This is a genomic window from Stenotrophomonas sp. TWI377 (assembly GCF_039674525.1).
GTDB lineage: Bacteria > Pseudomonadota > Gammaproteobacteria > Xanthomonadales > Xanthomonadaceae > Stenotrophomonas.
In genome coordinates this window covers 170,248-251,432 of sequence record NZ_JBDJNT010000003.1, presented here as the reverse complement: position 1 = coordinate 251,432, position 81,185 = coordinate 170,248, and the positions used below count along the sequence as shown (strand labels likewise).

71 protein-coding genes, 1 pseudogene and 1 riboswitch (1 of these 73 running past the window's edge) are annotated in these 81,185 nt (G+C 66.4%); of the genes and pseudogenes, 39 read left to right on the top strand and 33 right to left on the bottom strand.

What is annotated here, in order from left to right:
• Window positions 1–183: 183 nt before the first annotated feature.
• Window positions 184–2,025 carry a TonB-dependent vitamin B12 receptor gene (gene btuB / locus ABE546_RS05675; RefSeq protein WP_313220056.1) on the bottom strand — a complete coding sequence of 614 codons (1,842 nt, stop codon included), beginning with the start codon at window positions 2,023–2,025 and terminating at the stop codon, window positions 184–186.
• A gap of 123 nt (window positions 2,026–2,148) precedes the next feature.
• Window positions 2,149–2,380, bottom strand: a riboswitch (cobalamin riboswitch).
• Window positions 2,381–2,532: 152 nt separating this feature from the next.
• Between btuB and ABE546_RS05670 the strand changes: the two genes are divergently transcribed.
• Complete coding sequence (locus ABE546_RS05670; protein WP_313220055.1) at window positions 2,533–3,111, top strand: histidine phosphatase family protein; 579 nt, start codon at window positions 2,533–2,535, stop codon at window positions 3,109–3,111.
• A 37-nt stretch (window positions 3,112–3,148) separates the two neighbouring features.
• Here the strand turns inward: ABE546_RS05670 and ABE546_RS05665 are convergent, their stop codons facing one another.
• Complete coding sequence (locus ABE546_RS05665) at window positions 3,149–3,520, bottom strand: TfoX/Sxy family protein (RefSeq protein WP_313220054.1); 372 nt, start codon at window positions 3,518–3,520, stop codon at window positions 3,149–3,151.
• Window positions 3,517–3,999, bottom strand: coding sequence for a GAF domain-containing protein (locus ABE546_RS05660; protein WP_088432024.1), 483 nt, complete (start codon window positions 3,997–3,999; stop codon window positions 3,517–3,519). Before ABE546_RS05660 ends, ABE546_RS05665 begins: the two co-directional genes overlap by 4 nt.
• 119 nt (window positions 4,000–4,118) lie before the next feature.
• Between ABE546_RS05660 and bioD the strand changes: the two genes are divergently transcribed.
• Window positions 4,119–4,802, top strand: coding sequence for a dethiobiotin synthase (bioD, locus tag ABE546_RS05655; protein WP_313220053.1), 684 nt, complete (start codon window positions 4,119–4,121; stop codon window positions 4,800–4,802).
• 3 nt (window positions 4,803–4,805) lie between these two features.
• Here bioD and ABE546_RS05650 read toward each other — a convergent pair whose 3' ends face one another.
• From ABE546_RS05650 to msrB, 4 genes are all read right to left on the bottom strand, one after another.
• Window positions 4,806–6,236, bottom strand: a complete 1,431-nt coding sequence (locus tag ABE546_RS05650) for a PLP-dependent aminotransferase family protein (protein WP_313212097.1) — start codon at window positions 6,234–6,236, stop codon at window positions 4,806–4,808.
• 156 nt (window positions 6,237–6,392) lie between these two features.
• Window positions 6,393–7,136, bottom strand: a complete 744-nt coding sequence (gene msrA / locus ABE546_RS05645) for a peptide-methionine (S)-S-oxide reductase MsrA (RefSeq protein ID WP_313220051.1) — start codon at window positions 7,134–7,136, stop codon at window positions 6,393–6,395.
• 11 nt (window positions 7,137–7,147) lie between these two features.
• Entirely contained in the window at window positions 7,148–8,905 is a 1,758-nt protein-coding gene (locus ABE546_RS05640) for a cytochrome c biogenesis protein DipZ (protein ID WP_313220050.1), read from the bottom strand.
• Between the two features lie 36 nt (window positions 8,906–8,941).
• Window positions 8,942–9,448: a peptide-methionine (R)-S-oxide reductase MsrB gene (gene msrB / locus ABE546_RS05635; RefSeq protein ID WP_313220049.1), complete on the bottom strand. Its 507-nt coding sequence runs from the start codon at window positions 9,446–9,448 to the stop codon at window positions 8,942–8,944.
• 146 nt (window positions 9,449–9,594) lie between these two features.
• Between msrB and ABE546_RS05630 the strand changes: the two genes are divergently transcribed.
• Window positions 9,595–10,317, top strand: coding sequence for a response regulator transcription factor (locus ABE546_RS05630; protein WP_313212094.1), 723 nt, complete (start codon window positions 9,595–9,597; stop codon window positions 10,315–10,317).
• Window positions 10,314–11,780 (top strand): HAMP domain-containing sensor histidine kinase, encoded by a 1,467-nt coding sequence (locus tag ABE546_RS05625; protein ID WP_313212093.1) that lies wholly within the window; start codon window positions 10,314–10,316, stop codon window positions 11,778–11,780. The genes ABE546_RS05630 and ABE546_RS05625 overlap by 4 nt, the downstream gene beginning before the upstream one ends.
• 16 nt (window positions 11,781–11,796) lie before the next feature.
• On the opposite strand, the gene ABE546_RS05620 is transcribed toward ABE546_RS05625, so the two are convergent.
• Both ABE546_RS05620 and ABE546_RS05615 read right to left on the bottom strand, forming a co-directional pair.
• A complete protein-coding gene (locus tag ABE546_RS05620; RefSeq protein ID WP_313220048.1) occupies window positions 11,797–13,056 on the bottom strand; it encodes an ATP-binding protein in 1,260 nt (419 codons plus the stop codon).
• A gap of 77 nt (window positions 13,057–13,133) precedes the next feature.
• On the bottom strand, window positions 13,134–13,823 hold the full coding sequence (locus tag ABE546_RS05615) for a winged helix-turn-helix domain-containing protein (protein ID WP_313220047.1): 690 nt from the start codon (window positions 13,821–13,823) through the stop codon (window positions 13,134–13,136).
• A gap of 338 nt (window positions 13,824–14,161) precedes the next feature.
• Here ABE546_RS05615 and ABE546_RS05610 point away from each other — a divergent pair, with 338 nt between their 5' ends.
• Window positions 14,162–14,773: a porin family protein gene (locus tag ABE546_RS05610; RefSeq protein ID WP_313212090.1), complete on the top strand. Its 612-nt coding sequence runs from the start codon at window positions 14,162–14,164 to the stop codon at window positions 14,771–14,773.
• A 6-nt stretch (window positions 14,774–14,779) separates the two neighbouring features.
• Complete coding sequence (locus ABE546_RS05605) at window positions 14,780–16,765, top strand: asparagine synthase-related protein (protein ID WP_346462912.1); 1,986 nt, start codon at window positions 14,780–14,782, stop codon at window positions 16,763–16,765.
• A gap of 100 nt (window positions 16,766–16,865) precedes the next feature.
• On the opposite strand, the gene ABE546_RS05600 is transcribed toward ABE546_RS05605, so the two are convergent.
• Both ABE546_RS05600 and queD read right to left on the bottom strand, forming a co-directional pair.
• Complete coding sequence (locus ABE546_RS05600) at window positions 16,866–17,231, bottom strand: phasin family protein (RefSeq protein ID WP_088432036.1); 366 nt, start codon at window positions 17,229–17,231, stop codon at window positions 16,866–16,868.
• A gap of 188 nt (window positions 17,232–17,419) precedes the next feature.
• Complete coding sequence (queD, locus tag ABE546_RS05595) at window positions 17,420–17,773, bottom strand: 6-carboxytetrahydropterin synthase QueD (RefSeq protein WP_346462911.1); 354 nt, start codon at window positions 17,771–17,773, stop codon at window positions 17,420–17,422.
• Window positions 17,774–17,961: 188 nt separating this feature from the next.
• Here queD and ABE546_RS05590 point away from each other — a divergent pair, with 188 nt between their 5' ends.
• From ABE546_RS05590 to ABE546_RS05575, 4 genes are all read left to right on the top strand, one after another.
• Window positions 17,962–20,607: a TonB-dependent receptor gene (locus ABE546_RS05590; RefSeq protein WP_313220136.1), complete on the top strand. Its 2,646-nt coding sequence runs from the start codon at window positions 17,962–17,964 to the stop codon at window positions 20,605–20,607.
• A 90-nt stretch (window positions 20,608–20,697) separates the two neighbouring features.
• Window positions 20,698–23,262 carry a M14 family zinc carboxypeptidase gene (locus tag ABE546_RS05585; RefSeq protein ID WP_346462916.1) on the top strand — a complete coding sequence of 855 codons (2,565 nt, stop codon included), beginning with the start codon at window positions 20,698–20,700 and terminating at the stop codon, window positions 23,260–23,262.
• Window positions 23,263–23,527: 265 nt separating this feature from the next.
• Complete coding sequence (locus tag ABE546_RS05580; protein ID WP_346462910.1) at window positions 23,528–24,379, top strand: EF-hand domain-containing protein; 852 nt, start codon at window positions 23,528–23,530, stop codon at window positions 24,377–24,379.
• Between the two features lie 178 nt (window positions 24,380–24,557).
• Window positions 24,558–26,861, top strand: a complete 2,304-nt coding sequence (locus ABE546_RS05575) for a TonB-dependent hemoglobin/transferrin/lactoferrin family receptor (RefSeq protein WP_346462909.1) — start codon at window positions 24,558–24,560, stop codon at window positions 26,859–26,861.
• 137 nt (window positions 26,862–26,998) lie between these two features.
• Here ABE546_RS05575 and ABE546_RS05570 read toward each other — a convergent pair whose 3' ends face one another.
• Window positions 26,999–28,399 (bottom strand): DEAD/DEAH box helicase, encoded by a 1,401-nt coding sequence (locus tag ABE546_RS05570; RefSeq protein WP_121042519.1) that lies wholly within the window; start codon window positions 28,397–28,399, stop codon window positions 26,999–27,001.
• A gap of 445 nt (window positions 28,400–28,844) precedes the next feature.
• Between ABE546_RS05570 and ABE546_RS05565 the strand changes: the two genes are divergently transcribed.
• The gene (locus tag ABE546_RS05565; protein WP_346462908.1) at window positions 28,845–29,834 is read left to right on the top strand and encodes a fumarylacetoacetate hydrolase family protein; all 990 of its coding nucleotides are present in this window, start codon (window positions 28,845–28,847) and stop codon (window positions 29,832–29,834) included.
• A 20-nt stretch (window positions 29,835–29,854) separates the two neighbouring features.
• Window positions 29,855–30,508, top strand: coding sequence for a maleylacetoacetate isomerase (gene maiA, locus ABE546_RS05560; protein ID WP_313212084.1), 654 nt, complete (start codon window positions 29,855–29,857; stop codon window positions 30,506–30,508).
• A 69-nt stretch (window positions 30,509–30,577) separates the two neighbouring features.
• Here maiA and ABE546_RS05555 read toward each other — a convergent pair whose 3' ends face one another.
• Window positions 30,578–31,711 (bottom strand): PilT/PilU family type 4a pilus ATPase, encoded by a 1,134-nt coding sequence (locus ABE546_RS05555; protein WP_313212083.1) that lies wholly within the window; start codon window positions 31,709–31,711, stop codon window positions 30,578–30,580.
• 98 nt (window positions 31,712–31,809) lie between these two features.
• Between ABE546_RS05555 and ABE546_RS05550 the strand changes: the two genes are divergently transcribed.
• The 12 genes from ABE546_RS05550 (at window position 31,810) to ABE546_RS05495 (ending at window position 45,579) form a co-directional block, all read left to right on the top strand.
• Window positions 31,810–32,193: a DUF4398 domain-containing protein gene (locus ABE546_RS05550; RefSeq protein ID WP_167390367.1), complete on the top strand. Its 384-nt coding sequence runs from the start codon at window positions 31,810–31,812 to the stop codon at window positions 32,191–32,193.
• 14 nt (window positions 32,194–32,207) lie between these two features.
• On the top strand, window positions 32,208–33,089 hold the full coding sequence (locus ABE546_RS05545; RefSeq protein WP_346462915.1) for a hypothetical protein: 882 nt from the start codon (window positions 32,208–32,210) through the stop codon (window positions 33,087–33,089).
• A gap of 364 nt (window positions 33,090–33,453) precedes the next feature.
• Entirely contained in the window at window positions 33,454–33,672 is a 219-nt protein-coding gene (locus tag ABE546_RS05540; protein ID WP_019182593.1) for a YdcH family protein, read from the top strand.
• A gap of 153 nt (window positions 33,673–33,825) precedes the next feature.
• The gene (locus ABE546_RS05535; protein ID WP_102788976.1) at window positions 33,826–35,196 is read left to right on the top strand and encodes a pyridoxal-phosphate dependent enzyme; all 1,371 of its coding nucleotides are present in this window, start codon (window positions 33,826–33,828) and stop codon (window positions 35,194–35,196) included.
• A gap of 119 nt (window positions 35,197–35,315) precedes the next feature.
• Complete coding sequence (locus ABE546_RS05530; protein ID WP_346462907.1) at window positions 35,316–36,509, top strand: cystathionine gamma-synthase; 1,194 nt, start codon at window positions 35,316–35,318, stop codon at window positions 36,507–36,509.
• A 1-nt stretch (window position 36,510) separates the two neighbouring features.
• Window positions 36,511–37,305 carry an ABC transporter permease gene (locus tag ABE546_RS05525; protein WP_319206731.1) on the top strand — a complete coding sequence of 265 codons (795 nt, stop codon included), beginning with the start codon at window positions 36,511–36,513 and terminating at the stop codon, window positions 37,303–37,305.
• Complete coding sequence (locus tag ABE546_RS05520; protein WP_346462906.1) at window positions 37,295–38,662, top strand: ABC transporter ATP-binding protein; 1,368 nt, start codon at window positions 37,295–37,297, stop codon at window positions 38,660–38,662. Before ABE546_RS05525 ends, ABE546_RS05520 begins: the two co-directional genes overlap by 11 nt.
• 102 nt (window positions 38,663–38,764) lie before the next feature.
• Window positions 38,765–41,803, top strand: a complete 3,039-nt coding sequence (locus ABE546_RS05515) for a class I SAM-dependent methyltransferase (RefSeq protein ID WP_346462905.1) — start codon at window positions 38,765–38,767, stop codon at window positions 41,801–41,803.
• Window positions 41,804–41,815: 12 nt separating this feature from the next.
• The gene (locus tag ABE546_RS05510) at window positions 41,816–42,334 is read left to right on the top strand and encodes a glycosyltransferase family 4 protein (protein ID WP_346462904.1); all 519 of its coding nucleotides are present in this window, start codon (window positions 41,816–41,818) and stop codon (window positions 42,332–42,334) included.
• Window positions 42,335–42,503: 169 nt separating this feature from the next.
• Window positions 42,504–44,276 carry a hypothetical protein gene (locus ABE546_RS05505; RefSeq protein WP_346462903.1) on the top strand — a complete coding sequence of 591 codons (1,773 nt, stop codon included), beginning with the start codon at window positions 42,504–42,506 and terminating at the stop codon, window positions 44,274–44,276.
• Between the two features lie 2 nt (window positions 44,277–44,278).
• On the top strand, window positions 44,279–44,731 hold the full coding sequence (locus ABE546_RS05500; protein WP_319206740.1) for a GtrA family protein: 453 nt from the start codon (window positions 44,279–44,281) through the stop codon (window positions 44,729–44,731).
• The gene (locus ABE546_RS05495) at window positions 44,731–45,579 is read left to right on the top strand and encodes a glycosyltransferase family A protein (protein ID WP_319206743.1); all 849 of its coding nucleotides are present in this window, start codon (window positions 44,731–44,733) and stop codon (window positions 45,577–45,579) included. Before ABE546_RS05500 ends, ABE546_RS05495 begins: the two co-directional genes overlap by 1 nt.
• A gap of 5 nt (window positions 45,580–45,584) precedes the next feature.
• Here the strand turns inward: ABE546_RS05495 and ABE546_RS05490 are convergent, their stop codons facing one another.
• From ABE546_RS05490 to ABE546_RS05475, 4 genes are all read right to left on the bottom strand, one after another.
• Complete coding sequence (locus tag ABE546_RS05490) at window positions 45,585–46,541, bottom strand: glycosyltransferase (protein ID WP_346462902.1); 957 nt, start codon at window positions 46,539–46,541, stop codon at window positions 45,585–45,587.
• Window positions 46,531–47,226, bottom strand: coding sequence for an NAD-dependent epimerase/dehydratase family protein (locus ABE546_RS05485; RefSeq protein WP_346462901.1), 696 nt, complete (start codon window positions 47,224–47,226; stop codon window positions 46,531–46,533). The genes ABE546_RS05490 and ABE546_RS05485 overlap by 11 nt, the downstream gene beginning before the upstream one ends.
• A 178-nt stretch (window positions 47,227–47,404) precedes the next feature.
• Window positions 47,405–48,346, bottom strand: a complete 942-nt coding sequence (locus ABE546_RS05480; RefSeq protein ID WP_346462900.1) for an electron transfer flavoprotein subunit alpha/FixB family protein — start codon at window positions 48,344–48,346, stop codon at window positions 47,405–47,407.
• A complete protein-coding gene (locus tag ABE546_RS05475) occupies window positions 48,346–49,092 on the bottom strand; it encodes an electron transfer flavoprotein subunit beta/FixA family protein (protein ID WP_128096508.1) in 747 nt (248 codons plus the stop codon). The genes ABE546_RS05480 and ABE546_RS05475 overlap by 1 nt, the downstream gene beginning before the upstream one ends.
• A 261-nt stretch (window positions 49,093–49,353) precedes the next feature.
• Between ABE546_RS05475 and rfbB the strand changes: the two genes are divergently transcribed.
• Genes rfbB through rfbD form a run of 4 tightly spaced genes read left to right on the top strand, consistent with a single transcriptional unit; the run spans window position 49,354 to window position 52,769 of the window.
• Entirely contained in the window at window positions 49,354–50,409 is a 1,056-nt protein-coding gene (gene rfbB, locus ABE546_RS05470) for a dTDP-glucose 4,6-dehydratase (RefSeq protein WP_346462899.1), read from the top strand.
• Window positions 50,410–50,440: 31 nt separating this feature from the next.
• Window positions 50,441–51,328, top strand: coding sequence for a glucose-1-phosphate thymidylyltransferase RfbA (rfbA, locus tag ABE546_RS05465; RefSeq protein WP_346462898.1), 888 nt, complete (start codon window positions 50,441–50,443; stop codon window positions 51,326–51,328).
• Window positions 51,325–51,882, top strand: a complete 558-nt coding sequence (gene rfbC, locus ABE546_RS05460) for a dTDP-4-dehydrorhamnose 3,5-epimerase (protein ID WP_019182577.1) — start codon at window positions 51,325–51,327, stop codon at window positions 51,880–51,882. The genes rfbA and rfbC overlap by 4 nt, the downstream gene beginning before the upstream one ends.
• The gene (rfbD, locus tag ABE546_RS05455; protein WP_346462897.1) at window positions 51,879–52,769 is read left to right on the top strand and encodes a dTDP-4-dehydrorhamnose reductase; all 891 of its coding nucleotides are present in this window, start codon (window positions 51,879–51,881) and stop codon (window positions 52,767–52,769) included. Before rfbC ends, rfbD begins: the two co-directional genes overlap by 4 nt.
• A gap of 138 nt (window positions 52,770–52,907) precedes the next feature.
• On the opposite strand, the gene ABE546_RS05450 is transcribed toward rfbD, so the two are convergent.
• Window positions 52,908–54,311: a mannose-1-phosphate guanylyltransferase/mannose-6-phosphate isomerase gene (locus ABE546_RS05450; protein WP_346462896.1), complete on the bottom strand. Its 1,404-nt coding sequence runs from the start codon at window positions 54,309–54,311 to the stop codon at window positions 52,908–52,910.
• 16 nt (window positions 54,312–54,327) lie between these two features.
• The gene (locus tag ABE546_RS05445; protein WP_284128399.1) at window positions 54,328–55,677 is read right to left on the bottom strand and encodes a phosphomannomutase; all 1,350 of its coding nucleotides are present in this window, start codon (window positions 55,675–55,677) and stop codon (window positions 54,328–54,330) included.
• A gap of 160 nt (window positions 55,678–55,837) precedes the next feature.
• Here ABE546_RS05445 and ABE546_RS05440 point away from each other — a divergent pair, with 160 nt between their 5' ends.
• The 3 genes from ABE546_RS05440 to ABE546_RS05430 are packed head-to-tail and all read left to right on the top strand — an operon-like array spanning window position 55,838 to window position 57,856.
• Complete coding sequence (locus ABE546_RS05440) at window positions 55,838–56,572, top strand: CoA transferase subunit A (RefSeq protein WP_284128398.1); 735 nt, start codon at window positions 55,838–55,840, stop codon at window positions 56,570–56,572.
• 1 nt (window position 56,573) lies between these two features.
• Window positions 56,574–57,206: a CoA transferase subunit B gene (locus ABE546_RS05435; protein WP_346462895.1), complete on the top strand. Its 633-nt coding sequence runs from the start codon at window positions 56,574–56,576 to the stop codon at window positions 57,204–57,206.
• Between the two features lie 59 nt (window positions 57,207–57,265).
• Complete coding sequence (locus ABE546_RS05430; protein ID WP_346462894.1) at window positions 57,266–57,856, top strand: alpha-ketoglutarate-dependent dioxygenase AlkB; 591 nt, start codon at window positions 57,266–57,268, stop codon at window positions 57,854–57,856.
• On the opposite strand, the gene ABE546_RS05425 is transcribed toward ABE546_RS05430, so the two are convergent.
• From ABE546_RS05425 to ABE546_RS05410, 4 genes are read right to left on the bottom strand one after another with little or no spacing between them, the layout of a single operon-like run.
• The gene (locus ABE546_RS05425) at window positions 57,834–58,493 is read right to left on the bottom strand and encodes an ABC-type transport auxiliary lipoprotein family protein (protein ID WP_284128394.1); all 660 of its coding nucleotides are present in this window, start codon (window positions 58,491–58,493) and stop codon (window positions 57,834–57,836) included. The genes ABE546_RS05430 and ABE546_RS05425 overlap by 23 nt on opposite strands.
• Window positions 58,490–59,416, bottom strand: a complete 927-nt coding sequence (locus tag ABE546_RS05420; protein ID WP_121042588.1) for an MlaD family protein — start codon at window positions 59,414–59,416, stop codon at window positions 58,490–58,492. Before ABE546_RS05420 ends, ABE546_RS05425 begins: the two co-directional genes overlap by 4 nt.
• Window positions 59,417–59,419: 3 nt before the next feature.
• Entirely contained in the window at window positions 59,420–60,250 is an 831-nt protein-coding gene (locus ABE546_RS05415; protein WP_346462893.1) for an ABC transporter ATP-binding protein, read from the bottom strand.
• Window positions 60,251–60,253: 3 nt separating this feature from the next.
• Window positions 60,254–61,366 carry an ABC transporter permease gene (locus tag ABE546_RS05410; RefSeq protein WP_070426576.1) on the bottom strand — a complete coding sequence of 371 codons (1,113 nt, stop codon included), beginning with the start codon at window positions 61,364–61,366 and terminating at the stop codon, window positions 60,254–60,256.
• A gap of 160 nt (window positions 61,367–61,526) precedes the next feature.
• Between ABE546_RS05410 and ABE546_RS05405 the strand changes: the two genes are divergently transcribed.
• Entirely contained in the window at window positions 61,527–62,786 is a 1,260-nt protein-coding gene (locus ABE546_RS05405; protein ID WP_088432072.1) for a threonine/serine exporter family protein, read from the top strand.
• Between the two features lie 90 nt (window positions 62,787–62,876).
• Here the strand turns inward: ABE546_RS05405 and ABE546_RS05400 are convergent.
• From ABE546_RS05400 to ABE546_RS05390, 3 genes and pseudogenes are all read right to left on the bottom strand, one after another.
• A pseudogene (locus ABE546_RS05400) lies at window positions 62,877–63,251 on the bottom strand (H-NS histone family protein); the annotation flags it as partial.
• 152 nt (window positions 63,252–63,403) lie between these two features.
• Window positions 63,404–65,095, bottom strand: a complete 1,692-nt coding sequence (locus ABE546_RS05395; protein WP_346462892.1) for a proline--tRNA ligase — start codon at window positions 65,093–65,095, stop codon at window positions 63,404–63,406.
• Window positions 65,096–65,193: 98 nt separating this feature from the next.
• The gene (locus ABE546_RS05390; protein ID WP_284128390.1) at window positions 65,194–65,568 is read right to left on the bottom strand and encodes a DUF4124 domain-containing protein; all 375 of its coding nucleotides are present in this window, start codon (window positions 65,566–65,568) and stop codon (window positions 65,194–65,196) included.
• Between the two features lie 72 nt (window positions 65,569–65,640).
• On the opposite strand from ABE546_RS05390, the gene pssA reads away from it, so the two are divergent.
• Genes pssA through rimI form a run of 3 tightly spaced genes read left to right on the top strand, consistent with a single transcriptional unit; the run spans window position 65,641 to window position 67,393 of the window.
• Window positions 65,641–66,420, top strand: a complete 780-nt coding sequence (pssA, locus tag ABE546_RS05385) for a CDP-diacylglycerol--serine O-phosphatidyltransferase (protein ID WP_284128389.1) — start codon at window positions 65,641–65,643, stop codon at window positions 66,418–66,420.
• Window positions 66,417–66,899, top strand: a complete 483-nt coding sequence (locus ABE546_RS05380) for a hypothetical protein (RefSeq protein WP_346462891.1) — start codon at window positions 66,417–66,419, stop codon at window positions 66,897–66,899. Before pssA ends, ABE546_RS05380 begins: the two co-directional genes overlap by 4 nt.
• A complete protein-coding gene (rimI, locus tag ABE546_RS05375) occupies window positions 66,896–67,393 on the top strand; it encodes a ribosomal protein S18-alanine N-acetyltransferase (RefSeq protein WP_121042847.1) in 498 nt (165 codons plus the stop codon). The genes ABE546_RS05380 and rimI overlap by 4 nt, the downstream gene beginning before the upstream one ends.
• 98 nt (window positions 67,394–67,491) lie before the next feature.
• Here the strand turns inward: rimI and ABE546_RS05370 are convergent, their stop codons facing one another.
• From ABE546_RS05370 to ABE546_RS05350, 5 genes are all read right to left on the bottom strand, one after another.
• Entirely contained in the window at window positions 67,492–68,316 is an 825-nt protein-coding gene (locus tag ABE546_RS05370) for a DMT family transporter (protein ID WP_284128387.1), read from the bottom strand.
• Between the two features lie 227 nt (window positions 68,317–68,543).
• Window positions 68,544–71,312 (bottom strand): valine--tRNA ligase, encoded by a 2,769-nt coding sequence (locus ABE546_RS05365; RefSeq protein WP_346462890.1) that lies wholly within the window; start codon window positions 71,310–71,312, stop codon window positions 68,544–68,546.
• Between the two features lie 43 nt (window positions 71,313–71,355).
• Entirely contained in the window at window positions 71,356–71,562 is a 207-nt protein-coding gene (locus tag ABE546_RS05360) for a YqaE/Pmp3 family membrane protein (protein ID WP_313209222.1), read from the bottom strand.
• Between the two features lie 45 nt (window positions 71,563–71,607).
• Entirely contained in the window at window positions 71,608–72,033 is a 426-nt protein-coding gene (locus tag ABE546_RS05355; protein WP_019182556.1) for a DNA polymerase III subunit chi, read from the bottom strand.
• 85 nt (window positions 72,034–72,118) lie between these two features.
• Window positions 72,119–73,597: a leucyl aminopeptidase gene (locus ABE546_RS05350; protein ID WP_313220012.1), complete on the bottom strand. Its 1,479-nt coding sequence runs from the start codon at window positions 73,595–73,597 to the stop codon at window positions 72,119–72,121.
• 104 nt (window positions 73,598–73,701) lie between these two features.
• On the opposite strand from ABE546_RS05350, the gene lptF reads away from it, so the two are divergent.
• Window positions 73,702–74,781, top strand: coding sequence for an LPS export ABC transporter permease LptF (gene lptF, locus ABE546_RS05345; RefSeq protein ID WP_313209225.1), 1,080 nt, complete (start codon window positions 73,702–73,704; stop codon window positions 74,779–74,781).
• On the top strand, window positions 74,778–75,887 hold the full coding sequence (gene lptG / locus ABE546_RS05340; protein WP_313209226.1) for an LPS export ABC transporter permease LptG: 1,110 nt from the start codon (window positions 74,778–74,780) through the stop codon (window positions 75,885–75,887). The genes lptF and lptG overlap by 4 nt, the downstream gene beginning before the upstream one ends.
• Window positions 75,888–76,669: 782 nt before the next feature.
• On the opposite strand, the gene ABE546_RS05335 is transcribed toward lptG, so the two are convergent.
• Window positions 76,670–77,146: an RDD family protein gene (locus ABE546_RS05335; RefSeq protein ID WP_346462889.1), complete on the bottom strand. Its 477-nt coding sequence runs from the start codon at window positions 77,144–77,146 to the stop codon at window positions 76,670–76,672.
• Between the two features lie 71 nt (window positions 77,147–77,217).
• Between ABE546_RS05335 and xerD the strand changes: the two genes are divergently transcribed.
• Window positions 77,218–78,195, top strand: a complete 978-nt coding sequence (gene xerD, locus ABE546_RS05330; RefSeq protein ID WP_346462888.1) for a site-specific tyrosine recombinase XerD — start codon at window positions 77,218–77,220, stop codon at window positions 78,193–78,195.
• A gap of 99 nt (window positions 78,196–78,294) precedes the next feature.
• On the top strand, window positions 78,295–79,074 hold the full coding sequence (locus ABE546_RS05325) for a thioredoxin fold domain-containing protein (RefSeq protein WP_313209232.1): 780 nt from the start codon (window positions 78,295–78,297) through the stop codon (window positions 79,072–79,074).
• Window positions 79,075–79,173: 99 nt separating this feature from the next.
• Here the strand turns inward: ABE546_RS05325 and ABE546_RS05320 are convergent, their stop codons facing one another.
• Window positions 79,174–81,185 carry the 3' portion of a glycosyl hydrolase family 18 protein gene (locus tag ABE546_RS05320; protein WP_313209234.1) on the bottom strand. It continues 97 nt past the right edge of the window, so 2,012 of the gene's 2,109 nt are visible here — the last part of the coding sequence; its start codon lies beyond the right edge, outside the window — the gene reads right to left on this strand; it ends in the stop codon at window positions 79,174–79,176.

Sequence of the window (81,185 nt, the reverse complement as noted above, 5' to 3'; positions counted from 1 at the left end):
TTTGCTGGGGGTATTTTGGGGGTTTAAAACTCTTGGGGGGTGTCCCCCCCCCCGGGCGGCACCCCACCGGGGTAAATTGGGTCCCCACAACGGGGCGCCCCCTGCCGAGGATGATGGAGCATGTCGACCCACGGTCGGCACGTACCGAGGCCGGGAAGGCGGCGGTGCCGCCGCCCCGCGCGCTTATTTCGGCTGGTAACGCACGCTCAGTCGATACTCGCGGCCAGGCTGGTTGTACCAGGCGACGGTTTCGTACTCGCGGTCGAAGACGTTGCTGACCCGGCCCAGTACGGACCAATCGCGGGTCAGGGCGTATTCCAGGCGCAGGTCCACGGTGCCGTAGCCCCCCAGGCGCACCGTGTTCGCTGCATCGTCGTAACGCTTGCCGGCGCCGTTGACGGTGAGGCCGGCGCGGACATCACCCACGCGGCGATCGACGTCCAGGCGTGCGGTGTTCTGTGCGCGGCGGGCCAGCCAGTTGTCGAACTGTGCGCTGCCGTCGGTGCGGTTGCGCGGGTCGGTGTGGCTGAGCTGTGCGTTGAGGTCGAACCCGGCGACGGTGATCGCACCGGTCAACTCGGCGCCGCGGATGCGGGCTTTCTCGACCTGCGACATCATGAAGGTGGTCGCGTCGTAAGTGATCAGGTCATCGATGCGCGTTTCGTATACGTCCAGGCCCCAGCGCCAGCCATCACCCTGCTGGGCGATGCCGATGTTGGCGCTCTTGGATTTCTCCGGATCCAGGGTCGGCACGCCGCTCCACGGGTCGTAAAGGTCGCTGAAGGTCGGGGCCTTGAACGCGGTGCCGTAGCTGGCGTTGAGGCGGAACCCGCGGCCCAGCTCCAGGCCCCAGCCGAGGCTGCCGGTGGTGTGGTTGCCAAACTGTTCGTTGTCGTCGTTGCGCACGCTGGCCTGCAGGTGGTGCGCGCCGAAACGGCCCTGGTACTGCACGAACACGCCGGTGTTGTCGCGGCTGTCGACCAGGTAGCCGGCGCTGCTGCCGTCCAGGTTGTCCTGGCTCCAGTCCACACCGGCGCTCAGCAGCTGGCCGTCAGCGATGCCGATGTCGGCCTGCACCGAGGCACTGTCGCGGTGGGTCTGTGCATTGCCCAGCCAGGTATCCCCGTTGAAGTTGTCCGATTCGTTGTCGGCGCGGCCGACGTTGACCGTCAGGTTGAAGCGCTCGCCCGGCGTGTAGCGCAGCTTGCCGCCGAGTACCTGCTGCAGGGTCTCGGAGTAGTTGTAGTAGCCGTCGTAATGGTTCTCGCCTTCGGCGCGCAGTGCGGTGCCTTCCAGGCTCAACGTGTCCGTCAACGCATAGCCGCCGCGCAGGCTCACGGACAGGTTGCGGTAGCCATCGCGGTCGGGCTCGTCGGCGCCGCAGCCAGCGAAGGGCGACACCGAGCCACGGCAGGCGTTGATGCCATCGGTGTGCTGGTAGGCGATGTCGGTGCCGAACCAGCCACGCTCACCGCTGCCGCCGAAGCCACCGCTGGCCTCGCGCAGGCCGTTGCTGCCACCGCCGAGCTGCAGGTGCGGCGCGAACTGGCCAGCGTTGCGGCGGGTGAAGATCTGGATCACGCCACCGATCGCATCGGCGCCGTACAGGCTGGACTGCGGGCCACGCACGATTTCGATGCGCTCGATCTGCGCCAGCGGCAGGTCTTGGATCATGGCCAGGCCGAGGTCGCCGGTGTTGATGCGCACGCCATCGACCAGCACCAGGGTGTGGGCCGAGTTGGTGCCGCGCAGGAACAGCGAGCTCTGCTTGCCCAGGCCGCCGCTGTTGTTGAGGTTGATGCCGGCACGGCCGCGCAGCAGGTCCTGCAGCGACGGCGCCTGGCTGCGCTCGATCTCGGCGCGGTCGATCACCTGCGCCGGGGAGATGCTGTCCTGCAGGGCGATCGGGGTACGCGTGGCGGTGACCAGCACCTGGTCCAGCGCGGTGGCCTCGTCCTGTGCGGAGGCCACCAGGGGCAGGGCCGACAGCACGGCCAGGGAAAGAACGCGGGTTTGCAGCTTCATCGATGACTCCATGCACCGCGCACGCCCGCGCGGCAAGGGGTGGGGATGATCGCGCTGCAGGGAGGTTCGACGGTGGGCGGGCGCGCGCAGGCGCCTGCTTGCCGCCGCCATGCCCGCCGCATCGCAACCAGTCGTCTTCCAGGCCGGTCTCCGGGCTCGCGGGCCGATGGGGTGCCATCGTGCCAGGCGCCTTCCCATGCCGGAGCACAGTGGCGTGTTGCCTGGTGTTTCCACGCTTACCGTTGCGGGGGCAGCGCCGGAGTGGCGGCGTGGCACAGGGCCTGACGCGTCACCGGCTTCCCGTTTCAACCTGGCGGCATTGCAGCCCCGGGTCACCTGAAAGTGGGCGCAGTCTAAGCCATCGGCCGGGCCCATGGAGCGCACCGGTTAGAATGCGCCTCGCTTTTTCGATGTGATCTCCATGACCCCAACGTGGTTGCAGCACCCCGGCACCGACGCCCGTGACCCGCACTGGCCGGCCGCAGCGGGCAGCAGACGGGGCCGGGCATGATCCTCGATCTGATCCGCCACGCCAGTACCGGCCGCGACGATCATCTTGATGGCCGCACTGATCCAGCACTCCACGAGGGCGCGACCGACGCCCTGTGCGCGCGCTACGCCGGGCTGCCCTGGCAGCGTGTGCTGTCCTCGCCACGGCAGCGGGCGCTGTTGAGCGCCGAGGCATTGGCCTTGCCCCACGCGGTCGACGTGGAGGTCGATGAGGAATGGGAAGAACTGGATTTCGGCGACTGGGACGGGCTCGCGCTGGAGGCGCTGCCGATGGATGCGCTGTCAGCCTTCCATCTGGACCCGCATGCCAATCCACCGCCGCATGGCGAAAGCTGGGGCCACTTCGAACGCCGCATCGCGCGCGGCCTGCATCGGTTGCTGGATGAGCCCGAGCCGGTCCCGACCCTGATCGTCAGCCATGGCGGACCGCTGCGGATGGTGCTGTCGCAGGTGTGCGGCCTGCCGATGGCGATGTGCTGGGCGCTGCGCATCGATCACGGCACGCGGCTGCGCCTGCGCGTGGAGCGCGAGGACGACCGGCTGTGGGGCGAACTGCTGGAGCTGCAGCAGGTATGAGGCGCGCGGCTACCGACGGTGCGTGGGTAGCCGTGGATCAGCGGTTTTCGTCGTCGATCTCGAACGGCGGCGCTTCATCGCCGTCATCATCGCGGTGCTCCACGGTGCGGTCGTAGACCGGACCGGAGGCAGGCGGCGCCTTCTTCAGCGGCTGGTCGGCGATGATCGCTTCGTACTCGGCCACCAGCACGGTGCGGCGCGCTTCCGGCAGTTCCTGCCAATGGCAATCCTGCAGGGCACCTTCCAGCGAGTAGAGCAGGTTCAAGCTCGGTTTGAAGCCGGCGCGGCGCACCTTGACGAAGGCACCGACCGCACCGACCGCCACCAGGTCTTCCGGCGTACGCAGACCGACCTGGCGCAGCCATGCTGCGCTCTTCGGGCCGATGTTGCGCAGCTTGGCGGCACTCATCCCAGTGCCTCGACGAACACGGCGGCGATGGCTTCCAGCCCGGCCTGGTCCTCGGCATCGAAGCGCGCCAGCGAGGGGCTGTCCAGATCGAACACGCCGACCAGGTCACCGTTGTGGACCAGCGGCACGACCAGTTCCGAGCGCGAGGCCGAGTCGCACGCGATGTGACCCGGGAATGCATCGACGTCTTCGATGCGCTGGGTCACCCGCTGCGAAGCCGCGGCGCCACACACACCCTTGTCGAGTGGAATGCGCACGCAGGCGGGCAGGCCCTGGAACGGGCCGACGACCAGCTCCTTGCCATCGAAGAAGTAGAAGCCGACCCAGTTCAGGTGCGGCAGGGCGTGGTAGACCAGCGCCGACAGGTTGGCCGCATTGGCGATGCGGTCGCGCTCGCCGTGCACCAGGGCGCGGGCCTGGGCCAGCAGCTGGCCGTACTGTTCCGGCTTGCTGCCGGTGAGCGTGGAGGTATCGAACATGGCCGCAGTCTACCAAGCGCGGCGGTTGGTTGCCCCCGGGGCCGGCGGAACGCAGCGGACCGCGCCGCAGCGCTGCCGGGACGGCGGATAATGGCGCGTTTCCGCTCCCGGTCGTCTCCATGTCCCTGCCTGCGCCGCGCCCTGCCGCCCTGTTCGTCACCGGTACCGACACCGGCATCGGCAAGACCTTCAGCAGCTGTGTACTGCTGCATGCCCTGCGCCGCCACGGCGGCACCGCAGTGGGCATGAAGCCGGTCGCCAGTGGCTGCGAGCGCACGCCCGAGGGCCTGCGCAACGAGGATGCCACGGCCCTGCGGGCCGCCAGCAGGCCGATGCCCGCGTATGACGACCTCAACCCGTTCGCGCTCGAGCAGCCACTGGCCCCGGAGATCGCCGCGGCAGAGGCTGGCGTGCAACTGTCGCTGGCGCCGATCGAGGCCGCCTTCGCGCGCCTGCGCGCCAGCGCGGACACGGTGGTGGTCGAGGGCGTCGGTGGCTGGCTGGCGCCGCTGTCGGCCACGCTGGACCAGAGTGATCTGGTGGACGCGCTGGCGCTGCCGGTGGTGATGGTGGTCGGGCTGCGGCTGGGCTGCCTCAACCATGCGCGGCTGACCGCCGAGGCGATCGCCGCCCGTGGCGCGCGCTGCATCGGCTGGATTGCCAATGAGGTGGACCCGGGCATGGCGCGCCGCGACGAGAACGTCGCACTGCTCACCGCGCGGCTGCCGATGCCGTGCTGGGGGCGCCTGCCGTATGCGCCGGGTGCGGACCCGGCCCGCCTGGCGGACCGGCTGGTGTTCTGAGCGTCAGCTGCCTGCGCGCACCTGCAGCGCGCTGGCGAGCCGGCCGACCGTGGCAATCGCGCCGGCGAAGCGCTCGTCCAGTTCCTGGCAGCACGACAGGCGCAGGCAATGCCGGTAGCGGGCACCGCGCGAGTACACCTGGCCGGGCATGAACACCACGCCCTCGGCCAAGGCCTGCTCGAACAGCTCCCCGGCATCGATCGCGGGGGGCAGCTCCACCCACAGAAGGAACCCACCGGTCGGCTGGGTGGCCGACGTGCCGGGCGGGAAGTGCTGCGCGATCAGGCCACGCACGTGGCTGACCTGGTCGCTGTAGAGCCGACGCAACCCCCGCAGATGATGCTCGTAGTTGCCGGCCTCCAGGAACGCGGCAACCGCGTCCCCGAGCAGGCGTGATTCGGCGCCGGAAGAATGAAACTTCAGCAGCTGGATATCGGCAGCGAAGCGGCCACCGTCGAGCCAGCCGATGCGGTAGTCCGGTGCGAGCGTTTTGGAGAAGCCGCTGCAGACCATGATCCAGCCATCGCGGTCAAAGCTCTTGGCCAACGGCTCCAGGGGCTCCTTGAACTGCAGTTCGGCGTAGACCGCGTCTTCGATCAACGGCACCTGGTAATGGTTCACCAGCTCGGCCAGGCGCTGCTTGTTCGGCACGGGCATGCTGCCGCCGAGTGGATTGTGCACGGTCGGCATGGCCATGATCGCGGCGATGCCGCCGGCGGCGAGCAGCGCTTCCAGTGCCTCCAGATCGAGGCCGTCCCTCGGATGGGTGGGCAGCTCGATCGCGCGCAGGCCCAGGCTGCGCAGCAGCGGGTAGATGTTGAAATACGAGGGCGCTTCGATCGCGACCGCATCGCCGGGTTGGGTCACCACGCGCAGCGCCAGCTGCAGGGCTTCCATCGCGCCATGGGTGAGCACCAGCCGGTCGGTGGTGGTGTGCAGCCCCAGCCGTGGCCCTCGCTGCACGATCTGCGTCAACAGCCGTGCCGCACCGTTGGGACGTGCGTAGGTCTCCACCGTGGTGGCAGCCCGGCGCAGTACCTGCGCGGTGATGCGGGCCAGCTGCGCACCGGGATAGAAGCGCTTGCCGCGCGGCCCGGCGAAGGCCAGGTCGACGATGCCCGGTTGCTGCTGTGCGGCCAGCACGCGCGCCATCATCGCCTGCTGTGCCGGTGCGGTGGGCGGAGACGGCGCCTGCCGCAGCGACTGCGTCGGTTCGGGCAGACGCGGGCTGACCACGAAGCCGGCCTTGGGCCGCGGCAGCACCAGCCCGGCATCCTCCAGCTGCCGATACGCGGCGATCACCGTGTTGAGGCTGAGGCTGCGCTGTGTCGCCAGGCCGCGCAGCGACGGCAGCCGGGTGCCGACCGGCAAGCGCCCACTGCGGATCGCGTCGGCCATTTCATCGGCCAGGGACTGGTAGAGGTTGGTCGCCATCGGCATCTGCATCCACAGGTATCTGTAACCGTGCGGATGCCAGTCATCTGCATCTGTATCCGCCTCGGGACGCAGCCTACCATGGGCGTGACGACTTCCCTCGCGCACGGCAGAGCGGTGTGTGCCGTGCGTCTTTTCTTCTGGTTCGCCGCGTGATCAGCGCGCCGAAATGGAGGTACTCACCAGGCGCGGCTGCTCGCGGTACAGCGCCGGATACTGCTGCTTCAGCGCGGCCACCTTGGGCAGGTCGTTGATCCGGATATACAGCGATTCCGGATGCAGCGTGAGGTAGTTCTGGTGATAGCCCTCGGCGGCGAAGAACGGCTTGCCACCCTCGACCTGGGTCACCACCGGCGCGGCGTAGGTCCTGGCCTGCTGCAGCTGGGCGATGTAGGCGCGGGTGGAATCGCGCTGCGCGGCGTCGTCGGCATAGACCGCCGAGCGGTACTGGGTGCCGCGGTCCGGGCCCTGCCGGTTGAGCTGGGTCGGATCATGCGCCACCGAGAAGAACACCTGCATCAGCTGACCATAGCTGACCTGGGCCGGATCGTAGGTGACCTGTACCGCCTCGGCATGGCCGGTACCACCGCCGCCGACGCGCGGGTAGGTGGCGTTCGCCGCACTGCCGCCGATGTAGCCGGAGAGCGCATTGTCCACGCCCTTGATGTGCTGGAACACGCCCTGCACGCCCCAGAAGCAGCCACCGGCGAAGACCACCTGTGCCCGCTTCACACCGGGTTGGCGCAGGTCCGCCTTGCCGGTGGGTGGCGGCATCGCCACGGCGGTGGTGGCTGCGGCGGCGAGCGCCGGTCGATCCAGACCCAGCACCACGCTGGCGGTGAGTGCCGCGATGGCGACAGCGATGCCGCCTGCAACGAGTTTGTCGACTGCGATCTTCATGCGATGGCTCCTCACCCAAACGTAAAGGCGTAGGCGCGCACGCCCGGATCGAGGAACTCGATCTCGAAGGTGCGCTCCTGCACGGCGCCGGACTGGCGGATCAGCTGATACAGACGGTTTTCATCCACGCGGCCGTCGCCGTCGGCGGAGATGTCTCCACCGGCTGCTGCGCCCGGCGCCTGACCGTCGATGCGCACGCGGAACCGGACCGGCTTGCCGTCCTCGCCCGGCGCCAGCACCAGGTGCAGGTCACGTGCATGGAAGCGGAACGCGACACGACCGCCGCGCGTCTCCAGCCGGGCGTCTTCGTTGCCCACGGTCCAGCGTCCAGCCAAGGCCCACTGGTTGTGTTGAAGCGTGGCAGGCACCGTGTAGTCGGCAGGCTGGTCCTGGCGCTGGCCACCGGGCGAGGCGAAGTTCTCGGCACGCGCATGGCCGAGGTAGGTCTCCGGCGATTTGAGGTTGTCCATGTCGGCCTGGCGCGCCACGCCGTCCAGCGTCATCGCTACCGGAGCATCGTCACCGGGCAGGGTGTTGCCCGCCTCGCGCAGCAGCTGGCGGATGATCTGCTCGGACTGCGCATAGTTGCCCTCGCCGAAGTGATGCGCGCGGATCCGGCCCTGCGCATCGATGAAGTAGTGCGCCGGCCAATACTTGTTGTTGAAGCCGCGCCAGATGGCGAAGTCGTTGTCGATCGCGACCGGGTAGGTGACCTTCAGGTCCTTCACCGCCCGCTGCACATTGGCCAGATTGCGCTCGAAGGCGAACTCCGGCGCATGCACACCGATCACCACCAGGCCGTGATCGCGATAGCGCTCGGCCCACTCACGCACGTAGGGCATCGCGCGCAGGCAGTTGATGCAGGAGTAGGTCCAGAAGTCGACCAGTACCACCTTGCCGCGCAACGCCTGCGCATCCAGCGGCGGGCTGTTGAGCCAGCCGGTCGCACCGGCCAGCGAGGGCAGGGTGCCTTCCACCGGCAGCGGCTGCCCGGGGGCACCGGCGGTACTCATCATCGCCGCACCGGCGGCGGGTTGCTGTGCTGGCAGCACATCGAGCAGGCCCTGTTCCAGCTTGGCGGTGCTGACCGTGGACAGCCGGGTCAGCACGCCGGTATCCCACCCCATCGCGATGGCGACCACCGCCAGCAGCGCCGCGATGCCGAGCCCGCGGCGCACCCACTCGCCCACGCCAAGACGGCGCTTGAGCGCGGCGAACACGCGCCCGCCGATCCAAATTGCCAGCGCCAGCGAGGTGGCCGCGCCCAGTGCATAGGCGAGCAACAGCCCGCTGGTGCCGACACTGGCGCCCTGCAACGCCGCGCCGGTGAGGATCAGGCCGAGGATCGGCCCCGCGCACGGTGCCCACAGCAGGCCGGTGGCGATGCCGATCAGCAGCGAGGTACCCACGCCCCCCCGGCCCGCGTCACTGGCCGCATCGGCCGAGGCGCTCAGCCGCGCCCCCAGCCGCTGGAACGGCGACAGCAGGCGGTCGGCCAGCGCCGGCCACAGCAGCGCCAGCGCGAACACCGCCATCACCACCAGTGCGATCCAGCGCCCGATCTGGTTGGCCTGCGCCACCCATTGGCTGCTCACCGCCGCCAGGCTGGCGACCACGGCGAACATCAACGCCATGCCGATCAGCAGCGGCAGGCCACTGCGCAGGAACGGGCGGTCCGAGCGCGCGAACACGAACGGCAGCACCGGCAGGATGCAGGGGCTGAGGATGGTGAGCACGCCACCGAGGTAGGCCAGCACGAGCAGAAGCATGGAGAGGTCCTTCTATGACGCAGGGGAGTGCGGCGCTCAGGCCGCGACGAAATTCATGGCCACGCCGTTCATGCAGTAGCGCAGGCCAGTGGGGCGCGGGCCGTCATCGAACACGTGGCCGAGATGGCCCCCGCAGCGCCGGCAATGCGCCTCGACACGGACCATGCCCAGGGTGGTGTCGCGGTCTTCGCCGACGGCATCGTGCAGCGGCGCCCAGAAGCTGGGCCAGCCGGTGCCGCTGTCGAACTTGGTGGAAGAGGAGAACAACGGCAGCGCGCAGCCGGCACAGTTGAAGGTGCCCCGCCGATGCTCTTTGTTGAGGGGGCTGCTGAACGGCCGCTCCGTGCTCTGCCGCCGCAGCACGCTGTACTGGGCAGGCGTGAGCTGTTCGCGCCACTGCGCATCGCTGCGCATGACCTCGAACTGGCGCGCAGGCGCGGCGGGAGCTGCCGGGGCGGGCCCGCTGCAGGCGGTCAGTCCGAACAGGCCGGCCGCGGCAGCCATGCCACCCATTCCAAGCACATTGCGACGTGTGTAACGCATGGCCGATCTCCGGGCACGGGGACGATGCGGCCATGCTGCGCCCGGCCCGGTCAACGAATCCTCACGCAGGGTTAAATTTTCCGTGACACATTCAGGTCGCGATCCGTCGACAATGCCGCCATGCCCTCCTGCCGCCCCCTGAGCCGATGAGCAGTGCCAAGCGCGTCCTGATCGTCGAAGACGATGTCCACATCGCCAACCTGCTGCGCATGCACCTGCGCGATGAAGGCTATGAGGTCACCCATGCCGCCACCGGCGACGAGGGCCTGGCCCTGCTGGAGGCGCAGCCGTGGAGCGCGCTGGTGCTGGACCTGATGCTGCCCGGTGTGGACGGCCTGGAGATCTGCAAGCGCGCCCGTGCGATGACGCGCTACACGCCGATCATCATCACCAGTGCGCGCGCCAGTGAAGTGCACCGCATTCTCGGCCTGGAACTGGGCGCAGACGATTACCTGGCCAAGCCCTTCTCGATGCTGGAACTGGTGGCACGCGTGAAAGCGCTGCTGCGCCGGGTGGAAGCGATGGCCCAGAACGCACGCATCGATGCCGGTGAGATCGAGGTGGCCGGGCTGCGCATCGACCCGGTCGCCCGCACGGCGCTGGTGGAGGGACGACCGCTGGAATTGACTCCGCGCGAGTTCGACCTGCTGTACTTCTTCGCCCGTCATCCCGGCCAGGTGTATTCGCGCATGGACCTGCTCAACCAGGTGTGGGGCTACCAGCACGACGGCTACGAGCACACCGTCAACACCCACATCAACCGGCTGCGCAACAAGATCGAGCGCGACGCGGCCAACCCGCAACGCATCCAGACGGTGTGGGGGCGCGGTTACAAACTGGTCGATGCCAACGAGGGCGCAGGCGCATGATCCGGCTCACGCTGTCGCAACGCTTGTCCGCCGTGTTCTTCGCGCTGCTGTTGCTCTGCGGAGGCGCGCTGTTGTGGATCCAGATGCGCAGCACTGCCGTGCATGAGCAGGAAACCGTGCAGCGCCTGTCGCGCGGGCTGGCCGAGCACATCGCGCGCAGTGGTGAGCTGATGGATGGCCGCGGCATGCGCAATGGTGAAGTGCGCGCCCTGTTCGGCAAGCTGATGGCGGTCAACCCGAGCGTGGAGGTGTATCTGCTCGATGACCAGGGCCGCATCCTTGGCCATGACGCGCCGGATGGTCACCTCAAACGCAGCCGTGTCGATCTGGCGCCTGTGCAGGCGCTGCTGCGCGACGAGCCGTTGCCGATCCTCGGCGATGACCCACGCAGTGCGACCGGCCGCAAGGTTTTCAACGCGGCGCCGCTGTGGGTGCAGGGGCATCAGGCGGGTTACATCTACGTGGTGCTGGTCGGCGAGCAGCGCGAAGCGCTCGCCGCCAATATCGCGGCCAACAGTACGCTGCGTACCACGTTGTGGTCGCTGGCGATCGTCGCCGTGGTGGGCCTGCTGGCCGGCCTGGTCGCGTTCCGCTGGGTGACCCGCCCGCTGCGCCAGCTGACCCGGCGCATCCAGTCCTTCGATGTGGATAGTGCCACCCCGGATGCCGCACCGCCCCCGGCGCCGCTGCGCCCCGGCGAGCGCGACGAGCTGGCCATCCTGCAGCATAGCTTCGGCCACATGGCCCAGCGCCTGGGCGAGCAGTGGCAACAGCTGCGCCAGCAGGATCTGCAGCGGCGCGAGCTGGTCGCCAACATCTCCCACGACCTGCGCACGCCGTTGTCGTCGCTGCACGGGTATCTGGAAACGCTGGCACTCAAAGACGCCACGCTCAGTGCCGACGAACGCCAGCGTTACCTGTCCATTGCCCTGTCGCAGAGTCACAAGGTCGGGCGCCTGGCCCAGGCGCTGTTCGAGCTGGCCCGGCTGGAGCACGGCGGGGTGGTGCTCGACCGCCAGGCCTTCTCGCTGCCGGATCTGATCCAGGATGTGTTCCAGAAGTTCGAGCTGGCGGCCGAGTCACGCCGGCAGACGCTCGGGGCCGACATCCCGCCCGGCGTGCCGCCGGTGGTCGCGGATCTGGCGTTGATCGAGCGGGTGCTGACCAACCTGCTGGACAACGCCATCCGCCATACGCCGGAAGGTGGCCGTATCACCGTGACCCTGCGCGCGGCCGAGGGCGAGGTGCAGATCAGCGTGGCCGACACGGGCCCCGGCATCGCCCCCGAACGGCGCGACACCCTGTTCACCGCGATGCCGGCACTGGGCAGCCAACGACCGGACAGCGGCGGGCTGGGCCTGTTGATCGTGCATCGCATCCTGCAGCTGCATGGGCGCGATATCCGCCTGCTGGAGAGTCGCGACGGGGCGCTGTTCGTGTTCTCGCTGCCGGCCACGCGCTGAGCAATGCGCCGGGGGCTCAGGCGTGTGGCAGGAGCACCCGAAAGCGCGCGCCGCCGAGCACCGAGTCGCATACATCTGCACTTCCACCATGTTTGGTGGCGATGATGTGGACCAAGGCCAGTCCCAGTCCGAAGCCGTCGGGGTGTCGCTGCAGCTGCACATAAGGCTGAAAGATACGCTCACGGTCGGCTGGGGCCACGCCAGGTCCGTCGTCATCCACGGCGATGACCACCCCCGATCCGGCGGCATGCAGGCTCACGACCACCTGACTGACTGCGTGACGCCGTGCGTTGCCGATCAGGTTGCCCAACGCCAGCATCAATGCGTCGCGGTTGGCGATCAGCGTGCACCGATGAGAAGGCTGGAAGCTCAGTCTCGCGGCGCTGTCGCCGACAGCAGGAAAGCGCTGTTCGAGCGCCTCGAAAAGCCGCCAGACATCCAGCCGGTGTGTGGTGACATGTCGGCTGCGACCGAACTGCGCGTAAGTCACGCCGGCAGAGGCCAACTGCTCCAGCCGCGCGACATCGGTCTTCAGGCCGTTCAGCAGCGCTGCCCCTTCCGGGTCGTCATCGGCGATCTGCATCATGGCCAGCGCGAAGCGCATCCGCGCCAATGGCGTACGCGTTTCGTGGGCGACCGCCTGGGACAGAATCCGTTGCCCTTCCATCGCGCCATGCAGTTGCGTGGCCATGCTGGACAGCGCCTCACGCAGCGGCCGCACGAGATGGGTGCTGACGGCGGGGGCCGCGACGGCCAGCTCACCCTGCTGGATCGCCAGCGCCATGTGCCCGAGCGCATAGACATCGCGCCACAGGCGATACACCAGGAAGTACAGCGGGAACGCGATGGCGATGATGAAGATGCTGATCATCACTGCGGCATCCACGTGCTCGCTGTCGTACAAGGCAAGATCGGCCTGCTCGGGTTCGGAGAAATCGCCCAGTACCAACACGTCGGCCGAGCCAGGAAGTCGCTGATAGCTGAAGTGCCCGTCTGGAGACAGCACCAGCCCACCCTGGTCCAGATGCTGCAGCGACGGAACATCCAGTACGTGCGGCGCCTTGGCCAGCGACATGACCTTCAGCGGGTAGGCGAACTGCATTTGCAGGTGCCGGGTCAGCTGCGGCCAGTCTGTCTGCGGCGTGTCGGCATAGCGCGCGTGCAGAAGGTGGTGGGTGCCTTGCAGTTGTGTGCGGATCTGCTGTTCTTCTCCCTGCTCGGTGAGTGACGCCCACAGATACAGGCCCGAGGCGATCAGCACCAGGTAGGCCAGCACGAAGCCCAGGCAATAGCGCAGGAACAGGCGGAAGTGACCCCTGTGCTGTGCCGGCGTGCGGTGGGGCTGCACCGTCTTCAGCCCCATCCGGCTCGATTGAACAGATAGCCCTTGCCGCGGATGGTCTTGATCCGGCCGGGTACCTCCGCCAGGTCACCGAGCTTGCGACGCAGTCGTGAGATACGGGCATCGATCGAGCGGTCCAGGCCATCGAAACCGATCCCGCGCAGATCGCGCATCAGATCATCGCGGCTGAGGATCGTGCCTGCGCTGTCAGCCAGGCACAGCAACAGATCGAACTCAGCCGTGGTCAATTCGATCCGCTCACCCTGCAGCGTCACCTCGCGGGTATCGCGTTCGATGCGAAGCCCCCCGAAGCACAGTGTCGGGCGTGTCTGTCGCTGGCTGCTGGCGCGACGCAGGTGCGCGCGTACGCGCGCCAGCAGGACCCGTGGCTCGATCGGCTTGCCGATGTAATCATCCGCGCCCAGCTCCAGCCCGAGCACCTGATCGATATCATCGGTGCGCGCGCTCAACATGCAGATCAGCCCGCTGAAGCGCGGTCGGATCGCGGCACAGACAGCAAAGCCGTCGATACCGGGCAGGGTGACATCCAGCAGCACCACGGCCGGGTCCAGACCGGGAATGCGCTCCACCGCGCTTTCGCCGCTGAGCTGGTGCACCACGTCGTAGCCATGGCGCGAGAGATAGCCGCTGACCAGAGCGCCGAGACGCTCGTCATCCTCCACCACCACGATGTCGACCATCGCTACCCTGCCTTGTCTTCCTGAGCTGGCGCGATCCTAAGGCAGCACGACGGGGCAGCGAGGTGTGCGCTGAACGTGCCCGTCAGACTGTTCATCCAGAGGCAACTTGTGGGGACTGGTGCGGCGAATCTGCGGTGCAACACGTCGGGCGATGTCGTCATCGGGCGGTCTGAAAGTGTGCCCGCGAAGGCACGAAACACGTGTGTGATTGTCGCGTTCAACCCGCTGTCACGAACCGTTACACAGGGTCTAGAACGGTTGCGCGGGTCACACGTGCGCTGCACTGACAGGGCCCCGCCAACAACCCACCGTGTGCACTCCCAACCACGGAGTCATCCATGTACATCAAACGTTCCCTGATTGCCCTCTCGTTGGCCCTGGTCACCACAACGGCCCACGCCTCTCCTGCGGATCGCGAAGGTCTCTACGTGTACGGTGGCCTCGGCAAGACGCACGCCAACGGGAAGGTCCCCGCTGCCGATGCCGCACCGGGGACCAAGCGCAAGCAGCGCAGCTCCGGCACGAGCTACAGCGTCGGTGCCGGGTACCGGTTCAACCCGTTCCTGGCGGCCGAAGGCTCCTTCGACAACACTGTCGGCAACCGCCGCAGCAAGGATCCGGGCACGGCGAATCTCTCCAGCCGTTCGCTCACCCTGGGGGGCTTGGCCCTGATACCGATCGGTGATCACGTGGAGCTGTTCGGCAAGGTGGCCGTCGGCAGCCGCCAGCAGAGTTTCCTGCCGCCCAAGGGCACGGAGATCAAGACGACTCGGCAGCGCAAATTTGCCACCACGCCCAGCGTCGGCGCCAACGTGTATCTGACCGACGCGCTCGCGTTGCGCGCCGAGTACACGATCCCGATGTCGGCCAACAAGAAGGTCCAACAGGCGGCCGGCGTGGAAAAGATGCGCCTCAATAATTGGTACGTGGGTATGTCCTACGCCTTCTGATCGGCAATGCCATCGCCACCCCGGAGCCGCTGCGGTCGGGGGTGGCGTTTCCGCGATCCTGACAGGAGAAACCTCTGCATGAGTGGTATCTGTGGCGTCGTCGTGCGCCCTGGAAAATGTTCCGCTGGCTTGCCGCAACGCTTGGACGCCATGAGTGCGACGTTGCGCCACGGCGGCCGCGCTCCGTCGACCTGGTACGACGAGCGCCACGGCGTGGCGCTGGCGCGATTGCACAGCGTGGGCGGGACCCAACGGTCACCGCAGCGGTCCGCATGTGGGCGCTATGTGCTGTGTCTGGACGGTACGCTGCATACCCGTACGACCCTGCAGCGCGAGTTTGCGACGTCGGCAGGGGCCGCCGAGGAGGATGCGACGCTGCTGCTGCTCTCGATTGCTGCCCGTGGACTGCAGCGCACGTTGAATGAGTGCGACGGGGACTTCGCGCTGGCCGTATGGGATCGCCAGGAGCACGTACTGTGGCTGGCACGCGATCGGGTCGGCGCGCGGCCGCTGTACTACGGCTGGTGCCGCGGCGATCTGCTGTTCGGCATGGGGCTGGCCTCGCTGCACGGCTATCCCGGCTTTCAGGCGCCGATCAATCGCGATGCGCTGACGCTGCTGCTGCGTTTTGGCTACATTCCCGCGCCGCACAGCATCCAGCAGGGCATCTTCAAAGTGGCCGCCGGGTGCGTGGTCCGGCTTACCTTGGCCGTGCGCGAGGCGGGGGCGCTGGCACACAAGGACCACGCGGGTGGTCGCCGCTATTGGGACGCCCGCGAGGAAATGCGCACGGCGATTGAAGCGCGTGCGCACCTGCCGTTGTCCACCCGTGACGATGCGGTGGAGCGGCTGGAACTGGTGCTGCACCAAGCGGTATCGCGGCGGTCGCCACAGGAGGGCACAGCGGCGGCATTCCTGTCCGGGGGGACCGATTCCTCGTTGGTCACCGCCGTCCTGCAGTCGCAGTCCATGCTGCCGGTCGACACCTTCACGGTCGGCTTCGACGATCCGCGCCACGACGAAGCCGACTGGGCAGATCAGGTCGCCGCCCGGCTCGGGACCCGGCACACCCGTCACATCCTCCGGCGTAGCGAGGCAGAAACCCTCGTGGCGGCGCTACCGGACATCTGGTGCGAGCCCTTTGCCGATGCATCGCAGGTGCCGACACTGCTGGCCAGCATGCTGGTCGCCGGCCGCCATCGTGTGGTGATGACAGGCGATGGCGGGGATGAGTTGTTCCATGGACATACCGCTTATCAACGTGCCATCCGCAATGCAGCGTGGAACGAACGTGTGCCTGCGCCGTTGCGGTGCCTGTTGCGGCGATGGCCTGCGGCCGACCCCGAACGGGCGCGATTGGGCGGCTGGCCCGCGCTGCGTTCGGAACTGAGCGCCGATAGCGTGGAGGCGCACTACCTGTTGCGGGTATCGCGTTGGCGCGATCCGGCGCGGGTGGTACTGCAGACAACCGAGCCGGCGACGGTGTTCACCGATCGCGCGCGCTGGCTGGACGCAGGCGAACCGGCCGATCGGGTGCAGTATCTGGACTTCCTGATGGATCTCGGCAACGGCATCCTGACCAAGATCGATCGGGCCGGGGCAGCCCAGGGGCTGGAAACCCGATCGCCGCTACTGGATCCGGCGGTGGCGCGCTTTGCCTGGTCGTTGCCCGGTGGCCTCACGTTCGCCGATGGCGAACACAAGTGGATTCTCAAGCAGCTGCTGTCGCGGCATCTGCCCGAACGGCTGGTGTACCGGCCCAAGATGGGGTTCGGCCCGCCGGTCGCCGCCTGGCTGGCCGGCCCGCTCTTCCCATGGGCCAATGCGCTGCTGGACGAACAACGGCTGTGCCGCGAGGGCCACTTCGATGCAGCGCTGGTCGGGCGGATATGGACGGAGTTCTGTGAGGGCCGGCGCAAGTGGCACACCCACCTGTGGCCGATCCTGATGTTCCAGGCATGGCTGGAGCGCCATCGGTGCGCCATTGCCTAGGCCTGATCGCCGCCCAAAAAAAGACCCGACAGAGGGAGGGTTCTGTCGGGTCTGGGATTGCGTGGGGGGAGGGACCCACGCAAATTCGATGTTGTCCGGCTCAGCCGCGCGTCTTGCCTGCGCTGGGCGTGGCGGCCGCGAACGGCTGCCGGGCGAGTTCGCCGAAGGCTTCGGAGGCCTTCAGCCCCAGGCCGGCCACTTCCTGGCTGGCGCTGGTCCAACGGGCGAGGTTGTCACGTGCCAGTTGCGCGCCTTTGGGCAGCAGCGACTGCAGCGTGCCCGCATCCTGTGACTGCACGATTTCACCGAAGAACCCGCTGGTGGCGGTGATGTTCTTCTCCAGCGTCTTCAACTGCACCCCGAACATGCTTTCGGCATTTTCCAGCGCGAGCCGGTTGGCACGCGTGGCCGTGGCGGCCAGCTGGCGGGTGTAGTCGCTGAAGGAATCGGTGAACGCGGACGCCATGGTCAGGACGGCTCGAGAACGTTGATGCAATGCAGCATACGCCGAAAATATTGCATTGCAACATTCCATCGCCAGTGGTGGCCCGGTTTTAGTTGAACCGGTTTCCAATCAATGGGTTGCGAAGGCTTGCGGGCGATGATGATGGGGTGGGAGCCGACCAACGGTCGGCTCTACCGCGCGCTGCCGGGTCAGCCGCGGTAGCGGCAGCCGGAGGTGCAGGTTTCGTGCACGGTGACTTCGCTCAGCTCGGGCAGGGCCGGCTTGAGTTCCCCCCAGATCCACATCGCCAGGCGCTCGCTGGTCGGGTTCTCCAGGCCGGGGATGTCGTTGAGGTAGTGGTGGTCCAGACGGTCGTAGATCGGCTGGAAAGCGGCTTTGACGTCGCCGAAATCCATGATCCAGCCGGTCTGCTCGCCGGGCTCGCCTTCCACTTTGAGTTCCACCCGGAAGGAGTGGCCGTGCAGGCGCGCGCACTTGTGGCCCGGCGGCACGTTGGGGAGGTGGTGAGCGGCCTCGAGGGTAAAGACTTTGAAGATTTCCATGGCCGCATTGTAGCGGTGGGCTGGGGCTCCAGCAGGGGTCGGGCGTCAATTGTTGCTAACGAAAACATTTCCATCCGGATGAAGAGATGTTAGTTTCTCTTATATCCGTATGAAGAGATGTTATTGGCCGCGGTTCAGCCAGGCATGGACTACTGCGGAACTTGTCGTCCACCACCCCACTGAAGTTCATGCCCAAGCACACTCTTCTTGTAGCGGCGCTGTCCGTCGCTCTGGCAACGCCTTTGACCGCGTTTGCCGACGCCGCCCCCGATGCCGCCGCCGCCGGCGACAGCAAGACCCTTGCCGCCGTGCGGGTCACCGGGTCCAACATCAAGCGCACCGATACCGAGTCGGCCAACCCGGTGCAGGTGATCGAGCGCCAGCAGCTGGAGGAGACCGGCAAGGCCACCGTCGCCGACCTGCTGCGCTCGATCTCGGCCAACACCGGCAACGCCGCCAACGAAACCACCAACAACGGCTGGGCCTCCGGTTCGGCAGGCATCGGCCTGCGCGGCCTGTCGCAGAAGAACACGCTGGTGCTGCTCAACGGCCGGCGCCTGGCCAACTATGGCTTCCCGGCCGGCGGCCTGTCGGACACCTTCGTCAATCTCAACGCGCTGCCGCTGGTTGCGGTGGAGCGCATCGAAGTGCTCAAGGATGGCGCCTCGGCCGTGTACGGTTCGGATGCCGTGGCCGGTGTGGTCAACATCATCACCCGGCAGAATTTCGAAGGTGCCGAACTCGGTGGCAGCCTCGGCACCGCCGACCAGGGCGGACTGGACGAGCAGAACCTGAAGTTCATCGGCGGCATCGGTGATCTGGACACGGACGGCTACAACATCCTGGTCAGCCTGGAAGGCTACAACCGCGAGCGCCTGGACCAGGACCAGCGCGACCTGACCAAGTCCGGCATCTACACCGACAAGCCCGGCGGCCGCTGGAACGGCTGGTCGGCCAAGGGCGCGCGCTATCTGGTCAATGGCACCTCGGTGCCGATGCTCGATGCCAGCGGCAACTGCCCGGACGGCACCACGCTGGTCGCCAGCGCACCGATCGACGGCCTGGCCGGCAACACCTGCGGCTTCAACCAGGCGCCGTACACCACGCTGATCCCCTCGACCAAGCGCTACCAGGCCTACGTCAACGGCACCTTCCGGGTGAACGACAACGTCGAAGCATTCGGCGAAGTGCTCTACAGCGACATCAAGGGTGTCTCCTGGTTCGGCAGCAGCCCGTTCTTCACCCTGGAAAGCGGCCGCTTCGCGCTCAACGCCGATACCGGCCTGGCCGAACCGGTGTCGTCCAATCTGCCCGCCAGCAGCCCGTACAACCCGTATGGTCGCGCGGTGCCGATCGAGTACACCTTCTTCAACCTCGGCGCGACCATCAAGACCAACCGCTCGCAGGCTTACCGCGGCCTGGTCGGGCTGCGCGGCAGCCTGCAGAACTGGGATTGGGAAGTGGGCGCGTTCGGCGCACGCAGCAGCGAGCGCGAGACCGTCTCCGGCGGCTTCGCCAACCGTTATGCACTGGCCGATGCGCTGGCCTCCGGCAGCTACAACCTGCTCAATCCATCGGCGACCTCTCAGGACGTGCTCAACGCGATCAACATCAGCACGCTGCGCCCGGCCGAGTCGGTGCTGCAGGGCGTGGATGCCAAGATCTCCGGGGCGATCGGCCACACCTGGGCCGGTGAGATCGGGTTCGCCGCCGGTGCCGAATGGCGCCGCGAGAAGCTCGACTCCAACAACCCGTGGCAGATCGATGCGGGCCTGCAGATCCGCCCGGCGATTGCCGAGGTGCATGGTGAGCGCAAGGTCACCGCGGCCTATGCCGAAGTGAACGTGCCGCTGGCCGAGCGTCTGGAACTGCAGGCGGCTGCGCGCGCCGATCACTACAGCGATTTCGGCGATGCGTTCTCGCCCAAGCTGAGCCTGCGCTGGCAGCCGTGGGACATCCTGCTGGTACGCGCCGCCGCCTCCAAGGGCTTCCGCGCGCCGTCGCTGTCGGAGAACTCCAACAGCACCAGCATCGCGTACGGCAGCGTGATCGATCCGCGCGACCCGGACGTGCCGGGCTCGCGCCAGAACCCGACCTTCTTCACCGTCGGCAACAACGATCTCAAGCCGGAGCGTACCAAGAGCTTCAATGCCGGCATCGTGCTCTCGCCGTGGTCCAACACCAGCCTGAGCGTGGATTACTACCGCATCGAGCTGGAAAACCTGGTGGGCACCAACAACACCCAGACCCTGGTCACCGACAACGTGCCGGGTGCGGTCAGCCGCGATGAGCGCGGCAAGCTGCTGGCGGTGTTCAACCGCTACCAGAACCTGAGCGAGCTGAAGACCTCCGGTTTCGATGTCGAGCTGCGTCAGCGCTTCCCGACCGCGCGTGCCGGCGACTTCGGCCTGAGCACCGCCTTCACCCACGTGCGCGACTACAGCCGCCCGACCGTGGTCGGTGGTCCGCTGGTGGATTACGCCGGCAGCAACCTCGGCGCCACCCTGCCCAAGAACAAGGCCACCACCACCTTCGATTGGAGCTACGGCGACTTCCGCACCGCGCTGACCTGGTACTACACCAGTGGTTACGACCAGAAGGCCAGCGCCGCGGCCACTGCCGTGCAGGATCGGGTGGATGCGTACAACCAGTTCGATCTGTACCTGGGCTACACCGGTATCGACAAGCTGACCCTGTACGCGAAGATCCAGAATCTGGCCGATGAGGAGCCGCCGTACGACGCCTCCTTCCCGGGCATCCGCGCGCCGTACGACTTCAGTCAGTACGACCTGCGCGGTCGCTACTTCACGGTCGGCTTCGACTACCGCTTCTGACCTCATCCAGCGCACCGGAGCGTGCGTATCCACAGGGCCGGAAGGAACCGGCCCGTCTTTCGGGGAATCGCTGTGTCTTTGCAACGTCGTCTGCTGTCTCCCATCGCCTGGTTGGCGCTGGTGCTGTCTGTGTTCGCTGCGCCTGCGTCCGCGCAGAGCGCGTACTTCTTCCCGGGCAGTGGTGATTTTGATCCGGCCGTGCCCACGCCCCAGCAGTTTCTCGGCTATGAGATCGGCAGCCGTTACACGCGGCACGATCAGCTGGTGGCCTACTTCAACGAACTGGCCAGGCACTCGGACAAGATCAAGGTGGAAGAGATCGGCCGCAGCTACGAGGGCCGCCCGCTGCTGATCGCCACGGTGACCTCGGCGCAGAACCTGCAGAACCTGGATACGCTGCGCCGCCAGCACGTCACCCTGGCCGATCCGGCGCAGCCGCTCTCGGCCGCCGGCAACAGCCCGGTGGTGGTGTGGCTGGGTTACAGCGTGCACGGCAATGAAACCTCCAGCGGTGAAGCGGCGATGCTGACCGCCTACTACCTGGTCGCCAACCGCAGCGCGGAGACGGCGCAGTGGCTGCAGCAGGCGGTGGTGCTGTTCGATCCGGCGCAGAACCCGGATGGGCGCGACCGCGCGGCAAGCTGGCACAACGCCTATGCCTCCTCGCCTGCCTCGGCCGATCCGGCCGACAAGGAACATGTCGAACCGTTCCCGCAGGGCCGCACCAATCACTACTTCACCGATCTCAACCGCGACTGGCTGGCGCTGACCCAGCAGGACACGCGGCCGAAGATCGCCTATTTCCACCAGTGGTATCCCAACGTCCAGATCGATTTCCACGAGATGGGCAAGGACAGCACCTATTACTTCGAACCGTCACCGGCGAGCATGCACAGCCCGCTGATTCCGGCGGCGTCGTATGACTTCAACAAGACCCTGGCCAAGTACCACGCCCAATCGCTGGATGCACTGGGCTCGCTGTATTACACCGGGGAGAACTTCGACAACTTCTCGCCGGTGTATGGCTCGACCTACCCGGACTTCCACGGTGCGGTCGGCGTGACCGTGGAGCAGGCCAGCTCGCGCGGCCGCGTGCAGGAATCGGTCAACGGCCTGCTGACCTTCGGCTTCACCATCCGCAACCAGGTGGCGACCGGACTGGGCACGGTGCGCGGCGCAGTGACCGAACGCGACGGGCTGCTGAAGCTGCAGAAGGACTTCTTCCAGTCCGCGCTGAAGCAGGCCAACCAGCAGCCGGTGAAGTCCTTCGTGTTCGGCGACGCGGCCGACCCGGGCCTGACCCAGCGGCTGCTGGATCTGCTGCTGCAACACCAGATCACGGTGCAGGCGTTGAGCGCCCCGATCACCGTGGATGGGCTGCGCTTCGAGCCGGGCAGCGCGTACGTCGTCCAGGCCGCGCAGCCGCAGTTCCGCCTCGTGCATTCGATCTTCGCCGACACCCCGCCGATCAAGGGCGATGTGTTCTACGGCAGCACCTCCTATGCGATCGCGCCGGCCTACGGTATCGCCTTCGCCGCAAGCCGCAGCCGGATTGCCGGTGGCGAGCGCGTGGCCAGCGTACCGGCCGCCAACGGTGGCGTGGTTGGCGGCCAGGCGGGCTACGCCTACGTATTCGATTGGCGCGATTACAACGCCAGCCGCGCGCTGTATGCGCTGCAGGCCAAGGGCGTGGTGACCCGCGCAGCCTTCCAGCCGTTCACCGCGGCCACCGCGCAGGGCGAGCAGTCATTCGGCTATGGCAGCGTGGTGGTGCCGGTCGCGGGCCAGCCGCTGGCCGGTGCCGAGCTGCTTGCCGCGGTCGATGCGGTCGCACGCAGCAGTGGCGTGCACATCCTGGCGCTGTCCAGCGGGCAGAGCCGCGGTGGCATCGATCTGGGCAGTGACAGCGTCAAGGCACTGCGCAAGCCGGCGGTGGCGCTGGTGATGGGCGAGGGCGTCAGCGCCACCGAGATCGGCTCGGCGTGGTTCCTGCTGGATCAGCACCTGCAGTTGCCGGCCAGCAAGATCGACCCGGCCCAGTTGGGCAAGATCACCTTGGACCGCTACACCACCATTGTCCTGGCCGGCGGTACCTATGCCGGCGTGGACGCCACCGCCGTGGCGGCGCTCAAGCGCTGGATCAATGCCGGTGGCTCGCTGATCACCTACGGCACGGCCGCGCGCTGGGCGATCGAGCAGAAGCTCAGCGACGAAGTGCTGGGGCCGGAGGAGAAGGCGCCGGACGCAGCGCGGCGCGCGTTCGGTGACCAGCGCGACATCGCGGCGATCGAGCGGGTGAGCGGCAACATCCTCAGCGCGGACGTGGACAACACCCATCCGCTGGGCTTCGGCGTACCGCGTCGGCAGCTGGCGGTGAACAAGGAAAACGGCCTGAGCTTCCAGCCCAGCCGCAACCCGTTCTCTACCGTGGTGCGCATCGACGAGGCGCCGAAGGTCAACGGGTACCTTTCCGAGCGAAACCGCAGCCGCTTCGCCGGTGCCGCGTGGCTGGTGGTCTCGCCGCAGGGGCAGGGCAATGTGGTGCTGTTCGCCGATGATCCGGCGCACCGCAAGTACTGGCATGGCACCGAGCGCCTGCTGTTGAACGCGATCTTCTTCGGCAACCAGCTCAACCCGACCAAGCCGCGCGGCTGACACGCCCACGGGTAGTGCCGGCCGCCGGCCGGCTCCCGACCCCCCCACGCACACAGCCGACTCCCCGTCGGCTGTGTTCATTCCGCCCCATCACAGCCCCTGTGAAAATTCCGTATTGCGAATCATTCGCAATAAGAATAGGATGGCGCCCGCTCACGCTGGACATGAGCGTCACCGGTACCGTCGCGCCGATCCACGCCAACCCCTCCCGGGTTGCGCATCCGCGTCCTCGAACCGTCACCGTCCTTTCTCCAGGGGAACCACCATGAAGATCGTCCCGCTCACCGCTGCCCTGATGGCCCTGGTGCTGGCCCCGGCCGTCCTCGCGCAGCCGGCCAGCAAGACCGCCACCGCCTCGCCGACCGCCGCCGCCTTCCTCGCACAGTTCGCCACCAACGGCACCGACAGCGTCAGCTGGGCCCAGTTCGAGGCCTTCCGCAAACAGCGTTATGCCCAGACCGACCGCAACCGCGACGGTCATGTCGACGAACAGGAATACGTCGACGAGTACCTGCAGCGCTTCGACGTGCGTCTGGCCGACGCACGCGCCGGCCACCTGCGCCAGACCGACACCCGCTTCAAAGCGTTGGACCGCGACAACAACGGCGCGATCAGCCGTGCCGAGTACGATGCCGCCGGCGAACGTACCTGGGCCAGCTACGAAACATCCCAGAACGCCACGCAGGAGACGGCCGCGGCGTCTTCGCGCGATCCCTTGAAGATGCCGACCTCGCATACCGCCAACGGCATGCTGGAGCTGTACGACCGCAACAAGGACGGCGCGGTCGATCGCGCAGAGTTCGATGCAGTGCGTGCAGCGAGCTTCGCCGCCACCGATACCGACGGCGACGGCACGCTGTCGCTGGCCGAGTACACCGCCGAGTTTGACGGCCGCCTGGACCACCAGCGCCAGCGTGTCCGTGCCGATGCCGAGCGCCAGGCCCGCGTGCGCTTCGCCTCGCTGGACAAGGACGCCGATGGCCGCATGATGTTCGCCGAGTACCAGCTCTCGGGCAAGCGCATGTTCGACCGTGCCGACAGCAACGGTGATGGCGTCGTCGATGCGCGCGATCCGGAGCCGGTCGCCGGCGCGCACTCGGCCAACGGCAACCGCTAGCGGCCCGGACGTGCCGTGCACGTCCCACGTATCAGCCAACGATGATTCCGGCGCGCGATTCCCCGCGCGTCCTTGTGCCTCCCAGCCCCGCTCGATCCACTGATCGCCGCAGCCAGGAACGGCCCGCCGCCAACCGCGGCGTTCACGCCATTCCCTACCTCTCCTGCGGAGCTTGATCATGAAGTCGTCCCTCACCCTGCTGGCCATGGCGGTTGCCGCCGGCCTGTCCGTCACCGTGCACGCTGAAACCGTCAACGATGCCAGCACGCTCGATACCGTGCGTGTGCAGGCTGAGCGCGCCAAGAAAACGCGCTCGGCCAACCAGAACGTCACCGTGCTCACTTCGGCCGATCTCGACAGCGAGATGGCCAATACGATGGAAGAGGCGATCCGCTACATCCCCGGTGTCAGCATCGTGGACATGGGCCGTTTCGGCGATAACGGCTTCAACATCCGTGGTCTGGAAAGCGACCGCGTGGCGATCACCGTCGATGGCCTGAGCCTGGGCGAATCGGTGGAAACCGCGCGTTCCTATGAGTTCTTCCGCGGTGGCCGCGGCGATGTGGACATCGATACGCTCAAGAGCCTGGCCGTGATCAAGGGCGCCGATTCGATCAGCGCCGGCAGCGGCGCACTGGGCGGCGCGGTGGTGTTCACCACCAAGGACCCGGCCGACTATCTCAAGGCGAGCGGCAACGATACCCACCTTGGATTCAAGGCGGGGTACTCCGGCGCCAACGACGAAACCATGGGCACGCTGACCGTCGCCAACCGCACCGGCTTCGTCGAATCGATGCTGGTCTACACCCGTCGCGAAGGCCATGAATCCGAGTCGTGGTACGACACCACGAACGATCGCATCGGGGTCGGTCGCCGTACCCCCGATCCGGTCGACAGCACCCGCGACAACCTGCTCGGCAAGCTCGACCTGCAGCTCGACGACGCCAATACTCTGGGCTTTCTGTACGAGCGTGGCCGCGCCACCAACGACGTGGACAACCTGTCGCGTGTCTATGCACCGGGTTACCTGTCGCGCAAAGGCCATGACACCAACGACCGTGACCGCTACGGGGTGAACTACCAGTGGCGGGCCGACAACGCGCTGTTCGATACCCTGGATGCGCAGGTGGACCGGCAGGTCACCGACAGCCGTGGCATCACCACCATCGTGGCCGGCAGCGGCTGCCCGGGCGGCGCCACGCCGTGCCTGCGCAGCGAGAACCGCTCCACCAAGCAGACCCTGGACCGTGCCGCGGCCGATTTCAGCAAGGTGTTTGCCACCGCAGGCGCACGCCACGACGTGGTCTACGGCCTGGCCTGGCAGCAGCGCGACATTGATTTCACTGCCGTCGACACGCGCTGGAATGCCGCTGGTGCCGTGGCCTCGGTGGAGATCGACCCGCGCCAGGTGCCCAAGACCGACGTCACCGCCTGGAACCTGTACCTGCGCGACAGCGTGCAGCTGCTCGACGAACGCCTGACCCTCAGCGCGGGAGCGCGCTACGACCGTTACGATTACGCGCCGCAGGTGGATGCCACCTTCGTGGACCGCACCGGCACCGTGCGTGATGTGAGCTTCGCCTCGCCGAGCTGGCAGCTGGGCGCGGAATACCGCTTCCTGCCCGATCACGCGCTGTGGGCCCAGGTGGGTCGTGGCTTCCGTGCGCCCACTGTGGCGGACATGTACTCGCCGACCAGCGCCACCCAGGTGATCAACGCGCAGAACGGCCAGCCGCTGCTGCTCAACGACACCGTGTCCAATCCGGACCTGGAGGCGGAAAAGAGCCTGAACCTCGAGTTCGGCTACCGCTGGAGCACGGACCGCGCGCAGCTGGGCCTGTCGGTGTTCCGCGACCGCTACGAGAACTTCATCGAGTACACCAACCTGGTCCAGTCGCTACCAGGTGGTTTCCGCACGACTGCGACCGGTCCGGTGCTGTACTCGCGCAACTACACGATGCCGACCAACGCGGGCGAAGTGACGGTCAAGGGCGCGGAGCTCGAGGGCCGCTGGCAGATCAGTGATGCGTGGTCCTCGCGACTGGCCGCGTCCTACGCCAAAGGCGAGAAGCGCAATGGCGATCCGCTGGAGAGCATCGTGCCGGCCAGCGCCCTGCTCGGCGTGCGCTATGCCCCCTCGCCGGTGTGGAACCTCACCGCCAGCGTGACCCATGCCGTGGCCAAGAAGACCAAGGACGCCTACACCACCGACGCCACCGGCAAGGTCACCACGCCGGCCTTCGTCGACAAGGCCGATGGCTACACCGTGCTGGATCTGTATGGCACCTGGAACGTCACCCCGCAGTGGAAGCTCAGCGCTGGCCTCTACAACCTGACCAACGAGACGTACTACCTCTGGCAGCGCGTGCGCAACGTCAACAAGGGCAGCAACACGCTGTACGGCTACGTCAACGATGAGGGCATCGGCCGCTACAGCGAGCCGGGCCGCAATGCACGGATCACGGTGGCCTACAGCTTCTGAGTCGGGGCGCCGAGCCACAGCCGTACAGGCGCCAACGGCCGGGCCGGTAGTGCCGGCCGCTGGCCGGCGCCAGACAAACAAAAAAAGGGCGACGCAGATGCGTCGCCCTTTCTACGTTTCAGCGATGCCCGAAGGAATCAGCTGGCGCGACCGCCACCGCCACCCTGGCTGCGGCCACCGCCGGCATTGCCACCGCCACGGCGCTGGCCCTGCGGCTGGCCACCGCGCGGTGCACCGCGGCCGGCGCCATCACGCTGACCGCCACCGGCCTTCTTCGGGCCGGCATGGGCGTGGCGCGGGGCCTCGGCGTGCGGGCGACGTGCATGCTTGCGCGGCGAGCGATCGCCACCCGGCAGTTCGGCCTTGCCCGGCGCGCTGTTGCCCCAGCGGATCGGGGTCTGCGGCTCGAAGCCCGGCACGTCGCGGATGTCCATGTCCTTGTCGAGCAGGCGCACGATCTGGCGCAGCAGCTTGGCTTCGTCCTGCGCCACCAGCGAGATCGCCTGGCCGGTCGAGCCGTTACGACCGGTACGGCCGATGCGGTGCACGTAATCCTCGGCCACCATCGGCAGGTCATAGTTGATGACCTTCGGCAGCTCGTTGATGTCGATGCCGCGCGCGGCGATATCGGTGGCCACCAGCACGGTCACGCGGCCGGCCTTGAAATCACCCAGCGCACGCAGGCGCTGGCCCTGGCTCTTGTTGCCGTGGATCGCCGCGGTCTTGATGCCGGACTTGTCCAGGAACATGGCCAGCTTGTCGCAGCCGTGCTTGGTTCGGCCGAACACCAGGGTCTGCTCACGGCTGTCCTGGGCCAGCAGGTGCAGCAGCAGCTCGCGCTTGCGCGGGCCATCGACCGGGTGCACGCGGTGGCTGATGTTCTCGGCAACGGTGTTCTTCGGCGTGACCTGGATCTGCTCCGGGTTGCGCATGAACTCCAGCGCCAGCTGCTTGATGCTCTCTTCGAAGGTCGCCGAGAACAGCAGGGTCTGGCGGTTCTGGCGCGGCAGCTTGGCGAGGATCTTCTTGATCGACGGCAGGAAGCCCATGTCGAGCATGCGGTCGGCTTCGTCCAGCACCAGGATTTCGATGCCGGAAAGGTCGACGCTGCGGCGCTCGATGTGATCGATCAGGCGGCCCGGGCAGGCGACCAGCAGGTCCACGCCACGGCGCAGCACGTCGAACTGGTTGCCCATGCCGACGCCGCCGTAGATGCAGGCGCTCGGGATGCGCAGGTACTTGCTGTAGCCGCGCAGGCTGTCATGCACCTGGGTGGCCAGCTCGCGGGTCGGGGTCAGCACCAGCGCACGCGGGCGGCGCGGGCCATCGACGGCCTGCGGGTTGGTGCCCAGGTGCTGCAGCAGCGGCAGGCCGAACGCGGCGGTCTTGCCGGTACCGGTCTGTGCGCCGGCCAGCAGGTCGCGGCCTTCCAGGGCGAGCGGGATGGCCTGCTCCTGGATCGGGGTGGGGGTTTCGTAGCCCTGCTCGGCCAACGCGCGCAGCAGGAACGGGGCAAGGCCCAAGGATTCAAAAGACATCGGGTGGAAGCTCCAAAGACAAAGTAACGCCAGGCCGAATGGCCGGACGCGAGGCAGATCAATGTGATCGGCTGACTCGGAGCGTTCCCGTAAACCGCGCTGCGAGAATTGGGTGCAGTCGACGCGGTGCGCAGACTGGAATGCATGACGAATGGCGTCGGAGTGGGGGCGGGCGACGGATCGTTTGATCCATATCGCCGGCGATCCCGAAGGGAAACGGACGGCCGCTGCAGACCCGGATAGTCTAACGGATGTTTGAGACCCATACCAAACCCCCCTGTTCAGCTTGGGAGGAGGGGGGCGGAACGGTAGAGCCACGCCATGCGTGGCTGCTCCTGCGCGTAGGCAATGCATTACGGTAAGGCGATGCGGCGGTGCAGCTGGTAGGCCCGTCAACCATTTGATTACACTTGAAACCTATTTTCGCGATCCCGGATACCCACCCATGAAGCTTGGTTCTTTGAAGGAAGGCGGCCGCGACGGCACCCTGATCGTGGTCTCGCGCGATCTGCGCCAGGGCGTGCGCGCCACCGGCATCGCCACGACCCTGCAGCAGGCCCTGGAAGACTGGAGCCACCTGGCGCCGCGACTGAACGCCCTGTACGAATCGCTGAACGACGGCGACGCCGACGGCGTGTTCGATATCGACCTGCAGGCGCTGGCCGCCCCGCTGCCGCGTTCCTACGAGTTCGTCGACGGCAGCGCCTACCTGCCGCACGTGGCCCGCGTGCGCCGCGCCCGTGGCGCCGAGGTGCCGGAAAGCTTCTACACCGATCCACTGATGTACCAGGCCACCAGTGCCGGCTTTTATGGCCCGCGCGATGCGGTCAAGGTGGTCAGCGAGGAATACGGGATCGACCTGGAAGCCGAGCTGGTGGTGATCACCGACGACGTGCCGATGGCGGTGACGCCCGAGCAGGCCGCCGGCCATATCCAGCTGATCGGCCTGGTCAACGATGTCTCGCTGCGCAACCTGATCCCGGGCGAGCTGGCCAAGGGCTTCGGCTTCCTGCAGTCCAAGCCGCGCTCGGCGTTGTCGCCGGTGTTCGTCACCCCCGATGAACTCGGCGAGGCGTGGCAGGACAGCAAGGTCCACCTGCCGCTGGTCACCCACATCAATGGCACCTGGTTTGGCGCGCCGGAAGCGGGCGTGGACATGCAGTTCAACTTCGCCCAGCTGGTCGCGCACGCGGCCAAGACCCGCCCGCTGGGCGCCGGTGCGATCGTCGGCTCGGGCACCATCGCCAACGAAGACACCAGCAAGGGCGCCTCCTGCTTCGCCGAACAGCGCACCGTGGAAACCCTGCGCGACGGCAAGCCGAGCACGCCCTTCATGTCCTTCGGCGACGTGGTGCGGATCGAGATGTTCGATGCGGCCGGCGACAGCATCTTCGGTGCGATCGAGCAGCGCATCGAGCAGGCGGCCAAGCCCTGAGCGCCGCGGCGGGGACCGTCATGGAACCGATCGAACTCTTCAGTTACTGGCGGTCCAGCGCGGCCTACCGCGTGCGTATCGGGCTGAACCTCAAGGGCCTTCCGCACCGGATCACCCCGGTGCACCTGGTCCGCGAGGGCGGTGAGCAGCACAGCGCGGCCTATGCCGCGCTCAACCCGCAGGAACTGGTGCCGACCCTGCGCCATGGCGATCGGGTCCTGCAGCAGTCGATGGCGATCCTGGAGTACCTCGACGAGGTGTTCCCGGCCACGCCGTTGCTGCCCAGCGACGCCGAGGGCAGGGCGCGCGTGCGTGCGCTGGCCCAACTGGTGGCCTGCGACCTCCACCCGCTCAACAACCTGCGGGTGATGCAGTATCTGGAGCGCACGCTGCAGGCAAGCGCCGAGGCGCGCACGGCGTGGACGCTGCACTGGATGGCGGAGGGCTTGGCGGCGATGGAAACGCTGCTGGCCGATCATCTGGCGACGGGTACGTTCTGCCATGGCGACCAGCCCGGGCTGGCCGATGCCTGCCTGGTGCCGCAGCTGTACAACGCGCACCGGTTCGGCCTGGCGCTGGCGCCGTACCCGACCCTGCAGCGGATCGAGGCGGCGTGCCTGGCGCTGCCGGCCTTCGACGCGGCCCGGCCCGAGCATCAGATCGACGCAGGGTGACGGGTAGGCATCGACCGTTGGTCGATGCGCCTGGCCCATTGCCCCCGCCCAACGGTGGGGGCTTAGCCGTCAGAACCCGTGGGTGATCGACGCCGGTGCGCTGTTGGCCGAGAAATCCGCGTACGGATCGTGCTCGCCGCTGCCGCCTTCGGACAGCCGGAACTTCAACGCCAGGCCATCGCGCGAATCGGCCGCGCGCAGCGCTTCCTCCTGCTCGATGATGCCGTTCTTGGCCATCCGGAACAGGCACTGGTCGAAGCTCTCCATGCCTTCTTCCAGCGAGGCTTCCATCGCCGCCTTGATCTCGTGCACCTGGCCGCGGCGCAGCAGGTCGCGGATCATCGGCGTATTGATCAGCACTTCGGTGGCCGGCAGGCGGCGCCCGTCCTTGCCCTTGACCAGGCGCTGGGAGACCACCGCGCGCAGGTTCAGCGAGAGGTTCATCAGCACGTTGCGATGTGCGCTCTCAGGGAAGAAGTTGAGGATGCGCTCGATGGTCTGGTCGGCGTTGTTGGAGTGCAGGGTGGCCAGGCACAGGTGCCCGGTTTCGGCGAAGGCGATGGCCGCTTCCATCGTTTCCGCATCCAGGATTTCGCCGATCAGGATGACATCGGGCGCTTCGCGCATCGCGTTCTTCAACGCGTCGTGGAAGGTGTGCGTGTCCAGCCCGACCTCGCGCTGGTTCACGATCGACATCTTGTGCTTGTGCAGGTACTCGATCGGGTCCTCGATGGTGAGGATGTGCCCGGTCGTGGTGCTGTTGCGGTGGTCGATCATCGAGGCCAGCGAGGTGGACTTGCCCGAGCCGGTCGAGCCGACCACCAGCACCAGCCCGCGTGGCGTCATGATGACGTCCTTGAGCACCTGCGGCAGGTTGAGCTCTTCGATGCTGGGGATCTTGCTGCGGATCGCACGGATCACCATGCCGACCTCACCGCGCTGCTTGAACACGTTGACGCGGAAGCGCCCGGCATCGGGCAGGGCAATGGCCATGTTGAGCTCGAGCTCGCGCTCGAACTGCGGGGCCTGGCCTTCATCCATCAACGAGTAGGCGATCTTCTTGACCATCCCGGGCGGCAGCCCGGTATTGCCCAGCGGATAGAGTTTCCCCTCGATCTTGATGTATACCGGTGCTCCGGTCGTCAAGAACATGTCCGACGCGTTCTTTTCGGTCATCAGCTTCAGGAAATAGCCGATATCCATGCGAAATGTTTCCCCAACAATCAGCGGCTTGCCATTGCAAGCGCACCGCAGGCTTCCGACAATGGCCGTGCACACAACTTCTGGCGACGGCACCCCCAATGAAACCTAGCTTCGCACAAATACGACGGGCCCTGTATGTGACGGTGTGCGCATTCGCGCTCTCTGGTGCCGCACAAGCGCAGGATGGCGCCCTGGAGCTGATGCAGGCCCAGCAGGCGGTCGACAAGGCCACCCAGGCCGATGCCGACCAGTACGCCCCGGACCTGATCGCCGTGGCCCGCCAGGGTCTGGAGCAGGCCCAGCGTGCCGCTGGCGACCGCCGCGAGCGCAAGAACGCGCCGATACTGGCCGTTCGCGCCACGGTCGATGCCGACCTGGCCCGCGCCCGCAGCGAAGAAGCCACCGCCACCGCGCAGCTGCAGCTGCGCCGCAATGAAGTCAGCCAGCTGCAGCGCCAGTTGGCCACCGGGGAAGACCGCTGATGATGTCCACCAAGATGCGCATGCCCTGCCTGCTGCTGGCCGCCAGCCTCAGCCTGCCGCTGATGGTCCAGGCCGCCGATGACCCGGCCGTGGCCCAGCTGACCCAGCGTCTGATGGCGATCCAGTCCAACCCGGATGCGGCCCAGCTGGCCGCCTTCGAGCGCTTGCAGGCCCAGCAGGCCGTGGCCGATCTGGCCAAGGCCAAGCGCCGCGACCAGGACCAGGCCCGTTACCTGGCCGAGCGCCGGGTCGAGATCGCCGAGACCAGTGTCCGTGCCGCGCTGGCCCAGCGTGAGGTGGATCAGCTTGAACGTACCCGCAGCGAGCTGCTGATCGAAGCCAGCCGCCGCGATGCCCAGCGTGCCCGCCAGGAAGCCGAGCGCCTGCGCGTGCAGGCCCAGATCCAGGCCGAGGAAAGCGAGCGGCTGCGCCAGGCGGCCGAGCAGGAAGCGCTGGCCCGCCAGGATGCCGAAACCGCGCTGACCAGCGTGGCTGGCAAGCAGACCGCGCGACTGAGCGCCGCCCAGCAGAACGCGGCCAAGCTGGCCCGTGAGGAAGCCGAGCTGGTGGCGGGCAGCAAGCTGCCGGGCTCCAAGTTCGACAGCCGCGGCGAAGTGTTCACCTTCAACGGCGATGCTTTCGCGGCGGGCAAGGGCAGCCTGTCCGGCGGTGCCAAGGGCCAGGCCAAGGCTTTGGCCGAGTATCTGAACATCGGCAAGAAGGGCAGGGTCCGGATCGAGGCGTACGACGCCGCGGCCGGTGTCGGCCAGCAGCGCGCCGAGGCCCTGCGCGATGCGCTCGTGGCGGCTGGTGTCAGTGCCAGCCGGCTGCAGGTCAGCGGCAAGAAGGCCGCCGCGACCAAGGCCCGCTCGGCCGAGGTCATCATCACGCCCTGATGCCGGACCGGTGCTGCGTCATGCGCGGGGGTCATGACGCAACTGGTTGTTTTTGTTTAATTTTCGTTGTTCTGCGCGTTCAGCCTGAACCCCGCTTAGGCGGGGTCGACGATATCGTTTGAAAGGGTTGAACCGGCCCCGAAGCAAGCGTAGGGTCAGTTGTCCGGGTCGCCTTCCGCGTCCCGGACGATAGGAGGGCCGGCAATGCACCAGCGCCACGAATCACAGCAGTCCGAGGTCCAGTCTCTACTGGCCGCCGCTGCGGGTTCGCAGGTCAGGGTTGTCCGGCACTCCGCCCCAAGCAGCGCCCCGTGCCGTCAGGCCGGGGCGTTCTTGTTTCTGCAGAAGCGATAGGAGGTTCATCATGTTTGAAGGTCAGCCCCAGAGCGATATCGACGCACGGCGCAAGCAGGATCCTGAATTCAAGGCGCTCTACGAACGGCACCAGAAGTTGAACAAGAAGTGCATGGATGCCGAGCTGGGTGTGCTTCCGATAGACAGCCTCACCCTGGGACAGATGAAGCGTGAAAAGCTGCTGGCCAAGCAGAAACTGGAACGGATGTACGCCTCCCCCGTGCACTGACCCCCCTTGCTGCCCTACGTCGCGGGCGGTTCCGGTCTCCTCGTCGACCGGTGCCGTCCGCGCCGCTTGATGAACGCGGCAACCTGACTTTCGCCGCCAACCGTCGGATAATCACCGGTCCGGCCGCATTGCGGCGCGAATCGATGTGATCCGATGGCAATCCACTCCTCCGTACTCGAACTCATTGGCCAGACCCCGATCGTCAAGGCCCAGCGCCTGGATACCGGTGTCTGCGAGCTTTACCTGAAGCTCGAGAGTGCCAATCCCGGAGGATCGATCAAGGACCGCATCGGCCTGTCGATGATCGAAGCCGCCGAGCAGCGTGGCGACCTCAAGCCGGGCGCGACCCTGGTCGAGGGCACCGCCGGCAACACCGGCCTGGGCCTGGCGCTGGTCGCCCAGCAGAAGGGCTACAAGCTGATCCTGGTCGTGCCGGACAAGATGAGCCGCGAGAAGATCTTCAACCTCAAGGCGATGGGCGCCGAAGTGCGCCTGACCCGTTCGGATGTGGCCAAGGGGCACCCCGAGTACTACCAGGACATGGCCAAGCGCGTGGCCGAGGAAACCCCCGGCGCGTACTTCATCAACCAGTTCGGCAATCCGGACAACCCGGCCGCGCATGAGTTCGGCACCGGCCCGGAAATCCTGGCGCAGATGGACGGCGACCTGGACGCGATCGTGTTCGGCTGTGGCAGCTCCGGCACCATGACCGGCCTGTCGCGCGCCTTCTCCACCCTCTCGCCGAAGACCGAACTGGTCCTGGCCGACCCGGTCGGCTCGATCCTCGCCGAGTACATCAATGACGGCGTGCTCAACGACAAGTCGGGCAGCTGGCTGGTGGAAGGCATCGGCGAGGACTTCCTGCCCTCGATCGCCGATTTCAGCCGCGTCACCAAGGCCTACGCGATCAGCGATGCCGAGAGCTTCCATACCGCGCGCGAGCTGCTGGGCAAGGAAGGCATCCTCGGCGGCTCGTCCACCGGCACCCTGCTGGCCGCGGCGCTGAAGTACTGCAAAGAGCAGACCACCCCGAAGAAGGTGCTGGTGCTGGTCTGCGACACCGGCAACAAGTACCTGTCCAAGATGTACAACGACTACTGGATGCTGGACAACGGCTTCCTGGAGCGCCCGCAGTCCGGCGACCTGCGCGACCTGATCCTGCGCCCGTACGGCCAGCGTGACACCGTGGTGATCGGCCCGAACGACCTGCTGACCACCGCCTACCAGCGCATGAAGCTGTATGACGTGTCGCAGCTGCCGGTGATGGACGGCGACCAGCTGGTCGGCATCGTGGATGAAAGCGACGTCCTGCTGCATGTGTACGGCGACGAAGCCCGCTTCCGCGACCCGGTCGCCACCGCGATGGTCAGCAAGCTGGACCGCCTGGACGTGAAATCCCCGATCGAGGCCCTGCTGCCGGTGTTCGACCGTGGCCAGGTCGCCATCGTCATGGATGGCGCCAACTTCCTCGGCCTGATCACCCGCATCGACCTGCTGAACTACCTGCGCCGGCGCGTACAGTAAGCGTCTGTGTCGCAATGAACCCATGTTTATCCGCGTCAACGGCCGATTAAGCCACCGCTGATAGACTTCCGCTCCTTTTGCGGGGCCCCCCATGGGGGCTCCTCTTGCTGGGAAACAACATGTCCGATCACGCTTCTTCCGGGCACGGCGACCGCTCGCTCGCCCTGGCTACCCTGGCCATCCACGGCGGCCAATCGCCGGATCCGAGCACCGGCGCGGTGATGCCGCCGATCTATGCGACCTCCACCTACGCCCAGTCCAGCCCCGGCGAGCACCAGGGCTTCGAGTACTCGCGTACCCACAATCCCACCCGCTTCGCCTACGAGCGTTGCGTGGCCTCCCTGGAAGGCGGTAGCCGCGGTTACGCGTTCGCCTCGGGCATGGCCGCCAGCTCCACGGTGATGGAGCTGCTGGATGCCGGCAGCCACGTGGTGGCGATGGACGACATCTATGGCGGCACCTTCCGCCTGTTCGAGCGCGTGCGTAAGCGCACCGCCGGCCTGCAGTTCAGCTTCGTCGACCTGACCGACCTGGCCGCGTTCGAGGCCTCGATCACCCCGCAGACGAAGATGGTCTGGATCGAGACCCCGACCAACCCGATGCTGAAGATCGTGGACATCGCCGCAGTCGCTGCGATCGCCAAGCGCCACAACCTGCTGGTGGTGGTCGACAACACCTTCGCCTCGCCGATGCTGCAGCGCCCGCTGGAGCAGGGCGCGGACCTGGTCCTGCACTCGGCCACCAAGTACCTCAACGGGCACTCGGACATGGTCGGCGGCATGGTGGTGGTCGGTGACAACGCCGAACTGGCCGAGCAGATGGCCTTCCTGCAGAACTCCATCGGCGCCGTGCAGGGGCCGTTCGACAGCTTCCTGGCCCTGCGCGGCCTGAAGACCCTGCCGCTGCGCATGAAGGCACACTGCGCCAACGCGCTGGCCCTGGCCCAGTGGCTGGAAAAGCACCCGGCCGTCGAGAAGGTCATCTACCCCGGCCTGACCTCGCACCCGCAGCATGAACTGGCGACCCGCCAGATGAATGGCTACGGCGGCATTGTTTCGATCGTGCTCAAGGGCGGTTTCGAGGCGGCCAAGCGTTTCTGCGAGAAGACCGAACTGTTCACCCTGGCTGAGTCGCTGGGGGGGGTGGAAAGCCTGGTCAACCATCCTGCGGTGATGACGCATGCCTCGATCCCGGTGGAACGCCGCGAGAAGCTGGGCATCAGCGATGCGCTGGTGCGGCTGAGCGTGGGGGTTGAGGAGTTGGGGGATCTGCAGGTGGATCTGGAGCGGGCGCTGGGTACCGAGGCCGCTTGAGATGGGCATCCTGTCGGTATTCGGAAAGAACCGCTCGCTTGCCTACGAACTGACCCAGCGTGAAGTGCTGGGCCGGTATCGTGGCGCGAGCTTCGGCCTGTTGTGGTCGTTGATCAGTCCGTTCCTGATGTTGCTGGTCTACACGCTGGCGTTCGGCTTCGTGATGAAGGGGCGCTGGCCAGGCTCGAGTGGTTCGACGACTGATTTCGCGCTGATCCTGTTTGCCGGCTTGACCGTCCATGGGTTTTTTGCCGAGTGCTTCATCCGCGCGCCGCAGTTGATCGTCGGCAATACCGGTTATGTGAAACGCGTGGTGTTCCCGCTGGATATCCTGGTGTGGAGCATGACGTTCTCCGCGCTGTTTCACCTCGCCATGAACATGGTGGTATTGCTGATTCTGTATCTGTGCCTGAAAGGCAATATCCACGCCACTGCGCTGCTGTTGCCGCTGGTGCTGGCGCCCTTGGTGATCCTGACCGTTGGCGTCGGCTGGGCGGTATCAGCGCTGGGCGTGTACCTGCGCGACATCGGGCAGATTGCCGGCGTCGTCGCAACCGCCATGTTGTTCCTTTCCTCGGCGATCATTCCGGTGGAATCGGTGCCGGAGAGTTATCGCATCGTGTTTGAACTGAATCCACTGACCTTCATCATCAACCAGGTGCGTGAAGTGGTGATCTGGGGCCGCCTGCCGGATTGGACAGGACTGGCGATCTACACGGTGATCGCCTGCGTGGTCGCATTCATCGGCCATCGCATTTTCACCAAGCTGCGCGTGGGGTTTGCCGATGTCCTCTGAAGTCACTGCGGCAGAAACCGTCATCGAGGTCCAGGGCGTCGGCAAGGCGTACCACATGTACGAGCGGCCCTCGCATCGCCTGTGGCAGGCGCTGGCCGGCAAGCGCAAGTCGTTCTACAAGGATTTCTGGGCGCTGCGCGGCGTCAGCTTCTCGATCCGCCGCGGCCAGACCGTGGGTATCGTTGGCCGCAACGGGTCGGGCAAGTCGACCCTGCTGCAGATGATCGCCGGCACCTTGAACCCCACCGAAGGCCATATTTCGGTGAAGGGACGGGTCGCCGCCCTGCTGGAACTGGGCAGCGGCTTCAACCCGGAATTCACCGGGCGTGAGAACGTGCTGCTGAACGCGACCATCCTTGGGCTGCGACGCGATCAGATCGAGCAGCGGATGCAGAGCATCCTGGCGTTCGCCGACATCGGCGAGTTCATCGATCAGCCTGTGCGCAGTTACTCCAGTGGCATGTCCGTGCGCCTGGCGTTCGCGGTGATCGCCCACGTGGATGCGGACATCCTGATCATCGATGAGGCGCTTGCGGTCGGTGATGCGTTCTTCTCGCAGAAGTGCATGCGCTTCCTGCGCGAGTTCCAGAAACACGGCACCCTGCTGTTCGTGAGCCACGATGCCGCGGCCGTCACCAACCTCTGCGAGAACGCGGTATGGCTGGAGAACGGCAAGATGCGCCTGGCCGGGACCTCGCAGGAGGTGGTCGAGGCCTACATGACCGAACAGCACGTCGTCGGCCGGCGCGAGGCAGGGTCCGAAGACATCGTCGTGGCGGCGAAGAAGAAGCCCCGCCGGTTGTCGACCGATCATGCCGATTTCCGCCAGGACGCCTTCAATGAAGCGGGCGTGCAGAATCGCATCGCGTTGTTCGAGTTCGATCCGGAGAATGTTGGGCAGGAGTTCGGCGCACAGGGCGCGCGTATCGTCGACGTCCGGCTTACCGACACTGAAGGCAACCGGCTGTCGATGCTTGAAGGCGGAGAGTTGGTCCGGCTGGAACTGCGCGTGGCACTGCAGGAGCCGCTGGAAAACCTGATCGTCGGCTTCTACGTCAAGGATCGGTTGGGCCAGCGCCTGTTTGGTGACAACAGCCACTTCGCCTGCAAGGATCAGCCGGTGTCAGGCGTGGCCGGTGAAACGGTGGTGGGAACCTTCCTGTTCCGCATGCCGATCATGCCGTCCGGGTCATACATGATCGATGCAGCGGTGGCGTCGGGCGATCAGCATGATCACACCCAGCAGCATTGGATTCACGATGCGCTCGAGTTCCGCGCGACAGATGAGACCATGCGGTTCGGCCTGGTTGGCCTGCCGATGCTCTCCATTACTTTGGAAAGTGAGGGCGTCGCCTAGCGTTAATGCTACTGCTACTGCTATTGCACGGCGCGCTTCAGCGCACGATTCGATATATCTGCTACAGACGCGATTGAAGTCCTCCTTGAGACCCCGGGTTGGATGATCAAATCAATCAGTGCGCGGCGTGAAAATACTAGAGGGAATGAATTGATGGTTTCGGTGAGCGACGAAAATACGGCCGTGGGGATCGATCCCACCATCTCGGTATTCCGGCATGGGGCTATGTTCATGGTGCCGGAGTTCCTGGAGACTTCCGGCTGGCTGGAACATGTACCGTTCGCCTTCTGGCTGATCGAGGCTCACCAGCCGCGTTCGGTCGTCGAGCTGGGCTCGCACCGCGGTATCTCTTACTTCGCCTTCTGCCAGGCAGTCAAAGCGCTCAAGCGACAGACGCGTTGCTATGCCGTAGACACGTGGGAGGGGGATTCCCAAGCCGGTTTCTATGACGATTCCATCTATCAGAGTGTGGTGGAACGCAACGAACGCAGTTATGGAGACTTCTCCACGTTGCTGCGAATGACCTTCGACCAGGCGTTGGATGAAGTTCCCGACGGGTCGGTCGACCTGCTTCACATCGATGGTCTGCATACGTTCGATGCGGTGAAGCACGATTTCACCACTTGGCTCCCGAAGATGTCGCGCCGAGGCGTGGTGATCTTCCACGATACCAATGTACACACGGAAGGTTTCGGTGTGCAGGCGTTCTTCGCACCACTGCGCGAGCGCTACCCGAGCTTCGAGTTCCTCCACGGCAACGGACTGGGCGTGATCGCTGTTGGTGAGGACATCGGTGACTCAATGTCGGCGTTGTTCGCTTGCGCCCATACCTCCGACGCTGAAGAGCGGGTGCAAGGAGCTTTCTCACGGCTGGGGGCGTCTTGCACGGCAACGGTCGTGGCCGACGAAGCTCTGGCAGCAGCACGTGAGCTGACTGCCGCAAAGCAGGATATGTATCGTTGGGCGTTGTCGCTGGAGGAAGACCTGGCGCGTGCCAGGGCCGATTACGCGAGATTGGAGAGTGAGTTCAAAGAGCGGACGCGCTGGGCTCTCGAACTGGATGAGATCGTTCGCAGCGCGGCAGATTCGACTGCGCTGGCGACGGAACGAGAATACCGGCATCTGCAGCAGCATCTGCAGCGCACTCGAGAGCTTGACGAGGAGGTCTCAAAGGCCCGAGCTGATTTGACTACAGAGCATGCGCGCGCCCGTCGTCTCGAGGCCGCGATTGCAATGCTCTGGGAGACGAAGCTGCAGCTCGAGGCGGAGCTGTCCGAGCTGCTGGGCCACGCCCAGAATGATCTGCAGCAGCGCCATCTAGACATCGAACAACTGATGGCGAGGGCCGGGGGGAGCGCGCTTGCCGCCCATGTGTCCGACGGCACACCGAAGCGGCGTGAGCAGGAACTGGCCGATGTCGTTCAACGCTATCGCGGCGAACTCTCGTCGCTGCAGGCCTTCACCAACAGCCTGCTGCAGTCCAAGTCCTGGAAGGTGACCCGGCCACTGCGTTTCTTCTCGCGGGTGGTCCGGGGGGACACCGCTGCCGTTTTCAGTTCGCTGCGTGCCAGCGGCCTTGCCAGGCATAGCCTGCTCGCGCCCCTGGTCCCGACGGTCAAGCGGTTCCTGATGCGCCGCCGTGATGCGGTGGTCGTGCCGGTGGAAGGTCTGGCGCTTGAGCAGGTGCGCAACGACCCCGATACGATTCTTTCGCAGCTCCGCTTCGAGTCAGTCGAGGCGCCGGTGGTCAGCATCGTCATCCCCACCTACGGCAACTACGAACAGAGCCTGGCCTGCATCGCATCGATCGCCCGTGCCGGTGCGGATGTTTCCTTCGAGGTGCTGGTCCTGGAGGATGCTTCCGGCGATCAGGACATCAAGAAGCTCGCCCGGATTCCGGGCCTGCGGTTCCACGATAACCCGACGAACCTCGGCTTCCTGCTGTCATGCAATCAGTCCTTGACCTTGGCCAAGGGCGAGTTCATTTACCTTCTCAACAACGACACCGAAGTGACGCCTGGCTGGCTGGACGCACTGGTGCAGGTCTTCCGGACCCATCCGGACGCCGGCATGGTCGGCTCCAAACTCGTCTATCCGGACGGGCGGCTGCAGGAGGCCGGTGGCATTGTCTGGGCCGACGGCAGTGCCTGGAATTTCGGCCGTCTGGATGTTCCCGGCAGATCGGCTTATTGCTATCTGAAGGAAGTCGACTACGTCTCGGGTGCGTCGATCATGCTGCCGGCGACCTTGTTCCGGACGCTGGGTGGCTTCGATGAGCGCTATGTACCGGCCTACTATGAAGATACCGATCTTGCCTTCCGGATCCGCGAACAGGGGTTGAAGGTCTATCTCCAGCCGGCATCGGTTGTCGTCCATTACGAAGGTCTGTCCAGCGGCACCGATGAAACGACCGGCGTGAAGGCGTTCCAGGCGATCAACCGCGAGAAGTTCCTGGCACGCTGGGAAAACACGCTGCGCGACGAACAGTTCCCGAACGCCCAGGATGTGTTCCTGGCGCGCGACCGCTCCCGCAACCGCCGACACGTGCTGGTCGTGGACCATTACGTACCGCAGCCGGACCGCGATGCGGGATCACGGGCGACCTGGCAGGTGATCGAGACCCTCGTCCGCCAGGGGTGCCAGGTGTCGTTCTGGCCCGCCAATGCGTACCAGGACCCGATCTATACCCCGCCGCTGCAACAGCTCGGCGTTGAGGTGCTGTGCGGCTCGGAGTACGTCGGTCGCTTCGACGCATGGCTGACCGAACACGGCAACTACCTTGATGCGGTGGTGCTGAACCGGCCGCATATCTCGGCCGACCTGGTGGGCAGCGTACGCCGGCACAGCCGTGCCACGCTGGTCTATTACGGACATGACATCCACCACCTGCGCATGCAGCAGCAGCTCGCGCTGCACCCGGACGATGAGCTCGAGAAGGAAACCCAGCGCTATCAGGATTTCGAGCATTCGCTGTGGAAGCAGGCCGACGTGATCCTCTATCCCTCGGCGGATGAAACCGCTCATGTACGCCATTGGCTGGACACGCACGTGCGTGGCGTCGACATCCGCGCGGAGACCATCCCGCTGTATGCCTACGAACCCGTCCCCGACGCCGCCATGCTCGGGCCTGAGCAGCGGTAGGACATCATTTTCGTGGCAGGTTTCGCGCATGCTCCGAATGTCGATGCTGCCCTCTGGTTCGTCCGCGAGGTGTTTCCGCTCGTTCGCAGTGAAGCGCCGGGCGTGCGGCTGAGTCTGGTCGGTTCCAATCCACGTCCGGAAGTGCTGGCAATGGCGTCGGAGGACATCGAGGTCACCGGCTACGTCAACGATGCGGCCCTGGAGGAACGGTACCGACGCGCGCGGGTCGCCGTGGCACCCCTGCGATTCGGTGGCGGTGTGAAGGGGAAGGTGCTGGAAAGCCTGCAGTATGGCCTGCCGTGCGTGACCACTTCCGTCGGAATGCAGGGACTTGCCGACGCGTCCTCGTTCATGCAGGTGGCCGATGCGCCGGAGCCGATGGCAGCACGGATCCTGGCGTTGCTGCGCGACGACGCTCATTGGTCGCAGGTGTCTTCCGCCGAGAGGGCATTCATCCGGCGGTACTATTCGCACGATGCGTTGTGGGGTGTACTTTCCGCAGCCATCGGCACGCGCCCGCTCTCATCCTGAGCATCGTCGCGTGTAGCGGGTGCGCATGGGCCACGGGTTGGGCATGCCATTGCGGCGTTCGTGCTGCCGGGTGTGCGTTCCGGTGGGCACGCGCCGGCGTTTGAAACGGCGGGCCACCCATTACGGACCGGTGGCCTTGCTGCGTTCCGTCACCTTTGGAGTTCATTGCTTGCAGCCTTCTCTTCGCCAACGTGTCTCACTGCAGTTGCAGCGCCTGCCGGTCCAGGTTTCGCTGGGCCTCTGCGCCGTTCTGCTGCTCGGCGTGGTGCATCAGGTATTCGTCACGCGCGCCCACCCTGACGCGTTGTACATGGACTCGCTGCGACTGCTGTTCCAGCTGGACCAGTGGCAGGCGGGACACATGTCCACCCTCGACTTCTGGGGTCAGGGGTCATCGCATCGCGGTTTCGTCAACCAGCTGTTCCTTCTGGCCAATGTCACTCTGTTCGATCTGGATGTTCTGCTTGCCAACAGGCTGACCGGCATCGTCATCGGGCTCGTGGCAGCGGTCCTGGTGGTCGCGTGGTGCCGGGACGCAGCCCGGCAGGAAGGCAGGACCAACGTCCTGCTGCAGCTGACGGTCTCCATCGCCTTCGCGGTCCTGTGCTTCAGCTGGGCAGGTTTCGAGCTTTTGACGCTGGACCTTGGGCTGCCCCTGTGGACGAAGAACCTCAGCTTCGTGCTCTACATCTGTGCCCATGCCGGTCTCCTGGGAGGTCGTTCACGGCACCCGCTGGCCTTGACCATCGGGTTGTCGCTGGCTGGGCCGGTGATCGTGCTGCTGGTGGGCATGGGCTGGAACTACGCGTTCGTCGCCGCTGTGCTGGCCATGCAGGCGCTCGCGTTCCTGCCGCCCTGGCGAGCGAGCGGCGTGCGCCGCGGTGTTCTTCCCTCCCTGCTGCTCGTCGTCTCGATGATCGTCTATGTCAACGCGGGCAGCCTCACCGATGGTGCGGTGAAGGGCGGAGGTCTCAACATCGATGCGGACGCGCCGCTGTTGGCGCTGTATGCGCTGGGCTCGACCGTCGGATATCCAGAGGCCGTGCTTGTCGGTCGCTTCCCGTTGCTCCTCATCGCCGGGGCCGGGCTGGTGATGCTGCTGGTGGGCCTTGCGGCCACGGCAAGCTGGTTGCGTCGAGGCGCACCAGGCTCCCGCGTTCCTCTCTACCTTGTGCTGTACGGCGCGCTGGTCGCCGTCTCGGTGACGCTGGCGCGTGGTGCCGATGGTCCGCTGGCGGTGATGGCGTCGCGCTATTACATGGATATCGTGCTTGGCTTGATCGGGGTGCTTTGGCTTGCCGCGCGTGAGGTTCGTCTGCGGGCACCGGTGTCGATCGCGGCGTTGGCCGTCTGGTTGCTGGTGCTGGGCGTCATGGCCACCCATGCGCAGACCTATCGACACGAATGGATGATCAGTCCCTATCGCGCCCTGCTGTTCGCCGAGATGAACCGTGTCACGCTGCGGGCGGTGCCGGATGACTCGGCCGCGGCGATGCTGCAGTCCCCACTGATCCACGCCAGGCAAGGCTCGGAGGTAATGCGGACGCGCAGCCTGGCGGTGTTCAACGCCTCCCCGGCGGATGCGTGTTCCACGACGGCGATAGCCTATGGTCCTGGTTGGAACCAGGCAGAAGGCGCAGTACGTTGGTCGACGGACGATGCTGTACTGGAGTTGCCGCCGTGTGGGTGTGATTACAGCGCTGACCTGTATCTGCCCGCAGGCATGGCCCCACGACAGGTCACGGTAGGCGGCACTGATGGGGTGATGCAGCAGCTGTCGGTGAGCCCGGGAGAGTCGGTGCGCGCGCTTCTTGGCCAGGGCAGGGTGAAGCTGACCGCCGATCCGATCACGGTGCCCAGCAGGGACCTGCCGGGTGCGACCGACAGCCGTGAGCTCGGCGTGCTGGTTACCGGCTTCTCGGTCAGTTGCGGAGCGCATTGAGGATGGGCAGCGAAATGCAGGGCGGGACGCCTCTTTTTGAAGGAAAACCGGGTCCACTCCAGCGACTGATCCGTGATCAGCGCGTTCTTTTTCTGCTCGTGGGTGGCGCCAATACCGCATTCAGTACCGCGCTGTTCGCGTTGCTGAGCTGGAAGCTGGGCCCCTCGGTGCCCTCGGCGGTCAGCCTGTCCATCGCATGGCTGGTTTCGTTGGTCCTCGTGTTCAACGTTTACCGCCATCTGGTCTTCAGGGTGACGGGACACGCACTCAGGGACTTCGCCCGCTTCACCGGCGTCAACCTGCTCTCTTTCCTGCTCAACGCGGGGGCGCTGACGCTGCTGGTGGAGGTTGCTGGTTTCCCCGCGATCCCGACGCAGATCGCGATCACGTTCGCGGTGGTTGTCTTCAACTACTTCGGCCACAAGTACTTTTCGTTTCGAAGGAAAAAAGAGTGATGAGCACGCCTCTTCCGGCCTCGCCACGCGTTTCCGTTGTCATACCTGCCTACAACAATGCGCGTGACATCGAGGCTACGCTGCACTCGGTGCTCCGGCAGGACTACGACGATTTCGAGGTTGTCATCGCCGACCATTCCTCCACCGACGGTACCGCTGACGTCATCGCCCGGTTCTCGCAGGATCCGCGTGTCCGGATCCTGACCCCGACGCCGGTAGGCGGTGGTGCCAAAGCGAACTGGACGCGGGTGTCAGAGAATGCGCGTGGCGAGTTTCTCAAGCTTCTCTGTGGCGACGATCTGATCACACCCGATGCCCTGCGGCTGCAGGTGGCGGCGTTCGATGCCCATCCGCAGGCAGTGCTGGTGGCGTGTCGGCGCAATCTTGTGGATGCCGCAGGCAAGCAGCTCATGGCGGCCCGTGGCCTGGCCGGACTGCGCGGCTATGTACCCGGTCCGCAGGCGGTGCGCGCTTCGATCCTGTCGGGCACCAACATTTTTGGTGAGCCCGGCTGCGTGATGATGCGCCGTGATGTGTTCGAGCAGGTCGGTGGGTGGGATGAGCGTTTCCCGTACCTGATCGATCAGGCCAGTTACAGCCGGGTGATGATGCAGGGCGGGATGGTTGCGATCGACGCCGTACAGGCGAGCTTCCGCATCAGCGCCACGCAGTGGAGTGTGCGCCTGGTCCAGCAGCAGTCCAGCCAGGCGATCGCGTTCCACGAAGATTTCTTCGCCGCGCATCCGGGCCTGCTCTCGGCAGCCGAGTTGCGCCGTGGCAACCGCCGTGCGAAATGGATGGCCTACGCCCGGCGCCTGGCGTACATGTGGCTGCGACGCCGGATGTAAACCTGTCAACCGTCCGTGGGCGCGTCGGCCTTCAAATTGACGGTGGCGCCGACCACATACTGCGGGCGGTTGTTGACGTTGAGCAGGATCCGACCGACGTATTCACCAATGGCGCCGAGGGCCAGCAGCTGAAGGCCACCCATGAACAGGATCGCCACGATCAATGAGGGCCAGCCCACCGCCATGTCCGGCACGGCGAATTTCCGGATGATCACGCCGAGCGCGAACAGGAAGGCGAAGGCCGAGGCGATCAGTCCCGCCAGCGACACCAGGCGAAGCGGAACGATCGAGAAGCTGGTGGCCATCTGCAGCCACAGCGAGATGGACTTGCGCAGGCTGTAGCCGGACTGACCATCCTGGCGGTCATGATGACGCGCGGTGATCATCGTGTAGTTCGAGGTACTCTGCAGCAGCAGGCCATCAACGTAGACGAAGGGCCCCTGGTAAGTCAGCGCGGCTTCGCAGATTTCCCGCCGCATTCCGCGGAAGGGGGAGAGGTAAAGGTCGCGGGGCTTGTTCAACAGGATGCTGGCGACCATGTCGTTGAACGCACTGCCGGCACGCTTCCACAGCGCATGTCGGCGCGACTCGAACTGCACGTAGCACAGGTCCGCGCCGTTGCGCAGGGTCTCGATGATGCGTGGAATATCATCCGGATCATGCTGGAGGTCATCGTCCATCGTGATCACGAATTCACCCTTGGCGTGCGCGAACCCTGCCATCACTGCGTTGTGCTGGCCGGCGTTGCGGCGAAGGTTCACGCCCTTCAGCCATGGGCGCGTACGTGCCAGCTCCTGGATCACCTGCCAGGCATCGTCCGGGCCATGGTCATGCACCAGCACCACCTCGAAACCACCCGCGCGCGTTGTTGCCGACAGCGCTGCCTGGAGCCGGTCCGCTAGGGCGGGCAGGATGCCGGCGCTGCCATAGACAGGTATGACGACGGAGATTTCAGGATTCATGGGGCTGGCCGTAGTACTTGTGGATCACGCGGAGAGGGTAGTCTGGACCAAAATCCAGCCCGATGTCGCGCGCCGTGCGCTCGGCCAGCGCGGTATCAATCAGCATCTCCTCGCCCCGGTCCACCGCGATGATCTGCGCGCGGCGTCCAAGCACGGATTCGAACAGGTCGACGATCTCCGTCATCGGCAGCGACCATGGGGAAGCGATCGAGGCCACCTTGGGCACCGGCCCAGCGCCGGAGAGCAGTTGCGCGGCGATGCGGACGACGTCGTCGATATCGATCAGATTGCGGCAGGCGCGTGTCCAGACGGTCAGCGGATCGCCAGCCAGGATGCGGTCTCGCAGGAAGTTGGTGAGCGTGTTCGGATTGCGGGTATGCCCGACCACCTGTGGAAGCCGCAGCACGATACCGGCCGGATGCGCGGCGACCAGTGCTTCCATGGCACGTTTGTGCCGGAAATAGGGCGAGTCCTGCAGCGGGTTGACCACATTGCAGCTGCCGAAATAGACCAGCCGGGTGATGTCGCCGGCCAGGTACTGCGCCAGCATTGCACGCTCGCGTGCGAAGGCGGCCGGGTCTGTTTCGCTGGAGTTGGACACCCCGGAGGCGAAAATGACGGTTCTGGCGTCGTCTGCGAACAGGGGCGCGAATGCACGCGCCACCAGTCCCGAACCGACGATCATCGCAGGTCCCCGTTCGGTAGGCAGTGGCGGAAAGGTACGGGCATATCGAATCACGTCCATGCTGGGCGGCCGGTGGCAGCGCTGCGGCCACCCGGGGGGCTTACCTTACGCGGCCTGGACGGCCCGCGGAAAGAGGCAGGGCGTGAGGGCCGAGGCCATCACGCCCTGCGGGTCGGGCTCAGCCCAGCGCCGCTTCCAGCTCCGGCAGCAGGGTGAACAGATCCCCCACCAGGCCGATATCGGCGATCTCGAAGATCGGCGAATCCGGATCCTTGTTGATCGCCACGATGGTGCCCGCGTCCTTGATGCCGGTCAGGTGCTGGATGGCACCGCTGATGCCGACGGCCACGTACAGCTCCGGCGAGATGATCTTGCCGGTCTGGCCGACCTGCAGGTCGCTCGGCACATAGCCGGCGTCCACGGCGGCGCGGGAGGCACCGACCGCGGCACCGAGCTTGTCGGCCAGCTGGAAGATCACCTTGAAGTTCTCTTCCGAACCCACGCCACGGCCGCCGGACACTACGCGCTTGGCGCTCTGCAGGTCCGGGCGGTCGGTGGCACCGGCGGCGAGGCCGATGAAGCGGGTGTGGCTCGGCAGGGTCGCATCGACGCTGGCCGCTTCCACGCTGGCGCTGCCGCCCTTGGCTGCTTCCGGCCACGAGGCGGCACGCACGGTGGCGACCACGATCTGGTCGGCCGGCACTTCGACGGTGATGATGGCGTTGCCCGCATAGATCGGGCGCTTGAAGCTGTGGCTGCCTTCGACGGTCATCAGGTCCGAGACCTGGTTGACGCCCAGCAGGGCGGCCACGCACGGCATCAGGTCCTTGCCGAAGGTGGTCGAGGGGCCGAACACGTGGGTGTAGCCGGTGGCCAGCTGCGCGATCTGCGGGGCCAGCACCTGGGCGAGCGCCTGCGCGTTGGCGGCGTTGGCCACGGTCAGCACCCTGGCCACGCCCGCCAGCTGCGCAGCCTCGGCGGCCACGGCGGCCGGATCGGCGGCCAGCACCAGCACGTCGATGCTGGCGCCGCTGATCGCGGCGGCCGCGCTGACGGTCTTGGCGGTGGCGGCGTTGAGCTTGCCGTCGTGGTGTTCAGCGACAACGAGGATCTTGGTCATTACAGCAACCCCTTCTGCTTGAGTGCAGCGACCAGTTCGGCCGCATCCTTGACCATCACACCCTTGCTGCGCTTGACCGGCGCGGCGTACTGGGTGGTCTTGAAGGTATCGGCGGCTTCAACGCCGAGGTCGGCCAGCTGCAGGGTCTCCAGCGGCTTGGCCTTGGCCTTCATGATGTCGGGCAGCTTGATGAAGCGCGGCTCGTTCAGGCGCAGGTCCGTGGTGACCACGGCCGGCAGGTCGACTTCCAGCGTTTCCAGGCCGGCGTCGACTTCACGGGTGACCGTGGCCTTGCCGTCGGCAATGTCCAGCTTGCTGGCGAAGGTCGCCTGCGGGCGGCCCCACAGCGTGGCCAGCATCTGGCCGGTCTGGTTGGCGTCGTCGTCGATGGCCTGCTTGCCCAGGATCACCAGGTCCGGCTGTTCCTTCTCGACCAGCTTGAGCAGGGTGCGGGCGGCGGTCAGCGGCTGGATCGCCTGGTCGGTCACGACATGGATGGCGCGGTTGGCGCCCATGGCCAGGCCGTTGCGCAGGTGCGCCTGGGCATCGGCCGGTGCGATCGTGGCGACCACGACCTCGGTGGCGATGCCCTTGTCGCGCAGGCGCAGCGCTTCTTCCAGCGCGATTTCATCGAACGGGTTGGGGGACAGCTTGACGCCGTCGGTGACCACGCCGGAACCGTCCGGCTTGACCTGAATGCGGACGTTGTAGTCCACCACGCGCTTGTACGCGACGAGGATTTTCATCTGGTGCTGGATCCTTCAATAACGGGAGAACGTCCGGTTCTTTGACTAGCAACCGGTTCGGGGGTGGGACAGCGATTCTAACTGGCGCAAGGGCACCATGCGAATGCGTATGGTTATGCTGCAGCGCGTCATGAAATCGACGGAAAACGCCGACTGTTCACGCTGCACGGGCAGTCGTGAAGACGGCCGCCATGTATCCTGTGGCGCTGAGTCGGGGCGCCACCAGGCCCCCTGCACGCACATCGAACAGGAGAACGGGTAGTGCCCACATGGCTTGTCACCGGCGGAGCCGGATTCATTGGCGGTAACTTTGTCCTCGAAGCGGTCGCCAAAGGCGTGCGCGTCATCAATCTCGATGCGCTGACCTACGCGGGCAACCTCAAGACGCTGGCCTCGCTGGACGGCAACCCGGACCACGTGTTTGTCGAGGGCGACATCGGCGACCAGGCGCTGGTGTCGCGCCTGCTGGCCGAGCACCAGCCCGACGCGGTGCTGAACTTCGCCGCCGAAAGCCACGTGGACCGTTCCATCGACGGCCCGGGCGCGTTCATCCAGACCAACGTGGTGGGCACCCTGGCGCTGCTGGAAGCCGTACGCGATTACTGGAAGGCGCTGCCGGACGACAAGGGCCAGGCGTTCCGCTTCCTGCACGTCTCCACCGATGAGGTCTACGGCACCCTCGGCGAGACCGGCAAGTTCAGCGAGACCACCCCGTATGCGCCCAACTCGCCGTACTCGGCGTCCAAGGCGGCCTCGGACCATCTGGTGCGCGCGTTCCACCACACCTACGGGCTGCCGGTGCTGACCACCAACTGCTCCAACAACTACGGCCCGTACCACTTCCCCGAGAAGCTGATCCCGCTGGTGATCGCCAAGGCCCTGGCCGGCGAACCGCTGCCGGTCTATGGCGATGGCAAGCAGGTGCGCGACTGGCTGTTCGTCAGCGACCACTGCGAAGCGATCCGCACCGTGCTGGCCAAGGGCCAGATCGGTGAGACCTACAACGTCGGCGGCAACTCCGAGAAGCAGAACATCGAAGTGGTGCAGGCGATCTGCGCACTGCTCGATGCACGCCGCCCGCGTGAGGATGGCCAGCCGCGCGCCAGCCAGATCACCTACGTGACCGACCGCCCCGGCCATGACCGCCGCTACGCGATCGATGCCTCCAAGCTCAAGGACCAGCTGGGCTGGGAGCCGAAGTACACCTTCGAGCAGGGCATCGGCTTCACCGTGGACTGGTACCTGGACAACCAGGACTGGGTCAACGGCGTGCTCGACGGCAGCTACCGCCTGCAGCGCATCGGCACCACCGCCTGAGCGCGGTGATCACCAGACAGAGGACAACCGCATGACTCAACGCAAGGGCATCATCCTCGCAGGTGGTTCGGGCACGCGCCTGTATCCGATCACCAAGGGCGTCAGCAAGCAGCTGCTGCCCGTGTACGACAAGCCGATGATCTACTACCCGCTCAGCGTGCTGATGCTGGCCGGGATCCGCGACGTGCTGATCATCAACACGCCGCACGAGCAGGCGCTGTTCCAGAGCCTGCTCGGCGATGGCTCGCAGTGGGGCATGAACATCGAGTACGCCGTGCAGCCGAGTCCGGACGGGCTGGCGCAGGCCTACCTGATCGGCAAGGACTTCATCGGCGGCAAGCCGAGCTGCCTGGTGCTGGGCGACAACATCTTCCACGGTCATGGCCTGCGTGAAGTGCTGCGCAATGCCGACCAGCGCGATACCGGTGCCACGGTGTTCGGTTACTGGGTCAATGATCCGGAGCGCTACGGCGTGGCCGAATTCGACAAAGCCGGCAAGGTCATCGATCTGGTCGAGAAGCCCGAAAAGCCGCGTTCGAACTATGCCGTCACCGGCCTGTACTTCTACGACGGCAACGCCAGCGATTACGCCGCGGAGCTGAAGCCGTCGCCGCGCGGCGAGCTGGAGATCACCGATCTCAACCAGCGTTACCTGCGCGAGGGCAACCTGCATCTGGAAGCGCTGGGTCGTGGCTATGCGTGGCTGGATACCGGCACCCACCAGTCGCTGCTGGAAGCCTCCAACTTCATCGAGACCATCCAGACCCGCCAGGGCCTGCAGGTCTGCTGCCCGGAAGAAATCGCCTTCGGCCAGGGCTGGATCAACGCCGAGCAGCTGGAGAGGCTGGCAGCGCCGCTGATCAAGAACGGCTACGGCCAGTACCTGCACACGCTGGCTGTGCGAGGAGTGGTGCCGTGAAGATTGTCGAAACCAAGCTGCCGGGTTGCGTGGTGATCGAGCCGGCCGTGTTCGGCGACGAGCGCGGCTTCTTCTTCGAGACCTGGAACGCGGCCCGCTTCGGTGAGCATGGACTGCCGACGAAATTCGTACAGAGCAACGTCTCCAGCTCGTCCAAGGGCGTGCTGCGCGGCCTGCACTATCAGTGGCCGCGGCCGCAGGGCAAGCTGGTCAGCGTGCTTGAAGGTGAAGTCTACGACGTGGCGGTGGATATCCGTCGTGGCTCGCCGACCTTCGGCCAGTGGGCTGCCGTGGTGCTGAGCGCGGAGAACAAGAAGCAGTTCTGGATTCCGGAAGGCTTCGCGCATGGTTTCGCCGTGCTGTCCGAACGGGCGATTTTCAGCTACCTCTGCACCGAGGTGTACCTGAAGGACTTCGACGCCGGCGTCCGCTGGAACGATGCCGACATCGCCGTCGACTGGCCGATCAGCGCACCCACGCTGTCGGCCAAGGACGAGTCTGCGCCGTTCCTGAAGGACATCGCCGAGGACCGCCTGCCGGTCTACCAGCCGTGACGATCCTGCTGCTGGGGGCCAATGGCCAGCTTGGCCAGGAACTGCGACGCGCGCTGGCCCCGCTGGGTACGATCGTGGCGACCACCCGCAGTGGCGCGCTGCCCGATGGCAGCGCGTGCGAGGTGGCCGACTTCGACCAGCCCGCCTCGCTAACCGCACTGCTGGACCGCGTCCGGCCGGCGCTGGTGGTCAATGCCGCCGCCTACACCGCGGTGGACCGGGCCGAGGACGACCGGGAGGCGGCTTTCCGTGCGAACGCCGAAGCCCCCGGTGTACTGGCGCACTGGTGCGCGCAGGCCGGCGTCCCGTTGGTGCATTACTCCACCGATTACGTGTTCGACGGGCAGGGCACGCGCCCGTACCGGGAAGACGATGCGACCGCCCCGCTGGGCGTGTATGGCGCCAGCAAGCTGGCCGGTGAGCAAGCCATCCGTGCGGCCGGTGGACGCCACCTGATCTTCCGCACCGCGTGGGTATACGCTTCCCACAGCGCCAACTTCCTGCGCACGATGCTGCGGGTGGGGGCGGAGCGCGACGTACTGCGCGTGGTGGCGGATCAGGTTGGTACGCCGACGCCGGCAGCGTTGATTGCCGATGTGACCGCGCAGGCGCTGCAGCACGACGGCGCACTGTCGGGCACGTGGCATCTGACCGCCAAAGGCGAGACCAGCTGGCACGGCTTTGCCGAAGCGATCTTTGCGGACGCGGTCGCAACAGGCGTGCTGCCGCGGGCACCGATCGTCGAGGCGATCTCCACGGCCGAGTACCCGACGCCGGCCAAGCGCCCCGCCTATTCGCACCTGGATGTGGCGAAGCTGGAGCAGGACTTCGGTGTCAGCTTGCCAAGCTGGCAGGAAGGACTGAAGCGGGTCATCGCGGACTGCTGACCCAGGCGTAGAGCCACGCCATGCGTGGCTGACGCGGTGTCAGGATTCCAGGCAGGGCAGCCACGCATGGCGTGGCTCTACCCGCAATAAAAAAAACCCGGCCTTGGCCGGGTTTTTTGTTTATCTGCTTGCCGTCGTTCAGGTACGCCCGTACGTATCCTCAAACCGCACGATATCGTCCTCGCCCAGATAGCTGCCGGACTGCACTTCGATCAGCTCCAGCGGCAACTTGCCCGGGTTCTTCAGGCGATGGGTCACGCCCAGCGGGATGTACGTGCTCTGGTTCTCGGTGAGCAGCAGCACTTCTTCCCCACGCGTGACTTCGGCGGTGCCGCTGACCACGATCCAGTGTTCGGCGCGGTGGTGGTGCATCTGCAGGCTCAGCGTCGCGCCCGGCTTGACCGTGATGCGCTTGACCTGGAAGCGGGCGCCATTGTCGATCGAGTCGTAGGCGCCCCACGGGCGGTACACCTTGCGGTGCCAGGTCGCTTCGGGACGGCCATCGGCCTTGATCCGGGCGACCACCTGCTTGATCTCCTGCATGCGGTCGCTCTTGCCGACCATGACCGCATCATCGGTCTCGACCACGATCACGTCATCCAGGCCGACCAGCGCGATCAGGCGCTCGCCGTAGGCGAAGGTGTTGCGGCAGTCGATCGCGATCACGTCGCCGTGGTGCGCGTTGCCCTCGCCATCCTGTTCGGACACGTCACGCAGGGCGGTCCACGAACCGACGTCGTTCCAGCCGGCATCCAGCGGCACGACCACGGCGTCGGCGGTCTTTTCCATCACCGCGTAATCGATGGAATCCGACGGCACGGCGGCGAAGGCGTCTTTGTCCAGGCGGGTGAAATCGCTGTCGCGGCGCGCCTGCTGCCAGGCGGTGCGGCTGCCGGCCAGCATGGCGGGATTGAACGTCTCCAGCTCGGCCAGGAAGCGCGAGGCCTTGAACAGGAACATGCCGCTGTTCCAGAAATACTCGCCCGACTGCACGTACGCGCTGGCGGTTTCCGCATCCGGCTTCTCGACAAACCGATCCACGGCGCGTACATCACCACCGGAAGCGGCCTTGATATAGCCGTAGCCCGTTTCCGGGCCGGTCGGCACGATGCCGAACGTCACCAGCTTGCCGGACTCCGCGGCCGGTACCGCACGCAGTACGGCAGCGCGGAACGCCTGTTCGTCGGCGATTACATGGTCCGACGGCAGCACCAGCAGCAGCGCATCATCACCGTCGCGGGTCGCTTCCAGCGCGGCCACCGCGATCGCCGGGGCGGTGTTGCGGCCAATCGGCTCCAGCAGGATTGCCTGCGGCTGCACGCCCAGCTGCTGCAGCTGCTCGGCGGCGACGAAGCGGTGCTCCTCGTTGGCGACGATCAGCGGCGCGCGGCCGGCGATCGCTGCCACACGCTGCCAGGTGGCCTGCAGCATGGTCTGTTCGCCGGCCAATGCCAGGAACTGCTTGGGGTAGGACTCGCGCGACAGTGGCCACAGGCGGGTGCCGGAGCCGCCGGAAAGGATGACGGGAAGAAGGTTCTGCATGGTGGGGGTACTCGCCTCAGGCGTCCTTGAGCAATTGGGAAATTTCATCGGTGCGTGCGCGCAGCAGCGCTGCGTCGCCGCGGGTTTCAACATTCAGCCGCAGCAGCGGCTCGGTGTTGGAACTGCGCAGGTTGAAGCGCCACTCGCCGAAATCGGCGCTGATGCCATCGGTGTGGTCCAGTGCCGGCGCCTGCGCGGCGTAATGCTCCATCACGCGGGCGACGGAGCGCTTGGCATCGGCGACCTTGAAATTGATCTCGCCGCTGCACGGGAACTTCTGCATGCGCGCTTCGACCAGATCGGCCAGCGAACGGCCGGACTCGGACACCAGCGCGGCGATCAGCAGCCACGGGATCATGCCGGAATCGGCGTAGGCGAACTCGCGGAAATAATGGTGCGCACTCATCTCGCCGCCGTAGACGGCATTTTCCGAGCGCATCTTTTCCTTGATGAACGCGTGGCCGCTCTTGCACAGCACCGGCTGGCCACCGGCTTCCTCGACCATTTCCACTGTGTTCCAGGTCAGGCGCGGGTCGTGCACGATCTTGCCGCCGGGCTGGCGCGCGAGGATCGCCTGGGCAAGCAGACCGACCAGGTAATAGCCTTCGATGAAGCGGCCGTTATGGTCGAAGAAGAAGCAGCGGTCGAAGTCGCCATCCCAGGCGATGCCGAAGTCCGCGCCATGCTCGCGCACGGCCTGCGCGGTGAGCTCGCGGTTTTCCGGCAGCAGCGGATTGGGGATGCCATTCGGGAAGCTGCCATCGGGCTCGTGGCAGATGCGGATGAACTCCAGCGGCAGGTGCGGGGCGAGCAGATCCACGATCGTGCCGGCGCCGCCGTTGCCGGCATTGACGACCAGCTTCAAGGGCTTGAGGGCCTTGGGCTCGATGTAGCTCAGCAGGTGCGCGATGTAGGCGCTCTTGTCCGGATGCGACTGCAGGCCGGCGCTCGGCTCGGCGGCGGGGGCCTGGTCGGCCTCGACCGCATCGGAGATCGCGAACAGGCCGGTATCGGAGCTGATCGGGCGGGCCTGCTCCTTGACCAGCTTCATGCCGTTGTAATCCATCGGATTATGGCTGGCGGTGACCATGACCCCGCCGGCCGCCTTCAGGTGGTCCACCTGGAAATAGACTTCTTCGGTTCCGCACAGCCCGATGTCGAGCACCTCGCGGCCGGCGCCGCGCAGGCCGGCTGCCAGCGCATCCTGCAGGGCCCCGCTGGTGAGGCGGACATCGTGGCCAACCACCACCGTGCCGGGCGACAGCTGCGCCGCCAGGGCCACGCCGATGCGACGGGCCAGATCTTCGTTCAGTTCATCCGGAACCCGGCCGCGGATGTCGTACGCCTTGAATGCGGGGAGCGTCATCTATTCAGTCCTTCTGACAGTCAGCGCACTAGTTTAGCCGCTGCCGTGTATGGGAATCGTTTTCACCGGGGCGGGCCGGGTCAATGCCGGAGCCCGGGGGCAGGGAAAGCCCCGGGCAATGGCTACAATGGCCGCTTACATCAACGAGGTGAGGGCGTAGATGAGCAAGTCCCCAGACAACGCCGGGCGACGTGGAAAGCAGTACGCCAGTGCGGCTGAAGCGCTGCAAGGCGCCATCGCCGATGGCCAGACCCTGGCGGTCGGCGGGTTCGGCCTGTGCGGTATTCCCGAGGCCCTGATCGCCGCGCTGCGCGATTCCGGTGCCAAGGATCTGACCGTGATCTCCAACAATGCGGGCGTGGATGGCTTTGGCCTCGGCCAGCTGCTGGCGACCCGCCAGATCCGGAAAATGATCTCGTCCTACGTGGGCGAGAACAAGGAATTCGAGCGCCAGTACCTGGCCGGTGAGCTGGAGCTGGAGTTCAACCCGCAGGGCACCCTGGCCGAGCGCCTGCGTGCCGGCGGTGCCGGCATCCCGGCCTTCTTCACCGCAACCGGCTACGGCACGGTGGTGGCCGAGGGCAAGGAAACCCGCGAATTCGATGGCAAGCACTACGTGATGGAGACCGCGCTGCGCGCCGACGTCGCGCTGGTCAAGGCGTGGAAGGCCGACGAGGCCGGCAACCTGGTGTTCCGCAAGACCGCGCGCAACTTCAACCCGGCCTGCGCGATGGCCGGCAAGCTGTGCATCGTGGAAGTGGAAGAGGTGGTGCCGGTGGGCAGCATCGACCCGGACCAGGTGCACCTGCCGGGCATCTACGTGCACCGCATCGTGCACAACCCGCACCCCGAGAAGCGTATCGAACAGCGTACCGTGCGCCAGGAGGCGAACTGAGATGGCCTGGACCCGCGATGAAATGGCACAGCGCGCCGCGCGCGAACTGACCGACGGCGCCTACGTGAACCTGGGTATTGGCCTGCCGACCCTGGTCGCCAACCACATTCCCGACGGTGTGGATGTCTGGTTGCAGTCCGAAAATGGCCTGCTCGGCATCGGCCCGTTCCCGACCGAGGCCGAGGTCGACGCCGACCTGATCAATGCCGGCAAGCAGACGGTGACCGCACGCGCGGGCGCCAGCTACTTCGGCAGCCACGACAGCTTCGCGATGATCCGCGGCGGCCACATCAACCTGGCCATCCTCGGCGCGATGCAGGTGACCGACAAGGGCGACCTCGCGAACTGGATGGTGCCGGGCAAGATGGTCAAGGGCATGGGCGGGGCGATGGATCTGGTCGCCGGCGTGCAGCGCGTGGTGGTGCTGATGGAGCACACCGCCAAAAGCGGCGAGCACAAGATTCTGCCCGAGTGCAATCTGCCGCTGACCGGTGTCGGCGTGGTGGACCGCATCATCACCGACCTTGCCGTGTTCGATGTCACTGACACGGGCCTGGTGCTGGTCGAGGCGGCTCCGGGCGTGGGTATGGATGAGTTGAAGGAAAAGACCGGCGTGGCCTTCGTCCAAGCCTGATTGCCATTGCCGCCGTGGTGTCCGTTCAACGGGCACCACGCTGGCTCCTGAGGAAGGCCATGGACCTGCATCTGCGCGACGCTGAAGTGAGTTGGCACCGTCACTGGCTCTCCCGCGACACCGCCGACACCCTCCAGCGCACGCTCCGCGACGACGTCCCATGGGAGGTGCACACGATCCGGATGTTCGGCCGCCAGGTCGATTCCCCGCGCCTGAGCTGCTGGATGGGCGACCCGGCCGCGCGCTACCGCTATTCCGGTACCGAGTTCGTGCCGCAGCCCTGGCATCCGGCGCTGCTGCCGGTGCGCGATCAGCTGGCGGCCTGCTGTGGCCATGCGTTCAACAGCGTGCTGCTCAACCGCTACCGCGATGGCGATGATGGGATGGGCTGGCACAGCGACAACGAGCCCGAACTGGGGCCGGCACCGGTGATCGCGTCATTGAGTCTGGGCGCGGCGCGGCGGTTCCTGCTGCGGCGCCGGGACGACCATGCGAAGAAGGCCGAGGTCCTGCTGGACCATGGCGATCTGCTGGTGATGGGCGGGCAGACCCAGCGCCATTACCAGCATTCGCTGCCGAAGAGCGCCCGGCCGCTGGCCGAGCGCCTGAATCTCACGTTCCGCTGGATCAGCGCACCCGGGCAGGGGTGACCGCGCTGCGGGCGTGATCCTGCTCGCCGGTCACCAGCGTCCAGCCCACCACGTTCGTGGTCAGTGTCTGCAGCCCCTGTTCCAGCGCGGCGGTGACCTGGGCGACGTCGGTGCTGCCGACCGGGTTTTCCTGGCGGAAGGTGCGGTCGGCGACCACGCGCTGGTCGATCACGTGGATCAGCTTGGCGTTGACTTCGATCAGCGCGGTCGGCGTAGCCTGGCCGCGGTAGTCGGCTTCGAAGCGGCGCACGTCCATGGCCAGTTTGTAGTCGGCCCGGATGCCGGTGGTGACCCGGGCCACCCCGTTGATGCGACCGGAATCCTCGAAACCGCGCACCAGCGCGTCATCGAGCATGTCGGTGGCCGGCTGGGCCCAGCTCACGCCCTTGTAGACCTCCAGTTCGGAGGGGGTCGGGCGCACGTTGATGCGCGGGCTGTCGACCACGCGCGCGGCGCTGGGCTTGACCAGCACCAGCTGCCAATCGACGGTCGGCCAGCTCGGGTCGGCCTGGATGCGGACCACGGGCGAATAGATGGTCACCGCGCTGCGCTCGTTGCTGCCCAGCAGCGAGCAGCCGCCAAGCGCGGCGATCAGGGCGATCGGCAGCAGGGGCCGGAACAAGGTCGGGCGGCTCATTTGGGTTCGAACTCCTTGGGTGCGTCGCGGCCGAGCAGATAACGTGCCGGGTTGTTGTCCAGGCGGTCGCTGACCCGGCGCAGGTCGCGGATCAGGCCGCGCAGCTCGGTCAGCGTCGGGCCGAGCTGGGCCAGGCCATCGTTGGCGAAGCTGTTGATCGCGGCGCGGTTCTCGCCAAGGATCGAGTCGGCATTGCCGGCGGCCGAATCCAGCTTGCTCAGCGTGGTTTCCAGTTTGTCCAGGATCGGTGGCAGCTGCTGCACCAGATTCTTGTCCAGGCGCTGGATGGTGCCGTTGGTGCTCTTGAGGGTGACGTCCAGGCTGCGTGCGGCATCGCGCGCGCTGAGCAGCAGCGCCTGGGTGCCCTGGTCACGGTCGGCCAGGCCGCCGCTGATGGTTTCCAGGTTGGCCAGGGTCGCGTTGATGCTGGCCACGTTGCGGTCGCTCAGCACCTGGTCCATGCGCTCGACGATGCGGTTGGCCACGTCGGTGATGTTCTGCAGCGCCGACGGCGTGGTCGGGATGATCGGGGCCGGGTCCTTGTTGACCGCGGTCAGCGCGGCGGACTGCGGCGTGCCGCCACTGAGCTGGATGATCGACGGACCGGTCAGGCTGGTGATCGCCAGCTTGGCGCGGGTGTCGGTCTTGACCGGCGTATTGGAGTTCAGCCGGATCCGCGCGACCACCTGGCGCGGATCATCCGGGACCAGGTTCAACTCGGTGATCGAGCCGACCGCGATGCCGTTGTACTGCACCGGGCTGCCGACCGACAGGCCGGTGACCGCCTCGCGGAACACCACGCGGTATTCCGTCCAGGTGCGGTCGGAGGAGTACTTGGCGGCCCACAGGCCGAAGGCCAGCAGCGCCAGTCCCACCACCAGGGTGAAGGCGCCGATCAGGACGTAATTGGCTTTGGTTTCCATGGCTTACTCGCTCTCGTGCTTTGCATCGCGCGCAGCACGCGCGCGCGGTCCGTGGAAGTACTCCTGGATCCACGGGTGGTCCAGTTGTTCGATCTCGTGCAGCGGGGCGTTGGCGATGACCTTCTTGTCGGCCAGCACCGCCACCCGGTCACAGATCGCATACAGGGTGTCCAGATCGTGTGTGATCAGGAAGACAGTGAGGCCCAGCGCTTCCTGCAGGGTCTTGATGAGGCGGTCGAACGCGGCCGCGCCGATCGGGTCCAGCCCGGCGGTGGGTTCGTCCAGGAACAGCAGCGGTGGATCCAGCGCCAGCGCCCGGGCCAGGCCGGCGCGCTTGCGCATGCCACCGGACAGCTGCGAGGGCAGCTTGTTGATCGCATCGGCGGGCAGGCCGGCCAGCTTCACCTTGAGCAGGGCCAGTTCGTAATGCCAGCGCTCGGGCAGCTCGCCGTGATGTTCCTTCAACGGCACCTGCACGTTCTCGCCCACGGTCAGCGAGGAGAACAGCGCACCATCCTGGAACAGCACGCCGGTATTGCGTTCGATATGCAGGCGGTTGGCCGGGTCGCTGGAGCGGGCATCGACGCCGAGCACCTCGATCTGACCATCGTCCGGCGTGCGCAGGCCGAGGATGCTGCGCATCAACACCGATTTGCCGGTGCCCGAGCCGCCGACCACGCCGAGGATCTCGCCGCGACGCACATCCAGGTCCAGCCCGTCGTGTACCACCTGCGCACCGAAACGGTTGGTCAGCCCGCGCACGCGGATCAGCAATTCGCCGTCATCGCTGGCGGCAGCGTCGCGGTCAGGGGCCGGGGCGGTGTCGGTGATCATCGGTTACCAGCCCATCTTCATGAACCACAGCGCGGCGAACGCGTCGAGGATGATCACCAGCGAAATGGCCTGCACCACGCTGGAGGTGGTGCGCTCGCCGACCGACTGCGCGGTGCCTTCCACCTTCAGGCCTTCCAGGCAGCCGATCAGGCCGATCACCAGCGCGAACACCGGCGCCTTCGACAGGCCCACCAGCATGTTGCGCACTTCCATGGTGTCGTGCATCCGCGCGATATACATCTGCGGCGGGATATCCAGATCGAACGCACCCACGGTGATGCCACCGGCCAGGCCGGCGACCATCGCGATGAAGGTCAGCAGCGGCAGGGTGATCAGCAGGGCGATCAGCCGCGGCAGCACCAGCAGATCGACCGGGTCCAGGCCCAGCGTCTTCATCGCGTCGATTTCTTCGCGCGCCTTCATCGCACCGATCTGCGCGGTGAACGCACTGGCGGTGCGGCCGGCCAGCACGATCGCGGTCAACAGCACGGCGAACTCGCGCAGGAAGGCGATGCTGACCAGTTCGACCACGTAGATCTCGGCGCCGAAGTCGCGCAGGATCGTGGAGCCGAGGAAGGCGATCACCGCACCCACCAGATACGACAGCAGTGCCACCAGCGGCACCGCATCCAGGCCGACCTGTTCCATCTGGGCGACGGTGGCGGTGAGACGGAAACGGCGCGGTTCCTTGATCAGGCGCGCGCCCTTGACCAGGTTCTCGCCGAGGAAGCTGGCCAGCGCCACGATGTTGTGGCCCATGCCGTGCACGCTGACACCCAGCCGTTCCAGTGCGGCCAGCACGCCGAAGTCGCGCTTGGCCTTGGGCCGGTCGTCGGCGACTTCCTCGATGGTGGAGACCAGCGCACGATGCTCCTCGCGGAACGTCACCGCGTCCTCGCCGAGATCGGCGCGGTGGGCCACGCGCAGCAACTGCAGCACGCCGGCCGAGTCGAGCAGGGTGATCCCGCTGGCGTCCAGACCGGTCACCTTCTCCGGAAGGCCGCGCAGCACCTCGGCCGCGTCCAGCGCGGTGCGTAAAGTCCAATGACCAGACAACCGGATCAGACCGGGGTCTTGGGCATCCTGCTCGAGATGGGGGGCTTGGTCTGAGGTCATGTAGGCGTCCTGCGCGCAGCATAACCTGTCCGGGTGCATGGCTCGCGTATGCGCCGGACCGGGCTGAACGCGTTGCTCGGCAACACCGGGGGCGTCATGCCGCGATGCGATGCCACCGGGATTCTTCAGGCCGGGGCGTGTTCGGGTAATACTACGGCGCATGTCTGCCGACGCCCCCACCATCGTTGCACCACCGGCCACCTACGCACAGCGCGTGGCCTTCGTTTCGGAAATGGCCGGGCGCCTGCACAGCTATGGCACTACCGCGCAGCGGCTAGAAGCCGCCGTGGTCGCGCTGGCGCAGCGGCTGGACCTGGATTGCGAGCCGTGGTCGAACCCGACCGGCCTGATCCTGAGTTTCAGCGACCCGACCAAGGCGATCGGTTCGTCGGACATCACCCGCGTGATCCGGCTGGCGCCGGGCGAGAACGACCTGCATAAACTCAGCATCGCCGACCAGATCACCGATGCGGTGGCCAACGGCACCATGAGCATCGCGCAGGGGCACACCGCGCTGCGCCAGCTGGACAAGGATCCCGGCCGCTGGGGCAAGATCCGCACCATTCTTTCCTACAGCCTGGGCGCAGCGGGCGTGGCCGGCCTGTGGAAACTGCCGTGGCTGGATATCGCCACCGCCGGCGTGATCGGTCTGCTGATCGGCGTCATGGGCATGTATACCGACCGCCGCCCGGCCACGCGCGAGGCCAACGAAGCGTTGGCGGCCCTGCTGGCCGGCTCGGTGGCGACGCTGGTGGCCTCCTTCATCGGGGCGCTCAACCTCAACACGGTGATCATCGCCTCGCTGGTGGTGCTGCTGCCCGGGATGTCGCTGACCAATGCGGTCAATGAGCTGGCCAGCCAGCACTGGGTCTCCGGCACGGCGCGGTTTGCCGGTGCGGTGACCACGATCCTGAAACTGACCGTGGGCGCGGTGATCGCGGTGACCCTGTCCGGCATCGTCGGGCTGGAACCGCTGGTGCGCGCCTCGCGACCGCAGGCCGATTGGGTCGAGTGGGGCGCGCTGCTGCTGGCCGCGTTCGCGTTCGCGATGTTGTTCAAGGCCAACCGTCGCGATTTCCCCTGGGTGATGGCGGCGGCCGTCGCCGGCTATGCGATCTCCAAGTTCGCGGGCCAGGCCTGGGGCATCCCGGCCGGTATTTTCATGTCGGCGATGCTGCTGACCGCCGCCGGCAATCTGTTTGGCCGGCTGGCGCAGCGCCCGGGCGCGATCATCCGCTTGCCCGGCATCATCATGCTCGTGCCCGGCAGTACCAGCCTGCGCGGCGTGCTGACGCTGGTCCAGCAGCAGGACATGAGCGCCGGCCAGACCGTGCTGATGACCGTGCTCAACGTGGTGATGGCGCTGGTGGCCGGCCTGCTGTTCGGCAATCTGCTGATCCCGGCGCGCAAGAATCTTTGACCCTCCCGGTCATCGCGCGCGCCATCAACGGGTACGAAAACGCCGGCGCGAGGCCGGCGTTTTCATGTGCAGCACTGACTGACCGGCTTACTTCTTGATCAGGAACTCTTCAACCTTCTTGCCCTTGGCAGTATGCGCAGCCAGCCAGCGCGGCTGCTTGCCACGGCCGGTCCAGGTTTCCTTCGGGTTGGCCGGGTTGCGATACTTCGGAGCGACCTTGCCGAGCTTGCGCACGGCCTTGGCCGGGGCCTTGGTGGCCTTGCTCGCGGCACGGCCACGTGCGGCCGGGGCGGCACCGCCGAACAGTTCTTCCACCGAATAGCCCTGGGCCTTGGCCAGCTTGGTCAGCTGTGCGCGGACCTTGGTGATCGCCGGACGCTTGGCCACGATGGTCTGCTGCTTCTTGGCGTTCTTGATCAGCGCGCCCAGCTCTTTGGCGGACAGGCCGCTCAGGTCGATACTCATCTACTACTCCGCAATATATTAAGGACAGGGTGAGCCGGTCCTTGGCGTCGGAAACAGCATACATTCTCTTTTGCGAAATACACAAACAAACCGGAGTTATTGAAACCGGGTCCGCCATTGAAAAGGCCGGGTTATTCACCCGGCCTTTGTCATTACTTCGTCAATTTTGCCAGCAGCGCGTCCTTGTCGAGGACCTCCGCTTCGGCGGCATTGCGCGCGCGGTACTCGAACGTGCCGGCGGCGACGCCGCGTTCGGACACCACGATCCGGTGCGGGACGCCGATCAGTTCCATGTCGGCGAACATCGCGCCCGGGCGCAGGCCGCGGTCATCCAGCGCCACATCCAGGCCGGCGGCCTGCAACTGCGCAAGCAGCTCGGCGGCGGTGGACGACACGGTCTCGTCCTGCTTCGGATTGATCATGCAGACCACGACCTGCCACGGCGCCATCGCGTCCGGCCAGATAATTCCGGCATCGTCGTGATTCTGTTCGATCGCCGCCGCCACGATGCGCGAAATGCCGATGCCGTAGCAGCCCATCGCCAACACCGCAGCCTTGCCGTTTTCGTCAAGCACGGTCGCATTCAACGCCTGCGCATACTGGCGGCCGAGCTGGAACACATGGCCGACTTCGATGCCGCGCGCGATCTTGAGTTCACCGCCATCGGCGGCACGATCACCGGCCTTGGCGTTGCGGATGTCCGCCACTTCCGGTTCGGGCAGGTCGCGGCCCCAGTTGACGCCGGCGATATGGGCACCGGCTTCGTTGGCACCGATGACGAAATCGGCCAGCGCGGCGACGTCGCGGTCGGCCACGATGCGGATCGGCTGGGCCGGATTGAGCGGGCCGAGGAAGCCCGGCTCGCTGCCCAGATGCGTGGCGATCTCCGCCTCGCTGGCCATGCGGTAGCCCTGCAGACCCTCGACCTTGCCCAGCTTGATTTCATTGACGTCGTGATCGCCGCGCACCAGCGCCAGCACGAAGCCGGCCTCGCTCATGATCGCGACCGACTTGACGGTGCGCTCCAGGCCCAGGCCGAGCAGGGCGGCGACGGCTTCGCAGGTCTTCTGCGTGGGCGTATCGATCCTGCGCAGCGCTTCGCTGGCGGCCGGGCGCTCGCCCGGGGCCGCGGCGATGGCCGCTTCCATGTTGGCCGCGAAATCCGAGCCGGTGGAAAACACCAGCGCGTCTTCGCCCGACTCGGCGATCACGTGGAATTCCTGCGAGGCGTCGCCACCGATCGCGCCGGAGTCGGCCTGCACCATGCGGAAATCCAGGCCCAGGCGGGTGAAGATGCGGCTGTAGGCCGACTTCATGTTTTCGTATTCGCGCACCAGGCACGCATCGTGCAGGTGGAAGGAATAGGCATCCTTCATCAGGAATTCGCGCGAGCGCATCACGCCGAAGCGCGGGCGGATCTCATCGCGGAACTTGGTCTGGATCTGGAAGAAATTGACCGGCAGCTGCTTGTAGCTGGACAGCTCCTGGCGCGCGAAGTCAGCGGCAGCCTCTTCCGCGGTCGGGCTATAGCAGAACACCTGCTCCTTGCGATCCTTGAGCTTCAGCAGCTGCGGGCCGAACTTTTCCCAGCGGCCGGTGGCTTCCCACAGTTCCTTGGGCTGGATGGTCGGAATCTGGAATTCCACCGCGCCGGCCCGCTCCATTTCCTCACGCACGATGCGCTCGACCTTGCGCAGCACGCGCAGGCCCAGCGGCGACCAGGTGTACAGCCCCGAGGCCAGCTTGCGGATCATGCCCGCGCGCAGCATCAAGCGGTGGCTGGTCAGCTCCGCGTCGCTGGGGGTTTCCTTGGTGGTGTGCAGGTGGAACTGGGAGAGGCGCATCGTCGGCTTCGCTGAACGGCAGAAGCCGATATTCTGCCAGTCCGGCCGCCGCGATGGGTGTTGCCGTTGGTTTTGGCCGCCTCGACGGGGCCGGTGGCTCAGGCCTTGGGGGTGCAGTAGGCCTGGATGGCGGCCTCGGCCAGGGTCTTCTGGGCGCTGCGCTGCTCGTCGGTCAGGGCGGTATCGGCCGTGCCGTCGCCATCGGCGTCCTGCATGACCTTGCCCGGCCCGTTGAGCAGGGTGAGATTGCCGCGGGCGTCGGTGCAGGCCTTGTTCTCGGCCGGGGCGGCGGCGGTCTCGCGCGGGAGCGGGTCCCGGTTCTCGACCTGGCGGGCCTCGTACTTCTGCCCGGCCGGTGGCTTCTCCGAATACTGGGTGACGCCGTTGGCATCTTTCCACTTGTAGACAGTGCCGGCGCTGGCCGTGGCGCTGGCGAGCAGCAGCAGGCCGCTCAGACGGGACAGGGCACGCATGGCAACTCCGGCAACGGGGCAGAACCGCGATTGCAGCACCCCGGGCCGGTGCTGGCAAGCTAAACTGGCCGCATGGATCAGATGAAACCCCCGCCGCGCTCGCGCAGCATTTACCTGCTGCCCAACCTGTTCACCACCGCAGGCCTGTTCGCCGGCTTCTACGCGATCATCGCCGCGGCCAACGGCGACTTCGTGAATGCCGCGGTCGCGGTGTTTGTCGCGGCGGTCATGGACGGCCTGGACGGCCGCGTGGCCCGCCTGACCGGCACCAGCAGCGAATTCGGCGTGCAGTACGACTCGCTGGCCGATCTGGTCAGCTTCGGCATGGCCCCGGCCCTGGTGATGTACCACTGGTCGCTGTCCTGGCTGAAGTTCGACGACCCGGTGATGGGCCGCGTCGGCTGGGCGGTCGCCTTCCTGTATGCCGCCTGCGCCGCGCTGCGCCTGGCCCGTTTCAATACCCAGGTCAGCGTGGTCGATAAACGCTGGTTCATCGGCCTGGCCAGCCCGGCCGCCGCGGGCCTGATGATGTCCTTCGTCTGGGCCTTCGCCGATGGCAACCTCGGCTGGGACGGCAACCAGCTGCGCTATGTCGCGCTGGGCGTGACCCTGGTGGCGGCGCTGCTGATGGTGAGCCGGATCCGGTTCTGGAGCTTCAAGGGCAGTGGCGAGAAAGGACCGCGCGCCGATCGCGTGCCGTTCCTGGCGCTGGCCCTGGTGCCGATCGCCATCGCGATCATGGTCATCGATCTGCCGCGCGTGCTGTTCGCGGTAGGCGTGGTGTATGCCTTGTCCGGCCCGTGCTACTGGGCGTGGCAGCGCACCCGCAAGACGGTCGAGCCGAACGCGTGAGCGGACAGGCGCTGCCGCCATTGTGGTCGCCGGCGCAGCAGTCCTGGCTGCAGGCGATGGGCTATACGGTGTTCGTCGACGGCAGTGTCGAGCCGGAGGCCGCTGCCGTACCTGATGTGCAGCTCAGCGCGGCGCCGCTCGCAGAGTCGTCCGTGCCCGTGCGCCAGTCGCGGCCGGCACCGGCGGTGGATGCGCCCGCACCGGTGCGCCGAAGCGCGCCGCGCACGGTCGAAGAAGGCGCGCCGCCGCCCGTTCCGGCGGCCACGCCGGCACGCGCAGGCGGAGGCCGCCGCGCCGCGGTGCGGATGCCCGATCGCCTGCAGATCGCCCTGCTACGCGCCTCCGGCTGCAACCCGGCCGAGCCGGACACCCAGGCCTTGATGGCCAGCTGGAACCTGGATGAACTGCGCAGCAGCGCCGCCGCCAAGCGCGCGTTGTGGCCGCAGCTGCGCGCCCTGCGCAAACGGGGCCGGTCGTGAGTGCGGTGAGCTCGCCGCGGCCGTTGTCGCTGCGCGCGCTGCGCGAAAGCGACCTCAATGCGGTGATGGCCATCGAGGTGCGCGGTTACCCGTATCCGTGGACCCGTGGCATCTTCCAGGACTGCCTGCGTGCCGGTTATCCCGGCCTGGCGATGGAAGAGGACGGCCTGCTGATGGGCTATGGCCTGCTCAGCATCGCTGCCGATGAAGCCCATATCCTCAACATCTGTGTGGACCCGCTGTGCCAGTCCCGTGGCCACGGCCGCTACCTGCTGCGCGCGCTGGTGAAGCTGGCACGCGACCATGGCGCGCACCGCGTGTTCCTGGAAGTGCGCCCGTCCAATACCTCGGCCGTGGCCCTGTACCACAGCGAAGGGTTCAATGAGATCGGCCGCCGGCCGCGCTATTACCCCGCCCGCGACGGGCGCGAGGATGCGCTGGTGATGGCGATCGAGCTGGTCGACGACGACATCCAGGTGATGCCGCCGCTCTGACGTCCCGATGTAGAGCCACCCCATGGGTGGCTGCTGTTCGATCCGGCCCGTACGGGGTGTGGCTGTCGGAGACAGGCGCAGCCACCCATGGGGTGGCTCTACGTGATCCGCAGCACCACTGCCCCGAGCACGATCAGGCCGGCGGCGATCCAGCGCTGGCGGGTGACCCGTTCGTGCAGGATCCAGGCCGAGATCAGGATGCCGAACAGGATCGAGGTTTCGCGCAGCGCGGCGATCATCGCAACCGGCGCGACGGTCATGGCCCACAGCGCCAGGCCGTAGGAGATCAGTGTCCCGAACCCGCCCACGATGCCGTAGGCCCAGTTGCGGCGCGCATAGTCACGCAGCGCGCCGGCGCGGGTGCACAGCGCCCACAGGGGCAGGGGCAGGCCGGAGAGCAGGAACAGCCACAGGGTGTAACTCACCGCGGCGCCCGAGTGGCGCGCGCCCCAGGCATCGACCAAGGTGTAGGTGGCGATGACGCCGGCATTGAGCAACGGCAGCCACAGATGCTGGCGCGAGGTGCCGCGGGTCATGCACAGGATGCCCAGGCAGATCAGCGCGATTCCGCTCCACGCGATCCACGCCAGGCGCTCGCCCAGAAACAGCGTGCTGATCAGCGCCACCAGGATCGGCGCGCAGCCGCGCATCAGCGGGTAGGACGCGCTCATGTCGGTCAATTGGTAGGTACGTGCGACGAGGACGTAATACCCGACCTGGAGCAGGGTCGAGGTCGCCAGCCATGGCCAGCTCTGCGCGGCGGGTGTGGGCATGAACGGCAGCGCGATCGCGGCGATCACCGCCGCCGAGCCGGTGACCAGGATCGTGGTCAGCAGCGTGTCGGTGCCGCGTTTGACGATCGCGTTCCAGCTGGCATGCAGCAGGGCGGCGAACAGCACGATGCAGAAGAGGGACAGCGACATCGTGTCGGCGGTCATTCAATCCGTGGACGAACCCGCATCATGCCGCAGATGGGCAGCCATCGCGCTCGAAAGCGCGCGGGCCGGGCCCTACCTACGTTATCGGCCCAGGGTAGAGCCACCCCATGGGTGGCTGCACGCCATCCCGCCCCGGAAGGCAGCCACGCATGGCGTGGCTCTACCCTGGCCCCGCAGAAGCAGCCACGCATGGCGTGGCTCTACCCGTGCGCTTACAGCTTCGCGCGCTGCGAGCGCAGGCCATCCAGCTGGGCGGTCCATTCGACCAGGCGCACGCGCTCCTGCTCGACCACGGCCGCGGGCACCTTGTCGGTGAACTTGGCCAGCTTGGTCTCGCTCTTTTCCTTCTCCGATTCCACCCGGGCGATTTCCTTGTCCAGGCGCGCGCGTTCGGTGCCCAGGTCGACCAGGCCCTCCAGCGGCACCAGCAGGGTGAGATCGCCCACGATCGCAGCGGCGGCCGGCGGCGTGTCGCTGCCGTTGGCCAGCCATTCGATGCGCTCCAGCTTGAGCAGGAACGACAGCGACGAGGTGAAACGGGTCATGCGCGCGCGGTCGTCGTCGTTGCCACCCTGCAGCAGCAGCGGCACCAGCTTGGACGGCGGCACGTTCAACTCGCTGCGCACGCGGCGCAGCGCGTTGACCATCGACTTCAGCCATTCCACGTCGGCTTCGGCACGGGCGAAATCACCCGCGAACTCCTCGGCGGTCGGGTACGGACGCAGCGAGATGGTGTCGTCGGTGATGCCCAGGCGCGGGGCGACCTGGCGCCACAACTGCTCGGTGACGAACGGGGTCAGCGGGTGCAGCAGGCGCAGCAGCGCTTCGAGCACGTACAGCAGGGTGTGGCGGGTGCTGTTGGCGTCATCGGCGTCGGCACCGTTGAGGGCCGGCTTGGTCAGTTCCAGGAACCAATCGCAGAACTCGTTCCAGGCGAATTCGTACAGGCACTGCGCCAGCAGATCGAAGCGGTAGTTGGCGTAATGCGTCTGCGCTTCGGCCGAGACCGCGGCCAGGCGCGCCAGAATCCAGCGCTCGGCATCGGTACGCGGCTGCGGCACGCCGGTGAAGCTGCTGCCCTCGGTGTTCATCAGGGTGAAGCGGCTGGCGTTCCACAGCTTGTTGCAGAAGTTCTTGTAGCCCTCGGCGCGGTTCATGTCGAACTTGATATCGCGGCCGTGGGTGGCCAGCGCGGCGATGGTGAAGCGCAGCGCATCGGCACCGTGGGCGATGATGCCCTCGGGGAATTCGCGGCGGGTCGCCTTCTCGATCTTCGGCGCGTCCTTGGGCTTCATCAGGCCGGTGGTGCGCTTGGCGACCAGGTCCTCGATGGAGATGCCATCGATGATGTCCAGCGGGTCGAGCACGTTGCCCTTGGACTTGGACATCTTCTGGCCCTGCGCATCGCGGATCAGGCCGGTGATGTAGACGTCCTTGAACGGAATCTTCCCGGTGAAGCTGTCGGTGGCCATGATCATGCGGGCCACCCAGAAGAAGATGATGTCGAACCCGGTGATCAGCACCGACGACGGCAGGTAGCGCTCGAAACCGCGCGCGTCCATCGCCTGCTCGTTCGGCCAGCCCAGCGTGGAGAACGGCCACAGCTGCGAGGAGAACCAGGTCTCCAGCACGTCGCTGTCCTGGTGCAGGGCGACATCGGCGGCAAGATTGTTCTTCGCGCGGGCCTCGGCTTCATCACGGCCGACATAGCAGTTGCCCGCGTCGTCGAACCACGCCGGAATGCGGTGGCCCCACCACAGCTGGCGGCTGATGCACCAATCCTGGATGTTCTCCATCCAGTGGCGGTAGGTGTTGATCCAGTTGGCCGGCACGAACTGGATGCTGCCGTTCTCGACCAGCTCCAGGCCACGCTTGGCCAGCACGTCCATCTTCACGAACCACTGGTCGGTGAGGTACGGCTCGATCACCTGCTGGGTACGATCACCGCGCGGCACCTGCAGCTTGTGTGCACGGGTCTCGACCAGGATGCCGAGGTCTTCCAGCTCGGCCAGGATCACCTTGCGCGCTTCGTAACGGTCCAGCCCGCGGTACTTCTCCGGGGCGTTGTCGTTGATCGCCGCCACCGGGGTGAACAGGTTGATCATCGGCAGGTTGTGGCGCAGGCCGACCTGGTAATCGTTGAAATCGTGCGCGGGGGTGACCTTGACCACACCGGTACCGAACTCGCGGTCGACGTAATCATCGGCGATCACCGGGATCTCGCGGTCGGTCAGCGGCAGCTTCACCATTTTGCCGATCAGGTGCGCATAGCGCTCGTCTTCCGGGTGCACCATCACGGCGGTATCGCCGAGCATGGTTTCCGGGCGGGTGGTGGCCACGGTCAGGGTGCCGCTGCCATCGGCCAGCGGGTAGCTGATCGACCACAGGAAGCCGTCTTCCTCAACGCTTTCCACTTCCAGATCGGAGATGGCGGTCTTCAGCACCGGATCCCAGTTGACCAGGCGCTGGCCACGGTAGATCAGGCCCTGCTCGTGCCAGCGCACAAACGCCTCGACCACCGCTTCGGACGGCTGCGGGTCCATGGTGAAGGTGCTGCGCGACCAGTCGCTGGAGGTGCCCAGACGGCGCATCTGGCGCTCGATGGTGTCACCGGACTGCGCCTTCCACTCCCACACCTTCTCGATGAAGCCGTCGCGGCCCAGCGAATCGCGGGTCTCGCCGGTGTTGGCCAGCGCCAGGTTGCGCGACACCACCATCTCGGTGGCGATGCCGGCGTGGTCGGTACCCACCTGCCACAACGTGTCGTAGCCGCGCATCCGGTGGTAGCGCACCAGCGCATCCATCAGGGTCTGCTGGAAGGCATGGCCCATGTGCAGCGTGCCGGTCACGTTCGGCGGCGGCAGCAGGATGGTGTACGGCTCGCCCTTGCCGGACGGCTTGAAATGGCCGGCCTTCTCCCACGCGTCGTACAGCGCGGTTTCAAAGGTTTTCGGGTCGTAGCTGGAGGCGAGTTGGGTCATGCGGGAACCAGGATCGAATACGGAAGGTGGGGGTGCCGGAAGCTCAGCGCCCGAAGGCGCGGCGGATCTTCTGGTCGGTATGGAACTGTGAGACCGCGTAGGCGGCCCAGATCGCGGCGGGCAGCCAGCCAGACAAGGACAGCCGACTGACAGTCGGCTCTACCTTCGAGACGTTGAGGATGCCTGTGATCGGGCGGCCGATGGTGAAGAAGGCGAACCAGGGAAAGATCAGGGCGATCAACAGGCGCATCAAGGGTCTCCGGGGGCGGCGGCGACCGGACGGGCGCCGCGCGGGTTACATGTCGTACTTGTTCAGGTCAAAGCCCAGTGCCTTGTACTGGCGCCAGCGTTCGCGCAGCGGTTCGCGCGCCTCCGGGTCAGCCGGCACCACTTCCAGCACGCGGTCGCAGGCTGCCAGATAGGGATCGTCGCGCAGGTTGATCACCAGCGGCCGGGCCGGGGCCTCGGTGCCGGGCACGGCGATCAGCACCAGCGCCTCTTCCTCGTCCATGTCTTCGCCGGCGATCTGGTGCGGGATGTAGGCATCGTTGTCGAACGCCCACAGCAGCTCGTCCAGCTCTTCGGCCTGGGCCTGGTCGCGTGCCAGCACCAGGGTGAACAGCCCGGCGTCATTGGCCTTGCGGGCCAGTTCGCAGACCAGGCGCAATGGCTCGGTCAGGAAGCGGGGCTTGGCGATCAGGTAGAAATCAGCACGGGACATGGCAGGGCCTGGAGCGGAGGGAGAACCCGGCGCCAGGCCGGGCGGGACCGCGGCCACCCGCAGGCGGCCGCGATCGGGCAGGGCATCAGGCGCGGGCGACCTGGTCCAGCAGCCACTGGCTCAGCAGGCCGACCGGGCGGCCGGTGGCCATGCCGCGCTTGCCTTCGTCGCTGGCCACGCCGGCGATGTCCAGATGGGCCCAGCGCTGGCCTTCGGCGAAGCGCGACAGGAAACAGCCCGCGGTGATCGCACCGGCCCAGCGGCCGCCGATGTTGTAGATATCGGCGAAGCTGGAATCCAGCATCGGCTGGTACTCGTCCCACAGCGGCAGGCGCCAGGCGCGGTCGAACACATGCTCACCGGCGGCCAGCAGCTCGTTGGCCAGGTCGTCGTGCTTGGTCATCAGGCCGGCGGTCTGGTGGCCCAGCGCGACCAGGCAGGCACCGGTCAGGGTGGCCACGTCGATCAGCGCGGCCGGCTCGAAGCGCTGCGCGTAGGTCAGGGCGTCGCACAGGATCAGGCGGCCTTCGGCGTCGGTGTTGCCCACTTCGATGGTCTTGCCCGACATCGAGGTGATCACGTCCGAGGGGCGGTAGGCATTGCCGTCGATGGCGTTTTCCACCGCCGGCACCACCACCACCAGGTTCAGCGGCAGCTTGGCCGTGACGGCCGCGACGAAGGTGCCGATGACGTTGGCGCCACCGCACATGTCGTACTTCATCTCTTCGATGCCGCCCTGGGTCTTCAGGTTGACGCCACCGGTATCGAAGGTGATGCCCTTGCCGACCAGCACGTAGGGCTTGGCGTCGCCGCCGTTGTTCCACTTCAGCACCACCAGGTGCGGGCGGTTGGCCGAGCCACGGGCCACGGCCAGCAGCGAGCCCATGCCCAGCGCTTCCATCTGCTGTTCGTCCAGTACCTCCGCTTCGGCGCCTTCATGCGCCTGCGCGAACGCGACCGAGGACTCGGCCAGGTAGGCCGGGGTGCAGACGTTCGGCGGCAGGTTGCCCAGCTCGCGGGCGTACTGCACGCCGGCGGCGATGGCCTGGCCCTGGGCCAGCGCCTGGGTGTCGGTGCCGGCGATGGCCAGCGTGGTCAGGCCCGGCTCGTCGGCCTTCTTCTTGCCCAGCGTGGCGCTGTAGCGGTAGGCGGCGTGGTCGGCGGTGATGATGGCCTGGCGGATGTTCCAGGCGGCATCGCGGCCCTTGACCTCGATCTCGGTCAGGGTGAACAGCGCGTGGTGGTTGACCCCGCTCTTCAGGGCGCGGCTGGCATCGCCGACCGCCTTGAGGTACTGCGGCACGCCGAATTTGGCCGGTTCGCCCAGCCCGACCACCAGCACGCGTGCGGCGGTGACGCCGGGCAGATCGTGCAGCAGCGTCGTGTTACCGGTCTTGCCGCCCACGTCGCCGCGGGCGATCAGGGCCGACAGGCGGCCACCGGACGCGGTGTCCAGGGCCTGTGCCGCCGGGCTCAGGGTCTGGTCGGCATAGGCGCCGACGATGACGCAATCGCACTCGGCCGAGGCCGGTGCTGCGTGGTTCAGGGTGAATTCCAGGGCCATTGATCAGATTCCGTTGGCAAATCCGTACAATCGCGAGCTGTTTACGTCCCGTCAGTAGACTGGGCAGCACCGCGAACGAATCCGAGAGTTTAAACCACCGCCCCATGTCGAAGCTCGATCGCTATCTCCTGCGTGATTTCGTCCAGAGTTTCCTGGCCACCCTGATCGTGTTGCTGGTGGTGAGCGTCGGTGGTGTCCTGGTGGACATCCTCGGCAACATCGCCGACGGCCGCCTGCCTGCCCGCCTGCTGTTCTCACAGCTGGGCCTGCAGTTCATCGTCTATATGCCGCTGATCCTGCCGCTGGCGCTGATGCTGGGCCTGCTGCTGGCCACGGCCCGGCTCTACCGGGACTCGGAAATGGCGGTCATCACCGCCATCGGCGTCGGCCCCAAGCGCCTGCTGCGCCCCCTGCTGATGCTGGTGGTGCCGGTGGTCGGCCTGATCGGGCTGTGCTCGCTGTGGCTGGGCCCCTGGGCCGACCGCACCGGCGAGACAATGATCGACGAGGCCAACCGCAGCGTGGTCATGGCGGGCCTGGAGGCGGGCAAGTTCACCTCCCTGCCCAATGGCGGCGTGGTTTACCTGTCTTCGGTCTCCCCGGACGGCACCCAGCTGGGCAAGGTCTTCCTGCAGCGCCAGAAGGAGGACCGCATCGAAGTGATCTCCGCCGATCACGGCCGGATGTACTTCGAGGGCGCCAAGCAACGCTATCTGGAGCTGGATGACGGCCACCAGGTGGAAGGCCCGGCCAACGGTGCGCTGGACTACAAGCTGATGACCTTCGCCCGCAACGACGTGGCCATGCCTGACGGCGCCGAGACCCGCAAGGACGACGACCCCGAACTGCTGCGCACCACCCAGCTGTTCGGCGATGAGCGCCCCGAGGCTCAGGCGCAGCTGCACTCGCGCATCGCCCCGCCGCTGATCGCGCTGGCCTTCGCCCTGATGACCCTGCCGCTGGCCCGCAGCTCGCCGCGCCAGCAGCGCTACGGCCGGATGATGCTGGCCTTCCTGGCCTATATGGTGGGCATGAACCTGATGTTCATCGGCACCCGCTGGATCGCCGATGGCAAGATTCCCGCCGTGGCGGGCCTGTGGTGGCTGACGCTGCCGTTGCTGGCCCTCGCCCTGTGGATGTATTTCCGCGACGGCAAACTGTCGCGTCCCCGGAGGACCGCATGAACGTGTTGCGCCCGATGCGGTTTGATCTGTACCTGGGCCGTGCCGTGTTCGGCACTGTCCTGCTGACCTGGGCGGTGCTGGTCGGCCTGGACGTGGTGATGGCCTTCTCCGGCGAGTTCAAGGACGTCGGCAAGGGCAGCTACACCCTCGGTCACGCGGCCGCCTGGGTGCTCTACACCGTGCCCCGCCGCGCCTATACCTTCTTCCCGACCGCCGCCGTGATCGGCGCGCTGATGGGCCTGGGCCAGCTGGCTGCCACCTCCGAACTCACTGCACTGCGCGCGCTGGGCCTGTCGCGCAAGCGGCTGAGCGTCTCGGTGGCGATCGCGCTGTCGCTGATGACCGCGGTGATGGTGTTCAGCGGCGAAACGCTGGGCCCGTGGGGCCAGAGCAAGGCCGACGACATCAAGATCAGCGCCAAGTGGGGCAGCAGCCTGAGCGCGGCCCGCTATTCGGGCGTGTGGGCGCGCGAAGGCGACACCTTCCTCAACGCCCAGAGCGGCGACGAGCAGTTGCAGGCCGGCGGGGGCACGCGGCTGATCCTGCACGACGTGCGCCTGTACAAGATCGCCGACGACGGCCGCCTGGCCTCGCTGACCTACGCCACCACCGCCGAACATGGCGCCGATGGCTGGGTATTGAACAAGGTCCGCCGCGACACGTTCGGTGAGCGGTCGGCAACGCGGGAGACGGCCGAATCCGAGCCGTGGAATTCACGCCTGGATGCGGCGGCGCTGGCCAGTGGTATCTCCAAGCCACGCAATCTGACGGCGATGGATCTGCGTACCAGCATCGAGTACCGCAAGCGCAATGGGTTGGATGCGCGCGATTACGAGGATGTGTACTGGAGCCGTTGGTTCTATCCGATCAATGTGTTGGCGTTGTGCCTGGCGGCGGTGCCGTTCGCGTTCGGTTCGCTGCGCAGTGGCGGTATGGGCAAGCGGTTGTTCCTGGGCATTCTGTTCGCGCTGGGCTTCTGGTTGTTGCAGTTGTTCTTCGGGCGCATGGCCGGTGCGTTGAAGTTCGATTACCGGATTGCGTATGCGTTGCCGCCGATTGTAATGATGGTGGTGTCCGGGTTGTTGTTCCGACGTAAGTCGGGCTGATTCATCTGCTCACACGCCAAACGCCAAACGCCAAACGCCAGAACCGAGGCCGAAGCCGAAGCCGAAGCGGCCACCATGGGCTGTCGAGCTAGGCGCGCCGGGCTCGCCTGTCCGGGACCCGCCGCATGAACATCCATGTTGGCTCGTGTGCTGCCATCCATGGCAGCACACGGTCCCGGCTTGGCAATCCCGTCGCGCCTCCGACAGTGTTCTGGTGGGGGTAGGGAGAGCAGGAGCAGCCGGGCATGGCCCGGCTCTACCGTTCTGACGGGTTGGCGAAGTGACGCTGTTCGTATTGAATCTTGGCGACTGAGCGACTGAGCGACTGAGCGACTGAGCGACTGAGCGACTGAGCAATTGATCGACGAAGGCTTGATCGATTCAGCGAAGGTACGACTTCGCTATGAAGATTGCGCTCCTTACGCGTCTTGATCGCGAGAGCCGGTACTGAGTGCGAAACGTCGGTCACGCAACAAATCCGCCTTGATCAACCGCACTTCGCAATCTGTCAATGCGGAGAGGCGCAGCCCATTTCAGGGCCGTAGTGCGCCATGGATGGCGCACTACGAGCTTACATGGGTGAGGGCGGATCGCTTGCGAGGCACTGCCTCGCATCCGACCGAACGCACAGCCGCCAGCGGCTGGGCCGGGCCGCGGAGCGGGACTTGCAGCGGGCCCAGAAATGGGTTGCGCCTCTCCGCAAACGCACAGAAAACAGAGGCGCTGCTTTCAGCGCTGTTCTGGAAGGCTTTAGAGCGTCAGTGCGTCAGTGCGTCAGCGCGTCAGTACTTCGGCAGCCGAACAACCCGCGTCCCGCTGGCCCGGTCATGCCAGGTCAACCGCTGCCGATCCACCAGCGCCCACCAGAACCCCAGGCCGGCCGTCAGCACCGACAGGGACCCCACCGCATACCGCAGCCACAACTGCCTGCGCGTCGGCACCGTGCCGTCCAGCGACACCACCCGCAACCGCCACGGCCGCATCCCCAGCGTCTGCCCGCCGCGGCGCCAACTCATCGTCGCGTACAGGCCTGTCACGACCCAGCAGCATGCCCACAACGCCCACTGCCACGCGCTGAACGGGGCGATGTTCTCCCGCGCTGCGTGACCGCTGATCGTGTAGACCGCCACGAACACCGCCCCCAGCAGCATCCACAGCGCCAGGGCGGGGAAGAAGTCGTACAACAGTGACAACAGCCGCCACAGCAGCAACGATGCAGGGCGATCAGCAGCGGGGGACGACAGCGCGGTATCGGTCATGACCCGGAGCATACCCGGCCCGCTGCCCGCGTTCGATGGCCCACGCACGGCCTGCTCCGTATGCTGTGCGCATGTCCGATGCCACCACCCCCGCACTGCGCCGCCAGCTCATCCAGCACCTGCCCGAGCTGCGCAACGACGACAACGTCCGCATCCAGCGCTTCCTCGACACGGCCTGGGCCGAACACGGCCTCGCGCGTGCCAGTCTGGACAGCTACCGGCGCGATCTGGAAGGTCTCGCGCGCTGGCGTGATGGCGCGGCCGGGGGGCTGGCCGGTCTCGATCGCGCCGGGCTGTTCGACTACCTGGCCTGGCGCTCCCGCCATGGCTGGTCGCCGCGCAGCAATGCCCGCCTGCTTTCCGCGCTGCGGGCCTTCTTCGCCGATGCGGTCCGCCGCGGCGAACGCAGCGATGACCCCAGTGCGTTGCTCGATCCGCCGAAGCTGCCGCGGCTGCTGCCCAAGGCGCTGGCCGAAAGCCAGATCGATGCGCTGTTGGCCAGTCCCGACATCGAGACGCCGCTTGGGCTGCGCGACCGCGCCATGCTGGAGCTGATGTATGCCGCCGGCCTGCGCGTCAGCGAACTGGTCAACCTGCCGGCCAATGCGGTGAATCTGCGCCAAGGTGTGCTGCGCGTGACCGGCAAGGGCAGCAAGGAACGGCTGGTTCCGCTGGGGGAAGAATCCCAGCACTGGCTCGAACGTTATCTGGCCGAATCGCGCCCGCAGCTCACCGGCAAGCGCAACGTGCCGACGCCACAGGACGGCGCTGTGCCGATGTTTTTGGAGCCCTCCCTGCATCCCTTGAGCCGCCAGCAGTTCTGGGGGCTGGTGAAGAAGTACGCGGTGCTGGCCGGGATCGACCCCGCCCGGATCAGTCCCCATGGCCTGCGCCACAGCTTCGCCACCCACCTGCTCAACCGGGGCGCCGATCTGCGCGCCCTGCAGATGCTGCTCGGCCACAGTTCGCTGTCCACCACCCAGATTTACACGCTGGTGGCCCGCGAGCACCTGCAGAAGCTGCACGCCAAGCACCACCCGCGCGGCTGAGGCGGGGCCAAACGCGGCCGCGCCGTTCCACTGCGGTCCAGCTGCGTGAGCAGGCAGCTGTGCGAGAATCCAGCCTGACCTCTTACACCGGAATGCTCGATGCTCCGTGTTGCCATTGCGGCGCTCTTCGGCGCGCTCAGCCTGTCTGCCTGCGCGCAGCAACCGTCCGCTCCGGCGGCCAAGACCACTGCCGCCACCCCGGCCGCTGCCGGTGATGCCGACCAGCGCGTGCGCACCGCGCTGCAGCAGCTGGACCCCACCTTCAAGCCTGATTTCATCGGGGCCGCGCCGTTTGCCGGTTTCCGCGAGGTGCTGGTCGGAGGCCAGGTGCTGTACGTCTCTGATGACGGCCGCTACCTGATGCAGTCCCAGCCGTACGACATCCAGAACAAGGCGCCGGTCAGCAGCCAGGGCCTGCTCAGCTACCGCCGCAAGCTGCTCGATGGCGTGCCGCACAACGAGCGCATCGTGTTTGCCGCGCCGAATGCCAAGTACACCGTCAGCGTCTTCACCGACATCGAGTGCGGCTACTGCCGCAAGCTGCACCAGGACATCGCCGAGCTCAACCGCAACGGCATCACCGTGGAATACCTGGCCTTCCCGCGCATGGGCCTGGGCAGCCAGGACTACACCGACATGATCTCGGTCTGGTGCGCTGCCGACCGCAAGCAGGCCCTGACCGCCGCCAAGACCGGCAAGGCCGTCACCCCGAAGAACTGCACCAATCCGGTGGCCATGCAGTACAAGCTCGGCCAGCAGATGGGCGTCAACGGCACCCCGGCGATCTTCGCCGCCGATGGCACCCAGCTCGGTGGCTACCTGCCGCCGGCGCAGCTCAAGGCCGCGCTGGAGCGCGTCTCGGCAGGCGGCAGCCGCTGAAGACAGAACGCCCCGGCCAGGCCGGGGCGTTTTCGTTGTTGCGATCAACGCGACGCGTCCCTGCGGGATCCGCGAGGCAGCGCCCCGTGTCAGGCGGGCTTACTTCAAGCCGTCACTGATCGCCTTGGTCAGGGTGCCCTGCGCATCATCGCCGCTGAACTCCCAGAAGAATGCACCGCCCAGGCCCTGTGCTTTCACATAGCCCATCTTCTCGGTGACCATCGCGGGCGTATCCAGACTCCAGAACGTGGTGCCGTTGGAGATCCACGTGGCCTTGGCGACGTTGTCGGTGTACACCGGCCAGTTGAGGGTCTTCAGCACCTTCCAATCTTCGATACCGGCTTCGTACGTGCCCGGTGCCGCGCCGCTGGCGCTCTTGTAGAGCCCATTGTTGCCGCTGGCCACGCCGGTCCAGCCACGCCCGTAGTAGCCGATGCCCAGGTTCAACTTGCTGGCCGGTACCCCGCGGCTGAGGAAGGCTTCCATCGCATCGTTGCTGTTGTAGAGCTTCTGGTCGCCGGTGGAGGGATCAGCCGGTGAATCGAACAGGGCCGAGTGATGGTTGGTCTGCGGATCCCATGCGCCGTGGAAGTCGTAGGTCATCACGTTGATGAAATCCAGATACGGGTGGTAGCTGGCCGGATCGGTCACCCGGATCTTGTCCACGCCTGCGCCCACGGCCACCGTCAGCAGCAGGCCGGGCCGCACCGCATCAAGCTGGCGGCGGAATTCGGCCAGCAGCGCGGTGAAGTTGGCGTTGTCGGCCGGCGTCCCGCAGCTCAGCCCGCACGCCACCGGGTACTCCCAGTCGATGTCGATGCCGTCGAACACGCCGAGCGCCGCACCCGCACCACCCGCACCATCGGCCACCGGCAGGTTGCCTTTGATGTAGGCGTCGATGCACGAGGCCACGAACGCCTGCCGGTTGGCCGGCTGCGCCGCGCTGGAGAAGCCGCGCGACCAGGTCCAGCCGCCCAGCGAGATCAGCACTTTCACGTTCGGGTGTTTGGCTTTGAGCTGCTTGAGCTGGTTCCAGTTGCCACGCAGTGGCTGGTCCCAGGTGTCGCCCGTGCCGCTCACGCTGTCGCCGGCCGCGAAGGATTTGCCGTAATCGGCGTAGGCATCGCCGCCCACGCCGGTGTTCGGGTCGGAGGCCTGGGTCACGCCGACTTCGCAGCGGTTGTTGCGCACGTTGCCGAAGGCGTAATTGATGTGGGTCAGCTTCGCCGCCGAGCCGCTGGTGTCGATGTTCTTGACCTGGTAATTGCGGCCGTAGATGCCCCACTGGGTGAAGTAGCCGATCACCCGCTTGGCGCCCCCCCCGCCGCCACCGGCGGCCGTGGTTACGCTGATCGAGCCGCTCTGCGCCGAGGCGTTGCCGGCGTTGTCGCGTGCCCGCACCGTGTAGGTATAGGCCGTGCTCGCGGCCAGGCCGCCATCGGTGTACTGGGTGGCACTGGGCGAGCCGACCAGGCTGCCGTTGCGGTACACGTCGTAGCCGGCCACGCCGCTGCCGCCGCTGTTGTCGGTGGCCGCGTTCCAGGCCAGGTTCACCGTCGTGGCGGTTCTGGACGGGGACGCCAATCCGCCCGGAACGCTGGGTGGCGTGGTGTCGTTGCTGGCCGCGGTGACGGTCACATTGACGGTGGCCGAAGAGGTCACGGCGTTGTTGTTGTCGGTCGCCACGGCTTTGAAGGTGTGGCTGCCGGCCGAGGCATTGCTCCAGACCACGCTGTAGGGGGCGCTGGTGTCGATGCCCAGCGAGGTGCCGCCGCGGAAGAACTCGACCTTGCTGATGCTGCCATCGGTATCGCTGGCATTGGCGCTCACCGTGATGCTGCTGCCGGCGGTGAAGCTGGCCCCGGCGGCGGGCGAGGTCAGCGCGACGCTGGGCGGCTGGTTGCTGCCGCTGCCATCGCAGGCACCGAGGTTGGTGTAGTAGGGCGCACCGGCCGGGTGGTCGGGTGGGGCGTTCCAGATGTCCTGGTTGGCGCGGTACAGCACGCCGCCTTTCTGCAGGGTCTGGCCCGCCAGATAGATGGCCGCGCCATTCCATTCGGGCGCCCCGGTACAGTTCGCGGCCTGCACCAGCGTGGGCGTGCCGGCGGCAG

Coding starts and splice junctions, on each gene's coding strand:
- btuB (WP_313220056.1), bottom strand. CDS start 2,025: ATGAAGCTGCAAACCCGCGTTCTTTCCCTGGCCGTGCTGTCGGCCCTG.
- ABE546_RS05670 (WP_313220055.1), top strand. CDS start 2,533: ATGATCCTCGATCTGATCCGCCACGCCAGTACCGGCCGCGACGATCAT.
- ABE546_RS05665 (WP_313220054.1), bottom strand. CDS start 3,520: ATGAGTGCCGCCAAGCTGCGCAACATCGGCCCGAAGAGCGCAGCATGG.
- ABE546_RS05660 (WP_088432024.1), bottom strand. CDS start 3,999: ATGTTCGATACCTCCACGCTCACCGGCAGCAAGCCGGAACAGTACGGC.
- bioD (WP_313220053.1), top strand. CDS start 4,119: ATGTCCCTGCCTGCGCCGCGCCCTGCCGCCCTGTTCGTCACCGGTACC.
- ABE546_RS05650 (WP_313212097.1), bottom strand. CDS start 6,236: ATGGCGACCAACCTCTACCAGTCCCTGGCCGATGAAATGGCCGACGCG.
- msrA (WP_313220051.1), bottom strand. CDS start 7,136: ATGAAGATCGCAGTCGACAAACTCGTTGCAGGCGGCATCGCTGTCGCC.
- ABE546_RS05640 (WP_313220050.1), bottom strand. CDS start 8,905: ATGCTTCTGCTCGTGCTGGCCTACCTCGGTGGCGTGCTCACCATCCTC.
- msrB (WP_313220049.1), bottom strand. CDS start 9,448: ATGCGTTACACACGTCGCAATGTGCTTGGAATGGGTGGCATGGCTGCC.
- ABE546_RS05630 (WP_313212094.1), top strand. CDS start 9,595: ATGAGCAGTGCCAAGCGCGTCCTGATCGTCGAAGACGATGTCCACATC.
- ABE546_RS05625 (WP_313212093.1), top strand. CDS start 10,314: ATGATCCGGCTCACGCTGTCGCAACGCTTGTCCGCCGTGTTCTTCGCG.
- ABE546_RS05615 (WP_313220047.1), bottom strand. CDS start 13,823: ATGGTCGACATCGTGGTGGTGGAGGATGACGAGCGTCTCGGCGCTCTG.
- ABE546_RS05610 (WP_313212090.1), top strand. CDS start 14,162: ATGTACATCAAACGTTCCCTGATTGCCCTCTCGTTGGCCCTGGTCACC.
- ABE546_RS05605 (WP_346462912.1), top strand. CDS start 14,780: ATGCCATCGCCACCCCGGAGCCGCTGCGGTCGGGGGTGGCGTTTCCGC.
- ABE546_RS05600 (WP_088432036.1), bottom strand. CDS start 17,231: ATGGCGTCCGCGTTCACCGATTCCTTCAGCGACTACACCCGCCAGCTG.
- queD (WP_346462911.1), bottom strand. CDS start 17,773: ATGGAAATCTTCAAAGTCTTTACCCTCGAGGCCGCTCACCACCTCCCC.
- ABE546_RS05590 (WP_313220136.1), top strand. CDS start 17,962: ATGCCCAAGCACACTCTTCTTGTAGCGGCGCTGTCCGTCGCTCTGGCA.
- ABE546_RS05580 (WP_346462910.1), top strand. CDS start 23,528: ATGAAGATCGTCCCGCTCACCGCTGCCCTGATGGCCCTGGTGCTGGCC.
- ABE546_RS05575 (WP_346462909.1), top strand. CDS start 24,558: ATGAAGTCGTCCCTCACCCTGCTGGCCATGGCGGTTGCCGCCGGCCTG.
- ABE546_RS05570 (WP_121042519.1), bottom strand. CDS start 28,399: ATGTCTTTTGAATCCTTGGGCCTTGCCCCGTTCCTGCTGCGCGCGTTG.
- ABE546_RS05565 (WP_346462908.1), top strand. CDS start 28,845: ATGAAGCTTGGTTCTTTGAAGGAAGGCGGCCGCGACGGCACCCTGATC.
- maiA (WP_313212084.1), top strand. CDS start 29,855: ATGGAACCGATCGAACTCTTCAGTTACTGGCGGTCCAGCGCGGCCTAC.
- ABE546_RS05555 (WP_313212083.1), bottom strand. CDS start 31,711: ATGGATATCGGCTATTTCCTGAAGCTGATGACCGAAAAGAACGCGTCG.
- ABE546_RS05550 (WP_167390367.1), top strand. CDS start 31,810: ATGAAACCTAGCTTCGCACAAATACGACGGGCCCTGTATGTGACGGTG.
- ABE546_RS05545 (WP_346462915.1), top strand. CDS start 32,208: ATGCGCATGCCCTGCCTGCTGCTGGCCGCCAGCCTCAGCCTGCCGCTG.
- ABE546_RS05540 (WP_019182593.1), top strand. CDS start 33,454: ATGTTTGAAGGTCAGCCCCAGAGCGATATCGACGCACGGCGCAAGCAG.
- ABE546_RS05535 (WP_102788976.1), top strand. CDS start 33,826: ATGGCAATCCACTCCTCCGTACTCGAACTCATTGGCCAGACCCCGATC.
- ABE546_RS05530 (WP_346462907.1), top strand. CDS start 35,316: ATGTCCGATCACGCTTCTTCCGGGCACGGCGACCGCTCGCTCGCCCTG.
- ABE546_RS05525 (WP_319206731.1), top strand. CDS start 36,511: ATGGGCATCCTGTCGGTATTCGGAAAGAACCGCTCGCTTGCCTACGAA.
- ABE546_RS05520 (WP_346462906.1), top strand. CDS start 37,295: ATGTCCTCTGAAGTCACTGCGGCAGAAACCGTCATCGAGGTCCAGGGC.
- ABE546_RS05515 (WP_346462905.1), top strand. CDS start 38,765: ATGATCAAATCAATCAGTGCGCGGCGTGAAAATACTAGAGGGAATGAA.
- ABE546_RS05500 (WP_319206740.1), top strand. CDS start 44,279: ATGGGCAGCGAAATGCAGGGCGGGACGCCTCTTTTTGAAGGAAAACCG.
- ABE546_RS05495 (WP_319206743.1), top strand. CDS start 44,731: ATGAGCACGCCTCTTCCGGCCTCGCCACGCGTTTCCGTTGTCATACCT.
- ABE546_RS05490 (WP_346462902.1), bottom strand. CDS start 46,541: ATGAATCCTGAAATCTCCGTCGTCATACCTGTCTATGGCAGCGCCGGC.
- ABE546_RS05485 (WP_346462901.1), bottom strand. CDS start 47,226: ATGATCGTCGGTTCGGGACTGGTGGCGCGTGCATTCGCGCCCCTGTTC.
- ABE546_RS05480 (WP_346462900.1), bottom strand. CDS start 48,346: ATGACCAAGATCCTCGTTGTCGCTGAACACCACGACGGCAAGCTCAAC.
- ABE546_RS05475 (WP_128096508.1), bottom strand. CDS start 49,092: ATGAAAATCCTCGTCGCGTACAAGCGCGTGGTGGACTACAACGTCCGC.
- rfbA (WP_346462898.1), top strand. CDS start 50,441: ATGACTCAACGCAAGGGCATCATCCTCGCAGGTGGTTCGGGCACGCGC.
- ABE546_RS05450 (WP_346462896.1), bottom strand. CDS start 54,311: ATGCAGAACCTTCTTCCCGTCATCCTTTCCGGCGGCTCCGGCACCCGC.
- ABE546_RS05445 (WP_284128399.1), bottom strand. CDS start 55,677: ATGACGCTCCCCGCATTCAAGGCGTACGACATCCGCGGCCGGGTTCCG.
- ABE546_RS05440 (WP_284128398.1), top strand. CDS start 55,838: ATGAGCAAGTCCCCAGACAACGCCGGGCGACGTGGAAAGCAGTACGCC.
- ABE546_RS05435 (WP_346462895.1), top strand. CDS start 56,574: ATGGCCTGGACCCGCGATGAAATGGCACAGCGCGCCGCGCGCGAACTG.
- ABE546_RS05430 (WP_346462894.1), top strand. CDS start 57,266: ATGGACCTGCATCTGCGCGACGCTGAAGTGAGTTGGCACCGTCACTGG.
- ABE546_RS05425 (WP_284128394.1), bottom strand. CDS start 58,493: ATGAGCCGCCCGACCTTGTTCCGGCCCCTGCTGCCGATCGCCCTGATC.
- ABE546_RS05420 (WP_121042588.1), bottom strand. CDS start 59,416: ATGGAAACCAAAGCCAATTACGTCCTGATCGGCGCCTTCACCCTGGTG.
- ABE546_RS05415 (WP_346462893.1), bottom strand. CDS start 60,250: ATGATCACCGACACCGCCCCGGCCCCTGACCGCGACGCTGCCGCCAGC.
- ABE546_RS05410 (WP_070426576.1), bottom strand. CDS start 61,366: ATGACCTCAGACCAAGCCCCCCATCTCGAGCAGGATGCCCAAGACCCC.
- ABE546_RS05405 (WP_088432072.1), top strand. CDS start 61,527: ATGTCTGCCGACGCCCCCACCATCGTTGCACCACCGGCCACCTACGCA.
- ABE546_RS05395 (WP_346462892.1), bottom strand. CDS start 65,095: ATGCGCCTCTCCCAGTTCCACCTGCACACCACCAAGGAAACCCCCAGC.
- ABE546_RS05390 (WP_284128390.1), bottom strand. CDS start 65,568: ATGCGTGCCCTGTCCCGTCTGAGCGGCCTGCTGCTGCTCGCCAGCGCC.
- pssA (WP_284128389.1), top strand. CDS start 65,641: ATGGATCAGATGAAACCCCCGCCGCGCTCGCGCAGCATTTACCTGCTG.
- ABE546_RS05370 (WP_284128387.1), bottom strand. CDS start 68,316: ATGTCGCTGTCCCTCTTCTGCATCGTGCTGTTCGCCGCCCTGCTGCAT.
- ABE546_RS05365 (WP_346462890.1), bottom strand. CDS start 71,312: ATGACCCAACTCGCCTCCAGCTACGACCCGAAAACCTTTGAAACCGCG.
- ABE546_RS05360 (WP_313209222.1), bottom strand. CDS start 71,562: ATGCGCCTGTTGATCGCCCTGATCTTTCCCTGGTTCGCCTTCTTCACC.
- ABE546_RS05355 (WP_019182556.1), bottom strand. CDS start 72,033: ATGTCCCGTGCTGATTTCTACCTGATCGCCAAGCCCCGCTTCCTGACC.
- ABE546_RS05350 (WP_313220012.1), bottom strand. CDS start 73,597: ATGGCCCTGGAATTCACCCTGAACCACGCAGCACCGGCCTCGGCCGAG.
- lptF (WP_313209225.1), top strand. CDS start 73,702: ATGTCGAAGCTCGATCGCTATCTCCTGCGTGATTTCGTCCAGAGTTTC.
- lptG (WP_313209226.1), top strand. CDS start 74,778: ATGAACGTGTTGCGCCCGATGCGGTTTGATCTGTACCTGGGCCGTGCC.
- ABE546_RS05335 (WP_346462889.1), bottom strand. CDS start 77,146: ATGACCGATACCGCGCTGTCGTCCCCCGCTGCTGATCGCCCTGCATCG.
- xerD (WP_346462888.1), top strand. CDS start 77,218: ATGTCCGATGCCACCACCCCCGCACTGCGCCGCCAGCTCATCCAGCAC.
- ABE546_RS05325 (WP_313209232.1), top strand. CDS start 78,295: ATGCTCCGTGTTGCCATTGCGGCGCTCTTCGGCGCGCTCAGCCTGTCT.